This window comes from Paenirhizobium cremeum (genome assembly GCF_022884085.1).
Classification (GTDB): domain Bacteria; phylum Pseudomonadota; class Alphaproteobacteria; order Rhizobiales; family Rhizobiaceae; genus Allorhizobium; species Allorhizobium cremeum.
In genome coordinates this window covers 229,387-341,735 of the sequence record NZ_JAGGCS010000002.1, presented here as the reverse complement: position 1 = coordinate 341,735, position 112,349 = coordinate 229,387, and the positions used below count along the sequence as shown (strand labels likewise).

The following is a 112,349-nucleotide window of genomic DNA, read 5'->3' as shown; positions in this document are numbered from 1 at the left end:
GCTGAAATAGCCCCGCTGTGGCAGGCCGGTCAGCGAGTCGTAGCGCACCATGTGCAGGATCTTGCGGTCCGCCCGAATGCGCGCCGTCACGTCCTCGAAGATAAGGACAACGCCGCCTTGCGGCCGGCGGCTGGCGGAAAATTCGAGAATGAGGTCTTCGGAAAACTGCATCACCGCGCGCGACGTGCTGCCGTCGATCAACTGGGCCAGTTGTTTCTGGATGAGGCTCGGCATGGAGCCGTCGACAAAGCTGTGGCGAACCCCATAGCGCAGCACCACGTCAAGGTCGCAATTCGTCAGCCGTTTGCGCTCGCCGAGGTGCAGAAGCTCGCAGGCCTTGCGATTGATGACCTCGATGCGGTTGTTCGGATCGAGCATGATGAGACCGTGCGTCATGTTGGTGAGCGCGGTGTCGAAGCTCTCCGCGATCCTTGCCATTTCCCGCGAGGCGATGACGTTCTCGTAAAGGAACTCCCTGACGCCGTTGGCCATGGCCCGCGTCGTCATGCCGAAGGGAATGAGCATCAGCGACAGGACGGCCTTGTATAAATCCTGGGCGAGCAGGCTGCCGACCACCATGGGCAGGCAGCAGGCGAGCGTCTGGAGGTCGACGGCAAGTCGCGAGCCGTAATTGCGGCCGACCACGGATACCATCGAGGCCATGGTGACGGCGATGCTCGCCAGTTCGGCGAAACTGTCCTGCAGCACGAGCAGCGCGTAACCGCTGCCTATGCCGAGAATGCCGGCGGTCGAGGCAGCGCCCAGCACGTAACGCAGCTCCCAGCGGCGAATGTCGCTGCGCGTCAGTTCTGTCTTGTCCGTCTTCTGGAAGCGGGTGAACCAGTAGATGCGATTGGCAAACACCGCCACGAAACCGACGCAGAGGAAAAGGTAGAACGCATCGCCGCTTTTCGCATAGATAGCCAGAAACGTCAGGATATGGACGACCATCCCCGTGAACAGCGTGTACCGATTCTCGAAAAGCGAGCTGACGAACGACAGATAAACGTCCGTGGGCACGGCTTTCCTGCTTGCGACCTTCATCCGTGGCCTCCTTGACGCCGGCGACGTTAGGCAAGACGATTTAAAATTCGCTTTCCGGCATTGAGAAAAGGCAACCTATTCCAATTATTGGTCACCGCCCGGCCGATGCCCGACAAGATTGCCACCCTCTCCCCCGGTGCAACCCTGCCCTATAAATTAACAAATCGCAATTTCTTCATGGACAATCCCTGAAGATCGAACCTGCATACACCGGGTGACTGCCTAGGCTTGAACCGTCTTCTCACGAATGAAAAAGCCCGCCTCAGGGTAATGCCGAGAACGCTCCCGGCGGGAGAGACTGGCTGTTTTCGGTATAGACATAAGACGAAAAGCCCTGGAAACGTTGGGGTTCCCCGGTTGCGCGCCAAGTTGCCTTGATCTAAGGACCAGAAGGAGCTCAAGGGGAGAGAACAACAATGAAAATGTTATTGGCCATTGCCCGGCTGATCGACACGATCAACGGGGCCATCGGGCGCTGGGTATCCTGGCTGCTGCTCGCCGCAGTCCTGATTAGCGCCGGCAACGCGGTCGTCCGCAAGGTGTTCGATATCTCGTCCAATGCCTGGCTCGAACTTCAGTGGTATCTCTACGGCACCGTGTTCATGCTGGCCGCCGCCTATGCGCTCCTGAAGAACGACCATGTCCGCATCGATATCGTGTCGAGTTCCTGGAGCAAGAAGACACGAGACCGGATCGACCTGATCCTGCACATCATTTTCCTTCTGCCCTTCACCTTCCTCATGACCTGGCTCGCCTGGCCCTGGTTCTGGGCCTCCTACAGGATCGGCGAAATCTCCTCGAGCGCGGGCGGACTGATCGTCTGGCCGGCGAAGGCGGCCGTGCTCGTCGGCTTCCTGTTGCTCAGCGCCCAGACGCTGTCCGAGATCGTAAAGCGCGCTGCCGTCGTCTTCGGTTATGTGACCGAGACGCCCGAGGCGGAAAACACAACCGAAGCGACGGGGCACTGACATGATCGATTTCATCGCCCACAACCTCGCCCCGATCATGTTCTCCACCGTGATGCTGATGCTTCTGCTCGGCTATCCCGTGGCGTTCACTCTCGCTGCCGGCGGCCTGATCTACTTCGCGATCGGGGTGGAACTCTCTTCCATCTCCCCGGAAATCAAGCTCTTCTGGCCGCTTCTGCAATCCCATCCGGATCGCATCTACGGTATCATGTACAACGATACGCTCCTTTCGATCCCCTTCTTCACCTTGATGGGCTTGATCCTGGAACGGTCGCGGATGGCGGAAGACCTGCTCGATACGATCGGCCAGCTCTTCGGCCCCATCCGCGGTGGCCTCGCCTATGCCGTCATTCTCGTGGGGGCGCTTCTCGGCGCGACGACCGGCGTGGTGGCGGCTTCGGTCATGGCAATGGGGCTCATCTCCCTGCCGATCATGCTGCGCTACCAGTACAATCGCCCGCTCGTCGCCGGCACCATTGCCGCATCGGGCACCCTGGCACAGATCGTGCCGCCCTCCCTCGTTCTCATCGTCATGGCGGACCAGCTCGGCCGTTCGGTCGGCGACATGTATGTTGGCGCGCTTTATCCTGCGATCCTGATCGTCATGGCATATTGCGCTTATATCTTCGTCACATCGATGCTGAAGCCGGACTGGGCGCCGGCCCTGCCTCTGGAAGCGCGCACGCTCGGCGGCGGCGTCACCTCGCTGTTCGTCATGATCGCGGTCACCGTCGGCCTCTATTTCCTCGGCCATGAGGTGCTCTTCACGGGCATTGCAAGCCCGGAGTGGCGGCTCGTCGCCGCCTTGGCTTTCGGCGTTCTCGCGGTCTATCTGGTTGCAATCGCCAACAGCAAATTCGGCCTGAACATCATCTCGCGCTTGACCCAACAGGTCATCATCGTGCTGATCCCGCCGCTGGCTCTTATCTTCCTTGTGCTGGGCACCATCTTCCTCGGCATCGCCACGCCTACGGAAGGCGGAGCCATGGGTGCGACGGGGGCACTGATTCTCGCCGCACTCAAGGGCCGCCTTTCGTTGGCCACGCTGAAACATGCACTGGAAGCGACGACCAAGCTCTCCGCCTTTGTCATGATGATCCTGATCGGTGCGCGCGTCTTCGGCCTCACCTTCTACGGCATCAACGGCAATGTCTGGATCGAAGACCTTCTGACGGCTCTGCCGGGCGGTGAATACGGCTTCCTGATCGTGGTCACGATCATCGTCTTCATCCTCGGATGCTTCATCGACTTCTTCGAAATCGCCTTCATCATGGTGCCGCTGCTCGCTCCCGTGGCGGAAAAGCTCGGCATCGACCTTGTCTGGTTTGGCGTCATCCTGGGCATCAACCTGCAGACCTCCTTCCTGACACCGCCGTTCGGCTTCTCGCTCTTCTACCTCAGGTCCGTGGCTCCTGCGGGCGACTGGAAGGATCAGGCAACCGGCCGGATGATGAAGGGCATGAAGACGCTCGACATCTACAAGGGCGTGCTGCCTTACATCATCATCCAGTTCATCATGATTATCGTGGTGATCGCCTTCCCAAGCCTCGTCATGCGCTACAAGAGCGGCCACACCACGGTTGATCCGGCAGACGTCAAGATCGAGATTCCGGGCTTCGGTGCCGGCGGCGGGATGTCCCTGCCCCCGCTCGGCTCGGACGGCGGCAATGGAGCCCCCGGCGGTTTCGGCCTCCCGCCGCTCGGTTCCGATGGCGGCCTGCCCGGACAGGCGCCGGCAACCGGCACCCCATCCATGGACCTCAGCCAGCCGCCGGTCATCAAGTAAGGTGCTTGCGCCACTAAACAGCGCCAAAGGGCGCTGTTTTTTTCTCTCGAACCCCCAAAAGGAAAAAGGCCCCGGACGCAGCGTCCGGGGCCTTTCTCGTTCATTCGTCGCGCGGAAGGTTCAGAGCTTGCCGGCGCGCTGCTGGATCATCATGAAGGTGTCGAAGGTATATTCGCCGAGCTGCGCCCACAGATAGGCGTCCTTCTTGAAGGCGAGCTGATCGTCATAAACCTTCTTGAAGGTCGGGCTCTGCGCCGAGAGTTCTGCATAGATCCCAAGAGCGGCCTGGTAGCAGGCCTCCAGGATCTCCTGGCTGAACGGACGCAGCACCGTGCCTTCCGCGACGAGCTGCTTCAGCGCCTGCGGGTTCTTCGCATCGTATTTTGCCATCATGTTGGTGTTGGCATAGGCACAGGCATCGGTGAGGATCGCCTGATAATGCTTCGGCAGGCCGTTATACTTCTCGAGGTTGAAGAAGCCGTGGACGACCGGACCGCCTTCCCAGAAACCCGGATAGTAGTAGTACTTGGCCACCTTGTGGAAGCCGAGCTTGGCGTCGTCATAGGGGCCGACGAATTCGGCCGCGTCAATCGTGCCCTTTTCCAGCGCCGGATAGATATCGCCGCCGGCAAGCTGCTGCGGCACGACGCCAACTTTTTCCAGAACCTTGCCGGCCAGACCGGCGATACGCATCTTCAGACCCTTGAGGTCGTCGACGGTGTTGATCTCCTTGCGGAACCAGCCGCCCATCTGCACGCCGGTATTGCCGGCCGGCAGACCATAGAGACCCTGCGTCGCGAAGAACTCGTTCATCAGCGTGTTGCCGTTTCCCTGGTTGTACCAGGCGTTCTGCATGCGGGCATTGAGGCCGAAGGGAATGGCCGTGCCGATGGCGAAGGTCGGCTCCTTGCCCCAGAAATAGTAGGACGTCGTGTGGGCTGCCTCGACGGTGCCGGCCGCAACCGCATCAACCGCCTGCAGGCCGGGCACGATTTCACCGGCCGCGAAGACCTGGATGGTGAAGTTTCCATCGGTGGCCGCCGCAACGCGTTCGGCGATGTCGACCGCACCGCCATAGATGGTGTCGAGCGACTTCGGAAACGACGACGTCAGCCGCCAGGTGATCTTCGGGTTTTCCTGCGCAATGGCAGGTGCGGCGAGTACGGTCGATGCGGCAGCACCCGCACCCGCCACGCCCGCTTTCTTGATAAATGAACGACGATCCATGTAATGACCTCCCAATCATGGTTTGCGCTACCGGCAAGTTCCTTGCGCCCCCTCCCGGCTGCAATGACGGCGAGATGACCATTTTTTCCAAAGCGTTTCAAGCTGCGCCGCAATATTCTTTCGACGCATATTTGCGCTGAGGGCCGCGGCCCGGCGACAATACCTATTTTGTCCGGAAAAACGTCATGCGAGGCCGGACTGACTGCTTCGCCGGAATTTTGCCGCAATCGGTCATTGACTTCCCGGCCATCCTGCGTTCAAGAATCCTGCCCGCCTTTCGGAGACCATCATGCCCAAGCCGATCATTGCCGTTCCCGCCGACATTCGCGAATTCGACGGAACCTCCTGGCATGCGGCCCAGAACCAGTATGTCCGGGCAGCCCTCAATGTCGCCGACGTCATGTCCTTCATCATTCCCGCCTTCGAGGCGGGCAATGACACGGACGCTCTTCTGGATCGGGTCGACGGCCTCCTCGTTTCCGGCTCCGCCACCAATGTGCATCCCTCACTCTATGGCGGGGAGTTCAAGGAAAGCGACGGCCCCTTCGACCCGGCACGCGATGCGACAACGCTGCCGATGATCCGCCGGGCGATCGAGCGGGGCATTCCGCTGCTGGCGATCTGTCGGGGCATCCAGGAACTGAACGTCGCGCTCGGCGGCACGCTCGCAAGCGAGATCCAGGAACAGGAAGGCGTTTGGGACCACCGCAAGCCCCAGCATCCGGACCGCGACGTGATGTACAGCATCCGGCAGGACGTGGTCGTCGCGGAAGGCTCCTGCATCGCCCGCTATCTCGGAACGGGCCGTATTCCCGTCAATTCGCTGCATCGTCAGGCGATCTCGAAGACGGCCCCCGGCCTTCAGGTCGAGGCCATCGCCGATGACGGCACGATCGAAGCCGTGTCCGTGATCGGCGCCAAGGGTTTTGCCATTGGCGTGCAGTGGCATCCGGAATACTGGGCCGAGACCGACAAGCCGTCGCGCGCCCTTTTCGAAGCCTTCGGCGACGCTGTCCGCGCCTATGCGAAGACCCGCGGCTGAGGAAAATCAGGGCAGCATCTGCAAGGCGACACCGGCTCCGGCGGGTTCCAGCGCCTCATAGGCCAGTCCCTTTTTCCGCACGAGCGTCAGCACCACGAGACCGGCGCCATCGCTGAGCGTGACGCGGCCGTCCTCGCCCTGTGTCCAGTTCCGCACCGACGATAGCCTCGGCCACACGTCGTCGCATTCTCTGGGAGCGGAAAAACTCCGGCTGCGGCTTTGCAGTGTGCCGCCGCGCTCTGCAACGCATGCCCGCTGCCTCGCGGCGTTCGAAATCGAGAATTCAGCCGGCGGCGCAATGATCGAGCCGGTTGCGCTGGCCCGGATGGAGCCCGAGACGACCGGGTCGAAGGCCGGATTTCGCAGGCCCGCAGTCTCGTTCCGCCATCCATAGATGCCGGCCGCGGCGGCGCCCGCCACGGAAAGTCCGGCAGCCAATACGAAAACGTAAGTCTTCACCCGCACATCCCCCGCCAGCAATCGCCCGCCCGTCGATGAGCTTGGATGCGCAAGCTTGCGGAAAGCTGGAGATTGCAGCAGGTCACGCTGATTCCTGCGGCGTTTCCGGCACCGGCGTCAGCGCCTTGCCGGTCGAGAACCAGGAAACCAGATTGTCGACGACGAGATCGGCCATGGCGTTGCGCGTCGGCAGCGACGCCGAGGCCACATGCGGAAGCAGCGAGACATTGGGCAGATCGATAAGCTCCTGCGGAACGTCGGGCTCGTTGGCAAAGACATCGAGACCGGCCGCTGCGATCGTGCCTTGCTTCAAGGCCGTAACGAGCGCCGACTGGTCGACCGTCGTGCCACGCCCCACATTGATGAGGACGCCATTCGGCCCGAGCGCCTTCAACACTTCGGCATCGATCGAGCCCGTGGTTTCCGGCGTCTTCGGCACGATGGAAATCAGCGTATCGACCGCTTCCGCGAGGCTCAGAAGGCTTGCGTGATAACCATAGGACACGTCCGCCCGCGGCCGCCGGGTGTGATAGCTGATCTTCACCTTGAACGGTTCGAGCCGTCGCGCGATCTCGATGCCGATCCGCCCGAGCCCCTGCAGCCCGACATGCCGCCCCTTCAGCGAAAGCGGCGTCAGCGGGAAATGTCCTTCCGAAACCCAGCGGCCCTGGCGAAGCCATGCCTCCGCCTGCGGCAGCCGTCGCACGGTGTTGATGAGCAGGGCGACGGTCGTATCGGCCACCTCGTCATTGAGAACATCCGGCGAGTTCGTGACAACGATGCCGCGTTGGGCAGCGGCGCCGACATCCACACCGTCATAGCCGACGCCAAAATTGGAGATGATCTCCAGGTTGGGCAGGCGTGCGATCCACGATGCCGGGAGGGCGCCGGAAACCGCGACCCCGCGCACCAGCGCCGCTTCATCCTCGGAAATGTCGAGCGTCGGCCCATGGGGCACGGCAACGATATCGAAGGCCTCGCTCAACCGCGCGATGACGCGCGGGTTGATGTAACCGGGTACGAGGATTGCGACGCGGTCTTTGGTCATGCTTGGATAATCCTGTCTGTCTCAGCGGTTGATGGGGCCGGTCGACTGACGAATCCGCATTTCCGGCTTGATAAGATGAATGCCGTCCGGCTCGTGGCTGCCTGCCAGCTTATCCAGAAGCGCCCGGGCTGCAAGCCGTCCGACCTCCGCCTGACCGTTCCAGACGGTGGTCAGCGCCGGTGTGGCGATGGAAGCCTCCTCGAGATCGTCATAACCGGTGACCGAAATATCCCGGCCGGGCACCAGCCCGGCGCGGGCAATACCGTTCATCAGGCCGATGGCGACGAGATCGTTCCAGCAGACGGCCGCCGTCGGCTTCTGCGGCAGGGACAGGAAATGCACCGCCGCCTCGAAGCCGCCCTGTTTCGTTCGCGGTCCGGGAATGCGCAGGTTCGGGTCCACCTCGATCCCCGCCTTGCGCAGCGCGCTGACATAGCCCTGATAGCGGTCGCGGCCCGTCGAGGTCTGGTCGGTGCCGCCGATCATCGCGATGGTGCGGTGACCGAGACCGATCAGGTGGTTGGTGGCAAGCGAAATGCCATAGCTGTCATCGCCGCGATAGATCGGCACGTCGACACCGTCCATCGAGCGTGCGACGAAGATCGCCGGCATGCCGTTATCCTCTGCGAGGCGCACATCCTCAGGCGGCGTGCCGATCGCCGGCGACATGATGACACCATCGCCTCCGAGTTGCAGCAGCGTCTCGATGAACATCCGCTGCTTGTCGACGGAATCGTAGTGGTTCGAAAGAATGAAGGTGTGACGGCTCCGGTCGAGCTCGCTTTCGATCGCCTTCAGGATTTCTCCGTAGAACGGGTTCATGATGTCATGCACAACGACACCGATGATGCCCGACCGGGACGTCCGGAGGCTGGCTGCACGACGATTGTAGATATAGCCGAGGGCGCGTGCCTGTTCCTTGATCTTTTCCCGCGTATCGGCCGCAACCAGCGGACTGTCGCGCAAGGCGAGCGATATGGTTGCGGTGGACAATCCGAGCGATTCGGCAATCGTTGAAAGTTTGACCTTCTGAGCCACTTTTCCTCCCCCGTGACAGACAACTTCCCGCGCCGGCCGTCACACCCTGCGCTTAAATTTTTTAATTAAATATTTTAAGCGCATATTTCAATTCATTCTTTCGCCGAAGATCAGCGCTTCTCCGAATCGCCCCTCAGGTTTTCCTCGACGGTCACCAATAGACGGGCCAGCACCTTTACCTCCTTGCCGGACAATCCTCTGGTAGCCACACGTTCGCAGTCGTCGGCCGCGCTCGCGATCCTTTCGATACTGTTGCGCCCCTCTTCCGTGAGATAAACCTTGGTCAGGCGCGCATCCTTGTCGTCGGCGCGGCGCATCACGAAACCCTGCGCCTCCATGCGGCCGATGGTGCGCGTCATGGTCGGCGCCTTGACGCCGAGCCGTTGCGCAAGCGCCCCCGGCGTGATCCCGTCTTCTTCTCCGAGAAGCTGCATGACGCCGTCCTGCCCGGCATAGAGGCCGCTATCGGCAAGATTGTGGGAAAGCCTGGTGCGCATGGTGCGGGCAAGTTGTGTGACGAGAACGGTGAGCGGTACACCGGCAGCGCCGGCGTCCTTCTTCTTGCCGCTCTTGTTTTTCTTCTCGCCTTTGTCCTTGTCGCCCTTGTCTTTTTTGGACATTCTGCCTCCCGCGCCGCTTGATGACGGCTTTCCTTCTTTGCGCCGGCTGAAACTCTGGCGTTGAAATCCATAGCGAAAATAAAAGACAGAAACCAGATGGCGAAGCCCAGGCCGCACTTCGATGACAACGACTTCACGACACCTGTGGAGGAACGCCGCGACTGGATCGCCGTCCTGCCCCTTGGCGCCCACGAGCAGCACGGCCCTCACCTGCCCTTCGAGACCGATGCCCTGATCGCACAAGGCCTTGTCGAAAGGCTGCTTGCGCAACTCCCCGAAGACCTGCCCGTCACCTTTCTGCCCGTCGAACCCGTCGGCTATTCGCCCGAACATATGGACGTCGAGGGTACGAAAAGCCTTGCATTCGACGAGGCCGTCAACCGCTGGCTGGCGATAGCCGAAGACCTCTCCCGCAAGGGCATACTCAAGCTTGTCCTCCTGAATGCCCATGGCGGAAATTCCCCGCTGATGACCGTCGTCGTTACGGAAGCGCGGCTGCGTTTCGACATGCTGGCGGTCGCGACCAGCTGGACCCGCTTCGGCGTGCCCGAAGGCGTCATTTCGCCTGAGGCCAAGGCAATCGACATCCATGGCGGGCTGATCGAGACGTCGGTGATGCTCGCGCTCCATCCCGAACGGGTCGACATGTCAAAGGCCCGCGACTTCCCCTCCCGCCAGACCCGGTTTGCCGAGATGTTCAGCCATCTGCGCGCCTACGGCCCGCATGCCTTCGGCTGGAAGATGTCCGATCTCAACGGGGAAGGCGTTGCCGGCAACGCGGCTGCAGCCACCGCCGAAGCCGGGGAAAAGCTGATCGCCCATGCCGTGAGGGGCCTCACCGAACTTTTGAGAGACGTCCACCGCTTCGACATCGATACTTTTGTCTGCGCAGGTGCAAACCGGTCCTCTCAACAAAGCCTTTGAACTCGTCCGAGCCAGCGCCTATATGGGGTAACACCATTACGGCGCGCCCCGCGCTTTCCACCTCATCGAGGACCCCATGACCGAAGCTGCCGCAAAACCCATTCCCGTCACCGTGCTGACCGGCTACCTTGGCGCCGGCAAGACGACGCTGCTCAACCGCATTCTCTCCGAGAACCACGGCAAGAAATATGCGGTCATCGTCAACGAATTCGGCGAAATCGGCATCGACAACGACCTCATCGTGGAATCCGACGAGGAAATCTACGAAATGAACAACGGCTGCGTCTGCTGCACCGTGCGCGGCGACCTGATCCGCGTGGTCGAGGGCCTGATGCGCCGTCCAGGCCGTTTCGACGGCATTATCGTCGAAACCACCGGCCTTGCCGATCCGGTGCCGGTCGCCCAGACCTTCTTCATGGATGACGACGTTCGCTCCAAGACCGAACTCGACGCCGTGGTTGCCCTGGTGGACGCCAAGCATCTGCCGCTGCGCCTGAAGGACAGCCGCGAGGCGGAAGACCAGATCGCCTTTGCCGACGTCGTCGTCATCAACAAGACCGACCTCGTCAGCCATGACGAACTGCACCGCATCGAGGACATCGTCCGCGCCATCAACCCGTCGGCCCGCATCTACGCAACCACCCGTTCTGGCGTCGATCTTGCCCGCGTGCTGAACCAGGGCGCCTTCAACCTCGAGCGCGCCCTCGAAAACGACCCGCATTTCCTTGACCATGACGATCCGGATCATGTCTGCGGTCCCGAATGCGGTCACGACCACCATCATCACCACGACCATGACCATGACCACCATCATCACGATCATGACCACGGTCATCATGGTCACCATCACCACGATCATGGCCCCTCGCCGATCCACGACGTGACGGTCACCTCGATCTCGCTGCGCGGCGGCGAAATGAACCCCGACCGCTTCTTCCCCTGGATTCAGAAGGTCACCCAGACCGATGGCCCGAACATCCTGCGCCTCAAGGGCATCATCGCCTTCAAGGGCGACGAGGAACGTTACGTCGTGCAGGGCGTGCACATGATTATCGAAGGCGATCACCAGCGTCCGTGGAAGGACGGAGAAAAGCGCGAGACCCGCCTCGTGTTCATCGGCCGCGATCTCGACCGCGAAAAGCTCGAGAGGAGCTTCCACGCCTGCGAGGCTTCGGCATGACGCCGAAGCCTGCGCCACATTTTACGACGAAAGCCATGCCTGAAGGAAAGACTGCCTGATGCCGACGGTTGCCCCTCTCGACCTCGAAGGTCACGTCGTCACCTGCGCATTCCTCGGAGACATTCCCGTCTTTGCGACCGCCGCCGGCACGATCCATCGTCTCGACGGCGGGGAAAAGGTGACGGAAGCCCATCAGGGCCTGCTCGCCTGCGTCAAGGACGTGTCCAACCAGACCCTCGTCACCGGCGGGGAAGACGGCAAGGTGCTGCGCATCGCCCATGACGGCTCGGTCGCCGAGCTTGCCCATGTCCCGCGCAAATGGATCTCCGTGGTCGCTGCCGGCCCGCAGGGCGCGGTCGGCTATTCCTACGGCAAGATTGCCCATGTCCGCCTCGCCGATGGCACGATGAAGGAGTTCACCGAAGAGCGCACCGTGGAGGGCATCGACTTCGCCCCCAAGGGCATGCGCATTGCGGTTGCCCGCTATAACGGCGTGACGCTTCACTGGGTCGGCACCAGCGGGGCGCCGGTCGATCTCGAATGGAAGGGCGCCCACACTGGTGTGACATTCTCGCCCGACGGCCGCTTCGTCGTCACCATGATGCAGGAAAACGCGCTGCATGGCTGGAAACTCGACGGCAAGGCGAACGACACCCGCCACATGCGCATGACCGGCTACCCCGCCAAGGTCAAATCCCTGTCGTGGTCGGTGAAGGGCAAGTGGCTTGCCTCCTCCGGAGCGCCTGCGGCCATCGTCTGGCCTTTCTCCGGCAAGGACGGCCCGATGGGCAAGGCGCCGCTGGAACTCGGCACCCGCGCCAACATCATGGTGAGCCAGGTCGCCTTCCACCCCGCCGAAGAAGTGCTCGCCATAGGCTTCGTCGATGGCATGATCCTCGCCGTGCGCATCGCCGACGGCAAGGAGGCACTGCTTCGCCGCCCCGGCAAGGGAGCGATTACATCGATGGGCTGGAGCGCCAACGGCAAGCTTCTGGCCTTTGCATCGGACGCCGGCGATTGCGGCGTCATCGACATCACCGCCTGACGATCCCGGCGACGGCCGGAACGACCGACCGCCGCCGAACCGATATCAAACGGCGCGCTCAAGCACGAAGGGCACCCCGGTCTCGGCGAGCGTCTTGAGCCGCGACAGGGACTCCGGCCAACCGCCAACCACGGCCTTGCTGGTCGCGGTTTCGCCGCCGAAATCGTCATGCACCAGCGTCAGCTTGCATGCCTTGCCTAGCAGCGGCTCGATCTCAAAAACCACCCGCGACGGCTTGTCGGCAGCAACATCCGGCGCCCATTGCGCGCTGAAGGTGAGAACCAGCCGGCGGGGCGGCTCCATCTCGACGATCTTTCCGCAAATCGCTACCCGCTCGCCCATCATCCAGGCGTAATCGCCCTCGGCACGCCAATCCGTGCGCGACGTCATGTTGAAGTGCTGCCAGAGCGGCGTCTTTTCATCGCTGGTTATGATTTCCCAAACGGTCTCCGCGGATGCACGGATATAGAGTTCGTAGACATGCTTAGGCTGATGTTCGCTCGTCATCTCTTTTTCCTTTTCCATCGTCTCGGCAATCGACTTGATGTCGGCCATCGTCCGGACAAACGGCACCGCATAGCGGGCAATCCAGCGGTCGCTGACCTCCTGAATAGGGACGGCATTGAGGAAGTGAAGCTTTTCTCGCCCGGCCTTCCGCGACACCACGAGATGCGCCGCCTCGAGCACCTTCAAATGCTTCATCACCCCGAACCGGCTGACCGGGAGGTGGCTTTCGAGGTCTCCGAGCGTCCGTCCGCCCCTCTCCTTCAGGAGATCCAGCAGTTCGCGCCGCAGCGGATGGCTGAGAGCAAAGAAAACATCATCGTCCATGGATAGAAAATATGTGACTCATTAGTCACATGTCAAGATGCAACCCCGCGTCGGACTGGGAGCGTTCAACATGACGGCCGCAAAAAAGGCCGGGGGCAAAGCCTCCGGCCTTTCTGCATTCAGCAGTTCCTGATCAGGAGATCAGAAGCGGTAGGTTACACCGGCGCCGATCAGCCACGGATCGAGCTTGGCGCTGCCGCTGAGTTCCGTCCCGCCGACGGTGACATCGAAATCGGGCCTCAGGAAGATCTTCTTGACGTCGAAGTTCACGCCCCAGTGCTCGTTGACCATGTAGTCGAAGCCGACCTGCAGGGCTGCGCCGAAGCTGTTCTTGATGTCGAGATCGTCCGCCGAGGAGGCGTCCTGGCTGTAGAACATGGTGTAGTTGATACCGGCACCGACATAAGGCTTGAAGGCGCCGAAATCGGTGAAGTGATACTGCAGGGTGAGCGTCGGCGGCAGGATCCAGGTGCTGCCGATCTTGCCGAGGCCGTCGATCGAGCCCTCGCCGTAGACGTTGGCGCGGGTCGTGCCGAGGATGAGTTCGGCAGCGATATTGTCGGTGAAGTAATAGGTGATGTCGAGTTCCGGGATGACCGAGTCGCTGTAGGACAGATCCGAACCGGAGACGCCGTCGACCTTGCCTTCGTCATTGGTGATGACCCCCAGACCGCGAACGCGGATCTGCCACGGGCTCAGCGCATCGGCCATCGGCGCTTCCGGAGTGGGCTCCGCCACCGGCGATACGTCCGCTGCACCGGCCGCCTGGCCGATAAGCAGGAATGCAGTGGTTGCAGCAAGGGCGCTGATCCGCCTTGTCCACATCATGGTCATAGGTCTCTCCTTATGAATAAAGGGCTTTTGCCGGGGACGACTATGGACCCGCGAGGCTTGCGTGAGTTGAGCTAGATCAATGCATCTGGCGTTTACCCCACCCACGAAGACAGGAGACCCGCCGCTGTCACAATTTTGCCACAGCCAGAATTGACGAATGATAAAAATGTAGCATGCTGCGTATTTTTTTGCCTTTCCGATACCGCGCCCGCCGCCAACAAGACTCATTTTCGGCGGACTGATTCTCGGATAGAATCTCGCGAGATCCTGAACCGGACGATCGATCCCGATGCGCGCTTCACTCCATTCCGCTGCCCTCATGGTGCTGCTGGCTTTGTCACCCACAGCCACGAAAGCCGCCGAACCCGAACTCGCCGGCCTTGGCGATGCCGTACCCGGCGCATCCTCGGCGACCTTCTTCGATCTCGCGCGCAGCTTCGTTCCCGATCTTCAGCCCGATGGAATGGGCTGGACCGGACATGCTCTCGACGCCAAGCTTTCGAAAAGGCTCGATCTGGAAACGGACTGGCCCGAAGGGCTTGCGATTGACGGCGTGGAAACCGTGACATTCGGCAGCGGCGCGAACCGGCGCCTTGCCGTGCTGTTCGATTTCGGTCCGTTGTCAGAGGAGCCGCTGGCACCGGCGATCCTCGCCCTTTATTCGGCAGAGCGCGAACCGCGGCTGCTCGATGCCGTCGATGTGGGGCTCGACCGCGAGACAGGGCTGGTCTCCCCTGTTGTGCTCGACCTCGGCGACGGGGCACAGGCGCTGGTCAGCGAAAGCAGCCACTGGAATTCGAACCAGACCTACCGGACAACGAGCATCGTGCTTGCTGATACCGACCGGCTGCAGAACATCGACGACATCCTCACCCTGTCGGAGCGCTATTGCGGCCTGAACCGTCTTCAGGAACCGGCAATCTCGGTGGAACCCGAAAAGGCCGGCGGGCGCGCGGCCATTCAGGTCGAGGTCAAGATATACGACGAAAAGGTCGAGGAAAGCTGCGATACGCAGGTGACGCCGTCTGAAACCCGCACTGTCTCCGTGCTCTATCGCTGGAACAGCGAGACGAAAAGCTACAGGCCCGACTCGCAGGATCTGGAAAAGCTGGCGGAAGAAAACGAGAAACGGTTCTGAGCGAGGGGCCGCCTTCGCTCCCTTTCCCCTGAGCTGAAACGACAACGCCCGGCCTCCCTGATGGGGAGCCGGGCGTTGTCTTCGGGATCGAATGTCCCGTCAGAACTTCAGGCCGAGGCCGACATTGACCACATGCTGGTTGAAGTCGGTGTCCACTCCGAGAATGTCCTTTTCGGCATAGTCGTTGTAGCGGTATTCGACACGGGTGAAGAGCTGATCGGTCACGGCGTAGTCGAAGCCGGCGCCGAGGGTCCAGCCGTTCAGCATCTTGTCCTCGCCGAAATCCGGACCGTCGACGGAGAAGTTCGTCGCCGTCCAGCCGCCGGCGGCATAGAGCAATGCGCGATCCATGGCATAACCGACACGGGCGCGGACGGAGCCGTTCAGGCCGGTGTTGACGTCCACGTCGCCATAACTGTTTTCGTTCCAGTCATAGTTCAGGTCGCCTTCGACACCGACGATGACATTGCTGCCGACATCGAAGTTCCAGCCGGCAAAACCGCCGAACCGGCCGCCGTCGAAGTCGTCGGAGGCCGAGCCGACGCCGTCGTAGAAGTCGCCATTGCCCCAGCCATAACCGCCATGGGCACCGACATAGCCACCTGCCCAGGAGAAGACCGGCGTGGTCTCAACGGCTTGCGGCGGCGGCGCAGGTGCCTCGGACACGGCGTCTGCTGCAAGGGCCGTTGTGGAGATTGCCGCTGCGGCAATCGAACCAAGCACAAGTTTCTTCATCATAGAGGTACACTCCCTATCTCGCACTCCCGCCCTGGGCAGGAAAATGCGGTTGGTCATGACGTACATGTCACGGTGCTATAACAAGCACGAGACGCCACTTTGTTCCGCATACGGGGCATTTTTTAGGCGAAGGTGCAAAAGGGACACGGGCGACATGTCCCGTCGACGGCCAGGGAATCGCTCCGACAGGTCCGAGAAGGCCATGACAACAAAAAGGCCCCCTCCCCGTGGATAGGGAGGGGGCACTGCTCCCGCCGCCGCGACGGGATGAAAGGCCCGCGCCCACCCTGGCGGCTCAGATGCCGAAGCCAGCCTGCTGCCGGTACATCGAACTCTGCCGGGAGCGCGGGCCTATCTTATGAAAGTCAGGCTGCGCGGCGATAGGCCGGGCGCGACAGCTTGCGGCCCGAGGCAACCACCATGCCGGCGGCACCTTCGAGCCAGTCCGGCTTGAGCTCCAGCGCAAGGAAGCGCTGGCGGGCGAACGGGCCAGGCATCACCAGATGCTGCGTCTTGCCGGAGAAGAACCCGAACCGCTCGTAATAGGGCGCATCGCCAACCAGCAGGATAGCGCCGTGATCGCGGTTCTTCGCCTCGAGGATGGCCGCACGCATCAGCGCCGCACCGATCCCCTTGCCCTCATGGGCGGCATCGACGGCCAGCGGCCCGAGGAGGAGCGCTTCCACGGCATTGCCGTCACGGCTGACACCCGCTTCGACGTTCCACAGCCGGACGGTGCCGATGACGTGGCCGTCCCGGTCGCGGGCGACGAAGGCGAGCCCTTCTGCCGGCAGACGGCCGCGGCGGATCTTCTCCGACGACTTCTTGCGACGGTCGGCGCCCATGGCGCGGTCGAGCAGCGCTTCGCGCGCAACGACGTCCGCCGGCGTTTCGGCATCGATAACAAAGGCAGGTGCAGGCGCAAAGAATGCGCGCACGCTATCAAGAACAGCGGCCATTGTGGCCTCCCGAACCAAGAGAGTTTCCGATGATGTTGTTTGTTGCCGTGCCGGTCATGCCGGCACGGTCGACATCAGATGACGTAGGCCTTGAGCGGCTCGAAGCCGTTGAAGGCGACCGCCGAGTAGGTGGTCGTATAGGCGCCCGTGCCTTCGATCAGAACTTCGTCGCCGATCGTGAGTGACACCGGCAGCGGATACATGTTCTTCTCGTAAAGCACGTCAGCGGAATCGCAGGTCGGACCGGCGAGCACGCAGGGCTCCATTTCGTCGCCATCGCGGGCGGTGCGGATCGGGTAGCGGATCGCCTCGTCCATGGTTTCGGCGAGACCGCCGAACTTGCCGATGTCCAGGAAGACCCAGCGATGCGTGTCGTTGTCCGACTTCTTCGAGACGAGGACGACCTCGGCCTTGATGACGCCGGCATTGCCCACCATGCCGCGGCCCGGCTCGATGATCGTGCGCGGAATATGGTTGCCGAAGTGCTTCTTCAGCGCGCCGTTGATCGCACGGCCATAGGCCTCAGCCGACGGGATATCGCGCAGGTACTTGGTCGGGAAGCCGCCGCCCATGTTGACCATCTGCAGGTGGATGCCCTGCTTGGCGAGCGAGGTGAAGACGCGCTTGGCATCGCCGAGAGCGGCATCCCAGGCATCGACCTTGGTCATCTGCGAGCCGACATGGAAAGACACGCCATAGGACTCGAGGCCGAGCTGGTGGGCATAGACCAGCACGTCGACCGCCATCTGCGGCACGCAGCCAAACTTGCGCGAAAGCGGCCATTCGGCGCCTTCGCCATCGGTCAACACGCGGCAGAATACGCGGGCGCCGGGAGCGGCGCGCGAGATCTTTTCGACTTCCTCATGGCTGTCGACTGCGAAGAGATCGACGCCGAGAGCGTGCGCGCGGGCGATGTCGCGCTCCTTCTTGATCGTGTTGCCGAAGGAGATGCGGTCGGCCGAAGCGCCGGCGTCGAGCGCCATCTGGATCTCGGCAACCGAAGCGCAGTCGAAGTTCGAACCCATGGAGGCGAGCAGCGACAGGATTTCCGGAGCCGGATTGGCCTTTACGGCATAGTAGATGGAACTGTCCGGCAGGGCGTGACGGAAAGCGCTGTAGTTATCGCGCACGACGTCGAGATCGACCACGAGGCAGGGACCTTCCGGACGTCGGGTGTTGATGAAATCGAGAATACGAGCGGTGGCCATGGGTCTATCCCTCTCAAGTTCCAAAGATCCCGAACCCGTTGCCGGGCGCGGAAGGACAAAGGACGGCGAGACAACGCACGAATCCAGCCGGTGGAGACACTGGTGCCGTACGAACGCTCGACGCGCGAAACGATGGATAAACGCCCTCTCAGTCGAGAGCATAAATCCGCTTTGTCTGCCATGGATTGGAGGGGAAACCCGACCGCACTTCCGGCAATGATGGTGTGCCTCTTCAGTGACCCCGGCTGATGGAAAGCCGGGAGAGAACCAGAAAGGCCCGCACCGTCGTTGCTTCAAGATGTCCTCGCATTTCCCGGTTGGCCGGAATAGCGACTGGAGGGGTTAGTTCCAGGTACCTTACCGATGACCTCACCTTAGGGATAAATCCCAGTTCGAGGGTCGGCGGACACCCACAGGCACGTGCGACTTTGGGCAGCCCGTGAGATATGAATATTCGCCGTCATAATCAAGAGCTTTTTGCACCCTCCCGGCAGAAAATTGATTGAACAATCCTCGATTTTGTTCACTATCCGCAACAGATCAGGGGGAAGACCGCTTCATGGACACGCTCACACGCATTCGCGCCTTCATCGACGTGGTCGAAGCCGAAGGTTTTTCCGCGGCAGCGCGCAAGACCGGACGCTCCAAGGCGCTGCTCTCGAAATATGTGCGGGAACTCGAAGACGAACTCGGAGCCTTGCTCCTCAACCGCACGACGCGGCAGTTTTCGCTGACGGAGGCCGGCCATACTTATTATCGCACGGCCGCCGATATCCTGAAGGAGATCGACAACCTCGCCGACCTCGTTCGCGAGAACAACACCGACCTCAGGGGCAAACTGAAGGTTACGGTGCCCAGAACCTTCATCGACGCGGATGTCGGCCAGTCCCTGATCGATTTCGCCAGGGAGCACCCGGATCTTTCGCTGGAAATCGTCGCCGACGACCGATTCGTCGATATGATCGAAGAAGGCTTCGATCTCGCGATCCGCATCACCCGCCTCGACGATTCCGGCCTGATTGCCAAAAAACTCTCGGATTTCCGCGTCTATGCCTGTGCGACCCCTGCCTTCATCGCGAAGTACGGCCCTCTCCCCCATCCCCAGGAACTGGCCCGGGTGCCCGTTATCATCGACACCAACTCCCGCTCGCATAACAGCGTGAAATTCGTCGAGCCCGATGGCACGCCGGTCTCGGTTGCCGTCAGCGGTCCGATCGAAGTCAACAGCCCGCAGGCGACGTTGCGCGCAGCCCGCGCCGGCCTCGGTATCGCGATGGTCCCGGATTTCATCGCAAAGCCCTATATTGCGTCGGGCGAACTGATATCCCTGTTCGACGAATACCTGCCCCGGGACCGCGGCATCTATGCGGTCTATCCGCACCGGCGCTACCTTCCCGCCAAGGTGCGCGTCTTTGTCGATTACCTTCACGGCTGGTTCCGCAAATATGCGTGAAACGGTGCAAACCGCCGAGGGGTCCCATTTCCGTCCCAATCCCCGGGCATGAGAGAATCACGCGCAAGCCGAAGAAAAAGGAAGAAGGCATGGGAAAGAGACTGGCGATCCTGGCGATGGCTTTGTCGCTCTCGCCTTTTCCGGCTTTCGCCCATCCGCACATCTTCGCCGAAGCCCGCCTCGAAGTGGTGGCCGGCGCGGACGGCTCCGTTGCCGAACTCAGAAATGTCTGGCGCTTCGACGACGTCTTTTCCTCGAGCGTCCTGATGGACTTCGACACAAACAGCGACCTGAAGCTGGATCACAGCGAATTGCACGAGATCGCCGAAACGATCCGCACCTCGCTCGCCGATTACGGCTACTTCACCTTCATCACCAGCGACGGCGCACCGATTTCGGTGGCCAAGCCCGAGACTTTCAACGTCGACTTCAAGGACCAGCAGCTTCTCGTTTTCTTCGTCGTGAAGCCCGAGAAGAAGGTGCCCATCAAGGGCAAGCTCTCCTTCGGCGTTCACGATCCGACGCTTTACACCGCCATCGATTTCTCGAAGGACGACGATATCGTGATCGAGGGCGACGGCTTCCGCCAATGCAAGCACAAGGTCGTTCGTCCGGACCCCGACGAGGTGATCGCCCAGAACCAGTCCACCCTGACGGAAGCATTTTTCAACGATCCCGCCGGCACGGACATGGGCAAGCTCTTTGCGACGCGGCTTGAGGTGACATGCTGATGCGCCGCTTCATCCTGCGATCGCTCGCAGTGGTGGCGGTGATTGCCGCCGCGGCGACGGCTGCCCATGCGGGCTCTCCTCTCGGCATCGGCACCGCCGAGCCGTCCTTTCAGGCGACTGGCCCGTTCGGCGGCTGGCTTGCCTGGATCAACCAGAACCAGCAGGCTTTCTATCGCTCGCTCACCGACACGCTGAAAGCCATGCGGGAAGATCCGTCGTCTCTTTCGCCCCTGCTTGCGCTTTCCTTCGCCTACGGTGTCTTTCATGCAGCAGGTCCGGGCCACGGGAAGGCCGTGATCTCCTCCTACATGATCGCCAACGAAACCGAACTGAAGCGCGGCGTCGCGATCTCCTTCGTCTCCGCCTTCCTGCAGGGCGTGGTAGCGATCGCGATCGTGGCCGCCGCCTATTTCGTACTGCGGGGCACCGGCATCACCATGACGGCGGCGACGAACGCCATGGAAATCGCAAGCTTCGGCATGGTCATCGCCTTCGGCGTCTGGCTGCTGCTGCGGAAATTGAAGAGCATCCGGGTGGCCCGGCAGGCGCCGTTAAGCGCCGGCCTTTTCGATACCGCCGTACCGGTGAATGCCGCAGCGACGACCGGCCTGACCTTCCGCGTCGACGCTTTGGATCACGACCACAAGACCCTTCCTCCGGGGGCGATCTGCGCCGATTGCGGCATGACACACCTGCCCGACCCCAAAATGCTGTCGCAGCAGGATTTCCGTCTGCGCGAGGCGTGGTCGGCAATCGTCGCAGTCGGCCTGCGGCCCTGCTCCGGCGCATTGCTGGTGATGACCTTCGCTCTCCTCAACGGGCTTTATCTCGGCGGCGCCCTGTCGGTTTTCGCCATGGCGCTCGGCACGGCGATCACCGTTTCAGCACTCGCCATCGTCGCCGTCTCGGCAAAATCGCTGGCGGTGCGCGTCTCCGGTCCGGGTTCCGTCGCCGCCCGGCGCGTCGGAACCGCAATCGAGATCGCCGGCGCGCTTTTCGTCATCCTGCTTGGAGCCATACTGCTCGCGGCAGCGCTTCAATCGTGATGCCGGTCGAGGTCGCCGCCCCGTCTGCGCTGGTGGCGGGCGCGAAGCCAGAGAACGATGAAGAAGGACATGATGCCAATCGTTCCGACGGCGGCCGCCAGAACGGGTGAATAATCCCCGATCCACAGCACCACCGTCGGCAGCGCCAGAAGCACCAGCGCAAAACCGATGACGATGATTGCTGCGGCCAGCGCCGGCGAACGCTCCTGCTTCCCGCCGCTCATGCCGCACCGCCCATCGCCAGGCCGGCGCGAATATCTTCAAGCCTGCGGACCTGCCGTCCTTCGGAATCGAAGTTTTCTGGCGCAAGCCACGCTTCGAAGCCCGCCTTCACCACCGGCCATTCGCCGTCGATGATCGAGAACCATGCCGTATCGCGGTTCTTTCCCTTGGACAGCATGTGCTGGCGGAACACGCCTTCGAAGGTGAAGCCGTAGCGCTTCGCCGTCGTCTTGCTGGGTTCGTTCTCGTTGTGGCACTTCCATTCATAGCGTCGATAGCCGAGATCGTCGAAAACATGGCGCGCCATCAGGTAATGCGCCTCCGTCGCAAGCGGGCTGCGGCTCATCGACGGACCGTGTGCGACGCCGCCGACCTCGACGACGCCGTTCGCCGGATCGGCGCGCATGTAGCTCGCCATGCCGACCACCTTACCGGTCTTGTTGTCGTGGAAGACATGCGTAACCCAGCCGCCCTTGGACTGCGCAGCCGCAAGCCATGTATCGAAGTCCCCGATGCCGGCGAAATCCGGCTGGGTGAAATAGGTGAGCAGGGAATTGATACCCATGCCGCCCAGACCGTCCCACAGGGCCTCGAGGTGTTTTTCCCGGTCATAGCCTTCGACGGTGACGAAGCGGCCTTTGAGCGTGACCGGCGTCGGCGCCGGGCAACCCTTGAATGTGGAAAGATCGCGCATGCTTGCCTCGCTAAAGCATGTCGCACAAAAGCGTGCTGCGGTTTTGCGCGACATGCGACGAAATAAGGACTTAAAGCGCACAGAGCGAATCCGAACGATCCCGACACGCTTTAGGTATCGGCAAAGCAGTAGGCCAGCCACCCGTCAAAGGCAACCGGCCCAAATGCGCCATGACTGCCTGCAATCAGACCTTGGCGGCCGAAACCGTCGCCTCGATGTGGTCGACCAGCGCATCGGCAAGGCCGAGACGACCCGCGAGCAGATCGAGATAGCCCCGCTCGGCGCGGCTGTCCGGTTCGATGGCCAGCCGCGAGGCCGTATAGAGCTCGACCTTCTGTTCCTCGGTCTTCGCAGCCGCCACGAGGGAATCGATATCCGTCGGCGCCGAAAGCTCGGCCTCGATGAAGGTCTCCGCCTCCGCGCCGAGGCCGGAGAGGTGGATCTTGTCCATGATGTGACGGCGCTCTTCGGTGTCGATATGGCCATCGGCCTTGGACGCGGCGATCATCGCCCGGACGAGAGCCAGGGCGAAATCGTCACTGGCCGCCGGCGCCTCGGGGCTGAAGGGAGAATCGGCCGGCGGCGGCAGAAGTTCCGGTCCGGCGGAAGCCGCCTCCTGCGGAGCCTTGCCGGCCTGGTAATTCTTGTAGGCCTGATAACCGAGACCCGCGATGGCGGCGAGCCCGCCGAGCTTCAACGCATTGCCGCCCAGCGAGCGGCCGGTCTTGGTGCCGAGCAGAACGGCGGCAATCGCGCCGGTCGCAAGCGGATTGTCCTTGGCGAGCTGGATGATGTCTCCAGCCTTCTGCTTCACGCTGCCGTCGGTGCCCGGCACCTGCGATCCGAGGAATTGGTCAAGCAGCTTCTTCGCATCGAACATCGGTTCTCTCCCTGGCTTTCATTGTCGAAAGCAACATAAGAAGCCGATTATGAAATTACAAAGACGCTGCCAACCTTTCTTCCAGGGAGCTTCGCCGATCAGCCGGCGAGAGCTGCCGCTTCCGCGGCAAGCTTCGTGATGCCCGCCCAGTCACCCGCCGCAACCAGTTCCTTCGGCGCAACCCAGGAACCACCGACGCAGACGACGTTAGGAAGGCTTAGATAATCCTTCGCGTTCTTGAGCGAGATGCCACCGGTCGGGCAGAACAGCGTGCCCGCGAGCGGCGAGGACAGGGCCTTGAGATAGGCCGCGCCGCCGGCCTGTTCGGCGGGGAAGAACTTCAGCACCTGATAGCCTTCTTCGCGAAGGGCCATCACTTCGCTCGCTGTCGCGGCACCCGGCAGCAAGGGAACATCGGAACCGCGCGCGACGTCCAGCAACTCCTGCGTCGTACCGGGGCTGACGATGAACTGCGAGCCGGCATCGACGGCCGCATGGAAATGCGTGGCGTTCAGGATGGTGCCGGCGCCGACAACCGCGCCTTCCACCTCGTCGGCCACCCGGCGCACGGCTTCCAGCGCCGCATCGGTACGCATGGTGATCTCGATAGCCTTCAGTCCGCCCGCGACCAGCGCCCGGGCAAGCGGCACCGCGCTCTTGGCATCCTCAATGATAAGCACCGGCACGACCGGCTGCAGTTTCAAAGTGGAAAGAAGCTTTTCGGTTTTCGCGCCCATGGCAAGCCACCTCTTAAAACGATTGAAATCGGCTGAGGATTATCCCGCCAGCATGTCATTGTCGAGACAATTGCGCGCGCCCCCGCATTCCGATTGGCCTTTTACCAAAGTTACGTTAGGTTAATGCCGGTTGAAAGCCCGGAGGCCAGTCCATGGCAAAGGAAATCGAGCGAAAATTCCTCGTGGCAAACGACAGTTGGCGATCTCAGGCCACGTCCGCGACGCCGATGCGGCAGGCTTATCTTTCCGTCAACCACGATCGCTCCATCCGTGTCCGCACCAGCCATGACGAAACGGCCAAGCTGACGGTCAAGTTCGGTTCGGGTTCCCTCGTGCGCGACGAATTCGAATACAGCATCCCCTTCGAGGACGCGGCCGAGATGATCGAATTCGCGGTCGGCAATGTTATCGAGAAGGTGCGCTACACGGTGGATGTCAGCGGCTTCACCTGGGAAGTCGACGTGTTCGAAGGCGCCTATCGCGGATTGGTGATCGCGGAGGTCGAGCTCAAATCCGTAACCGATTGCCCGCCCCTGCCCGATTGGATCGGTCGCGAGGTCACGGGCGACCGTCGTTACTCCAATCAGGCGCTGGCGACCGAGCGCCTGAAGCCAGAGTTGGTGCATGCCGTATCGAATTAGGCCGGGACGTGATTTCGGCGCGGAGGTCAGGTCCGTCGCCGTCGAGCAACTTCATTTGGCCATTTCGGCATTCGAGGAGCAGCCGAACGGATTGCATGAAGCGATCCATGAAGCGCGCAAGAAATTCAAACGGGTCAGATCGCTTTATCGACTGGTTATACTCGACAGACCGGAGTTTCGCGCGGCGGAGAACAACCGCCTCAGGGAAACAGCGCGGACCCTGTCGCTTGTGCGCGACGCCACCGCCCTGATCGAGACGGTGAGTTATCTTGAAAGCCATGCGCTGAACGATGACGAACGCCGCGCCCTTGCCCATGCGCGCGAAAAACTCACCGAACGGCGGGATAAGCTGGCCTCGGGCGAGACGGACCTGCCGGAAAAGGCGGCCGCAGCCGTGGAAAATTGCCGGGCGGCAATCGCTGCCATCGAAGAACAGGAGTTTCCGCAAGGTCCGAGAAAGACGGCCCGCCTTCTCGCGAAGGGCTGGCGGAAAAGCCTGAGACGCGGACAAAAGGCGCTGGAGAATTGCCGCGGCGGCGCGCATGCCGAACTTTTCCATAATTTGCGCAAGGCCGGCCAGGCTTACTGGATGAACCTCTCGCTGCTGCGGGAAATCTGGCCCTCGGCCATGCGGGCGAAACGCGCCGAGGCCAAAAGTCTGGTGGAACTCCTTGGCCACGAACACGACCTCGCTCTTCTGATCGACCTCCTCGACCGGGAACCTGCGACGCTCGGCGATGGCGAAGAGGTCTCGCACCTGATCGGCGCCATCATCCGCCAGCAGCAGGAATTGCGCCACGATGCGCTGGACCTTGCCGAAAGGGCTTTCGCCGACCGACCGGAACGGGAAGCGAGCGCAATCGAGGCCCTTTGGATCGAGGCCGCGACCGGCTAACGCAGCGCCCTCGGCATTCCCGCACGGTATCGCTGGCGTAACGTGGTGATCGTCTCCAAAAACACCGACGGATTGTCGAGCGCTCTCGACAGGACGATTGCGCCCTGGATACCGACAAGGATTTCATCGGCCAACCGCAGGGCTTCCTCATCGGATACTCCTGAACGCCCGATCGCAGTTGCCAGCGTCGCACGCCAGCGCGCGAAATAGCCGGTAACCGCGCCCGCAAAAATGTCCCGGCTGGAATCGAGAGCGATCAGGCCAACCAGACAGATCCTCCGTCCCGCACGAAAGTACGCCTCGACGGCATCGAACATCGCCCCGATGGCGGACCGAGGCTCCTCGGCCTCGGAGAGCGGCGTGAAGATATGCTTCTCGAACCAGTTGGCGATGTCGTCGAGAACCGCCTCGGCCATCTCCTCCTTGCCACCCGGAAAGAAGTGATAGAGGCTACCCTTGCCGATGCCCGTGCGCGTGTTGATGATGCCGAGGGTCGTTCCTGCGTAGCCATGCTCGCGGAAAACCTCGGCAAGCATCGCCACCGCATCCTTTCTTTCCATCTGAAGCTTCACCATGACCGCCGCCTCAGGCGCTCTTGCGCAAGGGATAGACATGTCCCGAAAAGCGGTGGAAGGCATAGGCGACGGCAACCAGCGATATCGAGCCCAGGGCAACCGGGAACACTAGGAAATCCATGTCCGGATGGCCGCTGAAGACGACGAGCGGATCGGCGCCCGCCGGCGGATGGGTGACCCGCAGCGCCGACATCAGCGCAATGGCAAGACCGACGGCAATCGCGGCCGCCCACCATGCATCCGGAAGCAGAACACGCAGCGCAAGGCCGATTGCGGTCGAGACCAGATGCCCGAACACAACGTTCATCGGCTGCGAAAGCGGGCTCGCGGGCTGGGAGAAGAGCAGCACGCAGCTCGCACCGAATGGCGCCATCATCAGCGGATGCCCTGTCCGCAGCGTTAGAAGGCCGAGCAGGGCGATGGCGATGGCCCCGCCCAACCCGCCGATGGCGGCGCGCGCCATTCCGATCGCTGGCTGGTGACGCAGAAGAAAGTGACGCATCCTGATGTCCTTAAACTGTACCATTTGGAATTTACTGTACCGATAAGTACATAATTCTGAAACGCAGTCAAGCCAGTATTGCGAGAAGCAGCATCGCAAGAATGCCGGTGCCCTGCTAGGCTTCATCCATGACCCGGTCCACGCGCCTCCTCTCGCTCCTGCAGATCCTGCGCAGCCACCGCCGCCCGGTTGCCGGGCGGACGCTGGCAGACGAACTCGGCATCTCGCTTCGGACACTTTACCGCGACATCGCCGCACTTCAGGCCGAGGGCGCCGAAATCGAGGGCGAGCCCGGCTTCGGCTATGTGCTGCGTCCCGGCTACATGCTGCCGCCCCTGATGTTTTCCGCCGATGAGATAGAAGCGCTGGTGCTCGGCATGCGGCTGGTCGCCAGCAAGACCGATCCGCAGCTCGCGCTTGCCGCCCGCGACGCACTCTCCAAGATCGATGCCGTCCTTCCCGCCGACCTGAGGACAAGGATGGCGGCAAGCCCGCTGCTTGCAGGCGGAAAGCCCGGCCTCTCCGAAGATCGGGTGGATCTCGCCCTGTTGCGCAAGGCGATGCACACCGAGCAGCCCCTGAAGATCGCCTATCGCGACGAAAAGGGCAGCACCACCGAACGCGTCGTATGGCCCTTCGCGCTTGCCTTCTTCGATGGCGCCCGCGTGCTTCTCGCCTGGTGCACGCTGCGCAACGACTTCCGCCACTTCCGCACCGACCGGATGGAGATCGTCGAACAGGGAGAGGGGCGCTATCCTCGCCGCCGCACGCAACTGCTGAAGGAATGGCGGCAGAAGACCGGCATTGCCGAACGTCTCGTCTGACACCGCATCCTGCTGACATTTTCTGACAGCATGCCGGACTAGTCTCGGGCTCTCGAAAAGGAGAACCCGATGACACCGAACCTCACCATCCTCTACGTCGACAGTCCGGAAAAGAGCGCGGCCTTCTATGCCGGCCTTTTCGGCGTGAAGCCCGTCGAAAAATCCGCGACCTTCGCCATCTTCGTTTTTCCCGGCGGTATCAAACTCGGCCTTTGGTCGCGCCACACCGTCGAACCGGCCGCAACCGGCGCCGCGGGCATGGTCGAGATCGCCGTTCCGCTGGAAAGCCCCGCCGCGGTCGATGACGCCTGGGCGAAAATCGGACCCGCCGGGCAGACGATCCTGCAAGCACCCGTGGACATGGAATTCGGCCGCACCTTCCTGCTTGCCGATCCGGACGGACACCGCATCCGCTTCTACAACCCTCCGGTTTGATCGCTATGGCCTGGATCATCGTGGCATCCGCCGATCATGTCGCGGGCGGGGTTGCCGGCGGCTTCGTGCAGGCCTGCCATGGAAAGGATGCGCCGCTCAGGCGCATCCGGCCCGGCGAGACGATCATCGCCTACTCCTCCTCCGCGATCTTCGGTCGGGCAGTGCCGCTCAAGGCTTTCACCGCCATCGGCACCCTCCTTGAAAGGCCGCCCTATCGGGTGGAGATGACGGAAGGTTTTCACCCCGCCCGCCGCGATGTCGAATGGCACGTCTCGCAGCCCGCCCCGATCCGGCCCCTGCTCGACCGGCTGGAACTGACCAGGGGAAAACGGAACTGGGGCTATGCCTTCCGCTTCGGCATTTTGCGCATCGCCGAGGAGGATGCGGCAATCATCGCCGCAGCGATGAATGCAGGCGCGGCTCCCTTTCGTTCGACACCAGAGGAAGCGCTGCAGCTCCCGCTGTTTGGAATTTGACAAAATTCAAACTGCGACGGAACGCGCGAAAACCGTTGCTTCGCAGCGGCTGAGGCAGTATTTCCCGGCCATGACCGACGATCTCAAGACCCCTCGCCATGAAGAGGGCGGCGCTTTCTGCGTCGCCGCGCTCTATCATTTCGCCCGCTTCCCGCGTTATGAAAGTTTCCGCGAGCCGCTTTACGCGCTTTGCCGCGAGAACGGCATCAAGGGCACGCTGCTTCTGGCCGCCGAGGGCATCAACGGCACCGTCGCCGGTACGGATGAGGGCATCGCGAAACTGCTCGCCTTCCTGCGCGCCCAGCCGGAATTCGCCGAACTCGTGCACAAGGAAAGCCGCGCATCGAAGATGCCCTTCCTGCGCATGAAGGTGCGGCTGAAGAAAGAGATCGTCACCATGGGCGTCGAGGGCATCGATCCCAACAAGATCGTCGGCACCTATGTCGAGCCGAAGGACTGGAACGCCCTGATCTCCGATCCCGAGACCATCGTGATCGACACCCGCAACGATTACGAGACGGCGATCGGCATCTTCAAGGGCGCAATCGACCCGAACATCAAGACTTTCCGCGAATTTCCCGACTGGATGCGCAACAATCCCGGCCTGCACAACAAGCCGAAGATCGCCATGTACTGCACCGGCGGCATCCGCTGCGAAAAGTCGACCGCTTTCGCCAAGGAGATCGGCTTCGATCAGGTTTACCATCTGAAGGGCGGCATCCTGAAATATCTCGAGGAAGTGCCGCCGGAGGAAAGCCTCTGGGACGGCGCATGCTTCGTCTTCGACGAGCGCGTCTCGATCACCCACGGCCTTGCGGAAGGCGAGCACACGCTCTGCCACGCCTGCCGCTATCCACTGACGGCGGAAGAGGTGAAGTCACCGCTGTTCGAGGAGGGCGTTTCCTGCCCGCACTGCTACAACGACCGCACCGAAGCAGACCGCGAGCGTTACCGCCAGCGCCAGCGGCAGATCGCGCTGGCGAAGAAGCGCGGCGAGCGGCACATCGGCAGTTGAGACCGCCTGCGCCTCGGGGGCGGGCTCATTTGCCTTTCCCGTCCCCGCTGTGATGTTCCTTGACGTTGTCGATTTCATACATCAGCGCCTTGAAGGCGATGATCGCCTTGTCGTCGCCGAGCCTGCGGTCGCCGACCATCGGCTCCAGCGTCTCGATCACCAGACGCAGCGCATCCTCCACCCTGCCGAGCTGCTTGCCATAGCTTGCGACCCCGCTCAGGATATCCTTTTCGACCTCGGGATTGGTCGAGGGGCCGAGATCGATGCTGAGGTTGAACAACCCCACCTGACTGCCGGCGCCCGGACTGAAGATCCATGTCCAGGGATTGATCGCCTGCGAGACATCGCCGGAGAAAGGCGCATTGAATACGGGAAGCTGAAGCCGGGCCATCGTCACCTCCATTGCAACCAATAGGGGCAGTGTCTGCTGTTGCAGCGCAAAATGCAATCGTGATCCGCTGAAACGAAAAAGCCCCCTCCTTACGGAGAGGGCTCTTCGGATTGTCGATCACTCGCAAGGATCAGAAGGACGGGATCAGCGCGCCCTTGAACTCCTCGTTGATGAAGGTCCGGATGTTGTCGTCGTGGTAGGACTCGACCAGCGTCTTTACCCACGGAGCGTCCTTGTCGGCCGTGCGAACGGCAATGACATTGGCGTAGGGCGACTTGTCGCCTTCGATGGCGATGGCGTCGGTCTTCGGATGCAGGCCGGCTTCGAGCGCGTAGTTGGTGTTGATGACGGCTGCATCGACGTCATCGAGCGAGCGCGGCAGCTGGGCAGCGTCGAGTTCGGCGAACTGGATGTTTTTCGGGTTTTCGGTCACATCGGCCGGACCAACCTTCAGGCCCTTGGCCGCATCGACCTTGATGAGGCCCTTGGAGGCCAGAACGAGAAGCGCGCGGCCGCCATTGGTCGGGTCGTTCGGGATGGCGACGGTTGCGCCGTCCTTCAATTCGTCGAGGCTCTTCACCTTCTTCGAATAGACGCCCATCGGGGTGGTGATGGTGGTGCCGACGCTGACGATGTCGAAACCGCGGTCAGCGATCTGGTTGTCGAGATAGGGCTGGTGCTGGAAGGAGTTGGCGTTGAGGTCGCCATCGGCCAGCGCCTGGTTCGGAACGACATAGTCGGAGAACTCGACGATCTCGATGTTGAGGCCCTTCTTGGCGGCGATGTCCTTCACCTTTTCCATGATCTGGGCATGTTCGCCGGCGGTCACGCCGACCTTGATGTCTTCAGCCAGGGCAGCGCTGGCGAAAAAGTGGGCTGCGATGGCAGCGGCGACGATCAGTTTCCTCATTGTGTTTTCTCCTTGGGTTTACTGAAGGGAGGTTTCAGTTCTTTCGGCTGCGTTTGTCGAAGCGCCGCGCCAGCGTATCGCCGGCGCTTTGCACCGCCTGCACCAGCACGATCAGCACCACGACGACAGCGAGCATCACTTCCGGCATGAAGCGCTGGTAGCCATAACGGATGCCCAGGTCGCCGAGCCCGCCGCCGCCGACCGCGCCGACCATGGCCGAGTAGCCGATCAGGCTGACGAGCGTCAGCGTCAGCGCCAGCGTGATGCCGGGCAGCGCCTCGGCCAGCAGCACCTTGGTGACGATCTGGAACGGCGTGGCGCCCATGGCGCGCGCGGCCTCGATCAGCCCCTTGTCCACGTCCCGGATCGCCGCTTCGATCAGGCGGGCGACGAAGGGAACGGTCGAGATCGTCAGCGGCACGATAGCCGCGATCGTGCCGATCGAGGTGCCGGTGATGAACCGGGTCAGCGGAATGATGGCCACCACGAGAATGATGAACGGCGTCGAGCGGAGCGCGTTGACGATCAGCCCGATAATACGGTTGACCGCCGGCGCGGCGAACAGTTCGCCCTTCCCGCTGGTCGCGAGGAAGACGCCCATCGGCAGGCCGATCAAGGTGCCGACCAGTCCGGCGGCGCCCACCATCTGCAGGGTCTGCCAGAGGGCCTTCAGGAGCAGGTTGACGAGCATATCAGGCGCCATAGCCAAGCACCTCCGTGGCAAGACCGGTCTGCTTATAGAAATCGTTGGCCCGTTCCAGCGTTGCCGGATCGGCCGGATAGGACACCACCAGCGAGCCGAAGGGTTCGCCGGCGATCTCGTCGATTGCGCCGGCAAGAATGTTGACGTCAGGACCGATCTCCGCGACGAGCCGCGCGGTCAACGGCTGGAATGCCGTCTCGCCGAAGAAGATCAGCCGGACGAGCGCGCGCGCGCCGAGAGCGGGTTCGCTCTTCAGGTCCGAGCGTATCCATTCGGGAAGCTTCGCCCCGATCGAAGCGGAAAGCAGCGCCTGCGTCGTCTCATGGCGCGGCCTCGTGAAAATGTCGAAGGTGCGGCCGCTCTCAACGATCAGCCCCTTGTCAATTACCGCCACCTCGGAGGCTATCGTCTTCACCACCTCCATCTCGTGGGTGATGAGCAGCACCGTCAGACCGAGGTCGCGGTTGATGGTCTTCAGCAGTTCGAGGATCGACTGCGTGGTCTCGGGATCGAGCGCCGAGGTCGCCTCGTCGGAGAGCAGAAGCTTCGGCTCGGTCGCAAGCGCGCGCGCAATGCCGACGCGCTGCTTCTGTCCGCCGGAAAGCTCGGCCGGATAGCGGCCCGCCTTGTCCGAAAGGCCGACGAGATCGATCAGCGGCCTCACCCGCGCTTCGATTGTCTTTCGGTCGATGCCGGCAATCTCGAGCGGCAAGGCGATATTGTCGTACACGGTGCGGGACGACAGCAGGTTGAAATGCTGGAAGATCATGCCCACCGAACGGCGAAGGGTCCGAAGGCCCCCCTCATCCAGCGCTCCGACATCGACGCCATCGACGATCACCTTGCCGGAGGTCGGCAGTTCGAGCCCGTTGACGAGCCGGATCAGCGTCGACTTGCCGGCACCGGAACGGCCAATGATCCCCGTGATCGCGCCCTTCGGTACGACATAATCGACGCCGCCAAGCGCAGTGAAGGCCGGCTGCCCCTTGGCGCCGCCGAAATGCTTGGTCACACCTTCGAATGCCACCATCGGACGCGCGGCCGACGTCAGGTTCTCGGCAGGCACGCTCATCGGCCGCCTCCTCTTGGGGCTTCGCGCGAAATAGGTCGGTTCTTCATGAAAGTCTCTTCGGTGAAAGCCGTCAATCGACGGCAAAGATGGTCGCAGGCCGGATAGTTCTATCGCGGCATACACATTCGGACGTTAGGGCGCCGATCTAGCATCTTTGACTTCACCTTTTCAAACCCGCCGGCGCACATGCTCGGCATATCTGCCATGCGCCGGGGACCGTGGATCTGTTTATGACTCCGCGGGTCCAGCCTGCCGAGAGATATTTTGCCCAAAGCACCCCGCATTTCCGGAAAATTTGTCCAACGGGAGAGAATCTCATCCGACAGTATTGACAACTAGTTTTCATTATTGGAAACTAGTTGTCAAATTTGGAGATCGTCATGCAACAACGCACCGCCGAAGCACAGGCACTGACGGACATCATGCTGGCCGTATTCCGCATCAACGGGCGGCTTCTCGAGGGCGGCGACCGGCTGGTCGCACCACTCGATCTCACCAGCGCCCGCTGGCAGGTGCTTGGCGCGATTGCACTGGCTGCGACACCCCGCACTGTGCCGCAGATTGCCGAGGCAATGGGGATGACCCGGCAAGGTGCGCTGAAACAGGTCGCCAAGCTGGAGGCGGACGGCTTCCTGTCCAGTCGCGCCAATCCCCGCCACAAGCGCTCGCCGCTCTATGCCCTGACGGAAAAGGGGGCCGACGCCTACCGCTCCGTCGACACCATCTACACCACATGGGCCAACACGCTTGCCGAAGGCCTCGATCTTCGGCGATTGGAACAGACCCGCACGCTGCTTGCCGAGTTCGACAATCGCCTTGAAAACGACCCTCATGTCAAAGGAACCAGCCGATGAAAACCGTCATCCACGCCACCGCCGGCACGCTGGCGCTTGTCCTCATCGCAACCTTCCTGGCCTCCACCATCATCGCAGAACTGTGCCTGGATTACCGGGCGATCGCCATCGTGAAGACTGCGATCTTCTATGGCGTCTTCCTTCTCGTGCCGCTGATGGCGATCACCGGCGGCAGCGGCTTTGCTCTCGCGGCAAACCGTTCGGGCGGACTGGTCGAAAGGAAGAAGGCGCGCATGCGGATCATCGGCGCGAACGGCGTGCTGGTCATGCTGCCGGCTGCGGTGTTCCTGTATTTTCGGGCGAATGCCGGTTCCTTCGACGGCCAGTTCTACGTCGTTCAGATCATCGAACTGGCGGGCGGCATGCTGCAACTCTGTCTTCTCACCCTGAACTTCAGGGATGGACGGCGCATGACCGAAAAGAAGCGCCTGCTGGCCACGCGGAACGCGGCCTGAAACCAGATATGGAAAAGACTGCCGGACGAAAAGTCCGGCAGCCTGAGGCATTATTTCACTTCGATGACGAATTCGTCCTTTGGACGGCGCACCTTCTTGAGGTTCACCAGCCAGTCGCCGTCCTCCTGCCGATAGCCGATCGGCATGATCGTCACCGAACGCAGGCCCCGCTCGCGAAGACCAAGGATTTCGTCGAGCTTGTCGGGATCGAAACCTTCCATCGGAGTTGCATCGACGCCCTCGAAGGCGGCTGCCGTCAGACCGATGCCGAAACCGATATAGGCTTGACGGGCGGCATGCTCGAAGTTCACCTTCTCGTCGCGTGGCGGATAGAGCGACAGCAGGCGCTGACGATAGGCTTCCCAGCCCTCGTTCTTGAAGCCGCGCACCTCGTTGACGAGATCGAACATGCCGTTGATCCGGTCCGGTGTATAGTTGTCCCACGCCGCAAAGACGAGGAGATGCGAACCTTCCGTGACCTGCGTCTGGTTCCAGGCAATCTCCTGGATCTTCGCCCGCACGTCCGGATTGGTTACGACGATGACTTCATAAGGCTGCAGGCCGCTGGAGGTCGGAGCAAGGCGAATCGCCTCAAGGATGCGTTCGACCTTCTCCTGCGGAACGACCTTGGAGGGGTCCATCTTCTTGGTGGCATAACGCCAGTTGAGTTTTTCAAGGAGCATGGGGAATAGCCTTCTGGTTTTACCGTCGTTCCGGCTCAGGACCCGGGAACGGTCCGGACGCGAAGGACATACGGTATTGATTAGTAACCAGGCTCAAATAGGTAACTTGAAAAGACGCACAAGAAGGCACATTTTTGATACCAGTTTGATTAGAGGAAACGGATGCACAGCCACTTCGATCCCGCCAAGTGCCAGACGGTCAGCGAGATACTGTCGCGCATCGGCGACAAATGGAGTGTGCTCATCATCATGAAGCTCGGCTCCGGCCCGTCGCGTTTCAGCGATCTGAAACGTTCCGTTGTCGGCATCTCCCAGCGTATGCTGACGCTCACCCTGCGTGCGCTCGAGCGTGACGGCCTCGTCAGCCGCACTGTTCATCCGACCGTTCCGCCAAGTGTCGTCTACGAACTCACCGACCTCGGTCGCTCCTTGTCGAAGCCGATAGAAGCCATGGGTGGATGGGTTTTCTGCAATCACGAAAAGATCCACGAGGCGCGCGCGGAATTCGATAGCCGCTACGCCGCGTCGGATGAGAATTCGGCAGAGCTACACAAGCCATAGCCCCAAATGGAAACCAGCCGGACTGCAAAGGCAATCCGGCTGGAACAACTCACGGGAAAGGCAGCCGGTTCTCAGCCTGCCTGATGATTGCCCCTCGGAAACTGGGCCGCGAGTTCGCTGTACCACTTGCCGCTCTTCTTGATGGTGCGCGCCTGCGTATCGTAGTCGACATGCACGAGGCCGAAGCGCATGCGATAGCCTTCCGCCCACTCGAAATTATCCATCAGGCTCCAGGCGAAATATCCCGACATCGGGAAGCCGTCCTTCAGGAGATCGGCGACAATACCGATGTGCTCGATATAGTAGTCGAGACGCGGCTGGTCATCGACCTCGCCGTTTTCGACTTCCATGTTGTAGCAGGCGCCATTCTCGGTGATGTAGCAGACAGGCAGATCGTAGCGCTTGTAAAGACCCTCGACCAGCGACTTCAGCGCCGGCGCATAGACTTCCCAGCCGATATCCGTCTTCACCTTGGAAACCGGCGGCGCGCCCGTGGTCGCCGGGAATTCCGCGCCGGGCGTAGGATCGTCGGCGACCCGCATCGGCGTGTAGTAGTTGAGACCCCACCAGTCGAGCTTCTGGTTGATGATCGCCATGTCGCCGTCCTCGATCGTCGGCATGCGGTCGCCGAGCGCCGACATGAACTGGCCCGGATATTCCCCCTTGACGATGGGATCGAAGAACACGCCGTTGTGGAACTGGAAGGCCCGCTCGGCCGCAGCCTTGTCCGCTGCGCTGTCGGAAGCCGCGATCACCTCATGGGCGTTGAGCACGATGCCGGCCGGCACCTGCGGCGCCACCTGCCGGATGGCGTCGATGCCGAGGCCGTGGGCGAGATTGGTGTAGTGCAATGCATGAAGGGCCGCATCCATGTTCTTTTCGCCGGGAGCATGAATGCCGTAGAGATGCGAAAGCCAGACCGAACACCAGGGTTCGTTGAAGGTCGCAACCGCATCCAGCCGGTCGCCGAGACGGGCCATGACGATCTTGGCATAGCGCTGGAAGGCATAGGCCGTGCTGCGCGCGGTCCAGCCACCGTCGCCCATCAGCGCAAGCGGCAGATCCCAGTGATAAAGCGTGGCGAAGGCCTTGATGCCGCGCACCTTCAGCCCATCGAGCAGCCTGTCGTAGAAATCGAGCCCGGCCTCGTTGATGCGGCCCGTGCCATCGGGGATGATCCGCGGCCATGCGATCGAGAAGCGATAGGCGGAAACCCCCATCTCCTTCATCATGTCGAGATCCTGTTCCCACAGGTGATAGTGGTCGCAGGCGACATCGCCGTTGTGACGGCCGTAGACGCGGCCCGGCATGTTGCAGAAGGCGTCCCAGATGGACGGCTTGCGGCCATCCTCCTTCGAGGCGCCTTCGATCTGGAAGGAAGCGGTGGCGACACCGAATACGAAATCGCCGGGAAAGCGGTCGGCAAGGCTCTTCGGATCGATCATCTGGTCACTCGTTTTTCCTGATGCGCCGGACGGTATGGACGGATTTTCCGCCGGCACGTTGAATTTGGCCGCGGGCGGTTTAGACCAAAGTAGCCTCATGGTACAAGCCGCAAGGCCCGTTTTCTGCAACGTTTCAGGAGTTACGACCGATAAAAATCCGAAAAAGTGCAGCGGCGAATGCGTTTCACCGCTGCATCACCCGTCAGAGGGAGACCCAGGCCCCGTCCTTCTTCGATGAAGCCACGCAGGCCTCGACAAAGGCGACGCCCTTCACGCCATCGTCGATGGTCGGATAAACCACGGCCGGATCGACCGGCTTGCCTGCCTTGAAGGCGGCAATCGCAAGGGCTGCCTCGGAATAGATCGTGGCGAAGGCTTCGAGATAGCCCTCGGGATGACCGCCCGGAATGCGGCTGACGCGGGTCGCCGCCGCACCGGCTCCCGCACCGTTACGGGTAACCAGACGCTTCTGTTCGCCGAACGGCGTGAACCACAGATAGTTCGGATTTTCCTGCTGCCATTCGAGGCCGCCCTTCGTGCCGTAGACGCGAAGCTTCAGCGCATTTTCGTTGCCCGGAGCGACCTGGCTGCACCACAGCATGCCCTTGGCACCACCCTCGAAACGCAGGAGGACATGGCCGTTGTCGTCGACCCGGCGCCCCTCGACGAAACTGTCGAGATCGGCGGCAAGGCTCTTCAACGTGAGACCGGTGACGAAGGACGCGAGGTTGAAGGCATGCGTGCCGATGTCGCCGGTCGCGCCGCCGACGCCCGACTGTTTGGGATCGGTGCGCCAGACGGCCTGCTTGGCGCCGGTCTGCTCCACCGCTTCCGTCAGCCAGTCCTGCGCATATTCGACCTGTACGACGCGAAGGTCGCCCAGCGCGCCGGAAGCGACCATCTCGCGCGCCTGCCGCACCATCGGATAGCCGGTGTAGTTGTGGGTCAGGATGAACAGCGCCTTCGATGCCTCGGCCGCCGCCTTCAGTTTCTTTGCGTCATCGAGGTTCGATGTCAGCGGCTTGTCGCAAATGACGTGGATGCCGCGTTCCAGAAAGGCCTTCGCCGCCGGATAGTGCATGTGGTTCGGCGTGACGATGGAAACGGCCTCGATGCCATCGGGGCGTTTCGCTTCCTTCTCCGCCATCTCCTCGAACGAACCGTAGCAGCGCTCGGGATCGAGCCCGAGATCGCGCCCCGAAGCGATCGACTTTTCTGCCGTCGAGGAAAGCGCGCCCGCAACGAGTTCGAAGTGATCGTCGAGACGCGCCGCCATACGATGCACACCGCCGATGAATGCGCCCTGTCCGCCGCCCACCATGCCGAGCCGGATACGCTTTCCACCTGCCTGCTCCGCTTTGCCTGCTTCGATCGTCATGAAGTTTCTCCCTTGATTTTGTTTCCATTCTTGCGGGCGACGGGCTGGATTTGCGGTTTTCCCGACGCTAGATTATTGTTGCGCAAAAGAAGGACGCCCTGACAGTGACCTTTTGAAGACCCGTCTCGCGAGAGACGAAAGCATCGCCGCCGCCCGCCTCGACCGGGGCCCTCGGCTTGTGACAATGCTCGAACAGGTCTTCGCACCATGCCCCTTCTCAATCCCGATCTCGCCTATCCCATCACGCTTGCCGACGGAACGCCTTACCGGCAGACCATGTACCTCAAGAACGTCATCGATCACCCGCGGATCGACGTCGGCGACTTCAGCTATTTCAGTCACTCCGCAGCGGCGGAAGAAACCGCCGGCCTGCTTGCCCCTTATCTTTATCCGGCCAGCAAGGAGAAGCTGGTTATCGGCAGGTACGTTCAGATCGCCCGCGGCGCGTTCTTCATCACATCCTCGGCCAATCATCCCATGGCGGGCTTCACCACCTATCCGTTCCGCATCTTCCGGCAGGAGACGATCAACGGCTACGACGGCCTGCCGGTCAAAGACACGGTGGTCGGCCATGACGTCTGGATCGGCCACAACGCCACGATCATGCCCGGCGTGACCATCGGCAACGGCGCCATCGTCGCTGCAGCATCCGTCGTCACGCGGGACGTCCCGCCCTTTGCTATCGTCGGCGGCAACCCTGCCTCGTTGATCCGGATGCGCTTCGATGAAGGGACAATTGCCAGCCTTCTCGACATCGCCTGGTGGGATTGGCCGGTAGACAGGATCGAGCGCAACCTCGCTGCCCTCGAAGGCTGCGATATCGCAGCCCTTCGGACGGCCTGACGGTATCACAAGCCCAGCATCCGACGGTTGGCGGCGTCGTCCGTGCCGCCGGCGGCAAAGTCGTCGAACGCCCGCTCCGTTACCCGGATGATGTGCGCCTTGACGAACTCGGCCCCTTCGCGGGCGCCGTCTTCCGGATGCTTCAGCGCGCATTCCCATTCCACCACGGCCCAGCCGTCGAAATCATTCGCCGCCATCTTCGAGAAGACCGCGCCGAAATCGACCTGACCGTCGCCCGGCGAGCGGAAGCGTCCGGCCCGGTTCACCCAGCCCTGATAACCGCCATAGACGCCCTGCCGGCCGGTCGGGTTGAATTCCGCGTCCTTGACATGGAACATCCTGATCCGGTCCTTGTAGATGTCGATATGGTCGAGATAGTCGAGGCATTGCAGCACGTAATGCGACGGGTCGTAGAGCATGTTGGCGCGGGGGTGGTTCTTCACCCGATCGAGGAACATCTCGAAGGTCACGCCGTCATGCAGGTCTTCGCCCGGATGGATTTCATAGGCGATATCGACGCCCTGCTCGTCGGCATAGTCGAGGATCGGCGCCCAGCGCTTCGCCAGTTCGTCGAAAGCCGTTTCCACCAGACCGGCCGGCCGTTGCGGCCACGGATAGAAATAGGGCCAGGCCAGCGCACCCGAAAATGTCGCATGCGCGTTGATCCCGAGATTGCGCGATGCCTTGATTGCAAATTTCACCTGCTCCACGGCCCAGGCCTGACGCGCCTTCGGATTGCCGCGCACCTCCGGAACGGCAAACCCGTCGAACGCCTCGTCATAGGCCGGGTGCACGGCGACGAGCTGCCCCTGAAGATGGGTGGTAAGCTCGGTGATCTCAACGCCGTTCTGTCGGGCGATCCCGGCCAGTTCGTCGCAATAGTCCTTCGATTCCGCCGCCTTCTTCAGATCGATCAGCTGGCTCGCCCAGGCCGGTATCTGCACCCCGAGATAGCCCTTTTCGGCCGCCCATTTGGTGATCGCATCCCAGGAATTGAACGGCGCTGCATCACCGGCAAACTGACCAAGAAAAATACCCGGACCCTTAATCGTTTTCATCATTATCCTCCCTGAAACACTTACTGCAACGTTACCGTAACGAGTAACCGACCTGACACGCCTGTCAACGGCGGACCTGAACTCTGCCCGACAATCTTTCGGGCAGAGCATGTTCTGTGAGGCTGAAAGCTCAGAACGGGGAATCGGGGAAGTAATAGTTCTTCGCGTTTTCCGGAGTGACCAGCGTCGCATCGAGCGTATAGGTGCCGTGGACCGGAACCTGGTCGTAGATCGCAGCCGCCGTCAGTTCCATGGCGGTGCCCACCATCGACGGCGGATAGAGAACGTCGACCGGGATCATCTTGTCGCCGTCCATGACCTTCTTAATCATGTCCTTCGAACCGGCGCCGCCGATGACGTATTTGATGTCGGTACGCTTGGCCTGTTCGATGGCCTGCAACACGCCGACGGCCATGTCGTCGTCCTGGCACCAGACCACGTCGATCTTCGGATACTTCGTCAGATAGTCCTGCATGACCTTGAAGGCGTCGTCGCGGTTCCAGTTGCCGAACTGGCGGTCGAGAACCTTGACGTTCGAACCGGCGATGGCCTTGTCGAAGCCGTCCTGGCGCTGCTGGTCGATCGGGATCGGCAGGCCGCGGATGACAACGACTTCGGCATCGGGCGTATTTTCCTTGATGTACTGCCCGGCGACTTCGCCGAGCGCCGGGTTGTTGCCGGCGACATAGAGGTCACGCACGGAATTGTCGTTGACGGAGGGCGCACGGTCGACGATCGAAACGAAGGTGCCCTTGCCCTTCACTTCCTTGATGGCGTTGACCAGCGGGTCCGGATCGGTCGGCAGGATGACCAGCGCATCGATGCCCTGAACCTCGAGGTCCTGCAGCGCATTGGCCTGGGTCGCCGGGTCCGGCGAGGTCTTGACCACGACCTTGAGACCCGGATGCTCCTTCATCAGGAGTTCGGCGACGCGGTTGGCATGATAGACGACGCCGGCGGTCCAGCCATGGTCGGCGGCCGGAATGGAAACGCCGATCGTCTTGGTTTCCTGTGCCTGGGCGAGGCTCATCATCGCCGTCATGGCCAGCGCCACACCCATCAGTTTCTTGTACATGTTGGTTCCTCCCGAAGTTTCAGGGTCTTGAGACATGCGCCGGGCGACCCCTAAAGCCCGGCAGCCTCACGATTTGCGCGTCAGCGAGCGCTGGACGAGCATCGCGATGATGATGATCGAGCCCTGGATGGCGCCGATCAGATATTCGCTGATGAAATTGGACAGCAGCATGATGTTGCCGACCAGTTCGAGAATGAAAGCGCCGCAGATCGTGCCCCAGACACGCCCTGCCCCGCCCTTGAGCGCCGTACCGCCGACGACCACGGCCGTGATCGCCTGCAGTTCCCAGAGGATGCCCGTCGTCGCAGAGGTCGAGCCGAGGCGCGGCACGTAGAGCAGCACTGCAATCGCGACGCAGAGCCCCTGGATGACGAAGGCGATGGTGCGCACCCGGTCGACGGCAATCCCGGAATAGCGGGCGACATCGCGGTTGGAACCGACGGCCACCACATGCCGGCCGTAGCGCGTGCGATAGAGGATGAAGGCAGCGATCGCCGTCACCAGGAGGATCACCAGGATCGGCACGGGAATGCCGAGGATCGAACCGAAATAGACGGGACGGTAGAGCGCCTGCTGCTGCGGCGAACTGAGCGTAATCGCTCCGCCCTGCGACAGCCAGGTGGTCAGCCCTCGATAGATGCCCATGGTGCCGAGCGTGGCGATGAAGGGTTCGATCCGCCCGACGGTGGTGATGAGGCCGTTGGCAAGACCGCAGAGGCCGCCGATCACGACGGCGAGCGCAACGGCTGCGGCCAGCATCAGCGCGGGATCGGCGATGGCGCCGGAATTCATGAACAGGATCATCAGGCTCGCCACGAAGGCGACCATGGAACCGACCGAAAGATCCAGGTCGCCGGACGAGATGACGAAGGTGGCGCCGACCGCGATGATGGCGATGAAGGCGCTGCGGGTGGCGACATTGGCAAGGTTGGTGAGGCCGATGAAGTTCGGATTGACCAGCGCGCCGATCACCAGAAGCAGGGCCAGCGCCGCAAACGGCGCGATTGCCCTGAGGTCGACATCGCGCCAGCCCCGGCTTCGGGACCTGCGAGGATCGGTTTCGGTATTCATGCTCATGTCCAATTCAACCTCCCGGCCGACCGATACGGTCCTGCCCTGTTTCCTTCCCGCCGCCTTGCCGAAGCCGGGGCTCAGCCGGCGGCCTGCTGCTTCCTCAGCCCCGCGGCGTAGCGCATAATCATCTGCTCGGAGATTTCTTCGCCCTCCAGCATGCCGACCAGCCGCCCCTCCCGCATCACGGCAACCCTCGTGCAGAGCCCGATCACCTCCGGCATCTCGGAGGAGACGACGATGATCGAGCGCCCCTCCCGGGCAAGAGCTGCGATGAAATGATAGATCTGCTGCTTGGTGCCGACATCGATGCCGCGGGTCGGCTCATCGATGATGATGACGTCAGGCTCCGTTTCCATGATCTTGGCGAGCAAGAGCTTCTGCTGGTTGCCGCCCGACATCCGCCCGACTTTCACCCGGTCGTCGCGGACGCGGATATCGAAGCGACGTTTCGCCCGCGCCATCGCCTTCGCCTCGCTGGCAGGATCGAGATAGCCATGCGTCACATGCCGATCGATCGACTGCAGCGTCAGGTTCGCCGTCATGCCTTCCCCGAGCAGCAGGCCCTTTCCCTTGCGGTCCTTGGTCATGTAGGCGAGGCCACGGCGGTTCGCCTCGCGGAAGTCATGCGGCGGCAGCGGCTCGCCCTTCAGCACGACCTCGCCGGAAAGCCGTGGACGCAGCCCCGCAATCGCCTCCATCAGCTCCGAGCGGCCCGAGCCGATCAGACCGGAGAAGCCGAGAACCTCGCCCTTGCGCAGTTCGAAACCGGCATTCTTTACATAGCCGGTATTGAGACCGCTCACCGACAGAACGACGTCCTCGTCCACATCGGGCTCCTCCTTCGAGGGATAGAGGCTCGACAGTTCGCGCCCCACCATGAGCTGCGCGATCGCCTCCCCGTCGAGCAGCGCCGTCGGCGCGGTCTTGATCCACTGCCCGTCGCGCAGCACCGTCACCCGGTCGGTGAGTTCCATCACCTCGTCCAGCTTGTGCGACACGAAAACGAAGCTGGTGCCCTTGGCGCGCAGTTTGCGCACCTGATCGAAGAGAATATCGGTTTCCTCGCGCGACAGCACCGCCGTCGGCTCGTCCATGAACACCACGCGCGCCTCGCGGCTGATCGCCTTGGCGATTTCCACCATCTGCTTGTCGGCAACCGCAAGCGAACTGATGAGCGCGTTTTCGTCGATATGGGAGCCGAGCAGATCCAGCACCCGGCGCGTCTCGCGGCGCATGTGACTGCGGTCGAGCACGCCGAAACGGGTAACCTCGCGCCCGAGAAACAGGCTCTCGGTGACGGTCAGATGATCGGCGAGATTGAATTCCTGGTGGATCAGCACGATGCCGAGCGCCTCGGCCGCGCCGTTCGCCGGTAGCGACACCGGCTGGCCATCGAGCAGGATGCGCCCAGAGGTCGGGCTTTCGAAACCGGAGAGGATCTTGACGAGCGTCGACTTGCCCGCGCCGTTTTCGCCGACCAGCGCATGAACCTCGCCCGGCAGCACGTCGAAATCGACGCTGAAAAGCACCTGAACCTCGCCGAAAGACTTCGAGATGCGCTCGGCCGCAAGCACAGGCGTGCGCGGCTCCTCCCCTACCAGTGTCATGCAATCCTCCCGGCGGCTCCTCAACCGCTTGTGCTGAATTGTGTAAACCTTTACATCGGCCATGTAAAGGTTTACATCCTCCCTCAATTGGGGATTATTTCATCGCCCTCCGCTTTCGCGGTTGCAAGAAGCCCCCGAAGGCCGCAAGCCATTCAAAACCCACGCAAACGGGACCATGGCCGTGTCGAATTCCCAGCCCGCAACGATCGAGGATGTCGCCCGTCTGGCGGAAGTCTCCATCGCGACGGTCAGCCGGGCGATCCACACGCCGGAAAAGGTGGCGAAATCCACCCGTCAGCGCGTCAACCAGGCGATTGCGATCACCGGCTACACGACCAATGCCATGGCCCGCAGCCTGCGCATGGGTCGCTCCAACATGATTCTCGTTCTGGCGCCCGATATCGGCGACCCGAACTTTTCCAGCATTCTGATCGGCCTTGAGAACGAGGCACGCGCCCATGGCTTCGGCGTGCTGATCGGCCACACCCAGAACGACCCCGAACGCGGGCTCGAATATTTGAAATTCCTGAATTCCGGTCAGGCTGCCGGCCTGCTGCTCTTTACCGGCCACGAACCCTTCGGCCATCAGGTGCTGACCGCCCGGCTGCCTCCCTCCGTGGCCGTCTTCGAGCCAGTCTTCGGCAGTTCCATTCCCTATGTCGGCGTCGACGACACTGCAGGTGCCCGCAAGGCTGCCGAATATCTGCTGGCCTCAGGCCATCGTTCCATCGCCTTCGTCGGCGACAGCAAGACCAAGCTCGGCCATGTGCGCCGGCGCAAAGGCTACGACCTCGCCCTCGATGCCGCCCGCATTCCACAGGAACAGCGTATGGTGCTCGACGGCGAAGGCTCGATCGAGAGCGGCAGGCTCGCCGTGGAGCAGCTTTTCATGCGCGACACCCTGCCCACGGCCTTCATGTGCGTGAACGACGCAACCGCCGTCGGCGTCATCAACGGGCTCGCCGCCCGTGGCTACGACCTGCCGCGCGACTTCTCGGTGATCGGTTTCGACGACGTGCCTCAGGCGACCTTTCTCAACCCGCCGCTTACCACCATCCGCCAGCCCCGCACGGCAATCGGCAAGCAGGCCATGGAGCTGCTGCTCGAAACGCTCGCCACACCGCTCACCGAAAAACGCGAAATCCTTATCATGCCGGACCTCATCGTCCGCGGATCGGTGACCGCACCGGGCAAGAGGTGAGGTGATCGACGGAAACCCCTGCCTCAGCTTCCCCTGCCTTTTTATCCGACAAACGCAGATCGGCCTTGTTTGCGGATCAATGTCCGTCGCTATAGTTCCGAAAACATGCGCATTTCCGCGAAAACCGCAATCGGAGTGAGCCCCTTGAATATGGAGCATCTTCACCATCTTATGCTCGTCTACGTCACCTATCTGATTGCAGTCGCCAGTCCCGGCCCGAGCAACATGGCCATCATGGGCGTCGCGATGAACCAGGGACGGACATCCGCCGTGGCTTTGGCGCTCGGCGTGCTGACGGGCAGCATGTTCTGGGCCACGCTGGCTGCCACCGGCATTTCCACCATCCTGGCGCGCTACGCCGAAGCCCTCTTCGCGATCAAGATCGCAGGCGGCATCTACCTCCTCTACCTCACGTACAAATCGGCGAAATCCGCCCTTTCGTCCGACGAGCCCCGCATGATGAGCGATACCACGGCGCAATGGACGACGCTTTATCGCAAGGGGCTCCTGCTGCACCTGACCAATCCGAAGTCAATTCTCGGATGGATCGCGATCATGTCCCTCGGCCTGCGTCCCGATGCCCCGGCCTACACCCTCGCCGCCATCGTCGGCGGCTGTGCCGTCATCGGATTTTCGGTCTTTATCGGTTACGCCCTGATGTTCTCGACCGCGCTCATGGGACGCGCCTACAGGAAATCCCGCAGATGGATCGAAGGCACGCTCGCCATGGTCTTCGGCTTTGCCGGTGTCCGCCTGCTGCTATCGAAAACCTGATCGCGCCGGCAACCAGCCGCTTGCGGCCGATTTGTCAGCCCGGCCGCGTTTGCCATATACTATGCGCCCACAGTCATTGGGACTGGAAGCCTGTGCGCGAAAAGACAACGCGCGGCGGAACGGAGTTCGAGATTGAGTGTAGCCTTCGTCAAGGAAGAGAGTGCCGAAACGGCCGCAGAAACCCTTTTGCCGGATCGGCCGATCTCGCCTCATCCAAACCTCGTGACGGAAGCGGGTCTGAAGGCTCTGGAGTTGCAGCTCCGGCAGGCCCGGGAGGCCTATGAAGCGGCAAGCGGCATCGAGGACGTGAACGAGAAGCGCAGGCAGACCGCCGGTCCCTTGCGCGATCTGCGCTATCTCACCGAACGGGTCCGCACGGCCCAGCTCGTGCCGCCGCCTGTTTCCACGGATATCGTCGCCTTTGGCGGCACGGTGACCTTCGAACGCGACGATGGCCGGGTGCAGACCTATCGTATCGTCGGAGAGGACGAAGCCGACCCCAAGGCCGGCTCCATCTCCTATGTCTCCCCGGTGGCCAGGCTTTTGATCGGCAAGGCCGTCGGCGATGTCGTGAGCATGAACGGCCAGGAGCTCGAAATCATCGCGATCGGGTGACGGCGGCGGTCGGGAGAATGCCCCTCGTTTCCGTCAACCTCGACCTGCGAGAGAAAGGACCGGCGCCTCCCTCCCCGGCGGATCTCAACCCGCCGAACCGATCCCGTCCAGTTCCGCCATCGCATCCGCGGGCAGATCGACATCGGCGACGGCGAGATTCTGCCGCAGATGGATGCGGGACGAGGTGCCGGGGATCAACAGGATGTTCGGCGACCGCTTCAGCAGCCAGGCGAGCGCCACCTGCATCGGCGTGAGGTCCAGCCTTCCCGCCACGTCGGACAAGGTCGAGGACTGCAACGGCGAGAAGCCACCAAGCGGGAAGAACGGCACATAGGCCGTCCCTTCGGCCGCCAGTTGCTCGATGAGGGCGTCGTCGCCGCGATGTGCAAGATTGTACTGGTTCTGCACGCAGACGATCTCGGTGATCTTGCGGCCGTCCGCCACCTGCCTGGCCGTGACGTTGGAAAGGCCGATATGCTTGACCAGTCCCTGCTGCTGCAACTCGGCAAGCACGGTCAAGGGTTCTTCGAGATCGCCCTCGACCGGTCCATGCACGTCGAACATCGCCCGCAGGTTTACGACGTCGAGCGCGTCGAGTCCCAGGTTCTTCAAATTGTCGTGCACGGCCCTGATAAGAGCCTCCCTCGAAAAGGCCGGGTTCCACGAGCCATCGTCACCGCGCACCGCGCCGACCTTGGTGACGATGACAAGGTGGTCAGCATAAGGGTGCAGAGCCTCGCGAATGATCTGGTTGGTGACATGCGGGCCGTAGAAATCGCTGGTGTCGATGTGGTCGACTCCGCTTTCGACCGCCTCGCGCAGGACGGCAATGGCCTCTGCCCGATCCTTCGGAGGACCGAAGACGCCGGGGCCAGCCAATTGCATGGCCCCGTAACCGAGACGTTTGACGGTGAGATTGCCCAGTTCGAAGCTGCCGGCTTTTGTCAGAGTGGCCATGTCGATTTCTCCTTTTGTGTGGTGGCGAATATGTACGGCACCCGCACTTTCAGGATAATGGGAGGCAATCCGGACAGGTCGTCCGAAAAACAGGACAATCATCAGGAGGCACGATGGTCGACGAACCCGAAATGAGCGATGTCAGCGCTTTTCTCGCGGTCGCCCGCGCCGGCGGATTTCGCGAGGCCGCCCGTCTGGGCAGCACCAGCGCCTCGGCATTGAGCGACGCAGTGCGCCGTTTGGAAGCCCGGCTCGGGGTACGCCTGCTCAACCGCACCACACGCGCCGTCGTGCCCACCGATGCCGGACGCGGGCTGATGGAGCGCATCGCCCCTGCCTTCGGTGAGATCGGAGCGGCATTGGAACATGTCAGGAGTTTCGATGGCCGGGCGGCCGGCACGCTGAGACTGAACGTGCCGGCCAGCGCCGCCAGAATGGTGCTGCCGGCGATCGTTCCCGGCTTCCTGGCCGCCTATCCCGACATCCGGCTGGAAATCGACACCGAGGAAAGCCTGATCGATGTGATAGCAGCCGGCTACGATGCCGGCATTCGTTATGACGAACGCCTGGCGCGGGATATGATCGCCGTCCCGATAGGGCCCCGCCTGCAGCGCTACGCCCTCGGCGCCTCTCCTGCATATCTGGAGGCACACGGCCATCCGCAGCATCCCCACGACCTGCTCGCGCACAACTGCATCCGCAGCCGCTTCGCCGGGCGCCCCATCATGCCGTGGGAGTTTGAGAAGGATGACGAGACGCTTGTGGTCGAGCCCAATGGGCAACTGATCGTGCAGGCAGGAGACGCAAGCGAACTCGGCATCCGCGCCGCCATATCGGGCGCGGGCATTTTTTCCCTGTTCGAAGACTGGCTGAAACCGTATTTCGACAGCGGCGAATTGCTGCCGGTGCTTGAGCCGTGGTGGCTCAGCTTCTCCGGCCCCTTCCTCTACTATCCGGAACGCCGCCTGATGCCGACACCGCTGCGCGCCTTCGTGGACTATATCAAGACCAATCGACCCGGCTGATACGGCAGGCCCTGTCAACGCAAAAGGCCGGGATACCTTCGCACCCCGGCCTGGCACTAAGTCAGAAACATCGATCAGACGTAGCGGTTGACCACGTTTTCCAGATATTCCTGGCGGCCGGAGCGCGGCTCGGGATTGATATCGGCCTTTTCGACATAGGCGGCGATCTCGTCGAGCGAATATTCGCCGCGCAGCATCTTCTGGGCCTCGGGGCTTTCCCAGCCGGCATAACGCTCCTCGAGCGGCTTCGACAGCGCACGATCCTCGATCATCTTCGCCGCCGCCTTCAGGCCGCGGGCGCAGCAATCCATGCCGCCGATATGACCATAGAGCAGATCGGCCGGATCGAGCGACTGGCGGCGGAGCTTGGCGTCGAAATTGGTACCGCCGGTGGTGAAACCGCCGCCTGCGAGAACATGGTAATAGGCGAGCGCCATTTCCGGCACATTGTTCGGGAACTGGTCGGTATCCCAGCCGGACTGGTAGTCGTTGCGGTTCATGTCGATCGAACCGAAGATGCCGAAGGCGTTCGCCATGGCAAGCTCATGCTCGAAGGAATGACCGGCAAGGATGGCGTGGCCCTGCTCGATATTGACCTTCACTTCCTTCTCCAGCCCGTTCTTCTGCAGGAAGGCATAGACGGTCGCGACATCGTAGTCGTACTGGTGCTTGGTCGGTTCCTGCGGCTTCGGCTCGATCAGGATCGTGCCCTTGAAACCGATCTTGTGCTTGTACTCGACGACGAGGTTGAGGAAGCGGCCAAGCTGGTCCAGTTCGCGCTTGAGGTCGGTGTTGAGCAGCGTCTCATAGCCCTCGCGGCCGCCCCAGAGAACGTAGTTTTCGCCGCCGAGCCGCATGGTGGCGTCAAGGCATGTCTTCACGGTTGCGGCGGAGAAGGCGAAGACGTCCGGATCGGGATTGGTCGCCGCACCGGCCATGAAACGGCGGTTGGAGAAGAGGTTTGCCGTGCCCCAGAGCAGCTTCACGCCGGTCTCGGACTGCTTCCTGGCGAAGTAGTCGACGATCTCGTTGAGGTTCTTGGTGTTCTCGGCGAAGTTCCGGCCTTCCGGACGCACGTCGGCATCGTGGAAGCAGTAGAACGGAACGCCGAGCAACTGGAAAAATTCGAAGGCGACATCCGCCTTCACCTTCGCCGCCTCCATGGTGTCGGAGAACCACGGGCGCTGGAAGGTCTGCCCGCCGAACGGATCGCCACCCGGCCATGTGAAGGTGTGCCAATAGGCGATGGCGAAGCGCAGATGGTCTTCCAGCCGCTTGCCGAGCACCACCTCGTCGGGATTGTAGTAGCGATAGGCCAGCGGATTGGTGCTGTCCGGCCCCTCGTATTTCACTTTCTGGATATCGCCGAAAAAGCCTGTGCTCATGAGTATTTCCTCCTGTTGAATGTAAAAGCCAAGTCCCCCTCCGCCTGCCGGCATCTCCCCCACAAGGGGGGAGAAAACGGGCGGAACCGTCATCGTCATTTGCAACGGCGGCCTAGAAGGCGACAGAGCCCCTCCCCCTTGTGGGGAGGGGTTGGGGAGGGGTTTCTTCCCTCCCGATAAGACGGTTATTGAGCCAACGGCCTGATCGCCGGATAAAGCGCCCGGTAGCGCCCATAGGCCTCCTCGTAGGCCCCGCCCAGCGCCGAAACCGGCTCGATGGTCTCGGCTGTCTCAGGCGCGGTGCAGACGGAAAGCGGGTCCGCACCGGTCGCAGCAATCAAGCCCAGACGGGCGGCACCGAAGGCCGCACCGAAATCGCCGTCCGCCGGAATGTCGACCGGAACGCCAAGTGCAGTCGCAATCGAGGCCAGCCAGTAGCGGGAGCGGGAACCGCCGCCGATTGCCGTTACCCGCCCGATCCGCGTTCCCGCCGATTTCAGCGCTTCCAGATTGTCGCGGATCGCAAAGGAGACGCCTTCGAGCACGGCCTGCGTCAGCACCGCCCGGCCGCTCTCATGGCCGAGACCGATGAAGGCGCCGCGGATCTTCGCGTCGTTATGCGGCGTGCGTTCGCCGGAGAGATAGGGAAGGAAGGTCACTCCCGACGGCGCCTTCAGCGTGTCGCCGAGTTCGGCGGTGAGTTCACCGGCGCCCTTGCCCGTCACCCCTGCATGCCAGTTCAGCGCATCGGTCGCCGAGAGAATGACGCCCATCTGATGCCAGGTAGCGGGCAGCGCGTGGCAGAAGGCGTGCACCGCGCTTTCCGGCTTCGGCAGGTAGGAACCGTTCGCGGCGAAAAGCACGCCCGACGTGCCGAGCGAGACGAAGGCCTGCCCCTCGGAAACCGTGCCCATGCCGCAGGCGGAAGCGGCGTTATCCCCCGCCCCGCCGGCCACCACCACGCCCGACCCCATGCCCCAGGCGGATGCAAGCCCGGCGCGCAAGGTTCCGCCGGCCTCCGTGCCTTCCACCAACGACGGCATCTGCCCTTCGCTAAGGCCCGTAGCCTCCAGCAGTTCGGACGACCATTTGCGCGCGCCCGTATCGAGCCAGGAGGTTCCGGCAGAATCCGACATCTCTGAAATGTATTCACCGGTCAGCCAGAGCCTGAGATAATCCTTGGGTAGCAGCACCTTCGCCACCTTCGCGAAGATCTCCGGTTCGTGCTTCGCCACCCAGACGAGCTTCGGCGCTGTAAACCCCGGAAAGACGATATTGCCGGTAATCTTGCGAAAGCGCGGATCGGCATCGAGCGCGGCGGCCTCCTCGAAGGAACGGGTGTCGTTCCACAGGATACAGGGACGCAGCACCTTGTCCGAAGCGTCGATCAGCGTCGCGCCATGCATCTGGCCGGAAAGGCCGATGCCCTTCACCGCCGCCAGTTCCTTCGGATGCTTTGCTTTCAGGCCGGCAATCGCCTCCTCCGTCGCCCTGATCCAGTGGGTAGGCTCCTGCTCCGACCAGCCTGAATGCGGCCGCGAAACGTCGAGCGCGCCGTTGGCGGAGCCGACGATCTTCTGATCCCTGTCGATCAGCAGCGCCTTAACGCCCGAGGTGCCGAGATCCAGTCCCAGATACATTGCGATCCTCCCTTATTCCCGCCGTTACGGCAGGTTGTCCTTCAAGAAAATGTCGATGCGGATGCGCTCCTGCGCCGCCAGCACATGGGAACCGTCGGCCTCTGCCTTCAGCACCCGGATGGCGCTGCGCACTTCATGCCCGGCATCCTGATTGAGAACGGCATCGACCAGCCCTTCGATGAGCCCCAGCCGCGTCGTCTCCGTCAGTTCATGGGCGATAACGGCGGGCCGGCGCTCGAATACCGTCTGCCGCAGCGCCTTGATGAGGCCGCGATTGCCGGCACCGAGACTGTAGATGCCGCGCACATCGCCATGCTCGCAGAAGAGATCGAGGAGCAACTGCTCGACGGTCGCCGGATCGTCACGTCCCTCGACGACATCGAGAAGCCTGAGATGCGGATAGCTCTCCGCCATCACCTGCCGGAAACCGTCCAGACGTTCCCGGTGGTCGCGCACCAGCATCGAACCGGCAAGAACCGCTATCGGCCCTGCCCTTTCTCCGGCAAAACGGCCGAGCAGACCCGCCGCCGTCCGGCCCGCGGCAATGTTGTCGATACCGGCATAGTGAACGCGCCGCGACGCCGGCAGATCGGAGACGAGCGTCACCACGGGGATGCCCGCATCCGCCAGCCGGTTGACGGCGGCGATGACTTCGGGCGCATCGACGGCGACCAGCGCGACGCCCGCCGGCTTCTCCCCGGCTGCCCTGTCGAGCGCCGCAACAAGGGGAGCGGTATCGAAGGCGGGCACTGCGAGAATGCGGATATCGGTCCGTTCGAGCGCCGAGCGCTGCATGGCGCTGCGCACCTCGGCCTCCATCAGGCGCATGAAGGAATTGTCGTTGGACGGCAGGATAAAGACGAGGGGATAAGTCCGCCCCTTCGCCAGATTGGCGGCGGCCATGTCGCGCACGAAACCGAGCGAGGCAATCGCCGCATCGACCTTCTCGCGGGTACGCGCGCTGACCCCCGGCCGACGGTTCAGCACCCGGTCGACGGTGGCAAGGCTGACGCCTGCTGCGGTCGCGATGTCATGGACTGTCGGCTTCATCGGCTCCTCCGGCCATGACTTCTAGCCGACGATTTGAGGTACGTAAATCAAAATTTGATGTACGTACCTCAGATTTCCTCCGGAAACACGAGGACCGCCGCCCGAAGGCGACGGTCCCGGCGGCGGTGGATAGGATGAAATCGGAAAGAAAACCCGTTAGTGGCCGCTTCCGGCGGGGGCTGCCGCACTCGGCTTCTTGATGAGAAGCGTCAGGAAAATCAGGCAGGAAAACAAAAGCGTCAGCCCCATGAACACGTCCATGAAGGACAAAAGCCACGACTGCTGGGTCACGACGCCGGAAAGCTTCTTGATTGCCGTCAGCGAGCCGTCGAGACCGTAGCTGTCGTAGTTGGCGCCGACGCTGGACAGCCAGTCGAGCGCTTCCGGATTGCTCCAGGTGACGTGTTCGGAGAGCCGGGCGTAATGCTCGTCGGAACGTTGTGTCAGCATGGTGTTGATGATCGCCAGACCGACCGCACCGCCAAGGTTACGGGTCAGGTTGAACAGGCCGGAAGCGTTCTTGATGCGATCAGGCGGCAGCGTTCCGAGCGCGATATTGTTGATCGGCACCATGCACAGCATGAGCGAGCAGCCGCGCAGGATCTGCGGCACCAGCAGTTCGTAGAAATCCCAGTCGGCCGTTACCCCGGTCATCAGGTAGGTGCCGAGTGCAAAACCTCCGAAGCCGACCATCATCATCACCCGTGGATCGAGCTTTGCCGAGAGCGCGCCGGCGACGGGTGCGGTGAAGAACATCGCCGCCCCGGAGACGAACATCGTCTCGCCGATCATCATCGAATCGTAACCGCGGATACGCCCGAGATAGAGCGGATAGAGATAGGTCAGCCCGTAGAGACCGACACCCATGATGAAGGAGAAAAGCGAGCCGAAGGCGAAGTTGCGATTGCTGAACGCCCTGAGGTCGACGACCGGGAAATCCACCTTGAAGACGCGGTAGAAGAATATCAGGCCCCCGATCACCATGGCGACGGTTCCCATGACGATATGCTCGTCGCCGAACCAGTCCTTGTTGTTGCCCTCTTCGAGAACGTATTCCATCGATCCGAGGAAGACCGCCATGGTCGCGAGCCCCCACCAGTCGAATTTCTTCAGCAGGCTGTAGTCGGGTTCGTCGAAGTCGATCAGGCTCCAGGTGACGGCGGTCACGATGATGCCGGGCACGACGTTAATCAGGAACAGCCAGTGCCAGGACATGGCGTGGCTGATATAGCCGCCGATGGTCGGTCCGATGGTCGGCGCCAGCGTCGCGACAAGACCGATGATCGGCGACACGATGGCGCGCTTCGACGGCGGAAAGATCGTAAAGGCCGCGGCAAACACCGACGGGATCATGCCGCCGCCGATGAAGCCCTGGATGGCGCGATAGATAATCATCTGCTCGATATTGGTGGCGGTCGCGGCCAGCGCGCTCGCCATGGTGAATCCCGCAGCCGAGAAAGCGAACAGCACCCGCGTCGAGACGATGCGGGCGAGCACGCCCGAAAGCGGGATCATGATGACTTCGGCGATCAAGTAGGAGGTCTGCACCCAGGCGACCTCGTCCGAACCGGCCCCGAGACCGGCCTGGATCTCGGCAAGCGAGGCGGAAACGATCTGGATATCGAGGATCGACATGAACATGCCGAACACCATCGCGAAGAACGCGACGATGCGTTTCGGGTCCATGCGCTCCGCTGCGGGCGCGGCAATCCCGCCACCCGCCGTTACCGTGCCTGCCGTTGCCATGATCGGACTTGCCTTTCTGCCGTCAGTTCGCGGCAAGCGCCGAACCGGCCGGCGCCGTGCGCGTATCGACGTCGACGACGACGCTGAGGCCCGCCCGCAAATGCCCTTCCTTCAGGGCATCTTCCGGCAGCGCGATGCGAACCGGAACGCGCTGGACAACCTTGGTGAAGTTGCCCGTAGCATTTTCGGCCGGAAGCATCGAGAAGACCGAGCCGGAAGCCGGAGCGATCGACCGGACAGTGCCCTCAAGCGGCTTGTCGCCATAGGCGTCGACATGGATGCTCACCTTGGAGCCCGGCACCAGATGCGCGATCTGGGTCTCCTTGAAGTTCGCCTCAATATAAAGATCTTGGACGGGCACCAGAGCCGCCAGACGCTTGCCGGTCGAAACGAGATCGCCGACCTGAACCGCGAGATTGCCGACGACACCGTCATAGGGCGCCTTGAGGACCGTGAAATCGAGATCGCGCTGGGCTTTTTCCAGCGACAGTTCCGCTGAGCGGATACTGGCTTCCGCCTCGGCGCGCTGCGCCTTCAATACGGCGATCTGGGCATCGGCGGATGCGATGCTGGCATCCGCAGCCGTGACATTGGCCTGCGCCTGCTCCAGCGAGGTCTTGGCGCTGTCGAGATCGGCGGTCGAAACCACCTTCTGCGCCTGCAGGCCGCTGACGCGCTTGAACGAGAGCTGGGCGAGGTCGAGGCTCGCCACCGCCGACTGTTTCTGCGCCTTTGCCTGTTCGAGGGTTGCTTCGCCGCCCTTGATCTGCGCGTCGATACGGTCGAGCGTCAAATGCTGGCTCTTCAGCGTTGCCGCGGCCTGATTGACGGCAATGCGATAGTCGCCGTCATCGAGAACGACGAGAGGATCGCCGGCCTTGACGATCTGGTTGTCCTTGACGGGAACGGACGCGATATAGCCCGAGACCTTCGGCGCGATGATCGCGATGTCGCCCTCGATATAGGCGTCCTCGGTCGAGACCATGAAACGGCCATCGGTCCACCAGTGGTAACCGTACCAGCCGGCGCCGCCGAGCAGAGCCAGCAGGATCACCGGCAGAACCGGGCTGCGACGCTTCTTTTCCTTCGCCGGGACAGCGGCAGCCGGCGCTCCGGCCGCGGTCACCTCCCGCGGCGCCTCGGCTACCGGCACCTGCTCTTCAACGCTTTCAACGGCGCGAACCGCGCCCGTCCTTTGAGACACTGTCATGAATATTGCCCGCTCGTATAACGAAATCGAACTGAACCGTTCGGTTCGATTGACATAAAGGCTTTTTTGTCACATATCAAGTGGCAATGGAGCCCGACGCAGTGTCTCGGGTTGAGTTTCGTTAATTTTTGGAGACCCATGGCCCGCCAACCCAAAAAGGTCACAGACAAAACCGTGATGGACGCCTCCTGTCCCTCCCCCTCTCCCAGCCGCTTTGCGGCCGGTGAGGACCCGGTGAAACGTGGCCAGATCCTGGATGGCGCCAAGCGTGTGTTCATGAAGTTGGGCTTCGACGCCGCAAGCATGAACGACGTCACCCGCGAAGCCGGCGTTTCCAAAGGCACGATCTACGTCTATTTCGACAGCAAGGAAGACCTCTTTGCGGCGCTCATCGAACGTGAAAAAGGCCGCCTCACCGAAACGCTCCGCGATATTCTCGCCGACAGCCACGACGTCGAAGACGGTCTGCGTCGCTTCGGCATCGCCTTTGCCCGGCAGATTCTGGTTGGAGACATGATACCTGCCATGCGCACGGTTCTCGGCGTGGTGGACCGCATGCCCGGCCTCTGCCGCCGCTTCCTGTCGGCTGCGCCGGCAAATGCCCGCACGGTTCTGGAGGCATTCCTGCGCCGCAAGATGGCTGAAGGGGCGCTCAAATCCGTGGACGAGGAGCTCGCCGCCCGGCAGTTCATCGATCTGGCGACCGGAACCTACTTCAAGCTCAAGCTGTTCAACGAGATCAAAACCGTCCCCGATCAGACGGAGATCGACCGCGTCGTGGACAGCGCCATCTATGTCTTCATGGCAGCCTACGGCCCGGATCGAACGACCTGAAGCCGCAACGGGGCAACTTTTTTCCGCGCAAGCCCTTGGCGGCCTTGTCCTCGGTGGAGCAATGCTCCATTTGTTGACCTCGGCCCGAAACTGCTAACCGGAAAGAGCTCATGCAGGAAATCACTGCTCTGCTACAGGATCCCGCCGCCTGGATCGCCCTGATCACCCTCGTTGTCATGGAAGTCGTCCTTGGCATCGATAACCTGGTCTTCATCTCCATCCTGACCAACAAGCTGCCGCCGGAACAGCGCGAACGCGCCCGCCGCATCGGCATCGGCCTGGCGCTCGTCATGCGTCTTGCCCTGCTCGGCACGATCGCCTGGATCGTCAAGCTGACGACGCCGCTGTTCGAGGCGTTCGGCCACGGTTTCTCCTGGAAGGACCTGATCCTGATCGCGGGCGGCCTTTTCCTGGTCTGGAAGGCCACCAAGGAAATCCATCACAATGTCGATCCGCAGGAAGAAGGCGAAGACTTCATCGCCTCCTCCAAGGGCGGCACGCTCGCAGCCGCCATCGGCCAGATCCTTTTGCTCGATCTCGTTTTCTCGGTCGACAGCATCATCACCGCGGTGGGCATGACCGAGCACCTGCCGATCATGGTCGCGGCCGTCATCATCGCTGTCACCGTCATGCTGGTCGCCGCAACCCCGCTTGCCAACTTCATCGAGAAGAACCCGACCATCGTCATGCTGGCGCTCGGCTTCCTGCTGATGATCGGCATGACCCTGATCGCCGATGGCATGGGCTTCCATGTGCCGAAGGGCTATGTCTATGCGGCCATGGCCTTCTCCGCGCTGGTCGAAGCGCTGAACATGCTGGCGCGGCGCAAGCGGCAGGCGGAAAAAGCGGCCAGACAGAAGCACTGATCCCGCATCCGTTCTTCCTTCAATGGCCCGCCCCGTCGCGGGCCATTTTGTTTTCCGGCCCGTCCGGAATCGGGCTTGGGAACAAACGGGCAGGATGCGACATTTCCTTTTCGACGCCCCGCCTGCCGCTCGCTGCAACTTCTCCGGAGCCCGATGACAACAGAACAGATCCTCGCTTTTGCCGTCATCGCCATCATGATGGCGACCTTTCTCTGGGATCGCTTCAGATATGACATCGTCGCCTGCGCGACCCTGCTGCTCGCCGTTGCCCTGGGGCTGGTGCCGGCAGCGGATGCATTTTCCGGTTTTTCCGACGATATCGTCGTCATCGTCGGCAGCGCGCTTGTGGTCAGCGCCGGGGTCGCCCGTTCCGGCGTCGTCGACGCCGCCATCAAGCGCTTTTTCCCGACGCTGATCTCGGTCCGCGGACAGATGCTGCTCCTGCTTGTCACCGTGACGGTGCTTTCCGCCTTCATCAAGAATATCGGCGCCCTGGCGATCATGATGCCGGTCGCCTTCCAGTTTGCCCGCCGTTCCGGCATACAGGCCTCGATCTTCCTGATGCCCATGGCGTTCGGCGCCCTGCTCGGCGGCCTCATGACCCAGATCGGCACCTCGCCGAACATCGTCGTCTCGCGGCTGCGCGCCGAAATCTCGGGCGCTCCCTTCACCATGTTCGACTTCACCCCGGTCGGCGCCGCTCTGGCGCTTGCCGGTATCGTCTTTCTCATTTTCTTCTACTGGCTTGTGCCCAAGCGGGAAAACCAGACACCCTCGCTGCAGGAAGCGCTCGAAAACTCGACTTTCTCGACAGAGGCCACGCTCGGCAGGCAATCGCCCTTCGTCGGCAAGACCCTGAACGAACTGCTTTCCCTCGGCGCGGGAGAAGTGATCGTCACCGCCATCCTGCGCGGACACACCCGCATCTCGCCCTTTCCCGACGTGACGCTCAAGGAAAACGACGCGCTGCTGCTGGAAGGCCCGTCCGAGGCGCTCGACGGCATCGTGTCGCGGGCGAGCCTTTCCCTCTCGGGCGGACCGATCGACAGCGGTGAAAAGGGCGGCGAAATCACCTCGATCGAGGCAGTCATCAGCCGCGACTCCGCGCTCGTCGGCCTTTCAGCCCGCGAGCTCTCGCTGTTCAACACCTATGGGGTCAACCTGCTGGCGGTCAGCCGGCAAGGCAAGCGCATCCGCGAGCGGCTGGGTCAGCTCACGCTGCGCTCCGGCGATGTCGTCCTTCTCCAGGGCCAGAGACAGGCTCTCCCGGGACTTTTGCTCGAACTCGGCTGCCTGCCGCTTGCCGAGCGCGAGATCCTGCTCGGCACTCCGCGCAACGCATTTCTGCCGCTTGCCATCCTTGCCGTGGCCATGGTGGCGACCGCGCTCGGTCTCGCGCCGGTCGCGCTCGCCTTCTTCGCTGCTGCGGTCGCCATGGTGATCCTGAAGGTCATTCCTCTCAGCGAGATCTACCGCGCCATCGATGGGCCGATCCTCGTCATGCTCGGCGCCCTGATCCCGGTTTCGCAGACGCTGAAGACGACCGGAGCGAGCGACCTGATCGCCGACTGGCTCCGTCGCACGGCGGAAGGCATGCCGGCCTATGGCGCGCTGACCCTCATTCTGGTGACGGCGATGGCCGTCACGCCCTTTCTCAACAATGCAGCCACCGTTCTGGTGATGGCACCGATCGCTGCAAGCTTCGCGATCGGCCTGGGCTACAAGCCGGACGCCTTTCTGATGGCGGTCGCCATCGGCGCCGGCTGCGATTTCCTGACCCCCATCGGCCATCAATGCAACACCCTCGTCATGGGTCCCGGCGGTTACCGGTTCAGCGACTATGCCCGTCTCGGCCTGCCGCTCTCCATTTTGATCGTCGTGGTCAGTATCCCCGTGCTGCTTCTCGTCTGGCCAGTGACCTAGGGCAGCTTCAGCGAAGTTGGGTACCGGTTTTGCGTCGGGGGATTGTGGGGAGACAAGGAGATGAAGCATTGAAAGCGCTGCCGTTTTCGCCGGCGATACTCTCGGGAAAACAGCTCAAAAAGAGGCCCGCACCGTCGATGCAGGCCTCGCAGGCGGGGGATCGGGGAGAACACGGGCCGGACGATTAAGGGGCTCGTCTGCCAATTCGTTGGCCACGGAGAGAAACCGGAAAAATCTCCATGTTCCCCATCACCGTCGCGTCCGGTTGGCACGACCCGCATTCGCAATATGAAACGAGATAAAACGCCGTTGGTTCCGAAAGAGCCGAAAAAAGTGTGAGACGATATTGCCTTGCCCTGCCGGCAGGGCTGCCATGATCCGCCGCGCACGCAGTTTCCCTTGACGCCTGCGGCTGAATATGGCCTAAGCCTGCCTGCGGAAAATACGGCAATTGGTGCGCTTGGCGACGCCTTTTAACGGATTCCGCCAGAGAATTTTCCCTTATTCGCTGATCCTGCGCTTCGCGCCCGGATCATCCGCACGTCAGCACGAGCAAGTTACCATGAGCACTTCCGGCGTTCGCGTCCGCATCGCACCTTCCCCGACCGGCGAGCCGCATGTCGGCACCGTCTACATCGCTCTCTTCAACTATCTCTTCGCAAAGAAGATGGGCGGCGAGTTCATCCTGCGCATCGAGGACACCGACGCCACCCGATCGACGCCGGAATTCGAGCAGAAGGTGCTGGACGCGCTCAAATGGACGGGACTGAAATGGAGCGAAGGCCCCGATGTCGGCGGCCCCTACGGCCCCTACCGCCAGTCCGAGCGCAAGGATATCTACCGCCCCTTCGTCGAGCAGATGGTCCGCGACGGCCATGCCTTCCGCTGCTTCTGCACGCCGGAACGCCTGGAAATGATGCGCGAAGCCCAGCGCGCCAAGGGCCTGCCGCCGAAGTATGACGGTCACTGCCTGAACCTCAAGGCCGAGGAGGTCATCGAGCGGATGGAAGCCGGCGAACCCTCCGTCGTGCGCATGAAGATCCCGACCGAAGGCTCCTGCGACTTCCATGACGGCGTCTATGGCGATGTCTCGATCCCGTGGGAAGCCGTCGACATGCAGGTCCTGCTCAAGGCCGACGGCATGCCGACCTATCACATGGCAAACGTCGTCGACGACCACCTGATGAAGATCACCCACGTCGCCCGCGGCGAGGAATGGCTGGCCTCCGTGCCGAAGCACATCCTGATCTACAAGTATCTCGGTCTCGAGCCGCCGAAGTTCATGCACCTGTCGCTGATGCGCAATGCCGACAAGTCCAAACTGTCGAAGCGCAAGAACCCGACCTCGATCTCCTATTATTCCGCGCTCGGCTACCTGCCGGAAGCGCTGATGAACTTCCTCGGCCTGTTCTTCATCCAGATCGCCGAGGGCGAGGAGATGCTTGACATGGACGAGCTTGCCGAAAAGTTCGATCCGGACAACCTGTCCAAGGCCGGCGCGATCTTCGACGTGCAGAAGCTCGACTGGCTGAACGGCCGCTGGATGCGCGAGAAGCTGACGCCCGAGGAGTTCCTCGCGCGCGTCTTCAACTGGGCCTCGGAAAACGACCGCCTGACGGAAGGCCTGAAACTCGCCCAGAGCCGCATCTCCAAGCTCGGCGAACTGCCACAGCTCGCGGGCTTCCTGCTGTCGAACGACGTCGGCCTGACGCCCGCCTCCTTCGCCGGTCTCAAGACCTCGCCGGCCGAAACGCTGGAAATCGTCAACACGGTGGCCTTCGACCTCGAAAAGATCCTCGAATGGAACGTCGAGACGATCGAGCAGGAACTGCGCGACATTTCCGATCGCCTCGGCAAGAAGCTGCGCGTCGTCACCCCGCCGCTCTTCGTGGCGATGTCCGGCAGTTCCCGCTCGCTGCCGCTGTTCGACTCGATGGCGCTTCTCGGCCGCTCGGTCGTGCGCCAGCGCCTCAAGGTCGCATCGCAGGTGCTGACCTCGATGGTCGGCGCCCAGTAAGAAAGTCTCGATCGGCAACCGGCCGTCACAGGAACGAATGAATGTCTGAAACGAAGAACGAAACCGCCCTCTCTTCCGACGCAACCGAGGTGCGCCGCCAGAAGCTCGCATTGCTGCGCCAGCAGATCGGCGATGTTTATCCGGCGCATTTCCACCGTACGATCACCAATGCGGAACTGGCCGAGAAATACGAGGGCCTGGAACCCGACACGGAATCGGAAGACGTCGTCACGGTTGCCGGCCGCGTCTATTCCTCACGCAACTCCGGCATGTTCATGGACCTGCACGACGCGACGGGCAAGATCCAGATCTTCTCCCACAAGGATACGACTCCGGAGGCCGCCCGCGCGCTGCTGCCGATGATCGATCTCGGCGACATCATCGGCGTCAAGGGCCAGGTCCGCCGCACCAAGCGTGGCGAACTGACCATCAACGCCCATGAAATCACCATGCTGACGAAGACGCTCCTGCCCATGCCCGAGAAGTGGCACGGCGTCTCCGACGTCGAGATCCGCTACCGCAAGCGCCATCTCGATCTTCTGACCAACGAGGAATCGAAACTGCGCTTCCTGCAGCGCTCGAAAATCATCTCCGGCGTTCGCCGTTTCATGGAGGCCGATGGCTTCATGGAGGTCGAGACCCCGATGCTGCAGACCGTCTATGGCGGCGCGACGGCGGAACCCTTCAAGACCCACCACAACACGCTGAAGATGGACATGTTCCTGCGCATCGCGCCGGAACTTTTCCTCAAGCGCACGCTGGTCTCGGGCCTCTCCGACAAGGTGTTCGAGATCAACCGCAACTTCCGCAACGAAGGCGTCTCCACCCGGCACAATCCCGAATTCACCATGATGGAGTGCTACTGGGCCTATGCCGACTACGAGGACGTGATGGACCTCGTCGAGCGGCTGTTCTCCGAACTGGCCGTGAGCCTGCACGGCACGACCGAGGTGCCCTATGGCGACAAGGTCCTGTCCTTCAAGGGCCCGTTCCGCCGCATCTCGATGCCCGGCGCGGTCAAGGAAAAGACCGGCATCGACTTCCTCGCCATCAAGACCGACGAGGAAGCGCGCGCCGCCGCCCGCCATGCGGGTTTCGAAGTCGAGAAGGATGCGACCTGGGGCGAATGCCTCGCCTTCGTCTTCGAGGAAACCGTCGAGGGCGACCTCATCCAGCCGGCCCATGTCATTCATTTTCCGAAGGACATCTCGCCCTTCGCCAAGGAAGTGCCGGGCGAGCCGCGCCTGGTCGAGCGTTTCGAGACCTATGTCAACGGCTGGGAACTCGGCAACGCCTTCTCCGAACTCAACGATCCCGAAGAACAGCGTAGCCGCATGGTCGAGCAGCTTGCCCAGGCCCACGCCCGCGGCGAAAAGGAAAAGGCGCTCGACGAGGAATTCCTCGACGCCATGGACCAGGGCATGCCGCCGGCCGGCGGTCTCGGCATCGGCATCGATCGCCTGATTATGGTTCTGACCAACGCGCCGTCGATCCGCGACGTCATCCTCTTCCCCGCCCGCCGCAACAAGGCGGACTGAGGCAGTCCCGGACCGGAATAAAGAGAGGCGGCTTAAGGCCGCCTTTTTTGTCCGCGGCCCAGCTTGGGTCTTGCTGGCCTGTGCCCCGGCAACAGCGGTTAAACAGGCCGTCTAATCGATGGTAAGATGCCATTCGAGACGGCCATGCAGGACCGCGCTCACCTGACCCGAATTGTGGGAAGCGGAGCCGACACTCCTGATCTCGGCAGATCCGCTCCAGGCGCCGGGACTGCCCGAAGGCTGGTCGTAGAGGGTGAGGAACTGTTCTCCCTCGACCAGCGATACCGCCTTTTCGTCGGTAAACGCCTCGACCCCGAGCGTGATCCCGACCGGCAGGGAGACCGGAAGACGAAGGCTCATCGTATTCGCCGCCTTGTCGATGGTCATCTCGACCCCGCAAAGCGTATCCATGATACGTTCGTCGGCGACCGGAAGGGTCCGGCTTCCATTGCGGGAGAACCGATAGGGACGCGCGGCTTCCGGCGGCGGAATATAGACACCGCTCAGCGTATCGGCCACCGTCAGGCTTCCCTTCGCGCAGGTGCCGGCACGGTCGCCGGCCAGATTCCGGAACCGTCCCGGCTGTTGTCCCGTCATCTGCTGGAAGACATTGCCGCCGTTGCCCGCGGCTGCGAACTCCATCATCGTTCGCGCAAGGCAGGCCTGATCGCCACCGCATGCATCGATCCTGGCTTTCAACCCCTCCATCTGCGGGGAAAGCTCTGAACTGGCAGGCTTCGCCGAAACGATCGGCAATCCGTCATTGCCGACGTCGACCATCTCGAACTCCACCGCCATCCTTCTCTTTGCGTCGATTGCCGCCCATTCGACACCGTTCGGCATATCGACCCTGTGAGACCCGGAAAGCTCCAGTCTGACCGTCAATCGACCTCTCGGATTGCCCTCGAATGGATCGTTCGCGGATGCGAGCGTGGCGGAAACCAGCAACCCCGCAAAGGCAATGGCAAAACGCACGGCAATTCCCCCTTCGTTCAAACGAAGAGGAAGTGATATCCGGCGGGCATTTCGCCGCCAATGTCGGAAGTCCAGGAAAAAGTTATGAAGGAACGCAAAGACTTATGCGATCCGGCCGGTTTCGGCGAATAGCGCCGAACATGGTCTTTGGCATTACGGGGATACCGCGCCGGCAGCGTCCCCGAGCGCTCAGTGACCGGCTTCCGTCTGCGGCTTGGCGTCGCTCGCCTTGGGCGGCAGAATGGGGCTGTCTTCCGCCGGAATCACCTCGGCTGGCTGCTCCCCATGTGCCTCTGCCGTATCGGCAGCGGGCGCATGGTCCGGGGCAGCCTCGACCGGGACGGCACGCAGCTTCGCAAGCCAGGCGGCGCCCGCCGCATCGGCTTCGGTGCTCATCTCGCCGGCCCCGTGATCCGTCGCGGCGGCTTCCGGCGCCTTTGCCTCGTCCGGCTTCACGGCCGGCGCATGGGCTTGATCGCCGTGTGCGCCATTCTCGGCCGCAGGTTGTTCCGGGTGTGCGGGAGCACTCGTCTGCTCGGCAGGCACGATCTTCCGGCCGGCGCCTCCGAACGGCAGCGGCTTTGCTTCCTTCTCTCCGAAGATCATTCCGCTGACGGAGCCGAGCCAGCCTTTCGGCGCTTCGGCAGCGGCCGGGGCGGAAGCAACCTCGTGCTCCGGAGCGGATGGCTCCGCTCCATGGGCGCTGGCCTGTTTTCCGGCCGCCGTGTCGTGCGGCATCTCCGCGGCCACCGGCTTCGTCGCGCCGTGGCCGGAATCCTCTTCGGCTGCGGCCTGTTCGGTGACGGGTTCACCATGGCCCGCATCGCCTTCGGCGACAGGGGCTGCGGCATGATCTGCCGAACCGGGTGTGGCCGCTTCTTGCTCGTCGCCACCGAGGATCATGCCGGTGATCGAGGCAAACCAGCCCTTGCTCTTGCCCTCCGCTCCTTCCGGCGCGGCCTCGCCATGCCCTTCGGCCGAAACCTCGGCGCCATGATCTTCGGCGGGAGCCGCTTCCCCATGACCGGAGGTCTCGCCGTGACCCGACGATTTGTCCTTCTTTTTGGCGCCCCCATGGCCATCGGCAGGCTTGGCCTCGCCATGTCCATCGGAAGCGGCGCCATGCCCATCCGGCGTCGCAACCTCCGGCTTCACACAGTCCGCGCGGTCGTCGAGCCGGGAAACCAACTGCCCGATGTCGTCTTCCGTCAGGTTGATCTTTTCGCCGTAGAACTGGCCGATTTCATTGGCGGCCTTGTCGACGTAACGCGCGGTGAACATCTGGCCGCTCGCATATTCCGGCACGCGTGAGGGATCGGAAATGAAGAGAACATCGGCGCCCACGGCACGGCCGCGCATGTCAGGCACCGTCTTCGGTCCCTTGGCGTCGAGCACCACCACCTGGATCAGGTCCGGCTTCATCTCGTCGTGAATGACGCTCGCCACGCGCAGCGCCGTCTTGACGCGCGCAAGGCCGTCCTCGGTCTCGGCGGTGGTGATGTATTTCCTGATCCAGAAGCGATCCTTCTTCTTGACCGTGACGGTCTTCACCTCGGTGCAGGCAAGGCCGTTCAATTGAGCGTAGGAGGGGCCGAGGATCTTGTCCGCGCCGATATAGACGGCCGCGGCTCCGGTCGTGCCGCACAGCACCAGCACACCGCCGAATGCGAGGACCAGCTTGCGTGAAATATGGATCTTGCCGATACCCTTCACGCCGAATACCCCAACATCGCGTTGCCCCGCTCTTTTACGCAATACTGAGGCGATACTTGTCACAACGTTGTTGAAGAAGGTTTAATCTCGGCGAAACAATCCTCGTCAATTGACACCTATCGTCCCAACTCCTGACGCGCCTTCCGCTCTTAATTGCAAATAATTCGCAATAGCGTTGACAAGCCGGAATTCCGCGTTACCTTTAATTGCGAGTTATTCGCAAAAACTTTTCGGAGTCCTGAATGTCGATACGCTTCCTCCCCGCGCTGGCGGCGCTCGCCCTGCTCCTTCTGCCTCAAGGGGCGGCCGCGGCCGACCGGCTCAAGGTCATCACGACCTTCACCGTCATTGCCGACATGGCGAAGAATGTTGCGGGCGATGCGGCGGATGTCGAAAGCATCACCAAGCCGGGCGCCGAGATCCACAACTACCAGCCGACGCCCCGCGATATCCTGAAGGCCCGCGACGCGAACCTCGTCCTGTGGAACGGGCTCAACCTCGAACGCTGGTTCGAGAAATTCCTCGCCAACCTTGGAGACGTTCCCTCCGCCGTCGTCAGCGATGGCATCCAGCCGATGAGCATTTCCGGCGGCGCCTATGACGGCAAGCCGAACCCCCACGCCTGGATGTCGCCGGAAAACGCGGTGATCTATGTCGAGAACATCCGCAAGGCTCTGAGTGCCGCCGACCCGGACAATGCCGCCACCTATGCCGCCAACGCCGCCGCCTATTCCGAGAAGATCAAGGCGGAGATCGGTCCGCTGAAGGCCGAGATCGACACGCTGCCGGCCGACAGGCGATGGCTGGTCACCAGCGAAGGTGCCTTCTCCTATCTCGCCCGCGATCTCGGCCTGAAGGAACTCTACCTCTGGCCGATCAATGCCGACAGCCAGGGCTCCCCGCAGCAGGTGCGCGCCGTCGTCGATGCGGTCAAGGAACACAATATCCACGTCGTCTTCAGCGAAAGCACGGTGTCCGACAAGCCCGCCCGCCAGGTCGCCGCCGAAACCGGCGCGACTTACGGCGGCGTGCTCTATGTCGACTCGCTCAGCGAAGCCGATGGCCCCGTCCCCACCTATATCGATCTTCTTCGCGTGACCGTCGCCACCGTCGCAAAGGGTCTCACTCAATGATTATGGGAAGTTCCGGCAAGGCCGCCACTCGCGAGGGCATCCGCGCCGAAGACATCACCGTCACCTACCGGAACGGCCACACAGCCCTTCGCCATGCAAGCTTTGCCGTTCCGAAGGGCACGATCACGGCGCTCGTCGGTGTCAATGGCGCCGGCAAGTCCACCATCTTCAAGGCGATCATGGGCTTCGTGCCGTTGGCGGCCGGCAAGATTTCCGTACTCGGAATGCCGGTTCGCGAAGCCCTGCGCCAAAACCTCGTCGCCTATGTTCCACAGGCCGAGGAAGTCGACTGGAACTTTCCCGTGCTGGTCGAGGACGTGGTGATGATGGGCCGCTACGGCCACATGAATTTCGTGCGCATTCCCGGCCGCCGCGATCATCAGATGGTGGACGAGGCGCTTGCCCGCGTCGGCATGAGCGATTTCCGCAAACGCCAGATCGGCGAACTCTCCGGCGGCCAGCGCAAGCGTGTCTTCCTCGCCCGCGCGCTCGCCCAGGAAGGGCAGGTGATCCTGCTCGACGAACCCTTCACCGGCGTCGACGTCACCACCGAGGAACAGATCATCGCGCTGATGCGGGATCTGAGGGCCGAGGGCCGGGTCATGCTGGTTTCCACCCACAATCTCGGCAGCGTTCCGGAATTCTGCGACCGGACGATTTTCGTCAAGGGAACCGTCATCGCATCCGGCCGGACGGAGGAAACTTTCAACGAAGAGAACCTCAAGATCGCCTTCGGCGGCGCGCTTCGCCATTTCGTGCTCGGCGGCGCCGAATTGCACGACGATGCCGACAGCCGGCAGGTCAAGGTCATCACCGACGACGAGCGTCCCTTCGTCATCTATGGCTCCCCGGAAACGGAGAACCGGACGGAACGACCGGAAGCGGAGAGGATCGATGATTGACGTCCTTCTCGAGCCCTTCGGCTACGACTACATGCGAAACGCCATTTTCGTCAGCGCGCTTGTCGGCGGCGTCTGCGGCTTTCTCTCCTCCTACCTGATGCTGAAAGGCTGGTCGCTGATCGGCGATGCGCTCTCCCATGCCATCGTGCCGGGCGTCGCAGGCGCCTATATGCTGGGCCTGCCCTTCGCCTTCGGCGCCTTCATCTCCGGTGGCCTTGCGGCAGCCTCCATGCTCTTCCTCAACCAGCGGACCCGCCTCAAGGAAGACGCCATTATCGGCCTGATCTTCACCTCCTTCTTCGGGCTCGGCCTCTTCATGGTCTCGCTCTCCCCCGTTTCGGTGAACATCCAGACCATCGTGCTTGGCAACATCCTCGCGATCACGCCGGCCGATACGCTGCAGCTCGTCATCATCGGCGGCGTCAGCCTGATCGTGCTGACGGCCAAGTGGAAGGATTTCATGGTCGCCTTCTTCGATGAGAACCACGCCCGCTCGATCGGCCTCAGGCCGGATCTGCTGAAGGTGATCTTCTTCACGCTGCTCGCCGGCTCCACCGTCGCCGCCCTCCAGACCGTCGGCGCTTTCCTTGTTATCGCCATGGTGGTGACGCCGGGTGCAACCGCCTACCTGCTCACCGACCGCTTCCAGCGCCTCATCCTCATGGCCTTCGTAATTGGTGCGGCTACGAGCTTTATCGGCGCATACATCAGCTATTTCCTCGACGGAGCGACCGGCGGCGTCATCGTCGTGCTGCAGACTGCGATCTTCCTGACCGCCTTCGTCTTCGCGCCGAAGCACGGTCTCCTCGCCGCCCGCCGCCGCGCCCGCGCAGCGCTCGCCAGCCCCACAGCATCAGCGGAGGCAGCGCGGTGAACGACACGCTCGAACTTCTCATCCTGCCCTTCCAGCTTCCCTTCATGCAGTCGGCCTTCGTCATCACCCTGATGATCGCCGTGCCGATGGCGCTGCTCTCCTGCCTGCTGGTGCTGAAGGGGTGGTCGCTGATGGGGGATGCTGTCTCCCATGCCGTCCTGCCGGGCATCGTGATCGCCTACATCGCCGGCATTCCGCTTGCCATCGGCGCCTTCATCGCCGGCCTTACCTGCGCGCTGCTGACCGGCTACCTCAAGGAAAACAGCCGCATCAAGGAAGATACCGTCCTCGGCATCGTCTTCTCCGGCATGTTCGGACTCGGCCTCGTGCTCTACGTAAAGATCGAGAGCGACGTGCATCTCGACCATATCCTGTTCGGCGACATGCTCGGCATCCTGCCCTCCGACCTTCTGGAAACCGGCCTGATCGCGCTTGCCGCAACAGTCTTTCTGGTAATCCTGCGCAAGGATCTTCTGGTGCAGGCCTTCGATCCGCAGCACGCCCGCGCCATCGGCCTGCCGGTCCGGCTGCTGCACTACGGCCTGCTGGCGGTCTTGTCGCTGACGGTGGTCGGCGCTCTGAAAGCCGTCGGCATCATCCTTTCCGTCGCCATGCTGGTGGCTCCGGGCGCCATCGCCTTCCTGATTACCCGACGGTTTCAGGCGATGCTGGTAACGGCCGTGGCCGTCGCCGTCACCGCATCGGTCGCCGGCATCTATCTCAGCTTCCTGATCGACAGCGCCCCTGCCCCGACCATCGTCCTCCTGATGTCAGCCATGTTCGTCGCCGCCTTCCTGCACACCGTCTGGAAATCGCGCAACAGCCAGCGATCAGCCGCCGTCACGGACGGCTGATATCCCTTTACCGATGGTTCCTGTGATCGACGCCACAATCCTCATCGCCGTCATCCCGGCCCTGAGCCGGGATCCAGCGCGATCAAGTCCTTGATCGCAAAAGGCTCTTACGCGCGATGGACATCGCGCTGCTGGATGCCGGACTAAATCCGGCATGACGGGAAAAGATGCGTCGACTTCAACAACACCCCTTCTCGTCCGCCCGAGCCGCCGTCACGGACGGCTGATCTCCTCGAGATACCAGTTGATGTAGCGCAGTTCGTTCTGCTCCATCGGCGCAATCGGCCCGGGCTCGTAGAAATGCGAGCGCACGCCGCGCGCGGTGTGTTCGATGATCGCCTTGTCCTCGTCGGTCGTCACGCGCCAGAGCCAGGTAAGCTTTTCGAAGTCGTAGTCGACGCCCGCCTCCGCCTTGCCATCGACCAGCCAGATCAACTCCATTTCGCAGGTATCGACCGTCTTCGGGATGAAGCGGTAGATCATGCCGTGGTCGGCATAGCAGACGAGGAAGCTCGTGCCGCCGAGATGGATCGAGGTGACGCCGCCGTCGAAATCGGTGAAACGTCCCATCAGGGTGCTGAGCGGCTGACCGTCCTTGCTGCCGGTTTTCACGCCGTCATAGAGGGCATAGCGGAAGGCATGGATCGTTTCCTTGCCGCCAGCTGAAGACTGCCAGTGATTGCCCGACCCGATCTCGATGCCGAGCGCGCAGGTCCGCGCCTCCATGGCGGCGTTCAGCTCCTCGATCAGATGCAGTGGCTGTTCCAGCGCATGCGTCTCCGAATATTCCGGATGGGCCGGGCCGCAATGGTAGCACTCGACATAGTTTTCGACAGCGAGCTTCCAGTTCGCGTCGATCGCATAGCTCTGCCGGTGCGCCACCTTTGCATTGGCCCAGCCATACTGGCCGCAGGTCGCGTGCAGCAATGCCTCGACCTCGCTGAAATCGAGTGGTTCCTTCGCAAAGGAAATGAACACCAGCCCCTCGACCACCCGCACATGCGCCTTCTTCAGCCCATGCGCCTGCCGGTCGAAGTCCTTCGGCATCAGCCGCGCGGCCTTGAGCGCACCGTCATTGCCGTAGGTCCAGGCGTGATAGGGACAGACGAAGGCCTTGGCATTGCCCTTCTCCTTCGTGCAGACCTCCGCCCCGCGATGGCGGCAGAGATTGAGCAGCGCATGCACGCCGCCATCCGCCCCGCGCGTCAGGATCACCGCTTCAGAGCCAAGCTTGAAAACCTCGAAATCGCCGGGATCGGGAATGATGCTCTCATGCGCCAGACAGTGCCAATGACGGAAGAACACCCGTTCCATATCCCGCTCGAAGATCGCGGGATCGAGATAGAACGGACGCTCCAGCGCGTAGCCCGGTCGGTATGCGGAAACGAGCCTGTCGATGGGGTCTGCCACCACTGTGTCGTTCTTCAGATCGCCCGCCAGCATTGCATTTGCCTCCTTGGTGGAACCCGGAATTTCTATTGGAGTTTGCACCCCACGCTCACATCTTCACCCGTTCCGCCTTGGGGTCGTATAGCGGCGCAAACGAAGCCTCCGCCGCGAACCGTTCCCCGGCGATCTCGATCTCGTATTTCGACGCCAGAACGTCGGCTGCGCTCTCGCCCTCGCAGGGCACATAGCCGAGGCCGATCGCGCCTTGGAGAAAATGGCCGTAATTGCCCGACGTAATGGTTCCGACGATCCTGCCATCGCGCACCAGCGCTTCGTTGTGAAAGACCAGCGGTTCCGGATCGGTGAGGCGCAACTGCACGAGCCGACGCTTCAAACCCTCCTCCTGCTTTCTCAAGACGGCATCCCGGCCGATGAAATCGCCCTTGCCGGTCTTCACCGCAAAGCCCAGCCCCGCCTCCAGCACATGGTCCTCGTCGGTGATGTCATGTCCGAAATGGCGGAACGCCTTTTCGATACGGCAGCTATCGAGCGCGTGCAGACCGCACAGTTTCAGCCCGATTTCCTCGCCGGCCTGTTCCAGCGTCTCGAAGACATGCGCCGCCTGGTCCGACGAGACGTAAAGCTCCCAGCCCAGTTCGCCGACATAGGTGACGCGATGGGCGCGGGCGAGGCCGTAACCGATCTCGATCTCGCGGGCCGAACCGAACGGATGGGCCGCATTGGAGAAATCGCTCGGACTAACCTTGTTGAGCAGTTCGCGCGATTTCGGCCCCATGATGCAGAAAACGCTTTCCGCGGCGCTAACATCGGTCACCACCACGAACTCGTCTGGCAGAAGGTTCTTGCGCAGCCAGGCAAGGTCGCGCTGGAGCGTCGCGCCCGGAACGACGAGGAAAAAGGCTGTCTCCGAAAGACGTGTCACCGTCAGGTCGCTTTCGATCCCGCCACGGCCATTGAGCATCTGCGTATAAACAATCCGGCCCGCCTCGACGTCCATCTGATTGGCGCAGAGCCGCTGCAGGAAAGCAAGCGCATCGCGGCCCTCCACCCGGATCTTGCCGAAAGACGTCATGTCGAACAGGCCGACGCCTTCGCGCACCGCCATGTGTTCGGCGCGCTGGTTGTCGAACCAGTTCTGCCGCTTCCAGCTGTAGCGATATTCCTTTTCCTGGCCGAGCCCGGCAAACCAGTTCGCCCTTTCCCAGCCCGCCACCTCGCCGAAGACGGCGCCGCGCTTCTTCAGATGCTCATGGATCGGCGAGCGGCGCACGCCGCGGGCCGTTGCCATCTGCCGGTAGGGAAAATGGTCGGCATAAAGCAGGCCGAGCGTCTCGGTGACACGCTCCTGCAGATAGACCCGGTTCTTCTGGAACGGTTGCGCGCGGCGGATATCGACCTCCCAGAGATCGAAGGGCGGCTCGCCGTCGTTCATCCACTGGGCCAACGCCATGCCGGCCCCGCCGGAGGAGACGATGCCGATGGAGTTGTAGCCGGCTGCCACCCAGTATCCCTTCAGCTCCGGCGCTTCGCCGAGATAATAGCGGTCGTCGGGCGTGAAGCTTTCCGGTCCGCAGAAGAAGGTATGGATGCCGGCCGTCTCCAGCATCGGCATGCGCCTCACCGCCATTTCGAGGATGGGCTGGAAGTGATCGAAATCGTCGGGAAGCTGGTCGAAACAGAAATCCTCGGAGATTCCATCCATGCCCCAGGGCTTGGCCTTCAGTTCGAAGGCGCCGAGCAGCATCTTGCCGGCGTCCTCCTTGTAATAGGCCTGCTCGTCCGGCACGCGCAGCACCGGAAGCTGTTTGAGCCCCGGCACCGGCTCGGTGACGATATAGAAATGCTCGGCCGCATGCAGCGGCACAGTCACACCGGATTGGGCCGCGAGATTGCGGCCCCACATGCCCGCGGCATTGACCACGTTTTCGGTCTCGATCACATGGCGCTCACCCGCCTGCTCGCAGACGACACCCGTCACGCGGCCGTCCTTCGTCAGGACATCGAGGACCTTGACGCCTTCGATGACCGTCGCACCGTGCTGCCGGGCGCCCTTTGCCAGCGCCATGGCGATATTGGCCGGATCGCACTGGCCGTCGAGCGGCAGATGCACCGCCGCCTTCACATCCGAGACGTTGAGATAAGGATAAAGCTCCTTCACCCGCGCCGGATCGATTTCCTGCACATCGACATTGAACGCCCGCGCCAGCGATGCCTGCCGGTAGATCTCCTCGCGCCGTTCGTCCGTCAGCGCGACGGTGATCGAACCGTTCTGCTTCATGCCCGTGCCGATGCCCGTCTCCGCCTCGAGCCGCACGTAGAGATCGCGCGAATATTTCGCGAGCCGCGTCATGTTCTGGCTGCCGCGAAGCTGGCCGATCAGGCCGGCGGCATGCCAGGTGGTGCCGGATGTCAGCTGCTTGCGCTCCAGAAGCACCACATCGGTCCAGCCGAGCTTGGCAAGGTGATAGGCAACCGAACAGCCGGATACGCCGCCGCCGATGATGACGGCCCGCGCCCTGGACGGGACAGGCTTCAGGGAAGTGGTGTTGCTCATGCCTTCAGCCTCTCGTTCGATGCATCCCAGACCGCCTGATCGGGCTGCACGACCGCGTTGAACCTGTCTCCGAAAATCTCCACCTCGACCTCGGTGCCGGGCTCACAGAGATCGGCACGCAACATGCCGAGCGCGATGGACTTGCCGACCCGGTAACCCCAATTGCCCGAGGTCGTCTCGCCGACCACCTTTCCGCCATGCCAGAGCGTCGACATATAGGGCGCGTCGCAATCATCAGCCTCGACGACAAGTGTCACGAAACGCTTCGATACGCCCCGCTGCTTCTCGGCCAGAAGCGCCGCCCGGCCCTTGAAATCCGGCTTCGACCAGTCGATGAAACGGTCTAGCCCGCCCTGCAGCACGGTGTAGTCGGTCGAAAGATCGCCCTTCCAGGCGCGATAACCCTTCTCCACCCGAAGGCAGTCCAGCGCCTCCATGCCGAAGGGTTTCAGCCCGTGGCTCTTTCCCGCCATCCAGACCGCGTCGAAGACATCGGGCGTATCCTCAATCTTGGTGTGGATCTCCCATCCGAGTTCACCGGCGAAGGAAACGCGCACAAGCTGGCACCAGCGCCCACCGATCTGCGCCGACTGATGCGTGAGCCATGGACGGGAAAGATCGGCGTCCGTGACATCGGCGAGGATCGCGCGGGAATGGGGCCCGGTCAGGATCTGGCAGGAAAAGGCCTCGGTCACATCCTCGATGACGAAAGCGGCATCGGCCGGCTTCAGCTTCAGGAGCCATTCGTAATCATGCCACTGGGCGGTCGCAGCCGTGATGAGGAAGAAGAAATCCTCCTCGATCGCCATCACCGACATCTCCGTGACGATCCGGCCCTTGTCGTCGGCGAAATAGGCAAGCCCGATCCGCCCCGGCTTGGGCACGCGGCCGGTGATGATGGAGGAAAGCCATTCGTGCGCGCCCTTGCCCTTCACCCGGTAGCGGGAAAAGCCCGGCAGATCGAGAATGCCAGCCGCGTCACGCACCGCCAAACACTCCTCCTCGATCCGCGGGCTCCACGGCCCCTTGCGATCCCAGGTCTGCGTTGCCTCTTCGGAGATATCGTCGCCGGGTTTCGCATACCACATCGCCCGCTCCCAGCCGTTATAGGGCTTGAACTGCGCACCGAGCGCCGCGATCCGGTCATGAATCGGGGAGAGCTTGCGATTGCGCCCCGCCGGCCAGTAGTGTCTCGGGAAATGCATCGCATATTCATGGCCATAGATTTCCATGCCCTTGGCGACGCAATAATCCGGATCGGACGCGAAGGAGGTGTAGCGGCGCGGATCGCAGGACCACATGTCCCATTCGGTCTCGCCCGCGCTGACCCATTCGGCCAGCACCTTGCCGGCCCCGCCCGCCTGGCAGATGCCGAAGGTAAAGACGCAAGCCTCGAAGGCATTCGGCACGCCCGGCATCGGCCCGATCAGCGGATTGCCATCCGGCGCGTAGGGAATGGGACCGTTAATAATCCTGGAAAGCCCCGCCGTGCCGAGGATCGGTACGCGCTCGACGGCATCGTTGAGATACCATTCCAGCCGCTCCAGATCGTCTGGGAAGAGCTGGAAGGAAAAGTCCTCCGGCATCGGGTCGTCCTTCGTCACCCAATGCGCCCGGCAGGCCTTTTCGTAAGGCCCGAGGTTCATGCCGTATTTTTCCTGCCGGAGATAATAGGAACTGTCGACATCGCGCAGCAGCGGCAGCTTGTGGCCCGCCTCCTTCGACCATGCCTCCAGTTCGGGAATGGTGTCGAACAGCATGTACTGATGGCTCATCACCATCATCGGCACGTCACGGCCGAACAGCTTGCCGACCTCGCGCGCATAGTAGCCGGCGGCGTTGACGACATATTCGCAGCGGATCTCGCCAAGTGGCGTCGTCAACACCCACTCGCCGTTTTCCCGACGCGCCGCCGTGACGGGACAGAAGCGGATGATCTTCGCCCCCATGTCGCGCGCGCCCTTCGCCAGCGCCTGGGTCAACTGGGCCGGATCGATATCGCCGTCATAGGGATCGTAAAGCGCTCCCGTCAGGTCATGGGTTTCGAGGAACGGATATTTCGACCGCATCTCGTCCGGCGACATGATGTCGAGGTCCATGCCCTGATAGCGGCCCATGCCGACGACGCGCCTGAACTCCTGCAGGCGCTCCTTCGTGTGACCGATCCTGAGCGATCCCGTGACGTGATAGTTCATCGGATAATCGACCAGCCCGCCGAGCTTCGCGTAAAGCTCGGTCGAATAGCGCTGCATGTTCATGATCGACCATGAGGAGGAAAAGGTCGGCACATTGCCGGCAGCATGCCAGGTCGAGCCCGCCGTCAGCTCGTTCTTTTCCAGAAGCACGCAATCCGTCCATCCGGCCTTCGCCAGATGATAGAGCGAGGAAGCCCCCACGACCCCGCCCCCGATGATGACGACACGTGCCGAGCCGGGCAGTTGAGACATCCGTATTCCCCTCTTGTTTTGGCGTGAGCTTGCAGAAGGAAATGACATTCATCAAGCGAGCGTATTTCGCTTTATTGATCGAAGAATTCGATTAGATTGCTTGCCACAGATCAAGTCGCGACAGCGGTCGATGCCGTAGGCTGGATGCACTGCAGAAATCGGGGAAGAGCAGATGGAACGACTGACGCTGTTGAACAGACCCAATCGCCACCTTTTCTTCACGGGCAAGGGCGGCGTCGGCAAAACGTCCCTGAGCTGCGCCGTGGCTATCGCACTGGCTGATCGCGGTCTCAAGGTTCTGCTGGTGAGTACCGACCCGGCCTCTAACCTCGATGAAATGCTCGGCACGACGCTTACCGACGAACCACGGTCGGTGCCCGGCATTCCGGGACTGTCGGCCATGAACATCGATCCGGAAACGGCGGCGGAGGATTACCGCAGCCGCGTTCTCGAACAGATGGCTCCCTCTGCAAGCGCAAGCGACAAAGCCACCGTTCGGGAACAGCTGTCCGGTGCCTGCACCACCGAGATTGCCGCCTTCGACGAATTCGTGGGACTTCTGACCGGAGACGCGAGCGACTTCGATCACATCGTCTTCGATACGGCTCCAACCGGTCACACCCTGCGGCTCCTCAGTCTTCCCAAGGCCTGGACAGGCTTTCTCGAAGCCAATGAGCGTGGCGCATCCTGCCTCGGGCCGCATTCGGGCCTCAAGATGCAGGAGACACGTTTTCGCGCGGCGCTCGATTGTCTCGCGGACCCCGCGCGCACCACCATCGTGCTCGTCACGCGCCCGGACCGCGGCGCCATTCGGGAAGCGGCGCGTACCGCAGGAGAACTCGCCGAACTCGGCCTCTCCAATCAGATGCTCGCCGTCAATGGCCGGTTCACGCCGACGGAGCCGGAAGACAGGATCGCCATCGCCTTCGCAGCCGAACAGACATCGGCGCTTTCCGAAATACCGGCTTCGCTCGCCGGCCTGCCGCGCGACGAAATCCCGCTTTTGCCCTTCGACATGGTCGGCCTGCCAGCCCTGCGCGCCTTGCTATCCCCACCCGCCGATCCGCGCATGGAAAACCTGCCACCGCTTGCCGCACCGGACCTGCCACGACTGTCGACACTGGTGGACGAGATCGCCGCAAGCGGCAAGGGGCTGGTCATGGTGATGGGCAAGGGTGGCGTCGGCAAGACCACGATTGCCGCGGCCCTTGCCGCCGGCATCGCGGCAAAAGGTCATTCCGTCCATCTGACGACCACCGATCCCGCCGCCCATCTTTCCTTCGTCGTCGGCGCCGAAACCATGCCCGGCCTGACGGTCGACCGGATAGACCCCGAGGTCGAGACGGAGCGGTACATTGCCAAGATCATGTCGACGCGCGGTCGCGATCTGGATGACGAAGGCAGGGCGCTCCTGCGCGAAGACCTCGCCTCGCCCTGTACGGAGGAGGTGGCGGTGTTTCATGCATTTTCCCGCATCGTCGGGGAAGCGCGGGGCAATTTCGTCGTCATCGATACTGCGCCGACGGGCCATACGCTTCTGCTGCTGGATGCCACCGGCGCGTATCATCGCCAGATGACCCGCCATCTCGATCCCGATACCCCCGGACGGATGGTCACCCCGTTGATGCGCCTGCAGGACCCCGGCTACACCAAGGTTATCCTCGTCACGCTACCGGAAACCACTCCGGTCTCCGAGGCCGGCGCATTGCAGGACGATTTGCGCCGTGCCGGTATCGAGCCATATGGCTGGGTTATCAACAAGTCGATGGCAATTGCCGACACCCGCGATCCACTGTTGAGGTCGAGGATTACAGGCGAGGCCTCCCAGATCACCCGTGTCCGCGACCATTTCGCCAGCCGCGTCTATGGCGTCGACTTCCGCGCGCATCCACCCCGGGGCCTCTCGGACCTTCGGCAAATGGCGCAAGAAACCTGAGTCCAAGCGGAGCGGCCACGTGCAGATCGAGCTGATCGAAACCTATCTCGACCTGATGGAGACACGCAGCTTCAACCGCACCGCCGAGCGCATGAACCTCAGGCAGTCGACGGTATCCCATCGCATCAAGGCGCTGGAGGCAGCCCTTGGCCGTTCGCTCTTTACCCGCAACAAGGGCGGCACCGCGCCGACGCCGGCTGGCCTGCGTTTCCTCGATCACGCGCGCGCTCTTCAACGTCAATGGCACGAGGCGGCCCGGACGGTCGAAAGCGCCGGCGCCTACGAACACGCCATGCGCATCGGCGTCCAGCAGGATGTCGCCGAAGAACTCGCCGGTCCATGGCTGAGGGCGATCCGCGCCGAGCTGCCGGGAACCTCGATCTATATCGAGGCAGACTATTCGAACCAGATGAACCGGGATCTTGCCAGCGGCGATCTCGATCTTGCGATCCTCTACACGCCCCACTTCCTGCCCGACCTGCATTATGAGCGGATCGGCGAAATGACCTATGTGCTGGTCAGCACCCTGTCATCGAAGGTGGGCGACCTCACCCGGGACAACTACATCGGTGCGAATTATTCCCCGGCCTTTGACAGGGCGCACCGGCTGGCCCTGCCGCAACTTGCGGCCACGGCTTTGTCTTCCGGCCAGAACGTCACAATAACGGGCATGCTGAAAAGCCTCGGCGGCGGCGCTTTCGTGACGAAAACCACGGCTGACGGGTTACATCGCGCCGGCATCGCTTTTATCGTCGAGGACGTCGCGCCAATCCCGCAGACGGTCTATGCCGCGACCGGTGTTCGGACACGCCATGCGCACCAGCATCGCCGCGTCATCGCGGCGATGGAAGCCTTGTTGGGAGCAGGCGTCCCGGAGCCGCAGGAACCCGGACCGCCGACAGGCTGAAATCGGCCTCGTCAGAACCGAACGTCGAAGCGGCCCTTGAGCTGCTGTTCCCAATCGCCGCCGCCGGCCTGACCGGCATAGGAAACCCCGAAGGTCGCCGTCTTGGACAGAGAAACGGAAAGGCCGGCCTCGAAGACCGCGACATCGCGCGCAATCGGCGTACCGGCAACAGTAAAGGCATCGCCCGTCGCAAAGGCGTGTTCCGAGGTCGTCGTCGCATCGCCGAACGCATGGCGCCAGCCGACCATGCCCTGCAGGCCGATGGCGGTGCCGCCGAGTTCAATCGGGGTTGAAGCCCTGAGACCAAGCGTCGAATAGGTCACGGCGTAGTCGTCGCCGGCGGCGGAAATCGCCGCATCACCGCCCGTCTCGGACATGTCATCCGTGTGCAGCAGCACATGCGCAAGGCCCGCGAACGGCGAGAAATGGCCGATGCCCGTGTCTATGCCGTAGCTTGCCTCGCCGAAGAACTGCGCGGTCGAAGCATTGTAATCGGCATCGAGATCCTCGCTGAAGCTGCCGATGTCGACGGAGCGGTCTGTCGAGATCCGGTGCCAGGTATAGGCCCCGCCGAACCTCAGATCGAACGCGCCGAGCGAGCGGCCGCCATAGACGCCGAGGGAATAATTGTCCGACGTTCCAGACGAATTGCGACCATCCACATCGAAGCTGGTCCGGCTGTAGCCGCCGGCGAAACCGAGACGCCAGTCATCGAGCAACACGGTGTCAGCCCCGCCGAGGAAGCCCCCGATATTGTGTTCGAGAGAGGCCGCGTTGCCGTCACCATCCGCCTTCGCCCAGGAGCCGAAGGAGGACATCCAGAAACCGCGCTCTCCCGTTGTCTCGCCGGCAAGAAGTCGGGCGTTCAAGCCATCGCGGACAAAGCGGCTGTCATCGACCAGCATGCCCTTGGCGGAAGCATGGATTTCGCCCGACAGCGCATCATAGGCCGGGCGGACGGCGCTTTCACCGAGGCCCGCCACGACGCTCTGCACCGGATCGCCGCTCGCCATGCTGTCGAGCGCTGTACCGACGGCGATCTGGTTGCGGGTCTGCCCAAGACTCGCAAAGCTCGTATTGTTGCGCGACAGCGTCAGGTAGATGTTGTTGGCATCGTAGACCAGCGTGCCATCGAGGAAGACGAAGCCGTCCGAGATCGAGCCGAAGGTGCCGGACACCCCGCCATCTGCCGTCAGGATCGTATAGACCGTGCCGACAGAATAGGTACTGCCGTCGTCCGTTCCATTTTCCGGACCGAAGTAGACACTGGCGCCGGAACTGATCGTGGCCGTGCCCGTCGCATGCAGAAGGTCGCTGCGGCCGGTATTGTCTATCTCGACGGAATAGATGGAGCCCGAGGCGAAGCTGATATTGGCAACCGTCAGCGTGCCGATCGAATTGCCGGGCGCAACCGTACCGCCGCTTGCGACAGCCACGTTGCCGAGCGTGCCGGAACCGCCGAGCGTGGCACCCGAGAGAACGTTGGCGACGGCCGTCAGCGTCGAGCTATTCACCGAGACCAGACCGCCCTCGATGCTCAGGTCTCCGGTGAAAGCGGAATAGTCGCCGGTCAGCAGGGTCAGGCCGGAGAGGAAGGACAGGGTTCCCGCCCCCTCCACATCGGAGGCGAAGGCATAGCTGCTGCCCGTGTGATTGAAGACGATTTCGCCGTCACCGTCGCCGAAGACCACGGTCGCGCTATCGATCGTGCCGGCAGCGGAGGCGGACTGCCCCCTTGCCGCGCCGATATTGATTGTGCCGCTCGATGCCGCGTCGTCCGCGATCACGATCCGGTCCGCACTGACAGTCGCGCCGTTCGCCACCGTCAACACGCCATCCCCCTCGATACCGACCGAAAGCCGCCCTGCGATCGTAAGATTCGAGCCGGCACCCGATACGACAACGGTGCCGGAGGAGCCGGCTTCATTACCGATATGCAGGCGATTGCCGATAACGGAACCGCCATCGCTGACGGTCAGATAACCCGTCCCGAAGCGGCCGACATTGAGATCGCCCGAATAGAGCACGGAGGAATCGACGAGTGCGGACCATGTCGAGCCTGCTCCCGTGACAGTCATCGTACCGACCGAACCGGCAAGATCGCCCAGAATGCCCTGAAGCGCACTGATGGAGCCGCCGGCGGAAACGGTCACCGTGCCTTGCGAACCGGTATTGTGGCCGACGAGGAACGCGCCGCTCATCTCCCAGGACGAACCCGCGCCCGTCACCGTCGCCTCGCTGTCGGAGCCGTTTTCAGTGCCGACATAACCGTCCGTGCTGGTGACGACGCCACCGGCGGCAATCGTCAGGAAACCGTCGCCGAGATTGCCGACATAGAGCGTATCCGTGTTTTCCCAGCGGCTGCCGGTTCCGCTCACCGAGGCGGTGCCCTGGCCCGTCGCGTTCCAGCCGAGGATGGCGCCATCCGAATGTACCGTGCCGCCATCCCGAACTGTCAACGTGCCGGTGCCGTCATAGCCGACGCCGATGCGATCGGTGACGTTCAGGACGGCATCGTCGACGGTAATGGCGCCAACGGCAGCGCTCGCGTAACCGAGATAAACGGCTCCGGCTTCCACAAGTCCGGAAGCTTCGATGGAGACATCGCCCGTCCCGTCCAGCCCGACGTAAAGATCGTTCGTGACCGTCCACGAACTGTTCGCGCCGGCCACCGAGACATGACCGTTTCCGCCGCTCGCATAACCAAGCGCGGCGGTCGACGCTCCAACGACGCCGCCATTCGTGATATCGAGATGTCCCTCGGTGCTGCCGCCAACGACGAGCGACGTGTCGATCGACCACTCGCTGCCCACGCCGTCCACGGTGACGGTGCTGCCGGAGGCTGTCGCCAGATTGGCGATGGTGGCGCTGCCGCTGTGAACATAACCGCCATTGACGATGTCGAGCGTACCCACTCCACCGCCGCCCACCATCAGGAGGGAGACATTGTTCCAGGTTGACCCCACGCCATCCACGAGCACGGCACCCGTGGTATTCAGGCCATCCGCGATAACGCCGTTCACGCTCGTCGCATCCGAGCCGGAATAGATATAGAGATGCCCGTCCGCGCCATCCACGGGATCGCCGCCATAGCCGACATAAAGATCCCCGGTGGCGAAGAGCTTGGAATTGTCCTGAAGGGTGACGGTTCCCGTGCCGGTGGGGCCTCCGCCGATATAGAACGAACCGGAAGCGACCTCCGCCCCGTCCAGAATATTGATGAAGCCCGTTCCGTCATTGCCGACAGTGATCGAAGAGGAATTGTTCCAGACGTTGCCGCTGCCCGTGACCGTAATCGTTCCCTGGGAACCGGCATTCCAGCCGAGCGACACGGACGTTGTCGTCAGATCGTCCTGAACGGTCAGGTCAGCCGTGGAACTGATACCGACGAGGAGGTTTCCTGCATAACCGCCCGCACCGTCGATGAGAACGCCCGTGCCGTCGATCTGCGCGGTATCGCCCGCGGCCGGTGTATGTCCACCCCAGACCCAGTTGCTGTTGTCGAACCAGTCGTTATTGCCCGCCGCACCCGACCAATAGACCGAATCCGCATGCGCGACCGCCGAAAAACCACAGGCAAGCGACAGAGCCAGCACGCTCGTTGAAGACAGCCGGCAAAGCCGGAGATGACGGGCGGATTTCACGTGCGGCCTCCCCCGAAGCGTTAATCCGCGCTGGAAAGAGGGCGCATTAAATCAACAACTTCGAATATATAAACAGAATCTTACGCTCCGTTTTTGAGTAACGTTAGGAAGAGGTCAACAATGGCTTCAGTAGAATTGGACGTAAGACCAAAAATGGCCGTTCCAAGCATGACCCTGCCGGCGGAGTTGAGATCACTCTCCGGCCGATGCCTCCGCGGCCCTTCTCCGGGCGACGACCTGTTCCCGCCAGACGGTAAAGATCCCGGCGCCGACGACGATCAGCGAACCGAGAACCATGTTGAACCGGAGTGTTTCACCGAACACAACGACGGCAATGGCAGAGCCGAGCACCAGCTGCCAATAGGCGATCGGCTGCAGCACGACGGCGCTTAGATTGTCATAGGCCTTGATGAGCGAAAAATGGCCGACGATGCCCGTGCAACACAGCGCCAGCATCCAGCCCCAGTCCTTCGCCGCGATTGGCGTGAAGAAGGCCGGCGCCATGGCATTGGCGCCGACATAGCCCACCATGCACATGTAAAAGAAGCTGGTCACCGGCTGGTCCACCCGGCTGACGAGCCGGGTGAGGATGCCGTAGACCGCGCCGAAAAGCGCGCACATCAGCGGCAGGATGACATATTCGTTGAAACCGTCCGGCCCGGGCGACAGGATCAGCAGCACGCCGCAGAGACCGACGCCGATGGCGGTCCAGCGTCGCCATCCCACCTTCTCCCCGAGCAGCGGCACCGAAAGCAGCGCGACAAAGATCGGCGCCGATGCGAAGAGCGCCTGGGACTGGGCAAGCCCCGCATAATGAAAGGCGGCAACCGATATGAGGATCTGTCCGCCGAGGAGCAGACCACGCATGATCTGCAGGACAGGCCGCTTCGTCCTGACCGCCGCCCTGAGCCCCCCTTTGGCACGGAAGGCGAGAAACAGTGCAAAGGCGGCGAAGGCCCAATACCGCACCACCGCCACCACGACGGGCGAATAACTTTCGCCGAGATGCTTCGAGATCCCGTCCTGTACGGCGAAAACGGTGAAGGCCGTAAAGGCAAAAAGATAGCCGAGCGGCGTGGATTTCATCGTTACAGCAGTCGGGAAAGGCGCAGGGAGCGCAATAGGAGAGGCTATCATATTATCGACATCCTGACATTTGCAAAGCTGCATCTTTGCAAGGCTGCCTTGCGGGAATGACGGTTTGCCGGCGCGCTTGCGGCGCTTCGCGCAGCGTGGTCTAAACGGTCATGGCCTTCACCCTTCGCCAATTGCAGTATTTCATCGCCGTTGCCGAACAGGGCTCGGTAACGCGCGCCGCCCAGAACCTCTCCATTTCCCAATCCTCGATCACCGAAGCGATCAAGGAACTGGAGGGCGATCTTGGCGTGGAACTGTTCGAGCGTCATCCGCGTGGCCTGTCGATCACCCATAACGGCCACCAGTTCCTGCGCCATGCGACGAAAATTCTCGCCACGGTCTCGGATGCCCGCAACGCCTTTTCGGAAACCCAGGAGAATACCGGCGGCACGCTCAATATCGGCGTCACCTCGCTGGTTGCCGGCTACGTGCTGTCCGACCTTTTGGCGCGCTATCGCCGCGCCTGCCCCGGCGTCGAGGTCTCGGCAATCGAGGACAACGGCTCCTATCTCGAGCACCTGCTGATCGGTGGCGAACTGGATGTCGCGGTGATGGTCATTTCCAACCTGCGCGACCGCATGGCGCTGCAGGCGGAAATCCTGGAGACCTCGCCCTACCGCCTCTGGCTGCCCATGGGCCATCCGCTCGTCTCGGCCGACATCATCTCGGTTGCCGATATCGCTCGCGAACCGCTCATCATGCTGACGGTCGACGAAATCGAGGAGAATACCGGAAAGCTGCTCTCGGCGCTCGGCGCCCGCCCGCATGTCGCCTTCCGGACCCGCTCGGTGGAAGCGGTCCGCAGCCTCGTCGCAACCGGCGCGGGCGTCGCCCTGCTTCCGGACCTCGTCTACCGCCCCTGGTCGCTGGAAGGCGACCGCATCGAAAGCCGCGACGTCTCCGGCGCGCTCCCCGTCGTCCAGGTCGGCATGGTCTGGCGCAAGGGCTCGAGCCTGCCCCAGGCCGCCCGCGACTTCGTCGGCATCGCCGAGGCGCTCAGAAGCGGCCGGGGACGTTAATCTCATATCTTGGTGGAATCCCCCTCTGGCCTGCCGGCCATCTCCCCGCAAGGGGGGGAGAGCACCCTTGGGACCGTTCTGCCGCAAATCTGCCGCCGCATGCGCGGAAAAGCCCCTCCCTCTTGTGGAGAGGGGTTGGGGAGGGATGCCTGTCCCCGACCATTCGGAAAAACCGATAACGGCTTTCTGACAAATGAATTTGCGAATGCGGCGATTTCGCGTCACCTTTCTATTCGGGAACAAACGCCGCGATAAGGCGGCCCCGAACCGGGAGAAATTGCCATGAAGAAATTTTTGCAGTCCTGCACGGCCATCACGGCCGTCTTCAGCTTTGCCACTGCTTCCGTCGCCCAGGAGCCCCTGAAGGAACTCGGCAAGGGCGAAGGTGCGCTCTCCATCGTTGCCTGGGCCGGTTACATCGAGCGCGGCGAAACCGACAAGAATTACGACTGGGTCACCAAGTTCGAGGCCGACACCGGCTGCAAGGTAACCGTCAAGACGGCCGCGACCTCGGATGAAATGGTCGCGCTGATGAACGAAGGCGGCTTCGACCTCGTGACGGCGTCGGGCGACGCCTCTCTCCGCCTCGTCGCGGGAAAACGCGTCCAGCCGATCAACACCGACCTCATCCCCTCCTGGAAGACCGTCGACGAGCATCTGCAGAACGCCGCCTGGCACACGGTCAACGGCGTGCATTACGGCGTTCCCTATGTCTGGGGTCCGAACGTGCTGATGTACAATACCGAAGCCTTCAAGGATCAGGCGCCGACGAGCTGGAAGGTTGTCTTCGAGGAAATGACCCTTCCCGACGGCAAGTCCAACAAGGGCCGCGTGCAGGCTTATGACGGCCCGATCTACGTCGCCGACGCCGCTCTCTACCTGATGAAGCACAAGCCCGAACTCGGCATCAAGGACCCCTACGAGCTGAACGAGGACCAGTACAAGGCGGCTCTCGATTTGCTGCGCGGCCAGCGCCAGCTCGTCGGCCGCTACTGGCACGACGCCATGATCCAGATCGACGACTTCAAGAACGAAGGCGTCGTCGCCTCCGGTTCGTGGCCTTTCCAGGTCAACCTGATGAAGTCGGAAGGCGCCAAGATCGCCTCCACCTTCCCGGAAGAGGGCGTCACCGGCTGGGCCGACACCACCATGCTGCATGTCGACAGCGAACACCCGAACTGCGCCTACATGTGGATGGAGCATTCGCTCTCGCCCAAGGTGCAGGGCGACGTCTCCGCCTGGTTCGGTGCAAACCCCTCCGTCGGCGCCGCCTGCAAGGGCAATGAACTGCTGACCGACGAAGGCTGCGCTACCAACGGCTATAACGACTTCGACAAGATCAAGTTCTGGAAGACGCCGACCTCGAAGTGCGAAAGCCAGGGCGAGTGCGTGCCCTATCACCGCTGGGTGTCCGACTATATCGGCGTGATCGGCGGCCGCTAGAAATCCCCTTCTCCCCAGCGGGGAGAAGGTGCCCGAAGGGCGGATGAGGGGGCCGAGCCTGCCGCCTCCTCATCGCCTCGCATGCGCTCGGCACTTCTCCCCGATGGGGAGAAGGGGTCGACAGGCCGAGGCCAATCAAAATCATTCGGAGTACCCATGACCGCAGCCGTTGAATTCTCGCAGGTGTCGCGCCATTTCGGCACCGTCAAAGCCGTCGACGGCGTCGATCTCGTGATCGCGCCCGGCGAGTTCTTTGCCATGCTCGGCCCGTCCGGTTCTGGCAAGACGACCTGCCTGCGCCTGATTGCCGGCTTCGAGCAGCCCACCTCCGGCCATATCGAGATCTTCGGCGAAACGGCGGAAGGCGTCCCGCCCTATCGCCGCAACGTCAACACGGTCTTCCAAGATTACGCCCTCTTCCCGCATCTCAATATCCTCGACAACGTCGCCTACGGGCTGATGGTGAAAGGGGTGGAGAAATCCGAACGGCTGCAGATGGCCGAACAGGCGCTCGACCTCGTCAAGCTCCCCGGCTACGGCGCCCGCAAGCCCGGCCAGCTCTCCGGCGGCCAGCGCCAGCGCGTGGCGCTCGCCCGCGCACTGGTCAACAAGCCCAAGGTGCTGCTGCTCGACGAGCCGCTCGGTGCGCTCGACCTCAAGCTTCGCGAACGCATGCAGGAAGAGCTGAAGACCCTGCAGCGATCCCTCGGCATCACCTTCATCTTCGTCACCCACGACCAGGGTGAAGCGCTCTCCATGGCCGACCGCGTCGCCGTCTTCAACGAGGGTAGGATCGTCCAGGCCGGCACGCCGGAAGAGATTTACAATCGCCCCAAGACGCGCTTCGTCGCGGATTTCGTCGGCTCTTCCAACATTCTTTCTCCCGCGGAGACGAGAAGGCTGGGCGGCGAGGAAAGATGGGCGAGCCTGCGCCCGGAGGCAGTCCGCGTCGTCTCCGGCAGCGGATTGCCCGCGGTGGTCAAGTCCCACAGCTTCCTCGGTGCTGCAACCCGCATCGCGGTCACGCTCGACCACATCTCCCTGAATGTCATGGTGCCCGCGGGCGAGCCCGTTCCGGCGATCGGCGATAATACCGAAATCGCCTGGAAACCCGCCGACCTGCATTACATGGACGACGCGGCATGAGCGATCTCGTCGCCACCTCCATCCTGCCAGTCCGAAACGGGCCGCTGCGTCGCCTGTCCGATCTCTTCTGGCGGCATCCCGCGCTGCTGCTCACACTGATGCTGGTGCCGCCGCTACTCTGGCTCGGCATCATCTATGTCGGCTCTCTGATCGCGCTCCTCCTGCAGAGCTTCTTCGCGATCGACGAATTCTCCGGGATGATTAACTACGAGTTCACGCTCGCGACCTACGGGCAGCTTCTCATTCCGTCGAATTTCGACATCATCCTGCGCACCCTGCTGATGGCGATCGCCGTCACGCTCGCCTCGGCAATCCTCGCCTTTCCGATTGCCTATTACGCGGCGCGCTACGCGAAGGGAAAATGGAAGGCCTTCTTCTATATCGGCGTCATGCTGCCCTTATGGTCGAGCTATCTCGTCAAGGTCTATGCCTGGAAGCTGATCCTCGCCAAGGAAGGCATCCTCACCTGGGCCTTCGCCAAGCTTCACCTCTCCTGGCTTCTCGACGGCGTGCTTGCCTTGCCCGTCATCGGCGGCAATTCGCTTTCGATCAGCTATATCGGCACCTTCATCGTCTTCGTCTATGTCTGGCTGCCCTATATGATCCTGCCGACCCAGGCAGCGCTGGAACGCGTGCCCGGCAATCTGATCGAGGCCTCCGCCGATCTCGGCGCGAAACCGGACCAGACATTCCGCCATGTGCTCTTGCCGCTCGCCCTGCCGGGCATCATCGCCGGCTCGATCTTCACCTTCTCGCTGACGCTCGGCGACTACATCATCCCGCAGATCGTGGGTTCCTCGCGCCTCTTCATCGGCCAGGCGGTCTATACCCAGCAGGGCACGGCCGGCAACGTGCCGCTCGCCGCCGCCTTCTCGGTCGTGCCGATCGTCATCATGGGCATCTATCTCTGGATTGCCAAACGCATGGGAGCCTTCGATGCGCTCTGACAGAAACAATGACGCCGGATGGCCGCTGAAGCTTGCAGCCGCAGGCGGCCTTGCCTTCCTGCACCTGCCGATCCTCCTGATCTTCGTCTACGCCTTCACGACGGAGGAAAAGAGCTTCCAGTGGCCCCCGCCGGGCTTTACGACCCAATGGTTCGCCGTCGCCTGGAACCGCCCCGATGTCTGGGAAGCGCTGACCCTCTCGCTCAAGGTCGCCGCGATCGCCACCGCCATTGCGCTGGTGCTCGGCACGCTGGCCGCCGCAGCCGTCGCCCGGACCGCCTTCTTCGGCCGGGAAGCGATCTCGCTGCTCGTCATCCTGCCGATCGCGCTTCCCGGCATCATCACCGGCATCGCTCTGCGCTCGGCCTTCTCGATCGCCGAGATACCCTATTCGATGTGGACGATCGTTCTCGGCCACGGCACCTTCTGTGTGGTCGTGGTCTACAACAATGCCGTCGCCCGCTTCCGCCGCACCTCCGGCTCGCTGATCGAGGCCTCGATGGACCTTGGCGCCGACGGTTTCCAGACTTTCCGTTACGTGGTCCTGCCGAACATCGCGACGGCACTTCTTGCGGGCGGCATGCTGGCATTCGCCCTGTCCTTCGACGAGGTCATCGTCACGACCTTCACCGGCGGGCAGCAATCCACCCTGCCGATCTGGATGCTGGAAGAACTGATCCGTCCGCGCCAGCGCCCGGTGACCAACGTCGTCGCCATGCTCGTGGTGATCGTCACCTTCCTGCCGATCCTCGGCGCCTATTATCTCACCCGCGATACCGACAGCGTTGCCGGCAGCGGGAAATGACAACCATTCAAGACTGAGGGAGAACCAAAATGGACACGCAAATGCTGATCGGCGCGACATTCGAAGCCGGCACGGAAACCGAGGAAAAGATCCTCAACCCCAAGACCGGGGAAGTGATCCTCGACCTGCCCGAAGCCTCTCTCGGCCAGATCGACGCCGCTGTCGACGCTGCTGAAAAAGCCTTCGAAGACTGGGCCGCCACAACGCCCGGCCAGCGTTCTGCCTACCTCTTGGCAATCGCCGACGCCATCGAGAAGGATGCCGACGGTTTCGCCGCGCTGGAGAGCCTCAATTGCGGCAAGCCGATCAATGCCGTGAAGAACGATGAAATCCCCGCCATCGTCGATTGCTGGCGTTTCTTCGCCGGCGCCATCCGCTCGTTGCATGCCCCGGTCGCCGGCGAATACCTGCCGGGCTTCACCTCGATGATCCGCCGCGATCCGGTTGGCATCGTCGGCTCCATCGCGCCGTGGAACTACCCTCTGATGATGATGGCCTGGAAGCTCGCACCGGCAATCGCCGGGGGCAATACCGTGGTCTTCAAGCCCTCCGAACAGACGCCGCTCACAGCCCTCAAGATGGCGAAGCTTCTCGCCGACATCCTGCCGGAAGGCGTGGTCAACGTCGTGCTCGGCCGTGGCGAGAGCGTCGGAAACGCGCTCATCAACCACCCGAAGATCGGCATGGTGTCGATCACCGGCGACATCGCCACCGGCAAGAAGGTGCTGGCGGCTGCGTCGAAGACCGTCAAGCGAACCCATCTCGAACTCGGCGGCAAGGCGCCGGTCATCGTCTATGACGATGCCGACATCGACGCCGTCGTCTCCGCCATCCGCACCTTCGGTTATTACAATGCCGGTCAGGACTGCACCGCCGCCTGCCGCATCTATGCCGCCGACAAGGTCTATGACAATTTCGTCGCCGACCTCGCCTCCGCGGTCTCGACGCTGAAGTTCAACCAGGCCGACGACACCGAAAACGAGATCGGCCCGCTCATCTCGAAGCGCCAGCGCGACCGCGTAGAGAGCTTCGTCACCCGCGCCGCCGAGCACAAGCACATGGAAGTCGTCACCGGCGGCAAGGTCTCGGGCGACAAGGGCTTTTTCTACACCCCTACCGTCATCGCCGGCGCCCTGCAGGACGACGAGATCGTCCGCCGCGAGGTCTTCGGCCCGGTCGTGTCCGTCACCCGCTTCTCCGAAACAGAGGACGCCATCGCCTGGGCGAACGACAGCGACTACGGCCTTGCTTCCTCCGTCTGGACCAAGGACATTTCCCGCGCCATGAAGACCGCCGCCCGTCTGCGCTACGGCTGCACCTGGATCAACACCCACTTCATGCTGTGCAATGAAATGCCCCATGGCGGCCTGAAGCAGTCCGGCTACGGCAAGGACATGTCGGTCTACGCGCTGGAGGACTACACCGCAGTCCGCCACGTCATGATCGCGCATTGAACAGCAGTCAACGGCGCGGTATCGAACGCGCCGTCAGACGGCCGGCAAATCCGCGCGTTTGCGCCCGACGGTGTACGGGCTTTTCCATGCCGTCATGGATGTGCTCGTCACAGGCATCCATCCAGCCCAAATCCCTGGGCTGGAAGAGTTTTTTGACCCGACGGACGTCGGATCGCTGGATGCCGGGTCAAGTCCGGCATGACGGGGGAGATGCTTTGCGCTTCACTGGAGCCTGAAACTTGCGGTCGGCGGCAGTGTGGCTTTTGCAACGCCCCTCTCTCTTTCGGCCTACCCGGCCCGCTTCATGAAAGCGACGTTCGCCCGAAGCGCCTCGGCGGCTCCCGCAACGGAAGCGCTTTCGCGCGGGTGCGCCGTGGAAAGCCTTCCACCGGCACGCGCCAGCGCGGCCGCGGCTTTTTCTGGCTCCGAGCTCACCCTCCTCAATCGCTCTAGTGCTGCCTTGGCAGCCCGTTCCGCGCCATCGGACAAGGCGCCTGAACGGACGAGATCCTGCAGGGAGAGGATCGAATAGCCGATCGACAGGACAGCAAGCCCGCCATCGGTGACATCGCGATGCGTGTCGCCGCTGCGCTCGGCGAACCGGATCATCCGGAAGAGACGGTGATAGAGACGCCCCCGCCAGGTCAGGCGGTGCTGCGAGGCATCCTCCGCCCGCGCCATGTCCTGCAACTCGTGCACCATCGTGACGATCAGCGTTTCGAGACGTTTGCCGGCATTGAGCGGGAAGATCAGCCTGTAGGCGACGAGCGCCACGACCGGAGCCAGCACGACCGCAACCGCGCCCGACAGCATCGAGGAAAAGTCCCCCGTCAACGGATAGGTCGGGTGCAGGAGCAGCAGCGACACCATGGCATAGTCGAATGCGGCGGGAAGCGTGCGCCGATGGGAGAAGAACAGCGAAGCCCCCAGGATGAACGGCATCGTCAGCAGCACCACCTGAAGTTCGCTACCGGCAAACGGCCAGACGAGGAACCGGCAGGCAAGCGCCCCAAACGCGCCGAAGACCTGTCCGAGCAGCACGAATCGCATCATGTGAGCGGGATTGTCGAAGGTCGAGAAGATCGTCGTCATGATCGACAGGCCGAGCAGCAGGAAGGGCGCGGCCTCCCAGCCCGTCACGACCCACAGGAGCCCGACCAGTAGCATGCAGAACGTTGCCCGTATCGATGCCTGACGCGCCCCGATCCAGTCGCGGTGCAATACCACCGGATGGCTGGCATGGCCCGCATGTACAGCCTTTTCCACATGCTGGCCGAGGGCCACGCGATGGGCGCGAATGGCCTCGCTCAGCGTTTGCAGCGCGTCCCCGAGATCGGTGCCGCGGCCAGCAAGTGCGGCCGCCGCGTCGATGCGGGCCAGCGGACCGTCGGAACCATTGCCCGCCTCGAAACCGGCCGCGGCCTCGTCGAGCAGATCGGCGATGCCTCCGTCTCGGCCATGACCGGCCCGACGCCCGGCCAGCAGCAGCGATATCTGCACCGAAAGCACCGTGCGCATGGCGCGAACCGCCTGACGCGAGCGGAACGACCCCGCGCCATGGGGATCGAGAACCTCGTCGATGGCCGCCATTTCGGCGAGCAGCGCCCGCTGCTCATCGCCGAGCGTCGTGATGTTCCCACCCCTGAGCGCTATAGCAAGGTCGCGCAACAGCCGCGCCGTGACACGGCGCATCCGGCCGGTCATCTCGTTTTCGGCGGCGGCCGGCGTCAAAAGCCAACCGACCGCCAGCGCGGTCAGAACGCCCACCATGATGGTCGCCGCCCGATCGGCGCCGAGGGACAGCACATGATCCGGATGACCGGTATCGAGCAGCGCCACCATGGATGCCGAGTAACCCGACAACATTGCGCCATAGGAGACATAACCGCGCAACAGATTGCCGGCCGCGACGCAGAGCCCGATCCAGACAGAGAGGCCGATGACAAGCGGCCGGGGGTCTCCGCCGGAAACCGCGACGAGACCGACCCCGGCTGCAACGCCAATCACCGTCCCCACGGCACGAAAGAGGCCCTTCTCCAAGAGCTGGCCGCGCGTGGGCTGCGCCGCCGCCCAGACCGTCATCGCCGCCCACTGCGGATGCTCAAGCCCGAGCAGCCATGCAATGAACAATGCCAGGCACGCCGCAACCGCGGTCCTGAACGCGAAATTCAACCGCGGCAGATCGAAACCGAGTCTCCCCATGCGCTGTGCCGGCGTCATCGTTCGGTGCTCCCGGTCTCATGCGCGGCCCGGATGCGGGCCTCGATCTTCTCGAAGGCGCCGAGCAGCACGGCAATCTCGGCATCGGAAAGATCCCGCAGCATTTCGTCTTCCAGGGGCAGCAGGCGCTCCAGAATGGCCGAGACGCGCTGCGTGCCCGAAGGCGTGAGGTAAAGACGCCTGGCCCTGCGGTCCTCCGCTTCCGTGCGGCGCTCCACCAGCCCCTGCCGCTCGAGAATGTCGAGAAGACGCACGAGGCTCGATCCGTCGAGGCCGATGTGCGCAGCAAGCTCCTTCTGCGTCAGACCGTCGCCGATCCTGTGCAGATGGAAGAGCGGCGACCATGTCGCATCGCTCAGCCCGACGGCGGCCACACCCTCGTCCACGTGCTGACGCCAGCGGCGCGACAGTCCGACGAGACGAAATCCGAATTCCCTGCGCAATTTTGTATCCATGCAGATTGATTTGCATCAAATCTATTTTGATCGCAAGCATTTTTGCTGCGCCGCAGCAATCCTCGAGGAAAATCGTCGCCCCAGAGCCCGCGCAAAGGGTGGCGTTTACCTTCCCCGTGGATAATCCGGCAGCAAGACCGCCGCTGTATTATCGTCCGTCGCAATCAACGGAGTTCCTCGATGCGCCGCGCCATGCCCCTCTTTCTCTCGACCGTCCTTCTGGCAGTTGCCGCCGTGCTGCTCCCGCGAACGCTCAGCGCAGAAGAACCTCGGGTTGTCCCGGCGCCGAACCTCTATTCCAACCCATCGGACGATGCCTCCTACTGGCACGTCATGGGCCTGCGCCCCGGCGATACGCTGAACGTGCGCTCCGGCCCAGGACCCGCGTTCCGCATCATCGGCGTGCTGGAGGAAGGAACGCCGATCCGCAATCTCGGTTGCCGGGAACGCGAAGGCGGCTACTGGTGCCGGATCGCCACCTACGACCGGCCACGCCTGAGCGGCTGGGTCAACGGCCGCTATGTGAGCGATGAAGATGAATATGTGGAACCCGACGGCGCCTATCGGCCCTATCCCGCCGATCCGTCATGGCCGGGTGCTAACGGCTACGAACGAACCGGCGCCTTCAACTGCCGCTTCGGCCGCGATCCGCGGCTCTTCCGTTGCCCCTTCGGACTGCAGCGTCATGGCACCAGCGCCGAAATCGCCATCGAAACGCCGGATGGTGTCGTCCGCTCGCTGATCTATCGCGCCGGACGCTTTACCAGCGAGGATGGCGCGGAGGTTCGCTCCCGCAAGGAAGGCGCAAATGCAGTGGTGACGATCGAGGGTGTGGAAACCTACTTCATCCCCGACAATGTCGTGATGAACTGGTAAGCAACACCCCCCCGCCGGACAGGCAGGGAGGTGAAACGGCGACCATCAGGCGGCAAGGGCCTTGGCAACCTGGCTGCGCAGCGTGCCGAGATCCTTGGCGAATGCGCGGATGCCTTCGGCAAGCTTTTCGGTCGCCATGGCGTCTTCGTTGAGCGCCCAGCGGAAGGCCTTCTCGTCGAGCGTAACGAGCGGGTCCGCCGTGACCTTGTCGGCCGACAGAACCTGGGCGAGCGGGCCCGTATCCTTGTCGAGTTCGTCGAGCAGCGCCGGGCTGATCGTCAGGCGGTCGCAACCGGCCAGCGCCTCGATCTCTCCGGCATTGCGGAAGGAGGCGCCCATCACGATCGTCTTGATGCCGTTGACCTTGTAGTAATTGTAGATCGCCCGGACCGAGAGCACGCCCGGATCGGTTTCCGAAGTGTAGTTTTCGCCCGTCGACTTCTTGTACCAGTCGAGAATGCGACCGACGAAGGGCGAGATCAGGAACACATTCGCCTCGGCGCAGGCAATCGCCTGGGCCTTGGAGAAGAGAAGCGTCAGGTTGCAGTCGATACCTTCCTTCTGCAGCACTTCCGCGGCGCGGATGCCTTCCCAGGTGGAAGCGAGCTTGATGAGGATGCGGTCACGCTCGATGCCGCGTTCCTTGTAGCCGGCGATGATTTCATGCGCCTTGGCAATCGACCCCTTGGTGTCGAAGGAAAGATCGGCGTCGACTTCGGTCGAAACACGGCCCGGAACCAGTCCGGCAAGCGCGGCACCGACGGAAATCGCCAGACGGTCGGCAACCGCAGCGGTGACGGCTTCGCTCGAACCGCCCTTGGCCTTGCCCCAGGCGATCGCCTCCTTGAAGGCGTCGGCAAAGGCATCCGTTCCCAGTGCTTTCAGAACGATAGTCGGGTTGGTGGTGCAATCCACCGGCTTCAGCCGGGCAACGGCCTCGATGTCGCCGGTATCCGCGACAACCGTCGTCATGGAGCGAAGCTGTTCGAGTTTGGAAGTCATGATCGTCATCCTTGAGTTGGACCGGCCCGGCCGGAACGTGCCCGACTATCACCAGCCGAAGACGGCAAAGTCAAGAACGCTTGGGATAACGTTTCAATCGATTTATGGGTCCGGGGTTTTCCGCTCAATTTCCGAGCTGGCCGGCTTCCCAGCCCAGCATGGCGCGCTTGCGCGTCAGGCCCCAGTGATATCCGGTGAGCGCGCCGCTCTTGCCGAGCGCCCGGTGGCAGGGAACCACGAAGGAAACAGGATTGCGGCCGACAGCCGCACCTACAGCACGGCTCGCCGTCGGCTGGCCGATTCTCGCGGCAATGTCGGAATAGGTGACCGCCTTGCCGAGCGGAATCAGCAGCAGGCTTTCCCACACCCGGACCTGAAAGTCGGTACCGATCAAAACCACCCTCAGCGGCTGGTCGTCGCACCAGCGCGCGGGATCGAAAACACGGCCGGCATAGGGTTCCGTTGCCGAGTTGTCGGCAATGAAATGCGCATTCGGCCAACGCTTCGCCATATCCTCGAAACAGGCGGTCTCCTCGCCCGGATCGGCAAAGGCAAGGCCCGCAAGCCCCCTGTCCGTCACCATCACCAGAGCCTGACCGAAGGGTGACGAATGAAAACCGTAGCGGATCGTCAGCCCGCCGCCCTTCGCTTTCCATTCGCCGGGGCTCATCGCCTCATGCGTGACGAAGAGATCGTGCAGGCGGCCTGGACCGGAAAGCCCGAGCTCGATGGACGTTTCGAGAAGCGGCATGCCTTCCTGGCCGAGCAGCCGCTTGGCGTGATCGAGGGTCACGGCCTGCAGGAAAGCCTTCGGGGAAAGCCCCGCCCAGCGGGTAAAGGTCTTCTGCAATTGCGTCGGCGACTGGCCGAGCCTTGCCGCGATGGTCTCCAGCGACGGCTGGTCCTGATAATCGAGCGACAGCATTTCGATCACCTTGCGCACCGTCTCGTAATCCGAGCCCGCCGGGGTGATGTCGCTGATTTTCGAAAGGTCGATCTGCTGGGCAAGTGTCATGGCATAATCCTCATCTTGAGGAGAATTTCACCACGGGCGGACGTCGGATACCACCCGTTTCTTGCGCGGCCATAAGGTCTTGCGCATCAGATGCGCCGCTTCACCGTCGCGAGCGCCCCCTTGAAGGCCCGCGCGAAACTCTCCCGGTCGTCCGGATTGAGGAAGGAACCGATGTCGGTACGTCGCCCCTCGCCCACCACATGCATGGAAACGATGCCGATCTCGTCATGCCGGCGCACGAAGAAACGCGCCCAGAACGGATTGAACCGATGTTCGGTCACGCGGCCTGACGGCGTGTACTTGCGGATCGACAGGCTGGTGCGCGAAACCGTGACTTCCTCGCGCGCGCGGGCCGCGCGGTAGTTGAGCCAGAAGGCGCCGTAGAGCAGCAGAAAATCCAGCCCGAAGAAGAAGGCGATCGGCCAGGCGCCGGTCACGGTGAAAAAGACCGCATGAATGCAGCAGACTGCCCCGGTCAGAACCAGCAGGATGCGAAACCCCTTCCGGCCGAGCGAGCGATAGGGGATGAGTTCGGCAGCAAATATCGGCTGCTCGGCGGTGCTGTTCACATTGCCTTCGGTCATTCCACCTGACTATAGATTGTCCATGACGAGTCCGATCAAGAAATCCAGCACCCAAACTTTGAAAAAGTCAAATCCGGCAGTCGCGGGACGCAAGGCGCCCACGGCCCGCAGCGCCTATAGCCGCGCCGAACTGGAGGAGATTTTCCGTCGCTTTTCCGTTCAAAGGCCGGAGCCGAAGGGGGAGCTTGAACACGTCAATCCCTTCACGCTCGTCGTCGCGGTTGCCCTTTCCGCGCAGGCGACGGATGCCGGCGTCAACAAGGCGACGCGCGCCCTCTTCAAGGTGGCCGATACACCGCAGAAGATGCTCGATCTCGGCGAGGAGAAGGTCCGCGACTACATCAAGACCATTGGCCTCTACCGCAACAAGGCCAAGAACGTCATCGCCCTCTCGCAGCGGCTGGTCGACGTCTATGGCGGCGAGGTGCCGAAAACCCGCGAGGAACTGGTCACCCTGCCCGGTGTCGGTCGCAAGACCGCCAATGTCGTGATGTCCATGGCCTTCGGCATTCCGACGATCGCCGTCGACACCCATATCTTCCGCATCGCCAACCGCATCCGCCTGGCGCCCGGCAAGACCCCGGACGAGGTGGAAGATAAGCTCACCAAGGTCATCCCGAAGCACTATCTCTATCACGCCCACCACTGGCTGATCCTGCACGGGCGTTACTGTTGCAAGGCGCGGCGTCCGGAATGCGAGCGCTGCGTCATCGCCGATCTCTGCAAATCGGCGGAGAAGACATGCGACGTGCCGGCACCGCTGGTGGAACTGCCGCCACAGGTGATCGGAGCGGTGGAATGAACCCGCCGGAAGCTTCCGTTACAGACGGAAGCCTGCTTCCCGGCGGCTCAGCATCTTGTGCAAATGCACCATCATCGAGGCGGCAAAGAGCGGCGTCAGCAGGTTGACGATGGGGATGGCGAGAAAGCCTGCGATCACCAGTCCGCCGACGAAGACGGTCGAGGCATTCTTCGCCCGGAAGAGCCGCGCCTCCTGCGGCGAGCGGAAGCGCATGGCGGCGAACTCGAAGAACTCCCGGCCGAGCAGATAGCCGTTCACCAGGAAGAAGGCGACGAGGTTCACGCCCGGAACGAAGAGCAGGATCAGCGCCACGATATTGCCGAGCACCACCACGCCGAAGAATTTCAGCGACGACAGGATGGCGTCGCTCAAGGGCATGGCGATACCGGGCGGGTCGGCGGGATAGTGCTGCTTCTCGATCACTTCGGCGACATCGTCGAGGAAGAGGCCGGCAATGATCGCAGTCACGGAAGAGAGAAGCAGGGCAAGCGCCAGCGCAAGCCCGATGCTCGCAAAAATGCCGAACACGAAGCCGAGCCATCCGGCCCAACCCGGCATGCCGGGAAGGAAGCTTTCTATCCATGGCATGACATAGGCGATGAAACTCTCGCGCACCGCCACCCACAGGCCGACGAGGACGAGGACGGTAAGCCCCATCACCTTCCAGAAGACCTTGCGTGTTTCGGGAGCGAAGAGATTGTTAAGGGCCAGTCTGGCCGCTTCGATAATCATGGACATCTCCGTGAAGCCACTGCCGATGTAGGAAGCAGAAAGGCAGGCCACAAGTCTGCCTCGGCACCCCGCCCCGAAAATCGGATGGACATTCCGCGCATCCGGCGGACCCTGCGGTGCCTCGCTTTTACAGTCGGTAGAGTTCGGACCGCCGCTCCGCCAGATACGGATTCTGCTCGCGGCATTCGTCATAGGCCGATGGCTCGACCTCGGCGACCAGCAGAGCCTCGCGTGCGCCGGCGCGCGCAAGCTCGTCGCCGTCGGGGCCGACGATCACCGAGCGGCCGCAATATTCCGCCGAATTCTCCGAACCGCAGAGATCGGAATAGACGAGGAAGACGCCGTTCTCGAAAGCGCGGGCCGGTACGACGGTATCCGCCACGCGGCGGCTGATGACGCCGGCCGGAAGCGCGGTCGGCACCAGCACCAGTTCGGCGCCTGCGAGCGCCACGCTGCGCACATATTCGGGAAATTCCACGTCATAGCAGATCAGCATGGAGGTCTTCATGCCGCAAAGGTCGAAGACATGCGGGACATCGTTTCCGGGGGTGAACGCGGCCCGTTCCGCATCCCCGTAGAGATGTCCCTTGCGATAGAATTCGCGCGTGCCGTCGGGCCTGACCAAGACCGCGGAATTGTAGACCGCGTCGTCCTCGCGCTCCGGAAAGCCGGCGCAGATCGCAAGTCCGAACGTTTCGGCGATATCGGCAAGCGCATCGATCAGCGCGCCGTCCCGTGGTTCCGCGATTTCGGCGAACAGCGCCCCCAGCGCATAGCCGCTGGTCGAAAGCTCGGGCGTCACCAGAAGCTCGGCTCCCATGTCGGAAGCCGCTTCGGCCGCCCTTGCGATCTTGACGAGATTTTCGGCGATGTCGCCGGAGACGGGTTGCATCTGGAAAAGCGAGATCAACATGAAAGGTCCCTGAAGCGTCATTGCGACGGACGGAAGATAGGCCGGCCTGTGACGCTTTGCAAAGCGTCGGAACCGTTGCCGACAGCTTTTCCGTTTCAAAACAGCGTCGTCGTCAGCAGCAGGATCAGCCCCTTGACGAGAGCGAACAGCACCCCGGCCACCACCGTCAGCGAGAAGACGAACATCGCCATGCCGAGCAGCACGCAGATACCGTCCCGTTCGAGGATGCCGAAGGAAAACAGACAGATCGCAATCGCCGGAAAGATGTTTCCAAGCGGTATGGGCAGGATGAGGATGATCGACAGGATCAGGCACAGCAAGCCCGTCAGATATTCGGCCGGCGGATAGACGAGGAAGCCGAGCCGCGGCCTCAGCATCCGCTCGCCGCGGGCAAGCCAGGGCGAAACCCGGCTGGCGATGGCGGAAAAATCGGACTGCGCGACGGACCTGTTGGCAATCACTTTCGGCAGCCAGGGCGACTGGCCGAGCATGAGCTGCGCCGACAGAAAGACCAGCGGCGCACCCGTCAGCGCCGAGGTGCCCGGCGGCGAGGGAATGACATTCGGCAGCGCAAAGATCAGGATCAGCGCGCCGAAAGCACGGTCGCCCATCGCCTGGAAGATATCGGCGACCGAGATGCGCTCCCGGCTGGTATCGTCTGCGAGGCTGGCGAGGATTTCGGACAGGCGAGCGCCGCGTTTGCGCCGGCCGCCATCTGCCGCGAGGTCGGCCTCATCCCCATCCATCTCGTCCATTCCAACTCCCTGCCGAACGACACCGGTGCCCTATGTAGTATCGCCTTAACCGCAGACAATGACGGTAGTTTGATGGAGGATGCCAGCCAGGCCGCGATCAGACCTGCACGAGATGACCGGCCGACACCTCACGATACTGCCGCTGCGGCGGAACGAAACCGACGGGCCGGACAGGGCTCTTGATCTCATCCGTCGCAAGGTTCCTCTTCACATTGCGCCGGGCGGGGTCCGGCACCGGCACCGCCGCCATCAGCTTGCGGGTATAGGGATGCTGCGGGTTCTCGAAGACGGCCTGCCGCGGCCCGATCTCGACGATCTCCCCGAGATACATGACGGCGACGCGATGCGACACGCGCTCCACCACGGCCATGTCGTGGGAAATGAAGAGATAGGCGAGGTTGAAGCTCTGCTGCAGGTCGAGCAGGAGATTGCACACCTGCGCCTTGATCGACACGTCGAGGGCCGACACGGCTTCGTCGGCGACGATCACTTTCGGATCGAGCATCAGCGATCGCGCAATCGCGATGCGCTGACGCTGGCCGCCGGAGAATTCGTGCGGATAACGCCGCATCATGTCGGCTTTCAGCCCCACGCGCTCCAGAAGGCTCGCCGCCTTTTCCCGCGCCTGCGCCTTGCTGCCGAGGCCATGCTCGATGAAAGGCTCCATCACCGCCGAGCCGACGCTCATGCGCGGATCGAGGCTGGCGAAGGGGTCCTGGAACACCATCTGGATGCTTCGCCGCATCTTGCGCAGCGAACTGCGGTCGAGCCGCACGACATCGTAGCCGTCGAGCGAGATCTGCCCTGCCGTGGGCTCGACCAGCCGCGTGATCGAACGCCCAGTCGTCGACTTGCCGCAGCCGGATTCCCCGACGAGAGACAATGTCTCCCCTTCCCTGAGATCGAAGGAGACGTTTTCCACGGCATGAACGGCGCCGCTCCTGCGGCCGAGAAGCCCCGAGCGGATATCGAACCGCGTCGTCAGGTTCTTCACCTCCAGCAGCGGCCGCTTGCGCTCGTCGACACCTCCAGCTTCCGTTTCCGGCGTGGTGGTCTGCCCGGTCGAGATATCGATCACCGGAAAACGCATCGGGCGCTCGCGCCCGCCCATCGATCCGAGCTTCGGCACGGCCGAAAGCAGCGCCCGCGTATAGGGATGCTTGCCGCGGTTGAAGATGTCGTCCGTCGTGCCGGTTTCCACCGCCTCGCCGCGGAACATCACGATCGTGCGGTCGGAAACCTCCGCCACGACGCCCATGTCGTGGGTGATGAAGAGAACCGACATGCCCTCCTCTTCCTGCAGCAGCTTGATGAGGTCGAGGATCTGCCCCTGGATCGTCACGTCGAGCGCGGTGGTGGGCTCGTCGGCAATCAGGAGCTTCGGTTTCGAGGCCAGAGCCATGGCGATCATCACGCGCTGGCGCATGCCACCGGAAAACTGGTGCGGATAGTCGTCGAAACGACCTTTGGCGTTCGGTATCCGCACCTTTTCGAGCAGATGCAGCACTTCGGCCTTCGCCTCCGCCGCCGAGACGTCGCGATGGCAGGTGATCGCCTCGGCAATCTGCTTGCCGATCGGGAAGATCGGATTGAGGCTGGTCATCGGCTCCTGGAAGATCATCGAGATATCGTTGCCGCGAACCCTGCGCATGGATTCGCTGTCGAGCGTCAGCAGTTCCCGGCCGTTGAGCCGGATACTGCCCTCGATGCGGCTCGAATTCTTCGGCAGCAAACGCATGACCGAAAGCGACGTCACGCTTTTTCCCGATCCTGATTCGCCGACGATCGCCACCGTTTCCTTCGGCGCGATATCGAAGCTCATGTTGCGTACGACGGAGCGCCACTCGTCTCCGACCCTGAAGGATGTCGTAAGATCCCGCACGGAAAGGACGGGGACGGCATTTCCTGCCTGAGGATTTCCGTTATTCGTGGCATTCACCATTGCGCACTCCGTTCCACGACGATTGATATCGAAATCGAGCGACGCCTGAGGTCAGGCGGCGAGCGCATTTTCGGCGAGCGTAACCCAGTAGCTGATGCCGTAGGGGATCGCTTCATCGTTGAAATCATAGGCCGAATGGTGAAGGTTGGCGCTGTCGCCATTGCCGATGAAGACGAAGGCGCCCGGCCGTGCCTCGAGCATGTAGGAGAAATCCTCCGCCCCCATCAGCGGCGGCATGTTGCCTTCGACGGCCTTTTCGCCGGCCACCTTGCGCATCACGCCGAGCGCGAATTCGGTCTCCTCGGCATGATTGAACGTCACCGGATAGCCACGGCGATAATGCACGTCGACGCTCGCCCCAAAGCCCGCGGCAATGCCGCGCGCGATCTCGCCGAGACGCTTTTCCGCGTAGTCCCGGGTTTCCGGCAGCAGGGTGCGCACGGTCCCCGTCAACTTGACGGTGTTGGCGATCACGTTGGAGGCTTCCCCGCCATGCACGGTCGCAACCGTCACCACGACGGATTTCAGCGGGTCCACCTCGCGCGAGGCGATCGCCTGCAGCGCAATCACCACATGGGAAGAGACGAGCACGGGATCGATCGTCGTGTGGGGCTGGGCGGCATGGCCTCCGCGCCCGTGGACGATGATCTCGAATTCGTCGGCCGCCGCCATCACCGACCCGTCGCGGGTGGCGAAATGGCCGACCGGCAATCCCGGCGCATTGTGCATGCCGAACACCTGGCTGATGCCGAAGGTCTCCATCATGCCGTCGTTGACCATCTCCAGGCCGCCCCCGCCGCCTTCTTCCGCAGGCTGGAAGATCACGGCGACGGAGCCTTTGAAATTGCGGGTTTCGGCAAGATATTTGGCTGCGCCGAGCAGCATCGCGGTATGCCCGTCATGGCCGCAGGCATGCATCTTGCCGGGCGTCCTGGACGACCATTCCCGGCCGCTCGTCTCGTAGATCGGAAGGGCGTCCATGTCGGCGCGGAAACCGATGACCCGCCCTTCGCCGCGGCTGCCCTTGATGATGCCTACGACGCCGGTGCGGCCGATACCCGTCTGGACGGTGTCGCAGCCGAATTCCTTCAGTTTCTCGGCCACGAAAGCCGAGGTGTCGTAGACATCGAACAGCAGTTCCGGATTTTCATGCAAGTGGCGCCGCCAACCGGCCACCTCCTGCTGCAATTCGCTGGCGCGATTGAGCACGGGCATTGTTTTTCCTCGTTTTGTCTTCGGTTCCCATTTTTTTGCAGGCATACTGCGCTGGCTCAAAGCGCTTTTGCAAGTCGCAATTTTCCGCCTTGAACGCAAAATAGGCCTATGCTTAGATGGCCCAAATTTTGATCAGGCCCACCGGTCGCAACAACCGTCAGGTGTGCTAACAGTAATCGAGTGGAGGCCAAAGAATCAAAATTACCGAACAAGGTCAGGAACATAAAAAGCAGCTGACCTTGGCGTCCCGGAGAGCAGGGAACTCTCCGTCGGATCAACATTTCATACAGCTCCAACAAAAAAATAGGGGAACAAGCATATGAACAGACTTCGTATTGCATTGGCGGCTTCGGTAGCGGCAGTTGCCTTTTCGACGGCGCCGGCAATGGCCGAGCGAGGCACGGACGGCGACCTGAAGATCATCTTCTGGCAAGCCGTATCGACGATGAATCCTTACCTCTCCGGCGGCACCAAGGAAGTCTACGCCGCCTCGATGGTCATCGAACCGCTGGCACGTTATGACGAAACCGGCGCGCTCGTTCCGATGCTGGCCGCAGAAATCCCGACCGTCGAAAACGGCGGCGTCGCGGCCGACCTGAAAAGCATCACCTGGAAGCTGAAGCCCGATCTCAAATGGTCCGATGGCACCCCGGTGACCGCCGACGACGCCATCTTCACCTGGAAATACTGCACCGCGCCGGATGGCGGCTGCGCCCAGGCCGCCTACTATGAAGGCGTCTCGAATGTCGAGGCCGTCGACGCCTCCACCATCAAGGTCTCCTTCGCCGAGCCGAAGCCCTATCCGTACAGCGCCTTCGTCGGCGCCCAGTCGCCGATCATCCAGGCGGCGCAGTTCAAGGATTGCCTTGGCGTCAAGGCCCCGGAATGCACCTCGGCGAATTTCGGCCCGATCGGCACCGGCCCCTTCGTCGTGAAGGAATTCAAGCCGAACGACGTCGTCACCTTCACCGCCAATCCGAACTATCGCGATCCGGCCAAGCCGGCCTTCGCCTCCGTGACCCTGAAGGGCGGTGGTGACGCCGCCTCCGCGGCCCGCTCCGTGCTGGAGACCGGCGAATTCGACTATGCCTGGAACATGCAGGTCGAACCCGAAGTTCTCGCCGCCATGATGCAGGCCGGCAAGGGCAAGATTGAAGTTGCTTTCGGCACCCAGGTCGAGCGCATCGACGTAAACCCCTATGCCGTCGACCCGTCACTCGGCGACAAGCGTTCCACCAAGGAAGCAGGCCCGCATCCGGCTCTTTCCGATCCGGCCGTGCGCAAGGCGCTGTCGCTCGCCATCGACCGTGACATCATCGACGAAGCCGGCTACGGCGACAACGGCAAGCCGACCTGCAACATTCTCCCGGCCCCGGATATCTATGTCTCGACCGCTGTCGACTGGTGCCTGAAGCAGGATCTCGACACGGCCAACAAGCTGCTCGACGATGCCGGCTGGAAGATGGGCTCCGACGGCATTCGCGAGAAGAACGGCGTCAAGCTCTCCTTCCTCTACCAGACCTCCACCAATTCGGTCCGCCAGGCGACCCAGGCGCTCGTCAAGGACATGTGGGCCCAGATCGGCGTCTCGGTCGAACTGCGCAACATCTCGGCAAACGTCTTCTTCGGCGGCGACCCGGCATCTCCGGACACCTTCCAAAAGTTCTATGCCGACGTGCAGATGTACACCAACAACTTCGACGGCACCGACCCCGAGAAGTACATGGCCGGCTGGATGTGCGACAAGATCCCGAGCCCGGCGACCGGCTGGCAGGGTGAAAACATCGTCCGCTACTGCAATCCGGAATATGACGCCCTCGTCAAGGAACTGGGCAAGACCGGCAAGCTCGAGGACCGGGCCGCCATCGCCAAGAAGCTCAACGACATGCTGAGCAACGACGTCGCCCAGATCCCGCTCATCCATCGCGGCCAGCCTTCGGCCGTCAATGCGACGCTCGCAGGCGTCAAGATGAATGCCTGGGATAGCGAACTCTGGAACGTCGCCGACTGGTCGCGCAAGAAGTAAGTGCCACAGCATCAGGCCCGCGCCGTCCGCGCGGGCCTGATCGTCGCATTTCACTTCGTGACAGTCTGGAGAGCCTCCGATGTTCACCTTCACGCTGCGGCGATTGCTCTTTGCAATCCCGACACTGCTGGTCATCAGCTTCATCATCTTCGCCTTGCTCGACCTTGCTCCGAGCGATCCCCTGAGCGACCTGCCGCTGACCATTCCTCCCGAGGTTCGCGAACAGATCCGTGCCGCCATGGGTGCCGACCAGCCCTTCGTCATCCGCTACCTGCGCTGGCTTCAGCAGTTCTTCGTCAATGAACCGCTCAACATCTTCGAACAGATCACCGGCATGACCGTCGGCGACGGCAATCGCCTGCGCGTGCTTTCATGGGCGACCCGCAGCCCGGTCGTCGACCTGATCGTCCAGCGCCTGCCGCAGACCCTCTGGGTCGTCGGGCTTTCCTATCTCTTCGGCGTGATGCTGGCGATCCCGATCGGCGTCGTCTCGGCCTACAAGCAGTATTCGCTGTTCGACCAGATCGGCACCTTTGTCTCGATGGTCGGCTATTCGGTTCCGACCTTCTTCACCGGCGTGCTGCTGATCGTCATTTTCAGCTCCTACCTGCAATGGTTCCCGTCGATCTACGACACCAACCTCGTGGTCAACGACTGGTCGAGCTTCGTCGCCCAGGCCAGGCAGATGTTCCTGCCGGTGCTCGTGCTGACGCTCTACAACACCTCGCAGATCAGCCGCTTCGTGCGCGCCTCGATGCTCGACAACCTGCATCAGGACTACGTTCGAACCGCCCGCGCCAAGGGGGTGAAGGAAAAGGTCGTGCTTTTGGTGCATGTGCTGCGCAACAGCCTCATCCCGGTGGTAACAGTCATCGCGCTCGGCGTGCCGACGATCTTCTCCGGCGCCATCATCACCGAACAGATCTTCCGGGTGAACGGCCTCGGACAGCTTCTGATTACCGCAATCCAAGGAGCGGATATTCCGCTGGTCCAGACGCTGACCTTCATCTTCGCCTTCCTGATCGTCCTCTTCAACCTGATTGCCGACGTTCTCTACGGCATCCTTGACCCGAGGATACGCTATGACTGACACGACCGTCGCAATTGCTCCCGCAGCCGAGAGGAAGAGTTCGCCGCTTGCCGATCTCTGGCGGCAGTTCCGCGCGCATCCCGGCGGCGTCGCCGGCCTCGCGGTCTTCGCCTTCATCGTCGCCGCAGTCTATCTCGGCCCCTTCATCCATACGATCGATCCGAACAAGATCGACATCCGCGCCAAGAACCAGGGGCCGTCCTTCGCCCACCCCTTCGGCACGGACAATCTCGGCCACGACATGCTGGCCCAGGTTCTCGCCGGCGGGCAGATCTCGCTCGCCGTCGGCATGACCGCCATGCTTCTGTCGCTCTTCCTCGGCACGCTGGTCGGGGTTCTCGCGGGCTATCTCAAGCGGATCGACGGGCCGCTGATGCGGCTCACCGACCTCTTTCTTGCGCTGCCGCTGCTGCCGCTGCTGCTCGTCGTCATCATGCTCTTCCGCGATACGTTGAGGGCAGCCTTCGGGCCTGAAACCGGCATCTTCATCCTGATCGTCTTCGTCATCGGGATTACGAGTTGGATGCATACCGCCCGCATCGTGCGTGGCGACGTGCTTGCGGTCAAAAGCCAGGAATTCATCCTCGCCGCCAAGTCGAGCGGCATGCATGAATACCGGGTGATCCTCAAACACATCCTGCCCAATGTCATGAGCTCGATCATGGTTTCGGCGACGCTTGGCATCGCCTCGGCCATCATCACGGAATCGGCGCTCTCCTTCCTCGGGCTCGGCTTCCCCTCGGACTTCCCGACCTGGGGCCGCCTTCTCTATGACGGCGCCAACTTCCTGCAGATCAACCCGTCCCGCGTGCTGTGGCCGGGGCTTGCGATCTCGCTGACGGTCCTGAGCGTCAACTATATCGGCGACGCCATCCGCGACGCGCTCGATCCGAGAATGCTGAAACGGTGAAAGCCTGTTAAACGGAAAAAAGGGCGCTTCGGCGCCCTTTCTTTTGAAGCGATCGAAGCGAAGAACGGCGCGTCGTCCATCCACACCGCGCCGCGAACCACCGCGTGTCAGTGATACTTGGCCTGCTCGGCATTGAGAATGCGGTCCGCGTCGAGCGAGGAGATTGGCAGGTCCGTATTGTCGGGAATGTCGCCGGAAAGCTGCAGCGAAAGGTAACGTCCGCAGCATACGCGCAGGAACGAGGTAAAATTGCCGAGGTCATGCCCGGCATCGATCGATTCGTGGTAAAGCTTGGCGATGAGCTGGATCACCGTCATGCGGTCGCGCCGGCCGATCTCCTCCAGTGTCATCCAGAAGAAATTCTCGAGCCGCACACTGGTGACCATGCCGTCGATGCGCATCGACTTGGTGTGGCTTTCCCAGAGACCGGGATCAGCCTGGATGAAGAGCTTGCACATGCCGTCCTCCCGATGTGCGTTACCTCCGACAACCCGAACCTATCGCATCGGCCCGACGATCGAAATCGATTTTCGAAAAGCGCGATGCGCAGCATCTAAGGGCCAGACGGCGGCGAGCCTAAGCCGCCATTCGTCTGGCCGAACGATATCAGGCGGAAAGAACCGACATGAACTGCGAAAGCCACGCCGGATGCGCCGGCCAGGCGGGTGCCGTCACCAGCTTGCCGTCGGTCACGGCAGCGTCGATGGCAATCTCGGCATATTTGCCGCCGGCAAGCTCAACTTCGGGGCGGCAGGCCGGATAGGCCGAGCAGATGCGGCCGGACAGGACACCGGCAGCCGCAAGGATCTGCGCGCCATGGCAGACGGCGGCGACGGGCTTGTCAGCATCGAAAAAATGCTTCACGGCGGCGATGACGTCAGGGTTGAGGCGCAGATATTCCGGCGCGCGGCCGCCGGGGATCACCAGCGCATCGTAGTCGGAAGCCTTGACATCGGCGAAGGTGGCGTTGAGCGCGAAGTTGTGGCCGCGCTTTTCGCTATAGGTCTGGTCGCCCTCGAAATCGTGGATCGCGGTTGCGATCGACTGTCCGGCCTTCTTGCCGGGGCAGGCCGCATGCACCGTATGCCCGACGGCAAGCAGCGTCTGGAACGGCACCATGGTCTCGTAGTCCTCGGCGAAATCGCCGACGATCATCAGGATCTTTTTCGACATGTCATCCTCCCGTTTCGATGTGTCGGGCGGACGCTAGCAAAGATCGGAAACCGGCGGGTATTATCGCGATACTACAGGCGTGGAATTTGCCGTCGGCCCTGGCAACGGCCGCGCCAGGCGTTCAAAGTCCTGTCCAGAACCCCTCATGCACGACTGCGGATTCCTCCTCCAGCAGCGGTCCGACCACCTCGACGCAGCGCTGGCCGGAAGCAAATACCGTTCGGCACGGCAGGTCCATGGTGAGGTTTTCCGGATCGGGACCGATCAGATCCTTCAAGGCCTTCTCGCTCATGCCATGCACCACGCGGCCGACACCGGTCCAATAGACCGATCCGGCGCACATGGCGCAGGGTTCGGCGCTCGTATACATGGTGCAGCCTCGGAGGAATTCGACATCGTATTTCTTCGAGGCCGCGGTCATCAGGTTACGCTCGGCGTGTCCGGTACGGTCGCCCTCCGTGCCGCAGGTATTCATCGCTTCCAGCAATACCGCGCCATCCGGACCGACAAGGATCGCGCCGAAGGGATGATCGCCCCGCTCTCGCGAACGCTTCGCGACATCGATCGAAAGACGCAGGTAGGTTTCGTCGTTTTCCCTGATACCGTTAGCCGCGGTCACGTATCTTGCCTTTCTTTGCCGTCCGTTTCCGGAAGGCTAAAGGCGCGGAACCACGACCGCAAGACAAAAAGCCAAAATAATAAGCAATGCGCCATTTGCATATAGTTTGAGCAATATACATCATCTCGCCAGTCTTTTTGCTCAAGGAGCAATCGCCGTTTTCGAGCCACGCGGCAAACCCCCGCAAAACGGCAGCAAATCCGATCTGGCACGGAAGATGCACGGAGAAGATGGCGAGTAGAAGCGGTCAGGGCCCTTTGCCTGGGACATTGCTCGAGTGAGAGACCTTTTGCTTTTCGCCGGAAAAATGCCGCTTCGCACCGCCTCGCCCCATTCCAACAAAGCAATAGAGCCACCTGCCGTCTCAGACCGCAGGATCGAAGGCCCCGTGAGCACAGGAGAACAATCAGGAATGACCAAAGCCCGCTTTGCCAAACGCCTTTACGTCTCGCTTTTCGCAACGCTGCTCGCCGGCTCGGCTTCCGCCGCCGACAGCGTGGTCTTCCAGCTCGACTGGCTGCCGGGCGGCGACAAGGCGCCGATCTACGTCTGTATGGACAAGGGCTTCTGCGCCGAGGAAGGCATCGAAGTAAAGGTCGAGCCCGGCCGCGGCTCCACAGAAGCGATCACCCGCCTTGCGGCTGGCACCTCCGACGTCGGTTCGGCCGATATCGGCGCGCTGATGGCCGCCCAGGTCACCGAGAAGGTTGCCGTCACCGGCATCATGTCGATCTTCAACAAGGGCCCGCACGCCTTCTTCGCCCTGAAGGGTTCCGGCATTTCCAAGATCGAGGACGTCAAGGGCAAGAAGGTCGCCACCTCGCCGTTTACCTCCTCCAACGTCTTCCTGCCGCTCGTCCTCGCCGACAAGGGCCTCTCCGAATCCGACATCACGCTGACCAAGGCCGATCCCGGTGCCCTCGGCCCGATGCTGATGACCGGCGCGACCGACGTCATCATCGCCTGGATGACCAATGTTTCGATCTTCAACGGCCAGGCAGCGCAAGCCGGCAAGGAACTGGAAATCATGCCGTGGTACGCCGCCGGCCTCGACCTCTATTCCGCCTCGTTGCTTGCCTCCGACAAGTTCATCACCGAGCGCCCGGACGTTGCAAAACGCTTCGTCAAGGCCTTCAAGAAGTCGTTGGAATACGTGAAGGCCAATCCGGATGACGCCGCCGTTTCGGTCAACAAGCTCGTGCCGGAACTGCCTGTCGACGTGGTCAAGGGCGCGATCATGGACACCATGGTCCTCGAATTCAACGAGGTCACCGACAAGGATGGCCTCGGCACCTTCGAAACCGCGCGCCTCGCCGAGACTTGGAAGCGCGTCGCCGCCTCCCAGAAGCTCGATCCGGCAGCGCTTGACCCGGAAAAGAGCGTCAACCGCAGCTTCCTCGCCGAGTAAGCCTCGCGCATGGCCGGTTCCATTTCCCCCCCCGCATTGTCGTTCAAGGCCATGGGGCAGGTCTACCAGACCTCCTCGGGTCCGCTCGAGGCATTGCGGGCGGTGAGCTTCGACGTGAGCCGCCACCAGTTCGTGGCGGTTCTCGGTCCCTCGGGCTGCGGCAAGTCCACACTGCTGCGCTCGATCGCCGGCCTGCTTCCGCCGACCTCCGGTTCGGTCGATGTGTTCGGTCATCCCGTCACCGAACCGCGTGACGATGTCGGCATCGTCTTCCAGAAGCCGACGCTCCTGCCCTGGGCATCCATCGAGGACAATGTCGTCTTCCCGATACGTCACAAGACCGGGCGCGTTTCGGCGGAAGACCGCCTTCGCGCCCGCGAACTGCTGGCCAAGGTCGGCCTTGCCGGCTTCGAAAAGCGCCTCCCCTCGGAACTTTCCGGCGGCATGCAGCAGCGTGTCGGCATTGCGCGCGCCCTGCATCTCAACCCCGATATCCTGCTGATGGACGAACCCTTCTCCGCGCTCGACGCGCTGACCCGCGAGGAAATGGGGTTCGAACTCCTGCGCATCTGGGAATCCCAGCCCAAGACCGTTCTTTTCATCACCCACTCGATCAGCGAGGCCGTGCTTCTTGCAGACCGGGTTCTGGTGATGAGCGGCCGGCCCGGCACGGTCGCGGAAGATCTCGCCATCGATATCCCGCGTCCCCGCGGTGTCGAGACCACGGGATCGAAGGCAATGCAGGATTACTCGGGCTATCTCCGCAATCTCCTCTTGAAGCGAGAGGCCTGACCATGAACAACCGGACCGCCTTCCGCCGCTTCCTGGACACCCCCGGCATATTGCCGGCCGCAACCTTCCTGCTGATCCTGATCCTCTGGGAAGCCTCGACCCGCGTCTTCGCCATACCGTCCTTCATCCTGCCCGCCCCCTCGCGCATCGTCATGGAGGGCTTCGGCGACATCGAGGTCAAGCGCTGGATCGAACATGTCTGGGCGACCCTGCGCGTCGCGCTGATCGGCTATTTTCTGTCGATCGCCATCGCGCTCCCCATCGCCGTCATGCTCACCCGCTCGAAGATGCTGTCGGACGCGCTCTATCCGATCCTCGTGGTCGTCCAGTCCACCCCGATCGTCGCCGTCGCGCCGATCATCATCGTGGTTCTGGGCTCGGGCGATGCCCCGCGCATCGTCATCACTTGCCTCATCACCTTCTTTCCGCTGGTCGTCTCGACCGCCACCGGCCTGATGGCGACGCCGCCGGAACTGATCGAACTTTCGAAGAGCCTCAAGGCGCCGGCGCACAGGGAGATCACCCAGATCCGCCTGCCCTATGCGATCCCCTACATCTTCTCCGCGCTGAAGATTTCGGTGACGCTTGCCGTCATCGGCGCGGTGGTGGCCGAGTTCGTCGCAGCCGAGAAGGGCATCGGCTACTTCATCCAGTTCTCGACATCATTCTTCAAGCTTCCTCAGGCCTGGGCGGGGCTCTCCGTGCTGGTGCTGATGTCGCTGCTGCTCTTCCAGCTCGTCTCGCTGGTGCAGCGCCTCTTCTTCCCCTGGAGCATTCCCAAGGGGCAGTGAGCCGGCAGTGCCGGCCGTGAAATTCCGTCCCCGGCCGTGCGGCCGGAGGCGGAGGCAGGAGTAGAAGCAGTCAAGCGCCCCACGGGTTTCTGTGGGCGCCGGGTCATTGCTCCTTTTGGAAGGCGCCGGACGGTCCGGTGCCGAAACCTCTATGGAGACTGAAATGAGTGCTAATTCCTATGGCCTTGCAGAACTGAACAAGGAAACGACCGTCGGCGGCGAAGGTCTCGAGGCGGAGCGCGAAATCCGCCAGATCGACATGAGCGATTTCGAAAACCGCAAGGCCGAGATCGCCGATCAGCTCTGGGAAGCCGCAACCACGGTCGGCTTCTTCCAGCTCGTCAACCACGGCATTCCGCAGGAACAGATCGACGAGGCCTTCGAATACGAAGCCCGCTTCTTCGACCTGCCGGCCGAGGTGAAGGGCAAATATCCGCTGCTGAAAGGCACCAATTCCGGCTGGGAATACAAGGCGCAAGTGCGCCCCTCGACCGGCACGGCCGACCAGAAGGAAAGCTACCAGATCACTCTTCCCCGCATGGCCGTGCTGTGGCCGAGCGAGGAGGAACTGCCGGATTTCAAGGAAAAGATGCTGGCCTTCGAACGAGTCAACTGGGAACTCGGCATGAAGGTTCTCTCCTGCTTCGCCCTGAAGCTCGGCTTCCCGGAGGATTTCTTCACCACGCTGCATGACCCCGCGTCGAAGGAATATCAGAGCACGCTGCGGCTCCTGCATTACCTGCCGCTCGTCGATCCGAAGCCGGAGGACTACAAGGCATGGCGCGCCGGCGCCCACACCGATTACGATTGCCTGACGCTGCTGCACCAGCGTCCCGGCCAGGGCGGCCTGCAGGTCTGCCCGGGCCATGAATACGAGAGCCAGAGCTGGACCTCGATCCCGCCGCTTCCGGGCGTCGTCACCTGCAACATCGGCGATATGCTGATGCGCTGGAGCGACGACAAGCTGAAGTCGACGCTCCACCGGGTGCGCATGCCTCGTCCGGACGAGCCGCACGGGCCGCGCTATTCGCTCGCCTTCTTCTGCCAGGCCAATTGCGACGCCGTGATCCAGGGCCCGGAAAAGAAGTACGAACCGATGACCGCGCACGACTACCTGCAAATGCGCATCGCCGCCAACTTCGGCGGCAAGACGATGTGACGGCTTGGGGTGCCGCTCTCCTTCTTCCGCTGGGAAAAATGAGCGACACCTCCACAAAACAAGAGGATGTTCGCCCCTCACCCTGCCCCTCTCTCCCCGCATGCCGGGGTGAGGCGCGGTCCGCGAAGCGGAGCAATCGATCCTGTGAATCGATTGCAGCGAAAAACGCCTTGAGCCAGAGCGAAAGGCCGGCCGGGTGGCGGCAGCCTGATGAGGGGCGATGCCGCCAGCGGCTGAAAGCCCCACCCCTTGCCTCTCCGCCCTCTTCCGCCTAGCCTCCCCGCATCCGATCACAGGAAGAATCCTCCATGCCCGCCCTCACCAATCTGCTCACCGATATCGATGGCGTGTCCGTCGGTCATGCCACCGATCTTGCGCTCGGCTCCGGCGTTACGGCCATCGTCTTCGACGAACCGGCGGTCGCATCCGGAACGGTGCTCGGCGGTGCGCCGGGCGGACGCGAAA

Annotated in this window: 105 protein-coding genes (2 of these 105 only partly in view); 51 read left to right on the top strand and 54 right to left on the bottom strand. The window is 62.4% G+C overall.

Annotation, left to right across the window (positions count from 1 at the left end; translation table 11 throughout):
- Positions 1-1,044, bottom strand: partial view of a putative bifunctional diguanylate cyclase/phosphodiesterase gene (locus J5N58_RS05080; protein WP_244709928.1) — the beginning only. 1,257 nt of this gene lie to the left of the window's left edge; the window shows 1,044 of its 2,301 coding nt (coding positions 1-1,044); the start codon lies at positions 1,042-1,044; its stop codon lies beyond the left edge, outside the window.
- A 416-nt stretch (positions 1,045-1,460) separates the two neighbouring features.
- Between J5N58_RS05080 and J5N58_RS05075 the strand changes: the two genes are divergently transcribed.
- Positions 1,461-2,012 carry a TRAP transporter small permease subunit gene (locus tag J5N58_RS05075; RefSeq protein WP_112828751.1) on the top strand — a complete coding sequence of 184 codons (552 nt, stop codon included), beginning with the start codon at positions 1,461-1,463 and terminating at the stop codon, positions 2,010-2,012.
- A gap of 1 nt (position 2,013) precedes the next feature.
- The gene (locus J5N58_RS05070) at positions 2,014-3,798 is read left to right on the top strand and encodes a TRAP transporter large permease (protein WP_112828752.1); all 1,785 of its coding nucleotides are present in this window, start codon (positions 2,014-2,016) and stop codon (positions 3,796-3,798) included.
- 120 nt (positions 3,799-3,918) lie between these two features.
- Here J5N58_RS05070 and J5N58_RS05065 read toward each other — a convergent pair whose 3' ends face one another.
- A complete protein-coding gene (locus J5N58_RS05065) occupies positions 3,919-5,025 on the bottom strand; it encodes a TRAP transporter substrate-binding protein (RefSeq protein ID WP_112828753.1) in 1,107 nt (368 codons plus the stop codon).
- Positions 5,026-5,314: 289 nt separating this feature from the next.
- On the opposite strand from J5N58_RS05065, the gene J5N58_RS05060 reads away from it, so the two are divergent.
- Positions 5,315-6,067 (top strand): gamma-glutamyl-gamma-aminobutyrate hydrolase family protein, encoded by a 753-nt coding sequence (locus tag J5N58_RS05060; protein WP_113438043.1) that lies wholly within the window; start codon positions 5,315-5,317, stop codon positions 6,065-6,067.
- Positions 6,068-6,073: 6 nt separating this feature from the next.
- Here J5N58_RS05060 and J5N58_RS05055 read toward each other — a convergent pair whose 3' ends face one another.
- The 4 genes from J5N58_RS05055 to J5N58_RS05040 form a co-directional block, all read right to left on the bottom strand.
- Complete coding sequence (locus J5N58_RS05055; protein WP_113442313.1) at positions 6,074-6,526, bottom strand: hypothetical protein; 453 nt, start codon at positions 6,524-6,526, stop codon at positions 6,074-6,076.
- 82 nt (positions 6,527-6,608) lie between these two features.
- On the bottom strand, positions 6,609-7,574 hold the full coding sequence (locus J5N58_RS05050) for a 2-hydroxyacid dehydrogenase (protein ID WP_244709926.1): 966 nt from the start codon (positions 7,572-7,574) through the stop codon (positions 6,609-6,611).
- A gap of 21 nt (positions 7,575-7,595) precedes the next feature.
- A complete protein-coding gene (locus J5N58_RS05045; RefSeq protein ID WP_112828757.1) occupies positions 7,596-8,612 on the bottom strand; it encodes a LacI family DNA-binding transcriptional regulator in 1,017 nt (338 codons plus the stop codon).
- Positions 8,613-8,722: 110 nt separating this feature from the next.
- On the bottom strand, positions 8,723-9,232 hold the full coding sequence (locus J5N58_RS05040) for a MarR family winged helix-turn-helix transcriptional regulator (protein ID WP_112828758.1): 510 nt from the start codon (positions 9,230-9,232) through the stop codon (positions 8,723-8,725).
- 96 nt (positions 9,233-9,328) lie between these two features.
- On the opposite strand from J5N58_RS05040, the gene J5N58_RS05035 reads away from it, so the two are divergent.
- The 3 genes from J5N58_RS05035 to J5N58_RS05025 all read left to right on the top strand — a co-directional run bounded on the left by J5N58_RS05035 (position 9,329) and on the right by J5N58_RS05025 (position 12,381).
- Positions 9,329-10,156 carry a creatininase family protein gene (locus tag J5N58_RS05035; RefSeq protein ID WP_244709924.1) on the top strand — a complete coding sequence of 276 codons (828 nt, stop codon included), beginning with the start codon at positions 9,329-9,331 and terminating at the stop codon, positions 10,154-10,156.
- A 76-nt stretch (positions 10,157-10,232) separates the two neighbouring features.
- Complete coding sequence (locus tag J5N58_RS05030; RefSeq protein WP_113340756.1) at positions 10,233-11,336, top strand: CobW family GTP-binding protein; 1,104 nt, start codon at positions 10,233-10,235, stop codon at positions 11,334-11,336.
- Between the two features lie 58 nt (positions 11,337-11,394).
- Positions 11,395-12,381 (top strand): WD40 repeat domain-containing protein, encoded by a 987-nt coding sequence (locus J5N58_RS05025; protein ID WP_113439361.1) that lies wholly within the window; start codon positions 11,395-11,397, stop codon positions 12,379-12,381.
- Between the two features lie 45 nt (positions 12,382-12,426).
- On the opposite strand, the gene J5N58_RS05020 is transcribed toward J5N58_RS05025, so the two are convergent.
- Positions 12,427-13,212 (bottom strand): ArsR/SmtB family transcription factor, encoded by a 786-nt coding sequence (locus J5N58_RS05020; protein ID WP_244709922.1) that lies wholly within the window; start codon positions 13,210-13,212, stop codon positions 12,427-12,429.
- A gap of 141 nt (positions 13,213-13,353) precedes the next feature.
- Positions 13,354-14,037, bottom strand: a complete 684-nt coding sequence (locus tag J5N58_RS05015) for an OmpW/AlkL family protein (RefSeq protein ID WP_244710106.1) — start codon at positions 14,035-14,037, stop codon at positions 13,354-13,356.
- 298 nt (positions 14,038-14,335) lie between these two features.
- Here J5N58_RS05015 and J5N58_RS05010 point away from each other — a divergent pair, with 298 nt between their 5' ends.
- Entirely contained in the window at positions 14,336-15,184 is an 849-nt protein-coding gene (locus J5N58_RS05010; protein WP_244709920.1) for a hypothetical protein, read from the top strand.
- 99 nt (positions 15,185-15,283) lie between these two features.
- On the opposite strand, the gene J5N58_RS05005 is transcribed toward J5N58_RS05010, so the two are convergent.
- The 3 genes from J5N58_RS05005 to odc2 all read right to left on the bottom strand — a co-directional run bounded on the left by J5N58_RS05005 (position 15,284) and on the right by odc2 (position 18,089).
- Positions 15,284-15,919, bottom strand: coding sequence for an outer membrane protein (locus J5N58_RS05005; RefSeq protein ID WP_113340957.1), 636 nt, complete (start codon positions 15,917-15,919; stop codon positions 15,284-15,286).
- Between the two features lie 368 nt (positions 15,920-16,287).
- Complete coding sequence (locus tag J5N58_RS05000; RefSeq protein WP_113442325.1) at positions 16,288-16,881, bottom strand: GNAT family N-acetyltransferase; 594 nt, start codon at positions 16,879-16,881, stop codon at positions 16,288-16,290.
- A 74-nt stretch (positions 16,882-16,955) separates the two neighbouring features.
- Entirely contained in the window at positions 16,956-18,089 is a 1,134-nt protein-coding gene (odc2, locus tag J5N58_RS04995) for an ornithine/lysine decarboxylase (protein ID WP_113424476.1), read from the bottom strand.
- A 559-nt stretch (positions 18,090-18,648) separates the two neighbouring features.
- Between odc2 and J5N58_RS04990 the strand changes: the two genes are divergently transcribed.
- The 3 genes from J5N58_RS04990 (at position 18,649) to J5N58_RS04980 (ending at position 21,319) form a co-directional block, all read left to right on the top strand.
- On the top strand, positions 18,649-19,542 hold the full coding sequence (locus tag J5N58_RS04990) for a LysR family transcriptional regulator (protein ID WP_112828767.1): 894 nt from the start codon (positions 18,649-18,651) through the stop codon (positions 19,540-19,542).
- A gap of 89 nt (positions 19,543-19,631) precedes the next feature.
- Positions 19,632-20,273 (top strand): DUF1007 family protein, encoded by a 642-nt coding sequence (locus J5N58_RS04985; protein ID WP_113340761.1) that lies wholly within the window; start codon positions 19,632-19,634, stop codon positions 20,271-20,273.
- Entirely contained in the window at positions 20,267-21,319 is a 1,053-nt protein-coding gene (locus J5N58_RS04980; RefSeq protein ID WP_244709916.1) for a nickel/cobalt transporter, read from the top strand. Before J5N58_RS04985 ends, J5N58_RS04980 begins: the two co-directional genes overlap by 7 nt.
- On the opposite strand, the gene J5N58_RS04975 is transcribed toward J5N58_RS04980, so the two are convergent.
- The 4 genes from J5N58_RS04975 to J5N58_RS04960 all read right to left on the bottom strand — a co-directional run bounded on the left by J5N58_RS04975 (position 21,310) and on the right by J5N58_RS04960 (position 23,852).
- On the bottom strand, positions 21,310-21,543 hold the full coding sequence (locus tag J5N58_RS04975) for a hypothetical protein (protein ID WP_112828770.1): 234 nt from the start codon (positions 21,541-21,543) through the stop codon (positions 21,310-21,312). The two genes, J5N58_RS04980 and J5N58_RS04975, sit on opposite strands and share 10 nt — an antisense overlap.
- Positions 21,540-22,235, bottom strand: coding sequence for a GNAT family N-acetyltransferase (locus J5N58_RS04970; RefSeq protein ID WP_244709914.1), 696 nt, complete (start codon positions 22,233-22,235; stop codon positions 21,540-21,542). Before J5N58_RS04970 ends, J5N58_RS04975 begins: the two co-directional genes overlap by 4 nt.
- 184 nt (positions 22,236-22,419) lie before the next feature.
- Positions 22,420-23,115, bottom strand: a complete 696-nt coding sequence (locus J5N58_RS04965; RefSeq protein WP_113340765.1) for a tellurite resistance TerB family protein — start codon at positions 23,113-23,115, stop codon at positions 22,420-22,422.
- A gap of 98 nt (positions 23,116-23,213) precedes the next feature.
- The gene (locus tag J5N58_RS04960; protein ID WP_112828773.1) at positions 23,214-23,852 is read right to left on the bottom strand and encodes a 2-dehydro-3-deoxy-phosphogluconate aldolase; all 639 of its coding nucleotides are present in this window, start codon (positions 23,850-23,852) and stop codon (positions 23,214-23,216) included.
- Between the two features lie 152 nt (positions 23,853-24,004).
- Between J5N58_RS04960 and J5N58_RS04955 the strand changes: the two genes are divergently transcribed.
- Together J5N58_RS04955 and J5N58_RS04950 are read left to right on the top strand one after the other, a co-directional pair.
- Positions 24,005-24,493: a CYTH domain-containing protein gene (locus tag J5N58_RS04955; protein ID WP_112828774.1), complete on the top strand. Its 489-nt coding sequence runs from the start codon at positions 24,005-24,007 to the stop codon at positions 24,491-24,493.
- The gene (locus J5N58_RS04950) at positions 24,477-25,388 is read left to right on the top strand and encodes a CHAD domain-containing protein (protein WP_113442334.1); all 912 of its coding nucleotides are present in this window, start codon (positions 24,477-24,479) and stop codon (positions 25,386-25,388) included. The genes J5N58_RS04955 and J5N58_RS04950 overlap by 17 nt, the downstream gene beginning before the upstream one ends.
- Here J5N58_RS04950 and J5N58_RS04945 read toward each other — a convergent pair.
- The gene (locus J5N58_RS04945; RefSeq protein WP_244709911.1) at positions 25,385-25,963 is read right to left on the bottom strand and encodes a TetR/AcrR family transcriptional regulator; all 579 of its coding nucleotides are present in this window, start codon (positions 25,961-25,963) and stop codon (positions 25,385-25,387) included. The genes J5N58_RS04950 and J5N58_RS04945 overlap by 4 nt on opposite strands.
- Before the next feature lie 10 nt (positions 25,964-25,973).
- Complete coding sequence (locus J5N58_RS04940) at positions 25,974-26,465, bottom strand: HPP family protein (RefSeq protein ID WP_244709908.1); 492 nt, start codon at positions 26,463-26,465, stop codon at positions 25,974-25,976.
- Positions 26,466-26,593: 128 nt separating this feature from the next.
- Between J5N58_RS04940 and J5N58_RS04935 the strand changes: the two genes are divergently transcribed.
- The 4 genes from J5N58_RS04935 to trhO all read left to right on the top strand — a co-directional run bounded on the left by J5N58_RS04935 (position 26,594) and on the right by trhO (position 29,215).
- Positions 26,594-27,289, top strand: coding sequence for a helix-turn-helix transcriptional regulator (locus tag J5N58_RS04935; RefSeq protein ID WP_113442339.1), 696 nt, complete (start codon positions 26,594-26,596; stop codon positions 27,287-27,289).
- 69 nt (positions 27,290-27,358) lie between these two features.
- Positions 27,359-27,724, top strand: a complete 366-nt coding sequence (locus J5N58_RS04930) for a VOC family protein (protein ID WP_112828778.1) — start codon at positions 27,359-27,361, stop codon at positions 27,722-27,724.
- Positions 27,725-27,729: 5 nt separating this feature from the next.
- On the top strand, positions 27,730-28,200 hold the full coding sequence (locus tag J5N58_RS04925) for an EVE domain-containing protein (protein WP_280519899.1): 471 nt from the start codon (positions 27,730-27,732) through the stop codon (positions 28,198-28,200).
- A 70-nt stretch (positions 28,201-28,270) separates the two neighbouring features.
- A complete protein-coding gene (gene trhO / locus J5N58_RS04920; protein WP_112828827.1) occupies positions 28,271-29,215 on the top strand; it encodes an oxygen-dependent tRNA uridine(34) hydroxylase TrhO in 945 nt (314 codons plus the stop codon).
- 25 nt (positions 29,216-29,240) lie between these two features.
- On the opposite strand, the gene J5N58_RS04915 is transcribed toward trhO, so the two are convergent.
- From J5N58_RS04915 to J5N58_RS04900, 4 genes are all read right to left on the bottom strand, one after another.
- The gene (locus J5N58_RS04915) at positions 29,241-29,606 is read right to left on the bottom strand and encodes a hypothetical protein (RefSeq protein WP_112828779.1); all 366 of its coding nucleotides are present in this window, start codon (positions 29,604-29,606) and stop codon (positions 29,241-29,243) included.
- Positions 29,607-29,736: 130 nt separating this feature from the next.
- Positions 29,737-30,516, bottom strand: coding sequence for a MetQ/NlpA family ABC transporter substrate-binding protein (locus J5N58_RS04910; RefSeq protein ID WP_112828780.1), 780 nt, complete (start codon positions 30,514-30,516; stop codon positions 29,737-29,739).
- A gap of 34 nt (positions 30,517-30,550) precedes the next feature.
- The gene (locus J5N58_RS04905) at positions 30,551-31,219 is read right to left on the bottom strand and encodes a methionine ABC transporter permease (RefSeq protein WP_112828781.1); all 669 of its coding nucleotides are present in this window, start codon (positions 31,217-31,219) and stop codon (positions 30,551-30,553) included.
- Positions 31,209-32,249 (bottom strand): methionine ABC transporter ATP-binding protein, encoded by a 1,041-nt coding sequence (locus J5N58_RS04900; RefSeq protein ID WP_112828828.1) that lies wholly within the window; start codon positions 32,247-32,249, stop codon positions 31,209-31,211. The genes J5N58_RS04905 and J5N58_RS04900 overlap by 11 nt, the downstream gene beginning before the upstream one ends.
- Positions 32,250-32,671: 422 nt before the next feature.
- Here J5N58_RS04900 and J5N58_RS04895 point away from each other — a divergent pair, with 422 nt between their 5' ends.
- Complete coding sequence (locus J5N58_RS04895) at positions 32,672-33,145, top strand: MarR family winged helix-turn-helix transcriptional regulator (RefSeq protein WP_162708221.1); 474 nt, start codon at positions 32,672-32,674, stop codon at positions 33,143-33,145.
- Positions 33,142-33,600 carry a hypothetical protein gene (locus J5N58_RS04890; protein WP_112828783.1) on the top strand — a complete coding sequence of 153 codons (459 nt, stop codon included), beginning with the start codon at positions 33,142-33,144 and terminating at the stop codon, positions 33,598-33,600. The genes J5N58_RS04895 and J5N58_RS04890 overlap by 4 nt, the downstream gene beginning before the upstream one ends.
- A gap of 50 nt (positions 33,601-33,650) precedes the next feature.
- Here J5N58_RS04890 and J5N58_RS04885 read toward each other — a convergent pair whose 3' ends face one another.
- A complete protein-coding gene (locus J5N58_RS04885) occupies positions 33,651-34,283 on the bottom strand; it encodes an NAD(P)H-dependent oxidoreductase (protein WP_112828784.1) in 633 nt (210 codons plus the stop codon).
- A gap of 162 nt (positions 34,284-34,445) precedes the next feature.
- Here J5N58_RS04885 and J5N58_RS04880 point away from each other — a divergent pair, with 162 nt between their 5' ends.
- On the top strand, positions 34,446-34,844 hold the full coding sequence (locus J5N58_RS04880; protein ID WP_112828785.1) for a winged helix-turn-helix transcriptional regulator: 399 nt from the start codon (positions 34,446-34,448) through the stop codon (positions 34,842-34,844).
- Between the two features lie 71 nt (positions 34,845-34,915).
- On the opposite strand, the gene J5N58_RS04875 is transcribed toward J5N58_RS04880, so the two are convergent.
- Positions 34,916-36,289, bottom strand: a complete 1,374-nt coding sequence (locus tag J5N58_RS04875; protein ID WP_244709906.1) for a GH1 family beta-glucosidase — start codon at positions 36,287-36,289, stop codon at positions 34,916-34,918.
- Positions 36,290-36,491: 202 nt separating this feature from the next.
- Positions 36,492-37,667 (bottom strand): Gfo/Idh/MocA family protein, encoded by a 1,176-nt coding sequence (locus tag J5N58_RS04870; RefSeq protein WP_112828787.1) that lies wholly within the window; start codon positions 37,665-37,667, stop codon positions 36,492-36,494.
- Between the two features lie 207 nt (positions 37,668-37,874).
- Between J5N58_RS04870 and J5N58_RS04865 the strand changes: the two genes are divergently transcribed.
- Positions 37,875-38,510 carry a CatB-related O-acetyltransferase gene (locus tag J5N58_RS04865; protein WP_244709904.1) on the top strand — a complete coding sequence of 212 codons (636 nt, stop codon included), beginning with the start codon at positions 37,875-37,877 and terminating at the stop codon, positions 38,508-38,510.
- Between the two features lie 5 nt (positions 38,511-38,515).
- On the opposite strand, the gene J5N58_RS04860 is transcribed toward J5N58_RS04865, so the two are convergent.
- From J5N58_RS04860 to J5N58_RS04845, 4 genes are all read right to left on the bottom strand, one after another.
- Positions 38,516-39,568, bottom strand: a complete 1,053-nt coding sequence (locus J5N58_RS04860; protein ID WP_112828789.1) for a sugar phosphate isomerase/epimerase family protein — start codon at positions 39,566-39,568, stop codon at positions 38,516-38,518.
- Between the two features lie 130 nt (positions 39,569-39,698).
- Positions 39,699-40,643 carry a substrate-binding domain-containing protein gene (locus tag J5N58_RS04855; RefSeq protein ID WP_113442353.1) on the bottom strand — a complete coding sequence of 315 codons (945 nt, stop codon included), beginning with the start codon at positions 40,641-40,643 and terminating at the stop codon, positions 39,699-39,701.
- Positions 40,644-40,709: 66 nt separating this feature from the next.
- Positions 40,710-41,720 carry an ABC transporter permease gene (locus J5N58_RS04850; protein WP_113442355.1) on the bottom strand — a complete coding sequence of 337 codons (1,011 nt, stop codon included), beginning with the start codon at positions 41,718-41,720 and terminating at the stop codon, positions 40,710-40,712.
- 74 nt (positions 41,721-41,794) lie between these two features.
- On the bottom strand, positions 41,795-43,324 hold the full coding sequence (locus J5N58_RS04845; RefSeq protein WP_113442357.1) for a sugar ABC transporter ATP-binding protein: 1,530 nt from the start codon (positions 43,322-43,324) through the stop codon (positions 41,795-41,797).
- Between the two features lie 181 nt (positions 43,325-43,505).
- On the opposite strand from J5N58_RS04845, the gene J5N58_RS04840 reads away from it, so the two are divergent.
- The 3 genes from J5N58_RS04840 to greA all read left to right on the top strand — a co-directional run bounded on the left by J5N58_RS04840 (position 43,506) and on the right by greA (position 45,914).
- Positions 43,506-44,525 carry a LacI family DNA-binding transcriptional regulator gene (locus J5N58_RS04840; RefSeq protein ID WP_112828829.1) on the top strand — a complete coding sequence of 340 codons (1,020 nt, stop codon included), beginning with the start codon at positions 43,506-43,508 and terminating at the stop codon, positions 44,523-44,525.
- Positions 44,526-44,675: 150 nt separating this feature from the next.
- A complete protein-coding gene (locus J5N58_RS04835; RefSeq protein ID WP_244710101.1) occupies positions 44,676-45,299 on the top strand; it encodes a LysE family translocator in 624 nt (207 codons plus the stop codon).
- A 132-nt stretch (positions 45,300-45,431) separates the two neighbouring features.
- Positions 45,432-45,914 carry a transcription elongation factor GreA gene (gene greA, locus J5N58_RS04830; protein ID WP_112828793.1) on the top strand — a complete coding sequence of 161 codons (483 nt, stop codon included), beginning with the start codon at positions 45,432-45,434 and terminating at the stop codon, positions 45,912-45,914.
- An 84-nt stretch (positions 45,915-45,998) separates the two neighbouring features.
- Here greA and J5N58_RS04825 read toward each other — a convergent pair whose 3' ends face one another.
- A complete protein-coding gene (locus J5N58_RS04825) occupies positions 45,999-46,871 on the bottom strand; it encodes an aldo/keto reductase family oxidoreductase (protein ID WP_112829366.1) in 873 nt (290 codons plus the stop codon).
- A gap of 113 nt (positions 46,872-46,984) precedes the next feature.
- Here J5N58_RS04825 and J5N58_RS04820 point away from each other — a divergent pair, with 113 nt between their 5' ends.
- Entirely contained in the window at positions 46,985-47,896 is a 912-nt protein-coding gene (locus tag J5N58_RS04820) for a LysR family transcriptional regulator (RefSeq protein WP_244709901.1), read from the top strand.
- A 74-nt stretch (positions 47,897-47,970) separates the two neighbouring features.
- Here the strand turns inward: J5N58_RS04820 and xylA are convergent, their stop codons facing one another.
- The 5 genes from xylA to J5N58_RS04795 all read right to left on the bottom strand — a co-directional run bounded on the left by xylA (position 47,971) and on the right by J5N58_RS04795 (position 54,927).
- A complete protein-coding gene (xylA, locus tag J5N58_RS04815; RefSeq protein WP_113340780.1) occupies positions 47,971-49,281 on the bottom strand; it encodes a xylose isomerase in 1,311 nt (436 codons plus the stop codon).
- A gap of 185 nt (positions 49,282-49,466) precedes the next feature.
- Entirely contained in the window at positions 49,467-50,921 is a 1,455-nt protein-coding gene (gene xylB, locus J5N58_RS04810) for a xylulokinase (RefSeq protein ID WP_244709899.1), read from the bottom strand.
- A 24-nt stretch (positions 50,922-50,945) separates the two neighbouring features.
- Entirely contained in the window at positions 50,946-51,971 is a 1,026-nt protein-coding gene (locus tag J5N58_RS04805) for a LacI family DNA-binding transcriptional regulator (RefSeq protein ID WP_113438067.1), read from the bottom strand.
- A gap of 156 nt (positions 51,972-52,127) precedes the next feature.
- Complete coding sequence (locus J5N58_RS04800) at positions 52,128-53,717, bottom strand: DHA2 family efflux MFS transporter permease subunit (RefSeq protein ID WP_113438068.1); 1,590 nt, start codon at positions 53,715-53,717, stop codon at positions 52,128-52,130.
- 22 nt (positions 53,718-53,739) lie between these two features.
- Complete coding sequence (locus tag J5N58_RS04795) at positions 53,740-54,927, bottom strand: HlyD family secretion protein (RefSeq protein WP_113466467.1); 1,188 nt, start codon at positions 54,925-54,927, stop codon at positions 53,740-53,742.
- 138 nt (positions 54,928-55,065) lie between these two features.
- On the opposite strand from J5N58_RS04795, the gene J5N58_RS04790 reads away from it, so the two are divergent.
- The 5 genes from J5N58_RS04790 (at position 55,066) to lysS (ending at position 62,105) form a co-directional block, all read left to right on the top strand.
- Positions 55,066-55,761, top strand: a complete 696-nt coding sequence (locus tag J5N58_RS04790) for a TetR/AcrR family transcriptional regulator (RefSeq protein WP_113447680.1) — start codon at positions 55,066-55,068, stop codon at positions 55,759-55,761.
- 110 nt (positions 55,762-55,871) lie between these two features.
- The gene (locus tag J5N58_RS04785; RefSeq protein ID WP_113447681.1) at positions 55,872-56,627 is read left to right on the top strand and encodes a TerC family protein; all 756 of its coding nucleotides are present in this window, start codon (positions 55,872-55,874) and stop codon (positions 56,625-56,627) included.
- 153 nt (positions 56,628-56,780) lie between these two features.
- Positions 56,781-58,550, top strand: a complete 1,770-nt coding sequence (locus J5N58_RS04780; RefSeq protein WP_244709897.1) for an SLC13 family permease — start codon at positions 56,781-56,783, stop codon at positions 58,548-58,550.
- A 562-nt stretch (positions 58,551-59,112) separates the two neighbouring features.
- On the top strand, positions 59,113-60,567 hold the full coding sequence (gene gltX / locus J5N58_RS04775) for a glutamate--tRNA ligase (RefSeq protein WP_112829357.1): 1,455 nt from the start codon (positions 59,113-59,115) through the stop codon (positions 60,565-60,567).
- Positions 60,568-60,608: 41 nt separating this feature from the next.
- Positions 60,609-62,105 (top strand): lysine--tRNA ligase, encoded by a 1,497-nt coding sequence (gene lysS / locus J5N58_RS04770; protein WP_244709894.1) that lies wholly within the window; start codon positions 60,609-60,611, stop codon positions 62,103-62,105.
- Positions 62,106-62,216: 111 nt separating this feature from the next.
- Here the strand turns inward: lysS and J5N58_RS04765 are convergent, their stop codons facing one another.
- Complete coding sequence (locus J5N58_RS04765; RefSeq protein ID WP_244709892.1) at positions 62,217-63,080, bottom strand: hypothetical protein; 864 nt, start codon at positions 63,078-63,080, stop codon at positions 62,217-62,219.
- Between the two features lie 189 nt (positions 63,081-63,269).
- The gene (locus tag J5N58_RS04760; RefSeq protein WP_244709890.1) at positions 63,270-64,793 is read right to left on the bottom strand and encodes a putative sodium/potassium/calcium exchanger; all 1,524 of its coding nucleotides are present in this window, start codon (positions 64,791-64,793) and stop codon (positions 63,270-63,272) included.
- Between the two features lie 242 nt (positions 64,794-65,035).
- Here J5N58_RS04760 and J5N58_RS04755 point away from each other — a divergent pair, with 242 nt between their 5' ends.
- The 4 genes from J5N58_RS04755 to J5N58_RS04740 are packed head-to-tail and all read left to right on the top strand — an operon-like array spanning position 65,036 to position 68,556.
- Positions 65,036-65,926, top strand: coding sequence for a metal ABC transporter substrate-binding protein (locus J5N58_RS04755; protein WP_113466465.1), 891 nt, complete (start codon positions 65,036-65,038; stop codon positions 65,924-65,926).
- A complete protein-coding gene (locus J5N58_RS04750) occupies positions 65,923-66,828 on the top strand; it encodes a manganese/iron ABC transporter ATP-binding protein (RefSeq protein ID WP_162708255.1) in 906 nt (301 codons plus the stop codon). The genes J5N58_RS04755 and J5N58_RS04750 overlap by 4 nt, the downstream gene beginning before the upstream one ends.
- The gene (locus J5N58_RS04745; RefSeq protein WP_112829351.1) at positions 66,821-67,702 is read left to right on the top strand and encodes a metal ABC transporter permease; all 882 of its coding nucleotides are present in this window, start codon (positions 66,821-66,823) and stop codon (positions 67,700-67,702) included. Before J5N58_RS04750 ends, J5N58_RS04745 begins: the two co-directional genes overlap by 8 nt.
- Positions 67,699-68,556 carry an iron chelate uptake ABC transporter family permease subunit gene (locus tag J5N58_RS04740; RefSeq protein ID WP_113340790.1) on the top strand — a complete coding sequence of 286 codons (858 nt, stop codon included), beginning with the start codon at positions 67,699-67,701 and terminating at the stop codon, positions 68,554-68,556. The genes J5N58_RS04745 and J5N58_RS04740 overlap by 4 nt, the downstream gene beginning before the upstream one ends.
- Before the next feature lie 213 nt (positions 68,557-68,769).
- Here the strand turns inward: J5N58_RS04740 and J5N58_RS04735 are convergent, their stop codons facing one another.
- From J5N58_RS04735 to J5N58_RS04725, 3 genes are read right to left on the bottom strand one after another with little or no spacing between them, the layout of a single operon-like run.
- Positions 68,770-69,999: an aromatic ring-hydroxylating oxygenase subunit alpha gene (locus tag J5N58_RS04735; RefSeq protein ID WP_244709888.1), complete on the bottom strand. Its 1,230-nt coding sequence runs from the start codon at positions 69,997-69,999 to the stop codon at positions 68,770-68,772.
- Between the two features lie 55 nt (positions 70,000-70,054).
- Positions 70,055-72,520: a GcvT family protein gene (locus tag J5N58_RS04730; RefSeq protein WP_244709886.1), complete on the bottom strand. Its 2,466-nt coding sequence runs from the start codon at positions 72,518-72,520 to the stop codon at positions 70,055-70,057.
- Positions 72,517-74,967, bottom strand: a complete 2,451-nt coding sequence (locus J5N58_RS04725; RefSeq protein WP_244709884.1) for a GcvT family protein — start codon at positions 74,965-74,967, stop codon at positions 72,517-72,519. The genes J5N58_RS04730 and J5N58_RS04725 overlap by 4 nt, the downstream gene beginning before the upstream one ends.
- 172 nt (positions 74,968-75,139) lie before the next feature.
- Here J5N58_RS04725 and arsA point away from each other — a divergent pair, with 172 nt between their 5' ends.
- Positions 75,140-76,903 carry an arsenical pump-driving ATPase gene (gene arsA, locus J5N58_RS04720; protein ID WP_113424442.1) on the top strand — a complete coding sequence of 588 codons (1,764 nt, stop codon included), beginning with the start codon at positions 75,140-75,142 and terminating at the stop codon, positions 76,901-76,903.
- 19 nt (positions 76,904-76,922) lie between these two features.
- Entirely contained in the window at positions 76,923-77,810 is an 888-nt protein-coding gene (locus tag J5N58_RS04715; protein ID WP_244709882.1) for a LysR family transcriptional regulator, read from the top strand.
- An 11-nt stretch (positions 77,811-77,821) separates the two neighbouring features.
- Here the strand turns inward: J5N58_RS04715 and J5N58_RS04710 are convergent, their stop codons facing one another.
- Both J5N58_RS04710 and J5N58_RS04705 read right to left on the bottom strand, forming a co-directional pair.
- Positions 77,822-81,454 (bottom strand): autotransporter domain-containing protein, encoded by a 3,633-nt coding sequence (locus tag J5N58_RS04710; protein ID WP_244709879.1) that lies wholly within the window; start codon positions 81,452-81,454, stop codon positions 77,822-77,824.
- A 192-nt stretch (positions 81,455-81,646) separates the two neighbouring features.
- The gene (locus tag J5N58_RS04705; RefSeq protein WP_342345979.1) at positions 81,647-82,591 is read right to left on the bottom strand and encodes a DMT family transporter; all 945 of its coding nucleotides are present in this window, start codon (positions 82,589-82,591) and stop codon (positions 81,647-81,649) included.
- A gap of 110 nt (positions 82,592-82,701) precedes the next feature.
- On the opposite strand from J5N58_RS04705, the gene J5N58_RS04700 reads away from it, so the two are divergent.
- From J5N58_RS04700 to J5N58_RS04675, 6 genes are all read left to right on the top strand, one after another.
- Positions 82,702-83,610, top strand: coding sequence for a LysR family transcriptional regulator (locus J5N58_RS04700; RefSeq protein WP_112829342.1), 909 nt, complete (start codon positions 82,702-82,704; stop codon positions 83,608-83,610).
- Between the two features lie 282 nt (positions 83,611-83,892).
- Complete coding sequence (locus J5N58_RS04695; RefSeq protein ID WP_112829341.1) at positions 83,893-85,053, top strand: ABC transporter substrate-binding protein; 1,161 nt, start codon at positions 83,893-83,895, stop codon at positions 85,051-85,053.
- A gap of 156 nt (positions 85,054-85,209) precedes the next feature.
- The gene (locus J5N58_RS04690) at positions 85,210-86,199 is read left to right on the top strand and encodes an ABC transporter ATP-binding protein (RefSeq protein WP_113447693.1); all 990 of its coding nucleotides are present in this window, start codon (positions 85,210-85,212) and stop codon (positions 86,197-86,199) included.
- Positions 86,196-87,146 carry an ABC transporter permease gene (locus J5N58_RS04685; RefSeq protein ID WP_113466461.1) on the top strand — a complete coding sequence of 317 codons (951 nt, stop codon included), beginning with the start codon at positions 86,196-86,198 and terminating at the stop codon, positions 87,144-87,146. Before J5N58_RS04690 ends, J5N58_RS04685 begins: the two co-directional genes overlap by 4 nt.
- Positions 87,136-87,951 (top strand): ABC transporter permease, encoded by an 816-nt coding sequence (locus J5N58_RS04680; protein WP_112829338.1) that lies wholly within the window; start codon positions 87,136-87,138, stop codon positions 87,949-87,951. Before J5N58_RS04685 ends, J5N58_RS04680 begins: the two co-directional genes overlap by 11 nt.
- Positions 87,952-87,980: 29 nt before the next feature.
- Entirely contained in the window at positions 87,981-89,405 is a 1,425-nt protein-coding gene (locus J5N58_RS04675; protein WP_113424438.1) for a gamma-aminobutyraldehyde dehydrogenase, read from the top strand.
- A 288-nt stretch (positions 89,406-89,693) separates the two neighbouring features.
- Here J5N58_RS04675 and J5N58_RS04670 read toward each other — a convergent pair whose 3' ends face one another.
- Positions 89,694-91,625 (bottom strand): FUSC family protein, encoded by a 1,932-nt coding sequence (locus J5N58_RS04670; RefSeq protein ID WP_113438082.1) that lies wholly within the window; start codon positions 91,623-91,625, stop codon positions 89,694-89,696.
- A complete protein-coding gene (locus J5N58_RS04665) occupies positions 91,622-92,068 on the bottom strand; it encodes a MarR family winged helix-turn-helix transcriptional regulator (protein ID WP_244709877.1) in 447 nt (148 codons plus the stop codon). The genes J5N58_RS04670 and J5N58_RS04665 overlap by 4 nt, the downstream gene beginning before the upstream one ends.
- Before the next feature lie 192 nt (positions 92,069-92,260).
- Here J5N58_RS04665 and J5N58_RS04660 point away from each other — a divergent pair, with 192 nt between their 5' ends.
- Positions 92,261-92,956, top strand: a complete 696-nt coding sequence (locus J5N58_RS04660; protein WP_113438083.1) for an SH3 domain-containing protein — start codon at positions 92,261-92,263, stop codon at positions 92,954-92,956.
- 45 nt (positions 92,957-93,001) lie between these two features.
- Here the strand turns inward: J5N58_RS04660 and tal are convergent, their stop codons facing one another.
- From tal to J5N58_RS04645, 3 genes are all read right to left on the bottom strand, one after another.
- On the bottom strand, positions 93,002-93,958 hold the full coding sequence (gene tal / locus J5N58_RS04655; protein WP_112829333.1) for a transaldolase: 957 nt from the start codon (positions 93,956-93,958) through the stop codon (positions 93,002-93,004).
- Between the two features lie 124 nt (positions 93,959-94,082).
- Positions 94,083-94,973 (bottom strand): methylated-DNA--[protein]-cysteine S-methyltransferase, encoded by an 891-nt coding sequence (locus J5N58_RS04650; RefSeq protein ID WP_244709875.1) that lies wholly within the window; start codon positions 94,971-94,973, stop codon positions 94,083-94,085.
- Between the two features lie 86 nt (positions 94,974-95,059).
- A complete protein-coding gene (locus J5N58_RS04645) occupies positions 95,060-95,557 on the bottom strand; it encodes a DUF2244 domain-containing protein (protein WP_162708254.1) in 498 nt (165 codons plus the stop codon).
- 22 nt (positions 95,558-95,579) lie between these two features.
- Here J5N58_RS04645 and nth point away from each other — a divergent pair, with 22 nt between their 5' ends.
- Positions 95,580-96,359 carry an endonuclease III gene (gene nth, locus J5N58_RS04640; RefSeq protein ID WP_162708253.1) on the top strand — a complete coding sequence of 260 codons (780 nt, stop codon included), beginning with the start codon at positions 95,580-95,582 and terminating at the stop codon, positions 96,357-96,359.
- 18 nt (positions 96,360-96,377) lie between these two features.
- Here nth and J5N58_RS04635 read toward each other — a convergent pair whose 3' ends face one another.
- The 5 genes from J5N58_RS04635 to J5N58_RS04615 form a co-directional block, all read right to left on the bottom strand.
- Positions 96,378-97,091 carry a sulfate transporter family protein gene (locus J5N58_RS04635; protein ID WP_112829386.1) on the bottom strand — a complete coding sequence of 238 codons (714 nt, stop codon included), beginning with the start codon at positions 97,089-97,091 and terminating at the stop codon, positions 96,378-96,380.
- Between the two features lie 127 nt (positions 97,092-97,218).
- The gene (locus tag J5N58_RS04630) at positions 97,219-98,004 is read right to left on the bottom strand and encodes a carbon-nitrogen hydrolase family protein (protein WP_112829385.1); all 786 of its coding nucleotides are present in this window, start codon (positions 98,002-98,004) and stop codon (positions 97,219-97,221) included.
- A gap of 95 nt (positions 98,005-98,099) precedes the next feature.
- Positions 98,100-98,759, bottom strand: a complete 660-nt coding sequence (locus J5N58_RS04625) for an exopolysaccharide biosynthesis protein (protein WP_244709873.1) — start codon at positions 98,757-98,759, stop codon at positions 98,100-98,102.
- 97 nt (positions 98,760-98,856) lie between these two features.
- Positions 98,857-100,701, bottom strand: coding sequence for an ABC transporter ATP-binding protein (locus tag J5N58_RS04620; protein ID WP_113340804.1), 1,845 nt, complete (start codon positions 100,699-100,701; stop codon positions 98,857-98,859).
- Positions 100,702-100,752: 51 nt separating this feature from the next.
- The gene (locus J5N58_RS04615; RefSeq protein WP_113340805.1) at positions 100,753-101,916 is read right to left on the bottom strand and encodes a M20 aminoacylase family protein; all 1,164 of its coding nucleotides are present in this window, start codon (positions 101,914-101,916) and stop codon (positions 100,753-100,755) included.
- A 319-nt stretch (positions 101,917-102,235) separates the two neighbouring features.
- Between J5N58_RS04615 and J5N58_RS04610 the strand changes: the two genes are divergently transcribed.
- From J5N58_RS04610 to J5N58_RS04600, 3 genes are all read left to right on the top strand, one after another.
- Positions 102,236-103,942: a peptide ABC transporter substrate-binding protein gene (locus tag J5N58_RS04610; protein ID WP_112829327.1), complete on the top strand. Its 1,707-nt coding sequence runs from the start codon at positions 102,236-102,238 to the stop codon at positions 103,940-103,942.
- 79 nt (positions 103,943-104,021) lie between these two features.
- The gene (locus tag J5N58_RS04605; RefSeq protein WP_112829326.1) at positions 104,022-105,032 is read left to right on the top strand and encodes an ABC transporter permease; all 1,011 of its coding nucleotides are present in this window, start codon (positions 104,022-104,024) and stop codon (positions 105,030-105,032) included.
- Entirely contained in the window at positions 105,025-105,942 is a 918-nt protein-coding gene (locus tag J5N58_RS04600; protein WP_244709870.1) for an ABC transporter permease, read from the top strand. Before J5N58_RS04605 ends, J5N58_RS04600 begins: the two co-directional genes overlap by 8 nt.
- A gap of 107 nt (positions 105,943-106,049) precedes the next feature.
- Here the strand turns inward: J5N58_RS04600 and J5N58_RS04595 are convergent, their stop codons facing one another.
- The 3 genes from J5N58_RS04595 to J5N58_RS04585 all read right to left on the bottom strand — a co-directional run bounded on the left by J5N58_RS04595 (position 106,050) and on the right by J5N58_RS04585 (position 107,734).
- Positions 106,050-106,400: a ribbon-helix-helix domain-containing protein gene (locus tag J5N58_RS04595; protein ID WP_113447703.1), complete on the bottom strand. Its 351-nt coding sequence runs from the start codon at positions 106,398-106,400 to the stop codon at positions 106,050-106,052.
- Between the two features lie 148 nt (positions 106,401-106,548).
- On the bottom strand, positions 106,549-107,115 hold the full coding sequence (locus J5N58_RS04590; RefSeq protein WP_162748379.1) for a DJ-1/PfpI family protein: 567 nt from the start codon (positions 107,113-107,115) through the stop codon (positions 106,549-106,551).
- A 121-nt stretch (positions 107,116-107,236) separates the two neighbouring features.
- Entirely contained in the window at positions 107,237-107,734 is a 498-nt protein-coding gene (locus tag J5N58_RS04585) for a nucleoside deaminase (RefSeq protein WP_244709868.1), read from the bottom strand.
- Between the two features lie 412 nt (positions 107,735-108,146).
- Here J5N58_RS04585 and J5N58_RS04580 point away from each other — a divergent pair, with 412 nt between their 5' ends.
- The 5 genes from J5N58_RS04580 to J5N58_RS04560 all read left to right on the top strand — a co-directional run.
- Positions 108,147-109,142, top strand: a complete 996-nt coding sequence (locus tag J5N58_RS04580; protein WP_112829323.1) for an ABC transporter substrate-binding protein — start codon at positions 108,147-108,149, stop codon at positions 109,140-109,142.
- A 21-nt stretch (positions 109,143-109,163) separates the two neighbouring features.
- Positions 109,164-109,934, top strand: a complete 771-nt coding sequence (locus tag J5N58_RS04575) for an ATP-binding cassette domain-containing protein (RefSeq protein WP_113443337.1) — start codon at positions 109,164-109,166, stop codon at positions 109,932-109,934.
- Between the two features lie 2 nt (positions 109,935-109,936).
- Entirely contained in the window at positions 109,937-110,725 is a 789-nt protein-coding gene (locus J5N58_RS04570; protein WP_244709864.1) for an ABC transporter permease, read from the top strand.
- Between the two features lie 163 nt (positions 110,726-110,888).
- On the top strand, positions 110,889-111,884 hold the full coding sequence (locus J5N58_RS04565) for an isopenicillin N synthase family dioxygenase (protein ID WP_244709862.1): 996 nt from the start codon (positions 110,889-110,891) through the stop codon (positions 111,882-111,884).
- A 308-nt stretch (positions 111,885-112,192) separates the two neighbouring features.
- Positions 112,193-112,349, top strand: the 5' portion of a protein-coding gene (locus tag J5N58_RS04560) for a P1 family peptidase (RefSeq protein ID WP_113340811.1). The gene runs 839 nt beyond the window's last position; only the first 157 of its 996 coding nucleotides appear in the window; it begins with the start codon at positions 112,193-112,195; the stop codon falls past the right edge of the window.

Excerpts from the sequence above, each read along its gene's own strand:
- J5N58_RS05075 (WP_112828751.1), top strand. The coding sequence starts at position 1,461 with ATGAAAATGTTATTGGCCATTGCCCGGCTGATCGACACGATCAACGGG.
- J5N58_RS05070 (WP_112828752.1), top strand. The coding sequence starts at position 2,014 with ATGATCGATTTCATCGCCCACAACCTCGCCCCGATCATGTTCTCCACC.
- J5N58_RS05065 (WP_112828753.1), bottom strand. The coding sequence starts at position 5,025 with ATGGATCGTCGTTCATTTATCAAGAAAGCGGGCGTGGCGGGTGCGGGT.
- J5N58_RS05060 (WP_113438043.1), top strand. The coding sequence starts at position 5,315 with ATGCCCAAGCCGATCATTGCCGTTCCCGCCGACATTCGCGAATTCGAC.
- J5N58_RS05050 (WP_244709926.1), bottom strand. The coding sequence starts at position 7,574 with ATGACCAAAGACCGCGTCGCAATCCTCGTACCCGGTTACATCAACCCG.
- J5N58_RS05040 (WP_112828758.1), bottom strand. The coding sequence starts at position 9,232 with ATGTCCAAAAAAGACAAGGGCGACAAGGACAAAGGCGAGAAGAAAAAC.
- J5N58_RS05035 (WP_244709924.1), top strand. The coding sequence starts at position 9,329 with ATGGCGAAGCCCAGGCCGCACTTCGATGACAACGACTTCACGACACCT.
- J5N58_RS05030 (WP_113340756.1), top strand. The coding sequence starts at position 10,233 with ATGACCGAAGCTGCCGCAAAACCCATTCCCGTCACCGTGCTGACCGGC.
- J5N58_RS05025 (WP_113439361.1), top strand. The coding sequence starts at position 11,395 with ATGCCGACGGTTGCCCCTCTCGACCTCGAAGGTCACGTCGTCACCTGC.
- J5N58_RS05020 (WP_244709922.1), bottom strand. The coding sequence starts at position 13,212 with ATGGACGATGATGTTTTCTTTGCTCTCAGCCATCCGCTGCGGCGCGAA.
- J5N58_RS05015 (WP_244710106.1), bottom strand. The coding sequence starts at position 14,037 with ATGTGGACAAGGCGGATCAGCGCCCTTGCTGCAACCACTGCATTCCTG.
- J5N58_RS05010 (WP_244709920.1), top strand. The coding sequence starts at position 14,336 with ATGCGCGCTTCACTCCATTCCGCTGCCCTCATGGTGCTGCTGGCTTTG.
- J5N58_RS05005 (WP_113340957.1), bottom strand. The coding sequence starts at position 15,919 with ATGAAGAAACTTGTGCTTGGTTCGATTGCCGCAGCGGCAATCTCCACA.
- J5N58_RS05000 (WP_113442325.1), bottom strand. The coding sequence starts at position 16,881 with ATGGCCGCTGTTCTTGATAGCGTGCGCGCATTCTTTGCGCCTGCACCT.
- odc2 (WP_113424476.1), bottom strand. The coding sequence starts at position 18,089 with ATGGCCACCGCTCGTATTCTCGATTTCATCAACACCCGACGTCCGGAA.
- J5N58_RS04990 (WP_112828767.1), top strand. The coding sequence starts at position 18,649 with ATGGACACGCTCACACGCATTCGCGCCTTCATCGACGTGGTCGAAGCC.
- J5N58_RS04985 (WP_113340761.1), top strand. The coding sequence starts at position 19,632 with ATGGGAAAGAGACTGGCGATCCTGGCGATGGCTTTGTCGCTCTCGCCT.
- J5N58_RS04980 (WP_244709916.1), top strand. The coding sequence starts at position 20,267 with ATGCTGATGCGCCGCTTCATCCTGCGATCGCTCGCAGTGGTGGCGGTG.
- J5N58_RS04975 (WP_112828770.1), bottom strand. The coding sequence starts at position 21,543 with ATGAGCGGCGGGAAGCAGGAGCGTTCGCCGGCGCTGGCCGCAGCAATC.
- J5N58_RS04970 (WP_244709914.1), bottom strand. The coding sequence starts at position 22,235 with ATGCGCGATCTTTCCACATTCAAGGGTTGCCCGGCGCCGACGCCGGTC.
- J5N58_RS04965 (WP_113340765.1), bottom strand. The coding sequence starts at position 23,115 with ATGTTCGATGCGAAGAAGCTGCTTGACCAATTCCTCGGATCGCAGGTG.
- J5N58_RS04960 (WP_112828773.1), bottom strand. The coding sequence starts at position 23,852 with ATGGGCGCGAAAACCGAAAAGCTTCTTTCCACTTTGAAACTGCAGCCG.
- J5N58_RS04955 (WP_112828774.1), top strand. The coding sequence starts at position 24,005 with ATGGCAAAGGAAATCGAGCGAAAATTCCTCGTGGCAAACGACAGTTGG.
- J5N58_RS04950 (WP_113442334.1), top strand. The coding sequence starts at position 24,477 with ATGCCGTATCGAATTAGGCCGGGACGTGATTTCGGCGCGGAGGTCAGG.
- J5N58_RS04945 (WP_244709911.1), bottom strand. The coding sequence starts at position 25,963 with ATGGTGAAGCTTCAGATGGAAAGAAAGGATGCGGTGGCGATGCTTGCC.
- J5N58_RS04940 (WP_244709908.1), bottom strand. The coding sequence starts at position 26,465 with ATGCGTCACTTTCTTCTGCGTCACCAGCCAGCGATCGGAATGGCGCGC.
- J5N58_RS04935 (WP_113442339.1), top strand. The coding sequence starts at position 26,594 with ATGACCCGGTCCACGCGCCTCCTCTCGCTCCTGCAGATCCTGCGCAGC.
- J5N58_RS04930 (WP_112828778.1), top strand. The coding sequence starts at position 27,359 with ATGACACCGAACCTCACCATCCTCTACGTCGACAGTCCGGAAAAGAGC.
- J5N58_RS04925 (WP_280519899.1), top strand. The coding sequence starts at position 27,730 with ATGGCCTGGATCATCGTGGCATCCGCCGATCATGTCGCGGGCGGGGTT.
- trhO (WP_112828827.1), top strand. The coding sequence starts at position 28,271 with ATGACCGACGATCTCAAGACCCCTCGCCATGAAGAGGGCGGCGCTTTC.
- J5N58_RS04915 (WP_112828779.1), bottom strand. The coding sequence starts at position 29,606 with ATGGCCCGGCTTCAGCTTCCCGTATTCAATGCGCCTTTCTCCGGCGAT.
- J5N58_RS04910 (WP_112828780.1), bottom strand. The coding sequence starts at position 30,516 with ATGAGGAAACTGATCGTCGCCGCTGCCATCGCAGCCCACTTTTTCGCC.
- J5N58_RS04905 (WP_112828781.1), bottom strand. The coding sequence starts at position 31,219 with ATGGCGCCTGATATGCTCGTCAACCTGCTCCTGAAGGCCCTCTGGCAG.
- J5N58_RS04900 (WP_112828828.1), bottom strand. The coding sequence starts at position 32,249 with ATGGTGGCATTCGAAGGTGTGACCAAGCATTTCGGCGGCGCCAAGGGG.
- J5N58_RS04895 (WP_162708221.1), top strand. The coding sequence starts at position 32,672 with ATGCAACAACGCACCGCCGAAGCACAGGCACTGACGGACATCATGCTG.
- J5N58_RS04890 (WP_112828783.1), top strand. The coding sequence starts at position 33,142 with ATGAAAACCGTCATCCACGCCACCGCCGGCACGCTGGCGCTTGTCCTC.
- J5N58_RS04885 (WP_112828784.1), bottom strand. The coding sequence starts at position 34,283 with ATGCTCCTTGAAAAACTCAACTGGCGTTATGCCACCAAGAAGATGGAC.
- J5N58_RS04880 (WP_112828785.1), top strand. The coding sequence starts at position 34,446 with ATGCACAGCCACTTCGATCCCGCCAAGTGCCAGACGGTCAGCGAGATA.
- J5N58_RS04875 (WP_244709906.1), bottom strand. The coding sequence starts at position 36,289 with ATGATCGATCCGAAGAGCCTTGCCGACCGCTTTCCCGGCGATTTCGTA.
- J5N58_RS04870 (WP_112828787.1), bottom strand. The coding sequence starts at position 37,667 with ATGACGATCGAAGCAGGCAAAGCGGAGCAGGCAGGTGGAAAGCGTATC.
- J5N58_RS04865 (WP_244709904.1), top strand. The coding sequence starts at position 37,875 with ATGCCCCTTCTCAATCCCGATCTCGCCTATCCCATCACGCTTGCCGAC.
- J5N58_RS04860 (WP_112828789.1), bottom strand. The coding sequence starts at position 39,568 with ATGAAAACGATTAAGGGTCCGGGTATTTTTCTTGGTCAGTTTGCCGGT.
- J5N58_RS04855 (WP_113442353.1), bottom strand. The coding sequence starts at position 40,643 with ATGTACAAGAAACTGATGGGTGTGGCGCTGGCCATGACGGCGATGATG.
- J5N58_RS04850 (WP_113442355.1), bottom strand. The coding sequence starts at position 41,720 with ATGAGCATGAATACCGAAACCGATCCTCGCAGGTCCCGAAGCCGGGGC.
- J5N58_RS04845 (WP_113442357.1), bottom strand. The coding sequence starts at position 43,324 with ATGACACTGGTAGGGGAGGAGCCGCGCACGCCTGTGCTTGCGGCCGAG.
- J5N58_RS04835 (WP_244710101.1), top strand. The coding sequence starts at position 44,676 with ATGGAGCATCTTCACCATCTTATGCTCGTCTACGTCACCTATCTGATT.
- J5N58_RS04825 (WP_112829366.1), bottom strand. The coding sequence starts at position 46,871 with ATGGCCACTCTGACAAAAGCCGGCAGCTTCGAACTGGGCAATCTCACC.
- J5N58_RS04820 (WP_244709901.1), top strand. The coding sequence starts at position 46,985 with ATGGTCGACGAACCCGAAATGAGCGATGTCAGCGCTTTTCTCGCGGTC.
- xylA (WP_113340780.1), bottom strand. The coding sequence starts at position 49,281 with ATGAGCACAGGCTTTTTCGGCGATATCCAGAAAGTGAAATACGAGGGG.
- xylB (WP_244709899.1), bottom strand. The coding sequence starts at position 50,921 with ATGTATCTGGGACTGGATCTCGGCACCTCGGGCGTTAAGGCGCTGCTG.
- J5N58_RS04805 (WP_113438067.1), bottom strand. The coding sequence starts at position 51,971 with ATGAAGCCGACAGTCCATGACATCGCGACCGCAGCAGGCGTCAGCCTT.
- J5N58_RS04800 (WP_113438068.1), bottom strand. The coding sequence starts at position 53,717 with ATGGCAACGGCAGGCACGGTAACGGCGGGTGGCGGGATTGCCGCGCCC.
- J5N58_RS04795 (WP_113466467.1), bottom strand. The coding sequence starts at position 54,927 with ATGACAGTGTCTCAAAGGACGGGCGCGGTTCGCGCCGTTGAAAGCGTT.
- J5N58_RS04790 (WP_113447680.1), top strand. The coding sequence starts at position 55,066 with ATGGCCCGCCAACCCAAAAAGGTCACAGACAAAACCGTGATGGACGCC.
- J5N58_RS04785 (WP_113447681.1), top strand. The coding sequence starts at position 55,872 with ATGCAGGAAATCACTGCTCTGCTACAGGATCCCGCCGCCTGGATCGCC.
- J5N58_RS04780 (WP_244709897.1), top strand. The coding sequence starts at position 56,781 with ATGACAACAGAACAGATCCTCGCTTTTGCCGTCATCGCCATCATGATG.
- gltX (WP_112829357.1), top strand. The coding sequence starts at position 59,113 with ATGAGCACTTCCGGCGTTCGCGTCCGCATCGCACCTTCCCCGACCGGC.
- lysS (WP_244709894.1), top strand. The coding sequence starts at position 60,609 with ATGTCTGAAACGAAGAACGAAACCGCCCTCTCTTCCGACGCAACCGAG.
- J5N58_RS04755 (WP_113466465.1), top strand. The coding sequence starts at position 65,036 with ATGTCGATACGCTTCCTCCCCGCGCTGGCGGCGCTCGCCCTGCTCCTT.
- J5N58_RS04750 (WP_162708255.1), top strand. The coding sequence starts at position 65,923 with ATGATTATGGGAAGTTCCGGCAAGGCCGCCACTCGCGAGGGCATCCGC.
- J5N58_RS04745 (WP_112829351.1), top strand. The coding sequence starts at position 66,821 with ATGATTGACGTCCTTCTCGAGCCCTTCGGCTACGACTACATGCGAAAC.
- J5N58_RS04735 (WP_244709888.1), bottom strand. The coding sequence starts at position 69,999 with ATGCTGGCGGGCGATCTGAAGAACGACACAGTGGTGGCAGACCCCATC.
- J5N58_RS04730 (WP_244709886.1), bottom strand. The coding sequence starts at position 72,520 with ATGAGCAACACCACTTCCCTGAAGCCTGTCCCGTCCAGGGCGCGGGCC.
- J5N58_RS04725 (WP_244709884.1), bottom strand. The coding sequence starts at position 74,967 with ATGTCTCAACTGCCCGGCTCGGCACGTGTCGTCATCATCGGGGGCGGG.
- arsA (WP_113424442.1), top strand. The coding sequence starts at position 75,140 with ATGGAACGACTGACGCTGTTGAACAGACCCAATCGCCACCTTTTCTTC.
- J5N58_RS04705 (WP_342345979.1), bottom strand. The coding sequence starts at position 82,591 with ATGATAGCCTCTCCTATTGCGCTCCCTGCGCCTTTCCCGACTGCTGTA.
- J5N58_RS04700 (WP_112829342.1), top strand. The coding sequence starts at position 82,702 with ATGGCCTTCACCCTTCGCCAATTGCAGTATTTCATCGCCGTTGCCGAA.
- J5N58_RS04695 (WP_112829341.1), top strand. The coding sequence starts at position 83,893 with ATGAAGAAATTTTTGCAGTCCTGCACGGCCATCACGGCCGTCTTCAGC.
- J5N58_RS04690 (WP_113447693.1), top strand. The coding sequence starts at position 85,210 with ATGACCGCAGCCGTTGAATTCTCGCAGGTGTCGCGCCATTTCGGCACC.
- J5N58_RS04685 (WP_113466461.1), top strand. The coding sequence starts at position 86,196 with ATGAGCGATCTCGTCGCCACCTCCATCCTGCCAGTCCGAAACGGGCCG.
- J5N58_RS04680 (WP_112829338.1), top strand. The coding sequence starts at position 87,136 with ATGCGCTCTGACAGAAACAATGACGCCGGATGGCCGCTGAAGCTTGCA.
- J5N58_RS04675 (WP_113424438.1), top strand. The coding sequence starts at position 87,981 with ATGGACACGCAAATGCTGATCGGCGCGACATTCGAAGCCGGCACGGAA.
- J5N58_RS04670 (WP_113438082.1), bottom strand. The coding sequence starts at position 91,625 with ATGACGCCGGCACAGCGCATGGGGAGACTCGGTTTCGATCTGCCGCGG.
- J5N58_RS04660 (WP_113438083.1), top strand. The coding sequence starts at position 92,261 with ATGCGCCGCGCCATGCCCCTCTTTCTCTCGACCGTCCTTCTGGCAGTT.
- tal (WP_112829333.1), bottom strand. The coding sequence starts at position 93,958 with ATGACTTCCAAACTCGAACAGCTTCGCTCCATGACGACGGTTGTCGCG.
- J5N58_RS04650 (WP_244709875.1), bottom strand. The coding sequence starts at position 94,973 with ATGACACTTGCCCAGCAGATCGACCTTTCGAAAATCAGCGACATCACC.
- J5N58_RS04645 (WP_162708254.1), bottom strand. The coding sequence starts at position 95,557 with ATGACCGAAGGCAATGTGAACAGCACCGCCGAGCAGCCGATATTTGCT.
- nth (WP_162708253.1), top strand. The coding sequence starts at position 95,580 with ATGACGAGTCCGATCAAGAAATCCAGCACCCAAACTTTGAAAAAGTCA.
- J5N58_RS04635 (WP_112829386.1), bottom strand. The coding sequence starts at position 97,091 with ATGATTATCGAAGCGGCCAGACTGGCCCTTAACAATCTCTTCGCTCCC.
- J5N58_RS04630 (WP_112829385.1), bottom strand. The coding sequence starts at position 98,004 with ATGTTGATCTCGCTTTTCCAGATGCAACCCGTCTCCGGCGACATCGCC.
- J5N58_RS04625 (WP_244709873.1), bottom strand. The coding sequence starts at position 98,759 with ATGGACGAGATGGATGGGGATGAGGCCGACCTCGCGGCAGATGGCGGC.
- J5N58_RS04620 (WP_113340804.1), bottom strand. The coding sequence starts at position 100,701 with ATGGTGAATGCCACGAATAACGGAAATCCTCAGGCAGGAAATGCCGTC.
- J5N58_RS04615 (WP_113340805.1), bottom strand. The coding sequence starts at position 101,916 with ATGCCCGTGCTCAATCGCGCCAGCGAATTGCAGCAGGAGGTGGCCGGT.
- J5N58_RS04610 (WP_112829327.1), top strand. The coding sequence starts at position 102,236 with ATGAACAGACTTCGTATTGCATTGGCGGCTTCGGTAGCGGCAGTTGCC.
- J5N58_RS04605 (WP_112829326.1), top strand. The coding sequence starts at position 104,022 with ATGTTCACCTTCACGCTGCGGCGATTGCTCTTTGCAATCCCGACACTG.
- J5N58_RS04600 (WP_244709870.1), top strand. The coding sequence starts at position 105,025 with ATGACTGACACGACCGTCGCAATTGCTCCCGCAGCCGAGAGGAAGAGT.
- J5N58_RS04595 (WP_113447703.1), bottom strand. The coding sequence starts at position 106,400 with ATGTGCAAGCTCTTCATCCAGGCTGATCCCGGTCTCTGGGAAAGCCAC.
- J5N58_RS04590 (WP_162748379.1), bottom strand. The coding sequence starts at position 107,115 with ATGTCGAAAAAGATCCTGATGATCGTCGGCGATTTCGCCGAGGACTAC.
- J5N58_RS04580 (WP_112829323.1), top strand. The coding sequence starts at position 108,147 with ATGACCAAAGCCCGCTTTGCCAAACGCCTTTACGTCTCGCTTTTCGCA.
- J5N58_RS04570 (WP_244709864.1), top strand. The coding sequence starts at position 109,937 with ATGAACAACCGGACCGCCTTCCGCCGCTTCCTGGACACCCCCGGCATA.
- J5N58_RS04565 (WP_244709862.1), top strand. The coding sequence starts at position 110,889 with ATGAGTGCTAATTCCTATGGCCTTGCAGAACTGAACAAGGAAACGACC.